Here is a 113944-nt window from a genome sequence, read left to right as displayed (position 1 = left end):
TACGAGCCCGCGATGACGGTCAGGGTGACCAGCAGCGCCACCAGACCGGCGGCGGTGGACGGCTGGACCTCGTCGGGGAACGACGCGGTACCGCCCAGGAACGTCGCCTGCACGCTGTCGATGAGCGTGACCGGCGAGAACAGCGCGAGCCAGCCGACGGCCTGCTCCTGGCCCTGTACGGCGGCGATGCCCTGCACGGCACTGACCGCGGCGTACGGGATCGTCAGTACGGCGATGACGGCGGCGACACCGAAGCCGCGGCGCGGGGTGAGCGCGGAGATCACCAGGCCGAGGCCGGCGAACAGCAGCGACAGCAGCACCACCGAGACCAGGCCCTGGGCCAGCCCCTTGGTCTGGTCGACGAAGTCCATCTTGGCCAGCAGCGCGCCGATGTAGAGGATCAGCAGCGGCGCGGCGGTCAGGACGAACAGGGCACTGGCCATGGCCGCGAACTTCGCCACCACGTAATCGACCCGCTCGATGGGGCGCGAGAAGTACAGCGGCACCGTCTTGAAGCGCAGGTCCCGTGAGACGGACTGCGGGGCCTGGGCGGCCAGGTAGAGGCCGATGACGGCCTGGAGGTAGATCGCGTACCTGCTGTACGCCACCGGCAGGTCGTTCATCTTCGTGAAGACCGCGACCGCCACCATGATGCCGGCGGGCAGGCACATCACGGCGAACAGCAGCATCGGCAGGACCTTGGATTTGGCCGAGCGGCCGAGTCCGTAGGCGCCGCGCAGGCTCTGCGAGAACAGAGAACGGCGGGCGTAGGCGCGGCCGAGGCGGGGGCCGTCGAAGTGGCGGTAGCCGATGTCGTGGATGACGTCCGGCGCCGCTCCTGCGGTGGCGGGGGTCCTGGTCTCAGGCGGCATCGGGCGCGCCTCCGTCCTTCGGTGCTCGGTGGGCGGTCGTCGCGGAGGCGGCCGCGGGAGCCACCGCGGCCCGCGCGCCGTCCTGGGAGCGCGCGTCCGGGGCACTGGCCGCGTCCTGGGCGTGCGCCGCGCCGGCTTCCGCCGCGTCGTCGCTGTGGAAGACCTCGGATATGCGGTGGCGGCGCTGTTCCATCCGGACCAGGCCGAGGCCGAGGCCGGCGACGGTGTCGCGCAGCAGGTCGTACGTCTCCTCGCCGGTGGCCTCCACGTACAGCAGGTGGCCCGCCGAGGCTTCGCTCCCGGAGCCGGGGGCGGCGGAGGACACCGCGACGCCCGCCTCGGCCAGCGCCGCACGCAGCGCCTTCGTGCCGTCCGGGTGCTCGTCGGTGTCCGTGACCTCGACCGCCAGCGAGGCGGTGGCCTGCGTGAAGTCGTCGGTGGCGGAGGAGCGCAGCAGTTTGCCGCCGTCGATGACGACGACGTGGTCGCAGGTGCGCTCCAGCTCGCCGAGCAGGTGTGACGTGACCAGGACCGAGATGCCGAAATCGGTGTACACGCGGCGGATCAGGCCGAGCATCTCGTCGCGGCCGACCGGGTCCAGGCCGTTGGTCGGCTCGTCCAGGAAGACCAGCTGCGGGTCGTGGACCAGCGCCTGCGCCAGCTTGACCCGCTGCTTCATGCCCGTCGAGTAGCCGCCGATGGGGCGGTAGCGCTCCTCATAGAGGCCCACGTGCCGCAGCGTGTCCGCGGTGCGCTCGCGGGCGGCGGTCGGCGGCAGGCCCGACATGCGCGCCATGTGGACGACGAACTCGGTGGCCGAGACGTCGGGCGGCAGGCAGTCGTGCTCCGGCATGTAGCCGACGCGCTCGCGGATGGCGCTGCCTTCCTTGGCCACGTCGAGGCCCAGGACGGCCGCTGACCCCTCGCTGGCCGGGGCCAGGCCCAGCAGCAGCTTGATCAGGGTGGACTTGCCGGCGCCGTTGGCACCCACCAGGCCGGTCACGCCGGGGGCGATGTCAACGGTGAGCCGGTCCAGCGCGGTCACCCTCGGGTACCGCTTGCTCAGGCTTTCGGTCACGATCACAGTCACGTCATCGACGGTAGTGGCGCGGACCACACCGGTCGTCAGACCTGGCGGCTGGTTCGGTCTCCGACCACAGGAGTAGGAGCCCGTAGGGGAGCTCCTGCTTTGGGCCCCCCGGGCCGTGAGGGGCGGGGTGGGGTGGGCAGGCTCATGGCGGGCGGGGGTGTGGCGGGCGGGCTCGTGGCGGGCGGGGGTGTGGCGGGCGGGCTCGTGGCGGGCGGGCTCGTGGCGGGGCTCGCCGGACCGCCGGAGCGCCGGACCGCAGACGTTTTCCACAGGCACGGGCAGACCCCTTGACGCCGCCGCCAGGCATTGTCACATTCATCAGTGTCAAGTTACGGGCACGTACCGCGATGATCGCTTCACGGAACGGACGGTTGGCGATGACCTCAGCGACAGGGACCCCAGTGGCCCGGGCGGGCGGCGGAGTGGGTGGACTCACCGCCGAGCTGCGGGGGTTCAGGGAGGTGCAGCGGCTGGCGTACGCCTGCGCGGAAGCGGTCGCGGCCCAGCTCAAGCCGGGTGTGACGGAGCGGGAAGCGGCGCGGATGCAGCGCGAGTGGCTGCGCGAGCGCGGGGTGCGGGACTGGTTCCACCTGCCCTTCGCCTGGTTCGGCGACCGCACGGCGTTCGCCGGCTTCCGCATACCGCTCCAGTTCTTCCCCACCAACCGCCGGCTGGAGCCGGGGATGCCCTTCATTCTCGACATGGCGCCGGTCCACCAGGGCTACACCGCCGACATCGGCTACTCCGGCTGCCTCGGGCTCAACCCGGTGCACGACCGGCTGCTGGCCGACCTCGAAGCGCACCGCGAGCTGATCCTGCGCGAGGTGCGCGAGCGCCGTCCGCTGCGCGAGATCTACGAGGACGTCGAGCGGCTCATGGTGCGGCAGGGGTACGCCAACCGGCACCGCGCCTACCCCTTCGGCGTCATCGCCCACAAGGTCGGCCGGGTGGCGGCCCGCCGCTGGTCGCCCACCCTCTTCGGGTTCGGCACCCAGTCGTTGAAGGGGCTGGCCTCCGACGCGCTGCACGGCCACCGCGACGGCTGGTCGCCGCTGTGGAGCCCGTACACATTCTCCGACCACCCGCCGCACCCGGGCCTGTGGGCAGTCGAACCACACCTCGGCTTCCGGGGTACCGGCGCGAAGTTCGAGGAGATCCTCGTCGTGACGGACTCGGCGGACCCCGAGGAAAGCGCCTTTTGGCTGGACGACGATCTGCCGCACGTGCGGCGCTGGCAGGAGGAGAAGGCCGCATGAGCACACAAGCCGGGCTGGAAGGCGCGCGGGAGCGCTGGGTCCGTACGGGCGGGGTGGAGCTGTGCGTCGCCGAGCTGGGCGACGCCTCGCGCCCCACGGTGGTGCTGGTGCACGGCTACCCGGACAGCAAGGAGGTGTGGTCGGAGGTGGCCCGCGGCCTGGCCGACCGCTTTCACGTGGTGCTGTACGACGTCAGGGGCTGCGGCCGGTCCAGCGCGCCCAAGCCGCTGCGCGGCGGCTTCACGCTGGAGAAGCTGACCGACGACTTCCTCGCGGTCGCGGACGCGGTGAGTCCGGACCGGCCGGTCCACGTGGTCGGCCACGACTGGGGCTCGGTCCAGGCATGGGAGTTCGCGACCGTCCGGCACACCGAAGGCCGGATCGCCTCCTTCACCTCGATGTCCGGGCCGTCCCTGGACCACTTCGGGCACTGGATCAAGAAGCGGGTGGCCCGTCCCACCCCGCGCCGCGCCGCACAGCTCCTGAGCCAGGGCGCCAAGTCCTGGTACGTGTACATGCTGCACACCCCGGTCCTGCCCGAGCTGGCCTGGAAGGGCCCCCTCGGCAAGCGCTGGCCGAAGATCCTCCAGCGGGTGGAGAAGGTCCCGCAGGGCGACTACCCGACGGCGTCCCTGCCCACCGACGCCGCGCACGGCGCCTGGCTCTACCGCGACAACGTACGCGCCCGGCTGCGCCGCCCGCGCGCCGACGCCTTCGCCCACTGCCCCGTCCAGCTCATCACGCCCACTGGCGACGCCTTCCTCTCCGAGCGGCTCTACGACGACCTCGACCGCTGGGTGCCGCACCTGGTGCGCCGCACTCTCCCGGCCAAACACTGGGTGCCGCGCACCCGGCCCGGTCAGCTGGCCGCCTGGATCGACGAGTTCGTGACGTCCAAGGAAGAGGGCGACCCGGCCAAGGAGATCGTCGCCCCCGGCCCGTACGCCGACCGGTTCGGCGGCCAGCTGGTGCTGGTCACCGGCGCGGCCAGCGGCATCGGGCGGGCCACCGCCTTCGCCTTCGCCGAGGCCGGGGCGCGCGTCGTCGCGGTGGACCGGGACGCCGAGGGAGCGGCGCGTACGGCCGAGCTGGCGCGGCTGATCGGCGCACCGCTGGCCTGGGCCGAGACGGTCGACGTGTCCGACGAGGCCGCGATGGAGAAGCTGGCCGGCAAGGTCGCCGCCGAGTACGGCACCGTCGACGTGCTGGTCAACAACGCCGGCATCGGCCTGTCCGGCTCTTTCCTCAGCACGACCACCGAGGACTGGAAGAAGGTCCTGGACGTCAACCTGTGGGGCGTCATCCACGGCTGCCGGCTCTTCGGACAGCAGATGGCGGACCGCGGGCAGGGCGGCCACATCGTCAACACCGCCTCGGCAGCGGCCTTCCAGCCCTCCAAGCTGCTGCCGGCCTACGGCGCGTCCAAGGCGGCGGTGCTCATGCTCAGCGAGTGCCTGCGCGCCGAACTGGCCGCCCAGGACATCGGCGTCACCGCCGTCTGCCCCGGCATAGTGAACACGAACATCACCGCGACGACCCGCTTCACCGGCGTCTCCGCTGACGAGGAGAAGCGCCGCAGGGCCAAGTCGTCCCGCTTGTACGGAATGCGCAACTACCCGCCGGAGAAGGTCGCCGACGCGATCCTGCGGGCCGTGGTCCGCAACGAGGCGGTCGTCCCCGTCACACCCGAAGCGCGCGGAGCCCACCTGCTGTCCCGCATCAGCCCGCGTGCCCTGCGCGCCCTCGCCCGCTTCGAGCCGCCCATGTGAGCCCTTCCGGAGGCCGCGGCGGCCGGAGCCCGGACGGCCGCGCCGCCGCCACGCCCCCGGCCCCCTCTCGTCACACGTCAGGAGCCGCCAACGTGAGCGCGAACCACACCGGACCGGAGGAGCACCACACGATCGCACCCCGCCGGGTCTCCTTCGACTGGCGCGAAACCCCACTGCACTGGATACCGGACGAACCCACCGCCACCCACGTCATCAACGTGCTGCACCTGCTGCTGCCCGCGGGCGAGCGCTGGTTCGTCAAGGTCTTCAAGGAAGCCCTGCCCCTGGTCCGCGACCCGGCGCTCCTCAAAGACGTCAAGGGATTCATGGGTCAGGAAGCCACCCACAGCGTCCAGCACGCGTACGTCCTGGAACACCTCGCGCACCAGGGCCTGGACACCGCCCCCTACACGAAACACGTCGACTTCCTCTTCGAATACCTCCTCGGCGAGCGCCCCCCGTTCGCCGCCCCCGTCCCCACCCAGGAATGGCTGCGCTTCCGGCTCTCCCTCATAGCCGCGATAGAGCAGTTCACCGCCGTCCTCGGGAACTGGGTGCTGCACGCCGAAGGGCTGGACCGGGCCGCCCCCGACCCGGTCATGCTCGACCTGCTGCGCTGGCACGGCGCGGAGGAGGTCGAGCACCGCGCGGTCGCCTTCGACATGTACCAGCACACCGGCGGCGAGGGCCTGCCCCGCTACGCCCGCCGCGTCCTGGGCATGGCCGTCACCGCTCCCGTGCTCCTGTACCTGTGGGTCTGGGGAGCGGCCTACCTGATACGCCACGACCCGCAGCTCGCCGGCCGGCTGCGCTACTCCCTGCGCCGGCACAACGACGCCGTACGCAAGCAGCTCCTGCCGACCTGGCGCGAGCTGGGCACCGCCGTACCGCGCTACCTGAAGCGGTCGTACCATCCCTCGCAGGAAGGGTCGCTGCGCAAGGCCGTCGCCTACCTTGCGTCCTCCCCGGCAGCCCGCGCCGCGGCGGGCGCGGTGGGTCGCGCGGCCATCTCGTAAGGAGCACCGCATTGACCGACCAGTCGCCGCCGCCGGCCGAGTACCGCATCGAAGACCTGGCCCACATCAGCGGCACATCGGTCCGTACGATCCGCGCCTACCAGGACCGCGGCCTCCTCCCGAAACCGGAGCGCCGCGGCCGGGCCAACGTCTACGGCGACGAGCACCTGGAGCGCCTGCGCCGCACCGCCGACCTGCTCGACCGCGGCTACACCCTCGCCAGCATCAAGGAACTCCTGGAAGCCTGGGACACGGGCCGCGGCCTGGGCGGCGTACTGGGGCTGGTCGCCGAGGTGGACGGCCCGTGGAGCGACGAGGAAGCGGCCCGCATCACGCGTGCCGAACTGGACGCCGCGTTCGGCGGCGCCCCGGACGAGGACGCCCTGGCGGACGCCGTCGAGCTGGGCGTCCTGGAACGCCTCCCCGGCAGCGACGGCGCCTTCCGCGTCCCCAGCCCCCAGGAGCTGGCGGTCGCCGCCGAACTGCACTCCGCCGGCGTCCCCCTGACCGCGATCTCCGGCCACCTGCGCGAGCTGCGCGGCCAGGTCGAACACATCGCGGCCCGCTTCCTCGACTTCACCACCGAGTACGTCTTCCGCCCCTACCTCGACCACCAGCCCACCGACGCCGAAGCCACCGAGGCAGCCGGCCTCGTACGCCGCCTCCGCCCCCTCGCCCAGCAAACCGTCGACGCCGAACTGGCCCGCGCCATGCGCACCCTGGCCACTCGATACGTCCGACACCACCTCGGCGATCTAGGCGACCTCAGCGACAGCGGCGGCATCAGCGGCATCGGCGGCCTCACCGACATCAGCGGCCTCAGCGGCATCGGCGGAACGGACGCCACTGGGGCGGACGCTACTGGGACAGGCGTTACCGGGAGGGGCGCTACCGGGACGGGCGCCACCGGGAGGGGCACTCCCGGGACGGGCGCCACCGGAACGGTTGAAGCCGCCGCAGAGCCCGGAGGCTTCGATGGGCCCAGGGCCTCCGGGAAGCCTGGCGACTCCGGGAAGGCTGGCGTCTCCGAGGGGCCCGGCGCCTCCGAGGGGCCCGGCGCCTCCAAGGAGCCTGGCGGCTCCGACGGGCCCGCAGCGGCGCCTCCCGTCACCGGCGTGGCTTCTCCCGCGCCCTCCGGGGCCGCGATGATCTCCCTCCCCGCCGACACCGTCCGAGCCGTACACGACCTGGTCGGTCAGGAGAACGTGGCTGCGTTCATCGTCGCCGCCACCCAGCGCGAGGTCCAGGCCCGCACCATGGACGCCCTGACCACCCGCCGCCCCCCGCCCCGCTGACCACGGCCGCGGCGCTCAGTCGAGGATCATGTCGCCGAAGGTGACCTTGCTGTTCCAGTTCCCCCCTCCCCAGTTGTGTGAGGCGGTCGAAGGTGCATTGGTGTGCTTGCCGATGGTGACGGCGCCGACGTCCCGTCCGGCCGGCCGATAGAGGCGCCCGGCTGAACCGGCTGCACCGGCCAGTCCGAACCGGCCGTGGCGGCCGACCTGACCGACCCGGCTCGCCTGACCGATCCGGCCCGCCTGCCCGACCCAGCCGTCGGGCCCAAGCCGGCCGTCACGGAGGACGGCTCCGGCCCGGCCGCCGTTGCTGTCGGCGGCGGCCGTACCGGTAGTGGTCAGGACGGCCGTGGCGACCAGGGTGAGTACGCCGAGGGCAGTCGCGGTTCGCAGGGGCATGGGACCCTTCCATCGTCGGGAGCCGTCAGCCGGAGTGCTCGCCCGGAGCCGTCTTCCGCAGCCGTCGCGTGAGGCCGCCGTCCGAGGTCGCCGTCCGGTGGGGACACCCTCATCCGATACCGGGGCGCCCCCGGCCGCCATCCGGTCGCGTGCACTCGGGGGACCGGCGACGCCCCGGCACAGCCGCTACCCGACGGGGTCGGGTATCCAGTTCCCGTGGAAGCCGTAGGGCACCCGCCGGGGCAGGTGGACCGCGGCGACCGGGCCGGCGGATATGTCCTCCGCGTCGAGGATGACGAGGTCGCTGGTGTCCTTGGCGGCGTCGTAGACGTAGGTGATCAACCATCCCGGCCCGCCGGGGCGGTCGTCCGCCGGCGCGAACGCCGCCTCTCCCGGTGTGCGGCCGGGGCCGAAGTCGTGCCGGACGCTCGTCCCGGTGTGCAGGTCGTAGCGGATCAGGGCGCCAGGTACGGGCCCTGAATCGGGACTTTCGGCGCACGTGAGGTGCCCGAACCGGGCGTCCAGGCCCGCCAGGCGGTCGTCCACCCGCGGGAACTCGCCCGGCTGGTCGTCGATCTGCTCCTCGGCGACCTTGCCCGCCACCAGGTCGACGGTCCACCGCCACAGGGTGGGCACCGACGCCGGCTCGAAGTCCGGGTAGCGGGAGACGTAGAGCACGATGCGCCCTTGGGCGTCTTCGTACGCGTTCATGGAGTGGAAGACGTAGCAGGGATCGATGGAGAACCAGCGGACCGTGCCGTACGGATCGTCGCGCCGCAGTACGCCCAGCCGGGCTCCGTACTCCGGGTCCCAGACGAACGGCATGCCCGGCACCCGCCTGTTGTAGACGACCGGCAGGTCCATGAAGACGACGTGCCCTGCCGTCAGGTGGAAGTCGTGCATCATCGTGGGCCCCGGCACGTCGACCGGGCGGCTGACCACCAACGTGCCGTCGGCGTCGGCCCGGTGGTAGGTGAGGTACGGCGGGGTCTCGGCGGCGTAGCCGAAGAAGTGCAGTTCGCCCGTGGTCGGGCAGGTCTTCGGGTGGGCGGTCATGGCGGTGGTGAGACGGCCGGCGAAGTCGTGCGGGCCGACGGTCTCCAGCTCGTGCCCGGGCCAGCAGTCCAGCTCGTACGGGAAGGAGGACTCGACGAGGGCGAGCGTGCGGCCCGCGTGACGGACCACGTGGGTGTTGGCGACCCCGGCGGTCAGGTCGCGGTTCCCCTGCTCGTCGCGGATGCGGGCGCCGTCGGTGAACGTCGACGTGCGGACCCAGCGGTTGCGGTACGAGACGGCCTTGCCGCCTTCCAGTCGGACTCCGTGGACCATCCCGTCGCCGAAAAACCAGTGCGCCGAGTCGGCGTCGCGCGGGTTGGGGCCGTTGCGCAAGTACCAGCCCGTCAGCTCGGGCGGCACCGCGCCGGTGACCGGCAGTTCGTGTGCGGTCAGTTCCTCGGTCACCGGGGCGAAGTTGCCCGCCAGATGCGGGGCCGGCGCGGCCGCCGGGCCGGTGAGCGCAGGGGCAGTGGGCGCAGGGCCGGTGGGCGCAGCAGGGGCGGTGGGACCGGTCGAATTGTTCGTTGTCATGCGGGCCGAGCCTCCTGGACGTAAGGGCGTTCGGCGACCTTCTTGAGGAAGCGCGCTTTTGCACGCTCCGGGTAGCCCGCGGTGAAACGCCACGGGATGACGAAGACGCTGACGTGGATGGCGATCAGGGCGGACAGGCCCAGTCCGTAGGCGGTGACCAGGACCTGGCCTGCCGCGGCGAGGGCGAAGGACGCGCCCCATACCGCGCTGAGCACGTAGTTGATCCGTAGGAAAACCGGGGTGCCCCAGACCTCGGGCGGCGCCTTGCGGCGGGCTATGGCGAGCGTGAAGGGGCGGCGGGCGACCGTCGATCCCAGCGTGATCAATGCCAGCCAGCCCGAGGACAGCGCACCGTCGTAGGCCCGCAGTCCGCTGTCGGGGCTCAGGAACGCGAGCACGGTGATGCCCGCGAAGAAGACGAGAGAGCCGTAGTCGAGGATTCGGGCCGACGGCGAGAGGCCGTCGGCCCGGTCCGCGTAGAGAAGTACGCAACCGAGCAGGAGGCCGGCCAGCGCGCCCCACTGCCACACCGCCCACGACAAGGACCCGTAGGCGATCCACGGGATGAAGCCCCGTAGGTAGTTCATAACTCTCTACTCCCCCGTACGTCGACGACATTCCAATCTCGACATGTCAAAGCTAGAAGGTCCTGCGTTGACGTGTCAAGACTGGAAGGTAAAGTGACGGTCATGAGCCTCCGACATGCCGTTCTGGGGCTGCTGGCCGAATCCCCCGCCAGCGGCTACGACTTGATGAAGACCTTCGACGAGTCGCTCGCGCACGTCTGGCCGGCCACCCAGAGCCAGGTCTACGGAGAGCTGAACAAACTCACGGCGACAGGACTCATCGAGGTGGTGGCGCACGGCCCGCGCGGCCGCAAGGAGTACGCCATCACCAAGGGGGGCCGCGCCGAACTGCACCACTGGCTCACCGAAGTGGAGCCGACGGGCCCCCAGCGGCACGACGGGCTATTGCGCGTGTTCTTCCTCGGCGTCCTCACGCCGCTGGAGGCCCGCGCGTTCCTCCTGCAGCAGGCCGAACGGGCAGCCCGCGCGCACGCTCGCTACCAGAATCTGGCCGACGCCGGCCCCTGGGACGCCGAGATGCTCGCGGTCTACGGGCGTATCGCCCTGGAATTCGGCATCCGGCAGACCGCCATGGTCGAGGACTGGGCCAAGTGGGCGGCCGAGGAGATCAACTCGGACCAGGCCCGACGCTCACGGGAACGGCTCAAGAACCAGGAGCGGGAACAGCGGCCGAGCGAGGAGCAGGAACAGCGGCCGAGCGAGGATCCGAAGCAGGACGGTGCGGGACGGGACGGGGCCGCTCAGGACACGGCCGCTCGCACCGACAACCTCCAAAACACCGAAGCGGGTTGAGCGGAGCGCGGCCGTCCGGCCCGCTCACTGGCTGGGAACACCCCAGGCCGGGGAACCGCCGACCCAGACCGGGGAACCGCCGCCCAGCTCGCTGGCCCGCTCAAAGGCCGGGAGCACCCCAGACCGGGAACCACCGGCTCAGGTCCGGTTCGGTCTCCAGGTCGTCGGCGAGGATCCCCCGAACCTCCAGCTCCAGCGCGTTGTCACGCTTCTCGCCCGCCCCGGGCGAAGCACCTCCCCCGGGCGAAGCACCTCCCCCGGGCGAGAAGCCTCCCTCGGCCGAAGCGCCTCCCCTGCCCGAAGCGCCTCCCCCGGTCGACCCGTCTTCCCCAACTGGTCCGCCCCCTCCAGCCCCACCAGACCCTGCCGCCCCCTGCGGCGCAAACGGGTAGAAGGTGCCGCGCTTGTACAGGTAGACCAGCGCGAGCGCGCGCCCCCGTTCGTCCCGGAAGCCCATCAGGGAGCACAGCAGCTGCGGCCCGAACCCGGCACTCTCCAAAGAGGTGTTGACCGCATGCAGGTCGTTCACCAGGCCCGCGGTGTCGTCGGGAGCGTGCCGCGCGAGCATCCACGTATAGCCGTACTCGTCCTGGCTGAACTCGGCCGGGCTGCCCAGGAGGCCGCGTACCTCCTCCTGGATGCCGCGGAACGCGCCGCCCTCGACGCTCGCGAAGCACACCGAGCCGAGGCCGGTGGGCCGGAACCCGGCCGCGGCTTCGAGGGCGACGGCGGCGGAGGGCAGCGCGAACAGCCGGTCGAGATCAGGACGTACCGGTTTGCTGCGTCCGAGGATGGCGTCCAGGAATCCCATGCTGTGCACTCTCCTTGTCCGTTCGTGAGCGCGGATGACCGGAAGCCGATGACGGGTGCCCGGCCGCGTCCGCCCGGATGTCGAGGGTCGGATGTCGGGGGTCGGATGTCCGTTACGCGGACGGCTACCGCCACCCGAAGGGCTACCGCCACCCGGATCCGCTACGGCCGCCCCAGCTGGGCCGAGATGCGCCCCAGCTGTTCGAGCCGCTGCTCCAGCGTCGGGTGCGAGGACAGCAGCCGCCCGAAGCTCTCCTTCGAGAACGCCGGCACGAAGAAGAACGCGTTGAACGGCTCGGCCTTGCGCAGGTCCCGCGTCGGAATCCGCGCCATCTGCCCGGTGACCTTGGTGAGCGCGGCGGCCAGCGCGGACGGCCGCCCGGTCAGGATCGCCGCTGCCCGGTCGGCGGACAGCTCGCGGTAGCGCGACAGCAGCCGGGTCAGCAGGAAGCTGACGGCGTAGACCACGGCGCTGACCAGCGTGACGATCAGGACGGCGATCGCCGCGTTGTTGTCCCGGTTGTTGCGTCCGACGCCGCTCCACAGGGCCGCCCGGGTGATGATCCCGGCCAGTACGCCGAGGAAGGACGCGATGGTCATGACCGCGACATCGCGGTGTGCGACGTGCGACAGCTCGTGCGCCAGTACGCCTTCCAGCTCCTCCGGCTCCAGCCGCCGCAGGAGCCCGGTCGTCGCGCACACCATCGCGTTCTTCTGGTTACGGCCGGTCGCGAAGGCGTTCGGTACGTCCGATTCGGCGACCGCGACCCGGGGCTTCGGCATGTCGGCCAGCGCGCAGAGCCGGTCCACGGCGCCGTGCAGTTCGGGTGCCTGCTCGGGGGTGACCTCGCGCGCCCCCATGCTGAAGGCGGCGATCCGGTCGCTGAACCAGAACTGCGCGACGAACATGGCGCCCGAGACGATCAGCACCACCACCCACGCGCCCTTGAGCAGCACCACCAGCGCGCCCACCACGACCACGTACAGCAGGCCGATGAAGAACATCGTCGTGACCATGCGCGATGTCAGGCCGCGGTCGGGGGCGAATCGGGTTCGTGCCATGCCTCTCAGTCCTCCAAACCGCAGAGTCCGCAGAGTCCAGCCGAGGAGCCGCGGGGGCGCCTCTACCCGATTCTCCCTCTTCTCCGGTCCCGACGGGGGAAAGCGCAGGCCAAGGGAGCACCTGCCGCCGGTGCTATCCGAGCTGCGCCGGGGCCTCCGTGGCGATCCGCTCGAACACCGCCTGATCGGCTTCGAAGACCGAGCCGGCGATCGGCCAGTGCAGCACGATCTCGTCGATGCCCGCCTCCGCGTGCGCGCCCGCGAAGTCGACGAAGGCGTCCAGGGAGGCCAGCGGGCGGTCCGGGGTGAACCCGGTGAGCATGATCTTCGCCAGCTCCCCGGCGTCCCGCCCGGCGTCGGCGCACGCTTTGCCGAGGCGCCCGACCTGCCTGCGTACCGCTTCCAGGGACTCGGCCGCGGTACCGGTCGCGGAGGTCTTCGGGTCGCCGGTGGTCACCCACGCCTGCCCGTACCCGGCGGCCAGCCGCATCCCGCGCGGCCCGGTCGCCGCCACCGCGAAGGGCAGCCGCGGCCGCTGCACGCAGCCGGGGATGTTGCGCACCTCGTGGGCTCGGTAGTGCGTGCCCTCGTAGGACACCACGTCCTGTGTCAGCAGCCGGTCCAGCAGTGGGACGAACTCGCCGAAGTGGTCGGCCCGTTCCCGCGGTGTCCAGGGCTCCTGGCCGAGTGCCGTGGCGTCGAAACCGGAGCCGCCGGCGCCGATGCCCAGGGTGATCCGGCCGTCGCTGATGTCGTCCAGCGAGATCAGTTCCTTGGCGAGGGTCACGGGGTGCCGGAAGTTCGGGGAGGTGACGAGCGTGCCCAGGCGCATCCGGGAGGTCGCGGCAGCGGCCGCGGTCAGCGTCGGCACCGCGCCGAACCACGGGCCGTCGCGGAAGCTGCGCCAGGAGAGGTGGTCGTACGTGTACGCGGTGTGGAAGCCCAGGTCTTCGGCGCGCTGCCACACCTCCCGGCCACCCTCGGACCAACGGCGGACGGGGAGGATCACGGTGCTCAGTCGCATGGGTACGAGCCTACGGCGGTGCGCAAGGGACGCCGCGGGCGCATGTTGCCCGTGTGAGGCCGACGGCCGGACGGGCGCCGAGGATGTGGGCGCGGGGCGCGCACGCCGTCTACGCGGGCGCGTCCGTGTACGTACGGCACCGAGCCGTCAAGCTCATGCGCGCAACCCACCGCACGCTTGTGCGCGCATATGCGCGAAGATGGACTCCGTGACTGAAGCCTCCGCCAAGCTGCCGCCGGCTCCCCGATCGGCTGAAACGATCCGGCTGATCGCCACCGACCTCGACGGCACGCTGCTGCGCGACGACAAGACGGTCTCCGGCCGTACGGTCGCCGCGCTGGCCGCCGCCGAGCGCGCGGGCATCGAGGTCTTCTTCGTGACCGGCCGCCCGGCGCGCTGGATGGACGTGGTCAGCGATCACGTCCACGGGCACGGGCTGGCGATCTGCGCCAACGGCGCCGCCGTGGTCGATCTTCACCACGGCCGCCGCGTCGTCGAGGTCAGCCCCCTGGAGCGGCCGGAGGCGCTGGCGGTCGTCCACGCGCTGCGGGACGCCGCTCCCGGCACGGCCTTCGCGGTCGAGCGGACCGGCAGCTTCAACTACGAGCCGGAGTACCCGCCCCTTTCCTTCGACCGGGCCGCCGTCGTCGCGCCCGCGGAGAAACTGCTCGCCGAGGCGGTTCCGGAGACCGGCCGTTACCCGTCCCTCCCGCGGGCCACGGAGGACGCCTCCCCGTCTCCCGAGGACATCGGTGCCGACCAGCCCGTACTGAAGCTGCTCGCGTACCACCCCGGCCTCGATCCGGACGACTTCCTCGGTCTGGCCCGCGCGCACGCGGGCAGGTACGCCTCGTTCACCCGGTCCAGCCCCACCGCTCTCCTGGAGATCAGCGGGCTGGGCGTCAGCAAAGCCGGTACTCTGGCGCGCTGCTGCGCCCAGCGCGGTATCACCCCGGACCAGGTGGTCGCCGTCGGTGACATGCCCAACGACATCGAGATGCTGGCCTGGGCGGGCACCTCGTACGCCATGGCCAACGCCCACCCCGACGTGCTGGCCGCGACCGACTTCCACACCGCCGCGAACAACGAGGACGGGGTCGCGGCGGTCATCGAGCGCGTCCTGGAGCAGCGCTGATCCGCGGCCGCCCCTGAGAGCCCGCGCCCCGGGAGCAGCCCCTCGTCACAGCCGCACCCCCCGCTTCCGCAGCCACAGCACCGGATCGACCCCCGACCCCATCTCCGGCGTGCGGCGCACCTCGAAATGCAAGTGCGGGCCGGTGGAATTGCCGGTCGTCCCCGACAGCGCGATCTGCTGGCCGGGCCGTACCCGCTGCCCAGGGCCGACCGCCACCGCCGACAGGTGCGCGTACTGCGAGAAAACGCCCGCGCCATGCTGTACGACCATGCTGATGCCGAAGCCGTCCCCGCAGGTCAGGCTGGTCACCCGGCCCCGGCCCACCGACCGAACGGGCGTGCCGACCGGCACCGCGAAATCCTGGCCCGTATGGCCACGCGCCCAGCGACGGCCCGAGCCGCCGAATCCGGCCGAGAGTTTGTAACGTGCCACGGGAGGGGCCCAGTTCCTACGCGGTGCCCTCTCCGGAGGTTCCACGGACGCCGAGCGCGCTGCGGCGGACACCGCGCCGGGCAAGCCACCGCACCGGCCACCACGGGACACTCGCCTGGACAGTGCTTGCAGCCTGACGCGTGCCGCTACCAGGCGGCTGCTGAGACGTCGGCGATCTGCTTCGAGCCGTACCCGGCGGGCACCGAGCAGAGTGGCTCGGGCGCGCGCGGAAGCACTGTCCACGGCCAGGGACCGGCTCGTGCGTACCGCGTCCCGGGTACGGGCCGCCAGCAGCTGCTGGCGGCGCTCGGCCGCACGGTAGTCGCGAAGTACCGACTCCGGGTCGCGGGCGGGCGGTGTGCGCTGCGCGAACGGCAGTCGGCTGCCCGTACGGTACTGCGCGCCGGCGATCGCCCCCGCCAGCCGGCGCAGTTCTGCGGTTCTGTGTCGTTCCCGGATCAGGGCCGTACGCAGCCGTGACGCCTGGGCCCGGCCGGTCCTCAGCGCGCGGAGAACCTCGGTGTACGACTTTCCGGCCCGGCCCGCCGCCTGGCCCAGCCGGATCACCTCAAGGCTCGTGCGGGCCAGCCGGTCGGCGTCGTCGGCGTGCGCCCGGAAGGCGGCCGACAGCGGCGGTAAGTGCTGGGCCGGCCTCGCCCGGGCACCGGCCGGGCCAGTACCGGACACCGCGGACAGTGCCACTACCAGCGTCAGCGCCGCACGCACCGCGCGCGGCCCGCTTCCGCGGCGCCAGGGAGAACGGCGGGAGGCCCGCCCACGGGCACACCGGGCAGCGCGCCACCGCCCGCGGACCACCTCGCGCAACCATTCCGGCATAAATGGACACATAGCGGGATGATTGCCCGCCTCTGGCAAAAAACAACTAATATTAGTTCTTTACGCTGCTCCTAACGCCCCGATCGGAGCAGTCGGGCCCACGCGGAATGGCCTGAATCAACCGCTCCACCGACCGTGGTAACCACCCCAATGCAGGACGTACCGGCCGCGCGAAGGTCATTTCTCCGTGTCGGCCCCCGGCCGCCTCTCAGAGCGGACCTTCCGCCTCTCAGAGCGGCGCTTCCCACGTCACCATCGTCCCGGACCCGTCCTCGCCCAGCCCCGGCCCGTACGTGCTCGAACCGCCCAGCGCCTCGGCCCGCTTGGCGAGGTTGCGCAGGCCGCTGCGCCGGCCGCCGGCCGGGATGCCCACACCGTCGTCGGCGACCGTCAGCCGTACGCCGTCCCGCCCGTCCGGCAGCTCGACCGTCGAGTCCACGACGACCTCGATGCGCGAGGCGTGCGCGTGCCGGAAGGCGTTGGACAGCGCCTCGCGCAGCGCGGCGATCAGGTTCTTGCCGGTCAGCTCGCCGACCCTGGCGTCCACGGGGCCGACGAAGTTCGCGGACGGCTGGAAGCCGAGCGGCACGGCGGCCGTGCCGATCTCCCGCAGGACGCGGGTCCGCAGCCCGGACGGCGCCTCGGCGGGCCCCTGTTGCAGGGCGAAGATCGCGGTACGGATCTCCTGGATGGTGACGTCGAGTTCGTCGACGGCCTTGCCGATGCGCTCCTGCACCTCGGGCACGATCGATCTGCGCTGTGCGCTCTCCAGCATCATCCCGGTCGCGAAAAGCCGCTGGATGACCAGGTCGTGCAGGTCTCGCGCGATCCGGTCGCGGTCCTCGTAGACGGCGAGGCGTTCCCGGTCGCGCTGGGCGTCGGCCAGGACGAGCGCCAGGGCGGCCTGCGCGGCGAACTGCGTGGCCAGCGTCCGTTCGGCCGCGCTGTAGGGCCGCGCGCCGCGGTGCCGCGGCGTCGACAGCGTGCCCAGCACCCGGCCGCCGCTCTTGAGGGGCAGCATCATGCTGGGGCCGAACCGCGGCGCGACATCCGTGACCATCCGCGGGTCGCTCGCCGAGTCCTCCACGAACACCGGCTCCCCGGCGAGCAGTTGCGCGGCCACCGGGCTCTCGGGCGGCATCCGGGTGCCGATCAGCCCCGAGGGGTCGTCCGCCGACGCCGCGACGATCTCCAACCCGCCGCCCTCCGTGGGCAGCAGGACGATGCCGGCCGCCGACTCGGCCAGTTTGCGCGCCTGTTCGGCCACGACGGCGAGCGCGTCGTCCACGTCGCTGCCCGCCAGCAGCGCGGTGGTCACCGCGACCGAGCCGTCGATCCACCGCTCGCGCTGCCGCGTCGCCGCGTACAGCCGCGCGTTGCCGATCGCGATCCCGGCCTCGGTGGCGAGCACCCGCACCATGTGCAGGTCGCCCTCGCTGAACTCCCCGCCACCGCGCTTCTCGGTCAGGTAGAGGTTGCCGAAAATCTGCCCCTGGACGCGGATGGGCACCCCGAGGAACGTCCGCATCGGCGGGTGCCCCGGCGGAAAGCCGGCCGACCGCACGTCCTTGGTCAGATCGGCCAGCCGCAGCGCCTTCGGGTCGTGGATGAGCGCGCCGAGCAGGCCCTTGTGGCCGTCGGGCAGTGCGCCGATCCGGGCGTGTTCCTCGGCGGTGACCCCGTACGTGACGAAGTCCGACAGGCCCTCGCGCGCCTCGTCGATGATGCCGATCGCGGCGTAGCGGGCGTCGGCCAGCTCGGCGGCGGTCTCCACGATGCGGTCCAGCGTGATGTGCAGGTCGAGGCCCGCACCGACGGTGCGCATCGCCTCCAGCAGCTGCGGCACCCGCGCGGTCAGCTCGGTCGACAGGCCCTGGAGGCTGCGGGTCGCCTCGGTGGCCGCTTCCATGGGGTCGGGCTCAGGGGCGCCCGCACCGCCGGAGCCGGTGTGCCGCCCGGTACCCATGGGATCTGAGGGTCCTGTCGTGACTGCCATGAGACGAGCCTAATAGTCGCTTTTCCGCGGAAAGCCTTCTATGCGGCAATTCGGGCGCAAGGGCGGGTAGCTCTGCCGACCGGACCGCGGGGGGCCGGACGGATCAGCTCCGGGCCCGGCACCCGCCGCAACCGTACGCAGCGGCCGCCCGCGCCCGTCACTCTTCGGCCGCTCACCGGCCCCGGCCCGCGTCCACCAGCCGCCCGTCCGCCTCCCGCGCGGACCGGGCCCGCGCGTCCACGGCCCGTTCGCGCTCCAGCATCCGCCGGAACGGGCCGTCGGCCGCCGCCAGCTCCGCGTACGTACCGTGCTGTACGGAGCGGCCCTCCTCCAGGACCAGCACCTCGTCGACGGCCGCCAGCCCCGCCAGCCGGTGCGTGATCAACACGGTCGTCCGGCCCTCGGTCGCGGCCAGCAGGTCGGCGGTCAGCGCGTCCGCCGTGCCCAGGTCGAGGTGCTCGGCAGGCTCGTCCAGCACCAGGACGGGGAAGTCGGCGAGCAGCGCGCGGGCCAGCGCGAGGCGCTGCCGCTGGCCCCCGGAGAGCCGGGCCCCGTGCTCGCCGACCATCGTGTCGAGCCCGTCGGGCAGCGACCGCACCCAGCCGGCCAGCCGCGCCTGTGCGAGCGCGCCCCACAGCGCGTCCTCGTCCGCTCCGGTTCGGGCGAGCCGCAGGTTCTCCCGGATCGAGCTGTCGAAGATGTGGGCGTCCTGCGCACACAGCCCGACACGCCGCCGTACCGCGTCGCCTGCCGCGTCCGCCGCGTCCACGCCGCTGAGCGTGTACGAGCCCGACTCCCGGTCCAGGAAGCGCAGCAGCACCTGGGCGAGCGTCGTCTTCCCCGACCCGGACGGGCCCACGACCGCGAGCCGCCGGCCCGCGGAGAGGGTGAAGCCGACACCGTCCAGCGCCGGGACCCGCTGCCCGGCGTACCGGGCGGTCAGGCCCTCCACGACCAGCGGGAAGGGCGAGTCCGGCACCGGTACGGCCGCGGTCCCCGCCGGTTCGGTGACCGGCTCGGGCGCGTCCAGCACCTCGAAGACCCGTTCGGCCGCCCGGCGCGTGCGCTGCCGGTACTGCACGGCCAGCGGCAGCCCGGCGACGGCCTCGAACGCGGCGAGCGGCGTCAGGACGACAACCGCCAGGCACACACCCTCCAGCCGCCCGGCGTGTACGGCCTGGACGCCGACGGCGGCCGCAGCGGCCACGGTCAGCCCGCACAGCAGCGCGGACAGCCCGGCCCCGGCACCGGCGGCGGCCGCCGAGCGGGACGCGATCCGGGTCAGGTCACGGTCGGCGCGCCGGGCCCGGTCGATGCGGGACGCGAGGGCGCCCGACACCGTGAGCTCGGCCGTTCCGGTGAGCAGGTCGACGACGCGGGTCGAGAGCACGCCCCGCGCGGGGGACAGCTGCCGCTCGGCACGGCGGGCCAGCGCGGCGGACAGGGCCGGCACGCCCACGCCCGCCAGCAGCAGTCCTACGGCGAGGACGGCACCCGCCTCCGGCAGCAGCCAGGCCGTGAACCCGACGGAACCCACGCCGACCACCACGGCCGCTCCCACCGGCAGCAGCCACCGCAGGAAGTAGTCCTGTACGGCATCGACGTCGGCCACCAGGCGCGACAGCAGATCGCCGCTGCTGCGGTCCCGCAGCCCGGCGGGCGCCAGGCGCTCCAGCCGCTGGAAGACGGCCACCCGTACGTCCGCGAGCATGCGGAACACGGCGTCGTGCGCGACCAGCCGCTCCGCGTAGCGGAACACGGCCCGGCCGATGCCGAAGGCCCGGGTCGCGGTGACCGCCACCATCAGGTACAGCACGGGCGGGTGCTGCGCCGCCCGGGAGATGAGCCAGCCGGAGGTCGCCATGAGCCCCACGGCGCTGCCCGTCGCCAGGCTGCCCAGCAGCAGCGCCAGCCCGAGCCGGCCCCAACGGGCCCGCGCCAGCCGCCGGAGCCGCGCCAACGCGGACCCCCGACCACCGGAGGCGACAGCCGGCCCGGCGCCCGGACCGGCCTGGGCAGCGCCGTCCCGTACGGCTTCCGCGGCGTCCTCCCGCGCCGCCTGTGCGCCGACGTTCCCGGCGCCTTCCGGCACCGCCGCGTCGGCAGCCGCCCCGCCTGCCGCCACCGGCGCGGCCAGCCGCACCGTGCGGTCCGCGACGGCCAGCAGCGCCGGGCGGTGGACGACCAGGAGAACCGTGCGGCCGGCCGCCAGGCGGCGTACCGCGTCGACGATCCCGGCCTCCGTCTCGCCGTCCAGGTTCGCGGTCGGCTCGTCGAGCAGCAGGACCGGGCGGTCGGCCAGGAACGCGCGGGCCAGGGCCAGGCGCTGCCGCTGGCCCGCCGACAGTCCGGTGCCGCCCTCGCCGAGCACGGTCCGCGCCCCGTCCGGCAGCGCGGTGACGAAGTCCAGGGCTCCGGCGTCGCGGAGCGCGGCGTGCACCGCCGCGTCGTCCGCCTCGGGACGGGCCAGCCGCACGTTCTCGGTGATGGTGTCCGCGAACAGGTACGGGCGCTGGGCCACCCAGGCGACCTGGCCCCGCCACTTCTCCGGGTCGATGTCCGCCAGGTCACGCCCGCCGACCCGCACCCGCCCCGCCGCGGGCGCCGCGAAACCGAGGAGGACGTTCAGCAAGGTGGTCTTGCCCGCGCCGGAGGGCCCCACGAGGGCCACCGTCTCACCGGGCCCGACCTCGAACGACGTCTCGGGAAGCGAGGGTTCGGCACGCCCGGGGTGACGTACCACGAGGCCCTCGACGGACAGTGCCGTGCTGCCGGGCACGGACCCGCTGCCCGTCGTGCGCAGCGGCGTCTCCAGCACCGCGAAGATCTCCTCGGCGGCCGACAGCCCTTCCGCCGCCGCGTGGTACTGCGCTCCCACCTGCCGCAGCGGCAGATACGCCTCGGGCGCCAGGACCAGCACCATCAGCCCGGTGTACAGGTCGAGTTCGCCGTGCACGAGCCGCATGCCGATGCCCACGGCGACCAGTGCCACCGAGATCGTCGCGAGGAGTTCCAGGGCGAAGGAGGAGAGAAAGGCGATCCGCAGGGTGCGCAGCGTGGCCCGGCGGTACTCGCCGGTGATGGAGCGGATGGACGCCGCCTGCGCCTTGGCCCGGCCGAAGACCTTCAACGTGGGCAGGCCGGCGACCACGTCCAGAAAGTGCCCGGACAGCCGCGACAGCAGCCGCCACTGGCGGTCCATGCGGTTCTGCGTGGCCCAGCCGATGAGGGCCATGAACAGCGGGATCAGTGGCAGCGTCACGACGATCGTCGCCGCCGAGATCCAGTCGCCGGTGACGATCCGCGCCAGCACCGCCACCGGCACCACGACCGCCAGTCCCAGCTGCGGCAGATAGCGCGCGAAGTAGTCGTCGAGCGCGTCGATGCCGCGGGTGGCCAGGGTGGTGAGTTCCCCGGAGCGCTGGGTGCTCAGCCATCCCGGCCCGAGGCCGGCGGCCGCCCGGGTCAGCAGCCGCGTACGCAGCTCGGACTTGACCGCCGCGCTCGCCCGGTGCGCGGCCAGTTCCGTCAGCCAGGCCACCAGGCCGCGGCCGACGGAGACCAGCGCGAGCCACACCACCGGTGTGCCGAGGTCACCGAGGTCGCGGCCGTGCTGGAAGGCGCCGACGACGACCTCGGCGACGAGCATGGCCTGGCCGATGACCAGACCTGCGCCGACCAGCCCGAGGAGCACCACCGCGGCGAGGAAGAAGCGGGTGGCGCGGGCGTAACGCAGCAGGCGCGGGTCGACCGGTTTCACGTGAAACAACCCTTCCTCGAAGGAAGTTGATCAGTGGGGCCCCGGCCGGGGCCCCACCGGGCAGGAGTCGTCCTAGTGGGCGTCGGCGATGTGCTGGGTGCCGATCCGCTTGCGGAAGACCCAGTAGGTCCAGCCCTGGTACAGCAGGACGACCGGGGTGGCGATGCCCGCGCACCACGTCATGATCTTCAACGTGTACGCGCTGGACGAGGCGTTGCTGACCGTGAGGTTCCAGCTCTCGTTCAGCGAGGACGGCATCACGTTCGGGAAGAGCGTCAGGAACAGCATCGCGACCGCGGCCACGATCGTGACGCCCGAGAACGCGAACGACCAGCCCTCACGCCCGAGCCGGTTCATGACCAGCCCCGCGACCAGCGCCACCACCGCGACGACCATCGCGACCAGGCTCTTCGTGTCGCCCTGGGAGAGCTGGGTCCAGCCCAGGAATCCGATCGCCAGCACGGCGGCGACCAGGCCCAGGACGGTGGCCGTCCGGCGGGCCCGCTCCCGGATGTCCCCCAGCGTCTTGAGCGAGGCGAACACCGCGCCGTGGAAGGTGAACAGGGACAGCGTGACCAGGCCGCCGAGCAGCGCGTACGGGTTCAGCAGGTCCAGGACGCTGCCGACGTACTCCTTGTGCGCGTCGATCTGCACGCCCCGCACGATGTTGCCGAAGGCCACACCCCACAGGAACGCGGGGAGCAGCGAGCACCAGAAGATCGCGTGCTCCCAGTTGCGCTGCCAGCGCTCCTCGGGCCGCTTGACGCGGTACTCGAACGCGACGCCGCGCACGATCAGGCAGACCAGGATGAGCAGCAGCGGCAGGTAGAAACCGGAGAACAGGGTGGCGTACCACTCGGGGAAGGCGGCGAAGGTCGCGCCGCCCGCGCTGAGCAGCCACACCTCGTTGCCGTCCCAGACCGGGCCGATGGTGTTGATCAGGACCCGGCGCTCGCTGCGGTCGCGGGCGAGCAGCTTGGTCAGGACGCCGATGCCGAAGTCGAATCCTTCGAGGAAGAAGTACCCGGTCCACAGCACGGCGATGAGTACGAACCAGACGTCATGGAGTTCCACGGTCGCCTCCTAGTACGAGAAGGCCATCGGCCGGTCGGCGTCCGCGTGGTCGCCGCCGATCTTGGTGGGCGGGTTGAGGTCGTCGTCCGTCAGCTCCGGCGGCCCGGCCTTGACGTACTTGACCAGCAGCCTGACCTCGACGACCGCGAGCACCGCGTACAGCAGGGTGAAGACGGTCATCGAGGTGAGCACCTCGCCCTGCGAGACGCCGGGGGAGACCGCGGAGGAGGTCTTCAGTACGCCGTAGACGGCCCAGGGCTGGCGGCCCATCTCGGTGAAGATCCAGCCCCAGGAGTTGGCGATGAGCGGGAAGCCGAGGGTGACGAAGGCCAGCGACCAGTACAGCTTGCTCAGGCGGACGCCGAGCACCTTGTTCTTGGTGAGGGCCAGGTGGGGTGGTTCCTCGTCCCCCGTGCGCAGCCCCGGCGCGAGCCAGAACTTCTTGCGGGTGAGCCAGAGCCCGGCCACGCCGATGGCGAACGAGGCCATGCCGAAGCCGATCATCCAGCGGAAGCCCCAGTAGGCGACCGGGATGTTGGGCCGGTAGTCGCCGGGCCCGTACTTCTGCTGCTCGGACTTGTTGACGTCGTTGATGCCGGGAACCGGCGAGGAGAAGTCGTCGTGGGCGAGGAAGGAGAGCAGGCCCGGGATCTCGATGGCGACCTTGTTGTGGCCCTTTTCCACGTCTCCGTAGGCGAAGACGGAGAACGGTGCGGGGGCTTCCTTGTCCCACAGTGCCTCGGCGGCGGCCATCTTCATCGGCTGCTGCCGGAACATGACCTTGCCGAGCTGGTCGCCGCTGATCGCGGTGAGCGCGCCGGCGATCACCAGGGTGATCAGGCCGAGGCGCAGCGAGGTGCGCATCACCTTGACGTGCTTCTTGCGCATCAGGTGGAAGGCGGCGATGCCGACCATGAACGCGGCGCCGGTCAGGAACGCGGCGGTCAGCGTGTGGAAGACGACGACGAGGGTGGTGTCCTGGGTCAGGACCTTCAGGAAGTCGGTCAGCTCGGCGCGGCCGGTGGCGGAGTTGTACTTGTAGCCGACCGGGTGCTGCATCCAGGAGTTGGCGGCGAGGATGAAGTACGCCGACAGGATCGTGCCGATAGAAACCATCCACATGCAGAAGCAGTGGATCTTTTTGGGCAGCTTGTCCCAGCCGAAGATCCACAATCCGATGAAGGTGGATTCGAAGAAGAACGCGATGAGCGCTTCGAACGCGAGCGGAGCGCCGAAGACGTCACCGACGAACCGCGAGTAGTCGGACCAGTTCATGCCGAACTGGAACTCCTGGACGATGCCGGTGACGACACCCATCGCGATATTGATCAGGAAGAGCTTGCCCCAGAACTTGGTCGCCTTGAGGTACTGCTGCTTGCCCGTCCGTACCCAGGCGGTCTCCAGTCCGGCCACCAGGGCGGCAAGGGAGATCGTCAGGGGGACGAAGAGGAAGTGGTAGACGGTCGTGATGCCGAATTGCCATCGCGCCAGGGTCTCTGGCGCCAACGCCAGGTCCACGTCGAGTCTCTCCTTACGTCGCCGTGTGCTGTCTACGGCTGCCTCGCCCCGGTTTGTCCCGATAGAAGCGGGACATAAAGGGCGCGCTTGTGAACGCGTTCACATTCACAAGCAATTATCACCCATGGCCGGAACCCTGCCTTTACGGGGGGTACGTGACTACGGTCACGCTCGATAAAAACAGCGCGCGGCCGCAGGCCACGCGCTGTATTCCGCTCGGGCGGGCCGGCGAGCGGCCCCCGAGCACATCAGTTATTCATTCCGGCTCACAGCTCCTTGCGGAACTCCTCGGCGGCCTGCAGGAACAGGTCCATCGCCGCGGTCTCGCCGATCGTCACGCGCACGCCCTCACCAGGGAACGGACGCACCACCACGCCCGCCTTCTCGCACGCCGCCGCGAAGTCGGCCGTACGGTCCCCCAGCCGCAGCCAGACGAAGTTCGCGTGCGTCTCGGGCACCGTCCAGCCCTGCGCGGTCAGCGCCTCGCACACCCGGGCCCGCTCCGCGACCAGCGCGTCCACCCGTTCCATCAGCGCGCCCTCGCTGCGCAGCGACGCCACCGCCGCCTCCTGCGCGAGCTGGCTCACGCCGAACGGCACGGCCGTCTTGCGCAGCGCGGCCGCGACCGGCTCGTGCGCCACCGCGAAGCCGATCCGCAGGCCGGCGAGCCCGTACGCCTTGGAGAAGGTCCGCAGCACGCAGACGTTGGGGCGGTCCCGGTACAGGTCCAAGCCGTTCGGCACGTCGGGGTCGCGGTTGAACTCCTGGTACGCCTCGTCCAGGACGATCAGGATGTCGCTCGGCACCCGGTCCAGGAACGCTTCCAGCTCCGCCCGGCGGACGACGGTGCCGGTGGGGTTGTTGGGGTTGCAGACGAAGATCAGCCGGGTGCGGTCGGTTATCGCCGCGTACATGGCGTCCAGGTCGTGCACCTCGCCGGAGGTCAGCGGAACCCGCACGGAGGTGGCACCGGCGACCTGGGTGACGATCGGGTACGCCTCGAAGGAGCGCCACGCGTAGATCACCTCGTCGCCGGGCCCGGCCGTCGACTGCACCAGCTGCTGGGCCACGCCCACCGAGCCGGTGCCCGTCGCCAGGTGCTCGACCGGCACCGAGAAGTGCGCGGACAGCTCGGCCATCAGGCCCGTACAGGCCATGTCCGGGTAACGGTTGAAGGCCCCGGCCGCGGCCACCGCGCTCTCCAGGACGCCGGGCAGCGGCGGATACGGGTTCTCGTTGGAGGACAGCTTGAACGTGACAGGGCCGTCCGTCGCCGCCGGCTTGCCGGGCTTGTAGGTGGGAATGCCTTCCAGCGCAGCGCGCAGTTTCGGGCTCTTCTCGCTCACTGCAGGTTCCTCCTCGGCCGTGCCGTCCGTCTCCAATACTGCACACCTTATGAGGATTGCTCTGTCAGGCGTAGGCCCTTGCCGATACGGACGGCCGCCGGGGAGGCGGGGCGGGCCCCGCGCCGGGCGTCCGGAAGCTCCGTCCGGAACCCGCCTGAAGATCGCCGAGGCCCCTGTCGCGGGGCACCGCGGCTGCCGCTCCACCCGCGCAAGGCCCTTGGGGAGCGCTCCTCGCTGTGTTACGCGCCGGTGGCTCGCGCCGTGGCGCGCATCCCTCGTGAAGGTGACTTGAGACCTCTTCGAGACCTGGACCAATCGGCAGGCGACTCCCGGCGATCGTCAGACAGACGCCGGTAGTCGCACCCAATCCCCTACGTTTCGCAGGGCATTTGGGGGCACATGCCATGCAGAAACGTGCCTTTCCGCTCCTGCATGCAGCGCCCCGCGAAAGGACCGCCCGAGCCCTACTATCGGCTCGCCATGACAGCAGCAGGGAAGCACCAGGTGAGCCGGTCGACCGGTCGCCGGCTGGGGCGGGCAGGCATCCGGGACGTGGCCGCCGCAGCCGGGGTATCCATCACGACCGTCTCCGACGCGCTCAACGGCAAGGGCCGGCTTCCGGATGCCACCCGTCGCCACGTCCGCGAGGTGGCCGACCGGTTGGGCTACCGCCCTTCCGCCGCCGCCCGCACGCTCCGTACCGGCAAGTCAGGGCTCATCGGCCTGACCGTGACGACGTACGGGGATGAACCTTTCACCTTCACCGAATTCGCGTACTTCGCGGAGATGGCCAGAGCCGCCACCTCGGCGGCGCTCGCCCGCGGCTACGCCCTCGTCATCCTGCCCGCGACCTCCCGCCACGACGTCTGGTCGAACGTCGCCCTCGACGGCACCGTCGTCATCGACCCGGCCGACGGCGACCCCGTCGTCACCGAGCTCGTACGGCACGGCATCCCCGTCGTCTCCGACGGCCGCCCCGGCGGCACACTCCCCGTGATGGGCTGGGTCGACAACGACCACGAGGCGGCCGTCCTCGGCCTCCTCGACCACCTCGCCGACGCCGGCGCCCGCCGGATCGGCCTGCTCACCGGCACCACCACCGACACCTACACCCGCCTGTCCACCACCGCGTACCTGCGCTGGTGCGAGCGGGTCGGCCAGGACCCGGTGTACGAGTCCTACCCCGCCCACGACCCGTGCGCGGGCGCGGTCGCCGCCGACCGGCTGCTGGCCCGCCCGGACCGCCCCGACGCGGTCTACGGCCTCTTCGACCCGAACGGCACCGACCTGCTCGCGGCGGCCAGACGCTACGGGCTGCGCGTCCCCGACGACCTGCTGCTGGTCTGCTGCAGCGAGTCCACGGTCTACGCCACGACCGAGCCGCCCATCACCACCCTCTCCCTCAAGCCGCGCCGGATCGGCACCGCGGTCGTCCAGCTCCTCATCGACGCCATCGAGGGGCTGGACAGCGGGCGGCCGGTCGAGCAGGTGATACCGACGGACCTGATCGTGCGGACCTCCTCCCAGCGCAGGTCCACGCGCACCACCGTCAGTCCGCCGCGGGGTCCTTCCGGGGCTTGACCGTCACACGTTCGAGCGGCCGTGTGGATGCGCCTGCCGTATCCACACGGCCGGAGGTTCGGGTACGACCGGACAGCGATCCGGCGTGCGGACATACGGACATCAGGCTCGTCGTCCGGACGTACGGACACCGCCTCCTCCGCGGCCCCGCCGCCCGCCGTCCTGGCGCCCGCCGCCCTCCTGGCGCCCGGCGCCGCGCCGAGGCACCCCGGGCCACTTCGCCAGGTCCACGCACCGCCGTGCCGCCGTGCCGCCGTCCCGGCACCCCGCTGCCCGCGATAAAATCGGGGTGATCCCGGAGAAAACGGCAGCGAACACCGGGCGCCGAGCGATTGACCACCCCCGGGTGCGTCACAACCCGCGAGCGGCATTCCTATGATGGGCGCACGACACCACGGACCGCCGTCGACCAGGCAAGGTCCGCGAGGTGCACGGCGGCGCGATGGTGGAGGGGTCGATGACTCAGGGGGCCAGTGTGGGACCCATGGTGCGGACCATGCCGGCACAACCTCCGGCTCCGGCACAACCGCCTGCTGTGCCGGTCCCCCCGGCCCCGGCGGTACCGCCGCCCCCACCCATGCCGCCGGCCTTCGCCGGAACGCCCGACGGCATGCCACCCGAGTACACCCCCACCGAGCGCTCCCTCCCGGTCATCGGCGCGGGCGCGTCGGCAGGCGGGCCCGGCCGCCCGCAAGGACACGCGGACATCCCGCCCGTCACCCGTACGGACACGCTCATCGACCGCCCGACCGTCGACCTGACGGCGGTGCCCGAGTCGGCCGTCCCCGCCCCCGAGGGCCAGGAGGGCGGCGGCCCGCTGTACGTCGTCGGCGACGTGCACGGCTACTACGACGAGCTGCGCGAGGCGCTCGCCGCCGAGGGCCTCATCGACGCCGACGGCCAGTGGGCCGCCGGCAACGCCCGCCTGTGGTTCCTCGGTGACTTCACCGACCGCGGCCCCGACGGCATCGGCGTCATCGACCTCGTCATGCAGCTGTCCGCCGAGGCCGCGGCGGCCGGCGGCTACTGCAAGGCCCTGATGGGCAACCACGAACTGCTGCTGCTCGGCGCCAAGCGGTTCGGCGACACCCCCGTGCAGTCCGGTGCGGGCACCGCCTCCTTCCAGGCGGCCTGGCTGCTCAACGGCGGCCAGAAGTCCGACATGGACCGCCTCCAGGACCACCACCTGCAGTGGATGGCCCGCCTGGACGCCATGACGGAGGAGGACGGGCACCTGCTCGTGCACTCCGACACGACCGCGTACCTGGAGTACGGCGACTCCATCGAGGACGTCAACGACACCGTCCACGACGTCCTCACCCGCAGCGACGCCGACGAGGTCTGGGACCTGTTCCGCAAGTTCACCAAGCGCTTCGCCTTCCGCGACGACGAAGCGGGCCCGACGGCCGCACGCGAACTCCTCGGCGCCTACGGCGGCGGGCGCGTCGTGCACGGCCACAGCCCCATCCCGTACCTCCTCGGCGAGGTCGGCGGCGAGGACGACGAAGGCGAGGGAGTCGCCGTCGAAGGGCCGCACGTGTACGCCGACGGGCTCGCCATCGCCATGGACGGCGGGATCACCATGGCCGGAAAGCTACTGGTCGTTCAACTTCCCCTGACTGGCTGACCGTCAACCGGGCAGAGGTAGCGGCAGGTAGGGAAGTGGCGCGACGGGGCCCGAGCGGGGGCGTGGCGGTCCCTATTTCCGCAAACACCCTGTCACCCCGTGCCGGAGGCGCTCTACCATCGGTCTATCCGTAGCAGGCTCTCCTCCGTTTCCGCCCACTGCCCGGCCCACGCCGGCCTGTACGGCCCTACGGAGCATCGGGGGATGCACATGAACAGCGCTCCGCACCTGCTGAACGAGGACCGCGCGGAATTCGCGCGGCTCCTCGACGAGGCGCTGCGCACCGCGGATTACCGGAAGGACCCGGCCTCCGCGGCGGGAAAGCACCTCAACACCGAGCAGTTGCGCACCATGGCGCTCAGCGCCACAACCGCCATCGCCGCGTGTGCGACGGCCGAATACCGACACTACGTACGGCTCCGCGACGAACTGCGCGCTCCGGCACCCGCACCGGACGCGGGCGGCGTGGAAGGCCGCGAGGAGAAAGGCGCTTCAGCGGGCAGCCCCGGCATCGACCTCGCCACGACCGTGGGGGAGGCCGCCGAGCCCTCCGGCGCCGGGCTGGCCGCGATGATCACGGTACTGGTGCCGGTACTGGCGGGGATCGCCGCCGTGCTCTTCCTGCTCATCGGGTACGTGCTGCGCACCGTCGGCACCGACAGGTCCGCCGCCCAGCCCCTGATCAGCGTGGGCTGGGTCTTCGCGGCGCTCACCGCCGCCGGGGCGCTCGTCGCCATGGCGAGCCTGGTCTACGCGGCCTGGCGCAACGGCTCGACGTCGCTGCGCGCCCCACGTACCGGCGACGGCCTGGGCGCCCGGGCCCGGGAGGTGGACCTCGCCCGGGACGCCTGGCGGCAGGCGCTCCTGCAACGCGGCATCGTGCCGTTCCTGCGCGAGGCGCTGGCCGACCCGGCGACCGTCAACGGCCGCGGCACGGCCCGGTACGTACCGCGCCGCGGCGTGGACGGCGGCCGTATCCCGAGTCTGGGCTTCACCAGCCCGGATTTCACCAGCCCGGACGGCGGCCCGCCCGCCGCTCCCCGACCCCGCTTCACCAGCCCGGACTTCACCAGCCCCGACTACGGTGGCCCCGACCACCATCCCGAGTAGCGCCCACGCACCACCGCACCCGCACCGCGGGGGCAACGGCACCGGGCCCCCGCGGCGTCCCGCCGGTACAGGTACCGACGGGACGGAGCCGGGCCCGGAGCCGCACGGCGTACGCGCGGCTCCGGGCCCGGATCCAACGTGCGGAAAGGTCACTCCGCGATCGGCAGGTACACCCGGTTCCCCGCCGCCGCGAACTCCCGCGACTTCTCCGCCATGCCCGCCTCCGCTTCCGCGCCGACCGCCAGGTCGCCGCCGTGTTCGCGGCGGATGTCCTGGGAGATCTTCATGGAGCAGAACTTCGGGCCGCACATGGAGCAGAAGTGCGCCGTCTTCGCCGGTTCCGCCGGCAGCGTCTCGTCGTGGAAGGCGCGGGCCGTGTCCGGGTCGAGGGCCAGGTTGAACTGGTCCTCCCAGCGGAACTCGAAGCGCGCGTCGGACAGCGCGTCGTCCCAGTCCTGGGCGCCCGGGTGGCCCTTGGCGAGGTCCGCCGCGTGCGCCGCGATCTTGTACGTGATGACACCGGTCTTGACGTCGTCCCGGTCCGGCAGGCCCAGGTGCTCCTTGGGCGTCACGTAGCAGAGCATCGCCGTGCCCCACCAAGCGATCATCGCCGCGCCGATCCCGGAGGTGATGTGGTCGTACGCGGGGGCGACGTCGGTGGTCAGCGGGCCGAGCGTGTAGAACGGCGCCTCTTCGCAGATCTCCTGCTGGAGGTCGATGTTCTCCTTGATCTTGTGCATCGGGACGTGTCCCGGGCCCTCGATCATCGTCTGCACGCCGTGCCGCTTGGCGATCGCGTTCAGCTCGCCGAGCGTGCGCAGCTCCGCGAACTGCGCCTCGTCGTTGGCGTCCGCGATGGAGCCGGGGCGCAGGCCGTCGCCGAGGGAGTACGTGACGTCGTAGGAGGCGAGGATCTCGCAGAGTTCCTCGAAGTGGGTGTAGAGGAACGACTCCTTGTGGTGGGCCAGGCACCACGCCGCCATGATCGAGCCGCCGCGCGAGACGATGCCGGTCTTGCGGCGGGCCGTGAGGGGGACGTAGCGCAGCAGGACGCCGGCGTGGACGGTCATGTAGTCCACGCCCTGTTCGGCCTGCTCGATGACCGTGTCCTTGTAGATGTCCCAGGTCAGTTCCTCGGCCTTGCCGTCCACCTTCTCCAGTGCCTGGTAGAGGGGGACGGTGCCGATGGGGACGGGGGAGTTGCGCAGTACCCACTCGCGGGTGGTGTGGATGTTGCGGCCGGTGGACAGGTCCATGACCGTGTCGGCGCCCCAGCGGGTCGCCCAGGTCATCTTCTCCACCTCCTCCTCGATGGAGGAGGTGACGGCGGAGTTGCCGATGTTCGCGTTGACCTTCACCAGGAAGTTCTTGCCGATGATCATCGGCTCGATCTCCGGGTGGTTGACGTTGGCGGGCAGTACGGCCCGGCCGGCCGCGATCTCGTCCCGTACGAACTCCGGAGTGACGTTCTCGCGGATCGCGACGTACTCCATCTCCGCCGTGACCTCGCCCCGGCGCGCGTACGCGAGTTGGGTGACCGCAGCGCCGCCCCGGCCACGGCGCGGCTGCCGGGGGCGTCCAGGGAAGACCGCGTCGAGGTTCTTCAGGCCGCCGCGCGGCGAGGTGTGCTTGAGGCCGTCGTCCTCGGGCCTGGGTGGCCTGCCCGCGTACTCCTCGGTATCTCCTCGGCTGATGATCCAGTTCTCCCGCAGCGGCGCCAGGCCGCGGCGGACGTCGGTTTCGATGTTGGGGTCGGTGTACGGCCCTGACGTGTCGTAGAGCGTCACGTCCTTGCCGTTGGTGAGGTGCACACGCCGGACCGGGACTTTCAGGTCGGGCCGCGATCCGGTGAGGTAGCCCTTGTGCCAGCCGATCTCCTTGGCGGAGCCCTGGCCGTTTTCGGGCGTGCGTGCATCCTGCAGAGTCATGAAGACCCACTCCCTACGCCGGCATTACCCGGTAACAGGTTCGGCGGTCGACGCAGCAAGTCCGTGACGGCGTTTCCGGCTTCGGCCGGACGTTCCGTACGGGGGTCAGCGCCCTCTCAGCCCGGTGCTCCGAGCTCCCGCGATTGCAAAGGTGACACCACGGTAGCGGCCGATATGGCGCGGTGACCAGGGGGCCCTGCCAGTTCTTGCGATGATCGGGCGGTGACCAGCAACGAGCCACCGCACTCCGCGCACCACCACGCTTCCGGTCCGGCGCACGGTCCCGACGGCGATCGCGCGCAGCCGCCGCCCCCCTCAGGACACGGGCACGGGCACGGCCATGGCCACGGGCACGGCCCCGCGGCCCCGGTCTCCCGGCACCTGCGCAAGGTCATCGCGGCAGTGCTGATCCCGTTTGCCGCCGCCGTCCTGGCCGGGCTGGTCGTGCTGTGGCCGGGTGGCGCACCCGGCCACAAGCCGACCGGCGTCGGCTTCGACCAGCCCACCGAGAAGGCGAAGGTGGCCAAGGTCGAGGAGGTCGACTGCGCGGACGTCCATGCCCAGCAGCCGACGCCGCAGGAGCAGTCCGGCCCCTCGGACACGCGGCAGGCAACGCACTGCGAGCGGGCGGTCATCGAGGTGACCACCGGCAAGGACACGGGCCGGCGGTTCGAGGCGATCGTGACGCCCGACGCCACCCGCCACTACACGGTCGGCCAGGGCGTCGTGGTCGCCTACTCGCCCAAGGCCCCCAAGGACCTCCAGTACTCGGTCACGGACGTCGACCGGACCTTCCCGATGTGGGTACTCGCCGCGGTCTTCGCGCTGGCGGTGGTCGTGGTCGGCCGGCTGCGCGGGGTGCTGGCGCTGGTCGCGCTCGTCGTGAGCTTCGGTGTGCTGACGCTGTTCATCCTGCCCGCCGTCCTCCAGGGGTCGGACCCGCTGGTGGTCGCCGTCGTCGGAGGCAGCGCGATCATGCTGGTCGCGCTGTACATGTGCCACGGGCTGACGGCCCGTACGTCCGTGGCCGTGCTCGGCACGCTCGCGTCACTGCTGCTGATCGGCCTGCTCGGCTCGCTCTTCATCGGGTGGGCGATGCTGACCGGCAACACCGACGACCAGACCGGGCTGGTGCACGGCCTGTACCCCGACATCGAGATCCGCGGCCTGCTGCTGGCGGGCATCATCATCGGGTCGCTGGGCGTACTGGACGATGTGACGGTCACCCAGACCGCGGCGGTCTGGGAGTTGAAGGAGGCCGATCCGTCGGCGAGCCGCCGCAAGCTCTACGGAGCGGCGATGCGGATCGGGCGCGATCACATCGCGTCCGTCGTCAACACGCTCGTCCTCGCTTACGCGGGTGCGGCACTGCCCCTGCTTTTGCTGTTCTCGATCGCACAGAGCAGTGTCGGCACCGTCGCCACGAGCGAGGTGGTCGCGGAGGAGGTCGTCCGCACGCTGGTGGGCAGCATCGGGCTGGTCGCGTCCGTACCGCTGACGACGCTGCTGGCCGTGCTGGTCGTCTCGGCGGACCGGGACGCGGGGCGGCCGACGGGCCGGGGTGCGCGGCGGACGGCGGGTGGGGGAACGGGCCGGGGCGCCGGGGGCCGGGGCGCCAAACGGGTCGGTGCGGGTCAGGGTCCGGACCCGGACGGCGGTACGGGCCGGCAGCCGGTGCTCGGCGGCCGCGGCAGGCGGCGGCGCGCACGCTGATCCGGGGGCGGTACCCGTCACTCCGCGTCACATATCACCGCCTCGCCTCCACTCGGGTCCCGCGACTTCACCCCGCCTTCTGTGCCTCGGAAAGAATCCGGTCCAATGTCGATTCGAGCGTGTCGCACACCTCTTCCTCCCCGATCGGCACCAATCGGTCCGTGCGGTCCAAGAAGGCCACCAGCGGCGGGGCGCCGGCGCGGAACAACGCCCGTTCGTCCGCCACCTGTAGGCCGATGAAGACATCGCTGAGATGTTCGGAGGAGGACGGCTCGATGCGCACGTCACCCTCGCCGGACGGCTTGCTCAGCCCGTCCAGCAACAGCTCCCGGCTGAACGCCCAGGTCACGGGCACATCGCCGGGAAGGTCGAAGGTGAAGCTGACCGCATAGGGGTCCGCGCGGTCGAAGTACAGCTCCACCGGGATACGGAAAGCGAGCTCCTCTGAAACGAGGAAGCTCATGATCACTTCTGCCTGAACTGTGTCGGTCATCAACCTCTGCCCCGTACTTGGTCGGAGATGGCCAGGAATCGTCCCTCTTGGCCCCATTGACGCCATCGTCTGTCACGTGCAAGCGGATCACAAGGAGTGATTTTTCAGATACTGATGGAGAAAGCGGGTGTCGCGCGCATCGCCTCCGCCATCCTGAGTAGTCGGCCGGTAACGCAGTGTAGGCGTTGAGTGACGCTCACGGGAAGGGAAACCGCCATGGTCGCGGCCGCCGGACCGACCTGTATCGGGAGCGCCGAGCATACTGTGCCGAAGGCATATTCCGGTTGCACATAGGCGAATTGGGCGCGCCGGACGGCATTCAGGCGGTGCGGCGGGCCTGCGGCCAGGCCGCCCTCGGACCGTGCGGAGTCGGCGTCAGCGGTTGCACCGGGTGACGGGCCCAAGTGCTCCTTCCCGGCCTCCTCGTCGGGCCGCGCCAGCAGGCAAGGATGAATTCACCGTTCACCATTGCCAACATCAACCCCCGGGCCGGTCACCGGGACAGGGCGGCCGGCCGAAAGGACCGTCCCGGGGGCGCAGCCCGGCCGGCGAAATGCGGAACGCCCCGCTCCTGAGAGGAGCGGGGCGTCGGAAGGCGGGCCGCGATCGTCCGACCGGGCCGGACCGGGCCGTGACCGTCAGCCCAGGCCCGGTGCCCGGCGTGGCAGCCGGCAGCTCACCAGTCGCCGCGCGAGGACGAGGACGACGAGCCCGTGAGCCTGCGCACCAGGTAGACCACACCGGCGATCAGCGCCACCGCTATCAGCACCTTGAAGAGCAGGCCGATCAGGAACCCGACCGCACTGGCGATCAGGCTGCCGAACACCACCAGGAGGACGACGGGCACCGCGACCCACGTCACCCACCACGGAAGTCCTGCGAACGTCCCCTTGCCGGCCATTGCTCTGCCCTGCTTTCTGCGTAGTCGCCGTATTTCTCTGCGTTGTGCGCTTCACGTCTTTCACGCGGCCCGCGGACCTGTTCAACGTCCCGCATCCGTATCGCGTGCCCGGAGCCCCGGGTCCGGGGGACCGAGGTCGGGTTTCCCCTGCACCACCGATGCTAGGGCGGCGCGTTACGGAACGGGGGCCGCGCGGCCCCGGCCCTCCCCTGAACCGTCCCCTACGGGTCCGACGGTGCGCGCCTCAGCTCTCGGGGGGAGAGAAGACCACCATCACCCGCAGATCCTCGCTGATGTGGTGGAACTTGTGGGCCACACCGGCGGGTACGTACACCACGCTGCCGCGCGCAACCGAGGTCGTCTCCATGCCGACGGTGATCGCCGCCCGGCCGCTGACGACCAGGTACACCTCGTCCTGCTTGTGCGGCAGCTGCGGGTCGGTGCTGCCCGCGTCGAGCGCGTAGAGCCCGACCGACATGTTCCGTTCCCGCAGGAACTGCAGATACGCGCCGTCGTTCGCGGCCCGCTCCGCCTCCAGTTCGTCGAGCCTGAAAGCCTTCATGTCATTCGTGCCCCTCGAAGAGTCCGTCTCGTCTGCGACGATCTCACCATGAAGAATTTCGTGGTCAAGACGATCGCCAACGCCGCGGCGCTTGCCGTGGCCATCTGGCTGCTCAAGGACATCACGCTGACCGGTGAGAACACCGGCCGCAAGGCGCTGACGCTGATCCTGGTCGCGCTGCTCTTCGGAGTGGTGAACTTCGTCGTCAAACCGGTGGTGAAGCTGCTGTCCCTGCCGCTGTTCATCCTCACCCTCGGCCTGATCACGCTCGTCATCAACGCACTGATGCTGCTGCTCACGTCGTGGCTGGCGGACAAGCTCCACCTCGCCTTCCACGTGGAGGGCTTCTGGACCGCCGTCCTGGGTGGCGTGATCGTCTCGATCGTCTCCTGGGCCGTGCACATGGTCCTGCCGGACGACCGGGACTGACCGCCTGCCGCGCCCGTACGACACGGAGGCGGAGCGCTCCCACGATCCGGACGTGCCGAACCCCCACTACGGCGGTGTGGCAGGGTTCGAAGCGTGCTCACGGAGGAGGCAACCGCATGACAGGCGACAGCACCCGGGCCGTACGGGCCGGGCTCCCGGCGGCCGAGGCGTACGAACCGTCCCTCCCGGGACCGGTCTTCGCGGCGCACTACCACCTCCCCGGCGACGCCACCGGCCCGTACACGTACGGGCGCGAGTCCAACCCCACCTGGACCCGCCTGGAAGCGGCCATCGGCGAGCTGGAATCCCCGGACGAACCCGCGCATACCGTGAGCTTCGCCTCCGGCATGGCCGCCGTATCCGCCGTCCTCTTCTCCCAGCTGCGCGCCGGCGACGCGGTCGTCCTCCCGAACGACGGCTACCAGCTGCTGCCCGCCGTGCGTGAGCGCCTGGAGAGCTACGACATCGAGGTCCGTACCGCCCCCACCGCCGACGACGCCCAGCTCGGCGTCCTCGACGGCGCCCGGCTGCTCTGGATCGAGACGCCCTCCAACCCCGGTCTGGACGTCTGCGACATCCGCCGCCTGACTGAGGCCGCACACGCCCGCGGCGCGCTGGTCGCCGTCGACAACACCCTGGCCACCCCGCTCGGCCAGCGCCCGCTGGACCTCGGCGCCGACTTCTCCGTCGCCAGCGGCACCAAGGCCCTGACCGGCCACGGCGACGTACTCCTCGGCTACGTCACGACCCGGGAAGCGGCCCTGGCCGACTCCGTACGGAAATGGCGCAAGACCGTCGGCGCGATCCCCGGTCCGATGGAGGCGTGGCTGGCCCACCGGTCGCTCGCCACGCTCGCCCTGCGCGTGCGCCAGCAGTCCGAAGGGGCGCTCGCGCTCGCCACGGCCCTGCGCGACAGGCCCGAGGTGACGGGCCTACGGCACCCAGGGCTGCCCTCCGACCCCGGCCACGACCTGGCCGTACGGCAGATGCGCGCGGGCCGCTTCGGCTCGGTGGTCTCCTTCACGCTGCCCGACCGGCAGCACGCGGAGCGCTTCCTTGAGGCGCTGACGCTCGTGGACGACGCGACCAGTTTCGGTGGCGTGCGGTCCACGGCGGAGCGCCGCGGCCGGTGGGGCGGCGATGCGGTGCCGGAGGGCTTCGTCCGCTTCTCGGTCGGCGTCGAGGAGCCGGCCGACCTGATCGCGGACGTGCTCGGGGCGCTGGACACGGCGCGGGGTGCGGCGCGGGGCTTGGACCTGGGCATGGCGCGGGGCACATCGCTGAGCACGGGCCTGGGCACGGTGCAGGACACAGACCGGGAAAATCGCTCCTGCTGAGGGGCGGCACCCGGAGGGCCGGGGTACGGGCGCGCCGCGCGGCGTCCCCGGCCGCCGGTCCGTACCAATGCCGCTACGTCAGCGGGCTGGCAGGGTATCCCCCCTCGGCACCCTGCCAGCCCCGGTTCGCAGCACAACGAACCGCGCAGCCAAGGCTAGTTGACTCAGCGTCAGTGTCCAATCACGCTGGCGGCACAGCCCTATCGACAAATTTATAGTTGGGCCCTCGCCGACTTCGCGGGAACGGAGGGAGGTACGGATGGACCTCGCCTTATTACGCACGTTCGTCACGGTGCACCGAGCGGGTTCCTTCACCCGCGCCGCCGCTCTGCTGGGCCTCTCCCAGCCCGCCGTGACCAGCCAGATACGCACCCTGGAGCGGCAATTGGGACGCCCGCTCTTCCTCCGCAAGGCCCGCGGCGTCACCCCCACCAGCGTCGGCGACGAACTCGCCCACAAGGTCGCGCCCCACCTCGACGCACTCACCGAGATCACGGAAGCCGGGCTCGACCAGGAATCCGCCACCCGCACCCTGCACCTCGCCGGGCCGCCGGAGTTCACCTCCCAGCGCGCGTTACCGGCCCTCGCCCCCCTCATGGACCAGGGCCTGTGCGTACGTACCGCCTTCGGCCCCACGGACGAACTGCTCTCCGGCCTCGCCGACGGCCACCACGACCTCGCGATCACCACCACCCGGCCGCGCGGCTGCCTCCTCACCGCGACACCGCTGTGCGACGAGGAACACGTGCTGGTCGCGTCACCACGCTGGGCGGACCGGCTCGGCGGCCCCGCGGCCCTCCAGGCCAGAGGGGCGCGGGCGCTCGACCCCGTACCGCTCGTCGAGGTCCACGAAAGCCTGCCGCTGGTCACCCGCTATTGGACCGCGGTCTTCGACGCCCCGCCCACGGCCTCCGCCGCCGTGGTCGCGTCCGACCTACGGGCGGTGCTGGCGTGCGTGACGGCGGGCGCCGGCCTGGCGGTGCTGCCCCGCTACCTGTGCGCCGAGGCGCTCGACAGCGGTGAGGCCATCGCCCTGCTCGACCCACCGGTACCGCCATTGCGCACGTACTTCCTGGTCATACGGTCCGGGACGCTGGCGCTGCCGCACATCGCGCGCACGCACGAGTGGCTGCTGCGGTCCGCCGCCGACTGGTGAGGGCGCCGACGGCTTACGGGCTTCCGCTTCGGAGAGCGCCTCGGGATGCGTCCCGGGATGCGTCTCGGGATGCGCCTCGGCGGACTGGTGGGACGGTGGTTTCACCGAGCCCCTGCTGCGGCATCTGTCCCGTATGACCGTACGGCCAGTCGTCAAACGCACCGCCCGCGCGATCCTGCTCGACGGCGCGGACATCGTTCTGATCAAGCGCACCAAGCCCGGCCGGGCTCCCTACTGGATCACTCCGGGGGGCGGCGTGGAACCGGAGGACGCCACGGTCGTGGACGCCCTCCACCGCGAACTGCACGAGGAGCTGGGCGCCAAGGTCACCGACGTCGTCCCGGTCTTCGTCGACACCGTCGAGCACATCAGCGACGGCGGGGTGGACGGGGTGAAGGTGCAGCACTTCTTCGTCTGCCGCCTGGAGTCGATGGACCTCTCCCTGCGGCACGGCCCCGAGGTGGAGGAGCCCTGCGGCCGGTACGAGATCGTGCGGGTGCCGTTCACGCGCGTCGGCATCGCCTCGGCCGAGGTGGTTCCCCTGTCCCTGCGCCACTACCTGGACGGCAACATCGAGGGCGTACGGGCCATGCACGCACCCGACCTGGGCTGACGCGTCCGCCGCCCACCAGCCCCTTACCCGAACCAGCCCCGGAACCCGCCGCCCTCGGAGGCGGGCGCACTCCGCTCGGCGCGGGCGAGCACCCGCTCGACCTCCCGCTCCACTTCTTTCCTGACCTGCCGGACTTCTGGGGTGGCGGGGGGTTCGGCGGGGGCGGGGGTGACGGGGGTGGCGGCTGGCTCGGCCGCTGTGCCGGCAGGCCGGTCGGCGGCAGCCTTACGGCGGGAGTCGGCCTCCGCCGCCGCGCCGAAGAAATCCCCGCCCTTGCGCTTGGCGTCATCCGTCCCCCAGGCGCGTGAACCAGCCGCCTGACGTGGCACCTTCTGGAGGTGCGGGATGTGCTTGGCGCAGTGAATATACGTTTCCTCTACGGTGACCTCCACCCACAGCTGAGCGCGCCGCCCGGGGATGGGATCGACGGGCAGGTACGGGTGCCGCTCCCGCATCTCGTCGTCCATGACCACCCGCGCACGGCCGTTGACGTGCAGGCCGATGCGGTCGCGAGTGAAGTCGATCATCAAGATCCCGAGGTGCGGGTTTTCCGACAGGTTGCCGATGGACGCCATGACGCCGTTGCCGCGGTACTCCGGGTACGCGAGCGTCCGCTCGTCCAGGACCTGGAGAAAGCCCGGCGGCCCGGCCCGGAAGGTGGAGTCGCACTCACCGTGCCGGTCGGCCGTGGCCAGGAAGAACATCTCCTGGCGCCCGACGAACTCCCGCATGCGGTCGTTCAGATGGTCCAGCACCTGGTCGTCGTAGAAACGGTCGGCGCGGTCGGTCGTACCGAGCCGCTGCTGCACCAGGTGCTCCCCATCGCTTCCCGGCCGCTCCCTCCGATCCGCCGTAGGCGCCCCCGTAGGCGAACCCGTAAGTGAATCCGTACGTGAATCGCTACGTGAAACCGTACGCGTACCTGCGCCTGTGCCTGTACCTGTGCCTGTACCTGCCCCCGGCGCCGCCGGACGGTACGCGCCTGGCCCCGCCAAGCCGTAATCACCCTGTGTCGTCACTGTTCAATCTCCCGCCGCGACCAGCTCTTCAACGGAGTCGTGCCGTATGCGGTCGGAGGGAATACCGACCCCCACCAATGCGTCCACGCCGTTTCGGATCATTCCGGGCGGCCCGGACAAGTAGGCGTCATATTCCCTCCAAGGCCCATACTGACGCACCGCGTCCGGGAGTTGGCCGCTGAGGCTGTTCATCGGCCCGCCGGCCGGCCCGGTGGCGACGACCGGGCGCACCGACAGCCACGGGTGACTCTGCGCCATCCGCAGCATGGTGTCGATGTCGTAGAGGTCGTAGTCGCTGCGCGCGCCGTAGAAAACCTCCATCGGGCGCCGGCGGCCGCGCTCGGCGACGTCCTCGACCAGAGCCTTGATCGGTGCGATGCCGGTGCCTCCGCCCAGGCACAACAGCCCGTTGTCAGTGGTGTGGTCTACGGTCATGGAACCGGATGGGGGACCGAGCCGGAGGACATCGCCGGGGCGGGCGCGATGCACCATGGCGTTGGATACCCAGCCGGCCGGCACGGCCTTCACATGGAAGGAGAGCAAGCCGTCGGAGCGGGGCGCCGCGGCGAAGGAGTAGTGCCGCCATACGCGCGGCCACCAGGGGGTTTCCAAGCTGGCGTACTGACCGGCCAGGAAGGGGTAGGGCTGGTCGGGGCGGACGGTCACGACCGCGATGTCGGGCGTGCGCAGTTCGTGCGAGACAACCTCGGCATGCCACCAGGCGGGGGCCACCGCCTCGTTCTCGGCGGCAGCGTCGATCATGATCTGCGAGATCGTGGTGTACGCCCGCACCCAGGCGGCTTCCGCCTCTGGGTGCCAAGTGCCGTGTGCGTAGCGGGCGATCGCGTTGAGCAGGCATTCGCCGACGGCCGGGTAGTGCTCGGGCAGCGTGCCGTACTTACGGTGCCCGCGTCCGAGGTGTGACAGGTAATCGGTGAGCGTGTCCGTGTCGTCGACGGCTTTGACGGAGGTGAGCAACGCCCTGAACAACCGGTCGCGTTGGGCGTCCATCGCTGCGGGAAACAGCGCACGCAGCTCCGGATGCCGCACGAAGAGCAGCGCGTAGAAGTACGAAGTGACCTTGTCAGCCACCGGCTCGATCTCATTCAACGTCCGCCCGATAAGCACCGCGTCGGGGGATGCGCTCTGGGGGCGGGGAGCGGGGCCCGACACGCCGTCCCCGACAGGACGGGCGCCGCCGGCAGACGTGCCGGCGGCCCGCGCGGAGGGGGCGTACGGGCCGGCGCCCGATGACCTGCTGGCGGACGAGCCGGTGGCGTACTCACCCGTGCCAGGCGCGCTGGTGGCGGGCGTGGCAGGGGTGGACGGACCGATGGCGTACTCGCCCGTGGCAGGCGCGCTGGTGGCGGGCGTGGCAGAGGCGGACCAGCCCGTGGCAGGCGCGCTGATGGCAGGCGCGGCTGGGGCGGACCAGCCCGTGGCAGGCGCGCTGATGGCAGGCGTGGCTGGGGCGGACCAGCCCGTTGCAGGAGCGCTGGTGGCGGCGTGGGCGCCGGTGGCCGGTGCGCTGCTGGCGGGCGGGTCGGTGCGGCGTGCGCTGGCGGCGCTGGCGGAGGAGGAGGTGGCGGCGGGTGGGCGGGCAGGGGGAAGGGGGGAAGGGGAAGCGAACTCCGGCCCAGACCCGGCGCCCCTAGCCTCCGGCTCGCCCTCCAGCGCATGCTCGCGCTCCGACGCGGTGCCCACGGGCGTTATGGAGCTGACCGGTCGGCCGGGTATGTGTTCACGCTCGTGCTCGTGCCCGTGCTGCCCGGCCTGCCGTGTGTCGTTGTCACTGTACGAATCGGGATCGTGAGCACCGTACGAATGGTGACCCCTGCGCGAGTCATGAGCGCTGTGCGAGTCGTGACTGTCACGCTCTCCGTGGCCCCCTGGCTGGCTCTGGGGGTCTTCGGCGGACTTCTTCGGCGGAGTGAACCATCCCCAATCGCCACTGTCGCCGCCAGAAGAGCCGTTATCGGGCGTCGTGGTGGTCGGAGCGTCCATGGTCTGCCTCGCCTCGAACGTCTTTCGATCGTCTTAGTACTTCCGCAGTCCGGAACGTGCCCGGAATTCCCCGCGCCGCTTCGGAATTCTTAATCGATCACAGCCATTCCGGCAAGACCCTCCAAAACAGACGCACCTCTCGCCCACGCGACATGGAGCGCGGCCCCTTCGCCCGCAGCCCTCTCCTCCCGCAGCCCTCTTCTCCCAAGGTCGCCGTCTCCGCAGCGTGCCATCCGCCCACGCCATACCGGGCGAACAGCCGGAAGTCCGCACGCCAGCACCCGCGTTGACGCTAGGCTGACGGGCTCCGTGCGCCGTCAGGGACCATGGCCCCAGGCCACGGACGCGCTCTTCTGCCCAACCGGACTAGACCATACCGGCAGTAGTTGAAAGCACAACCCCCGAACTTCGGAATTTTCCGTTCCGCTCCACTTTTCGTGCTTCTTGCCGTCCTCTAGTCGCACCTGTTCCACAGAACGCAATTCACCGGGCATGACGTACGAATCGCACGCGCGCAGCACGAAATTACCGGCCGGTCCGCACCAGTTCGTACGCCTCGCGCAGGTCACGACCCTCGTACGTATATGAGGCCAGGTCGCTGACATGGTGGTCCGCATTCACCGCCACGGACGCGGGAACGGCGGCGAACAGCGCTGCGTCGGACATGGAATCGCCGTACGCCACGCAGTCGGACCGGCTCAGTCCGAACCCGGCGCACAGTTCATCCGCAATCCTCACCTTTGCAGATGCGGAAAGTATCCCGTTCGGTTCCACCGGTTCCCGAAATGGCAACGCCGGCCAGCGTGAGCCGTGCGCGGCATCCGCTCCCCAACCCGTCAGCCGCTCTACGAAGAACGTGGGTGACAAGGAGATCACCGCGCAGCGCTCCCCGCGCGCCCGTATGTCGGCCCACACCTCGCGGATGCCGGCCAGCCACGGCGCGCCGTCGAAGGCCGCCGTCACCAGTTCCTCGGTCAGCTCCGACCACAGTTCGCAGGCCAACTGCGCGAAGCGCGGCGGCGTCAGCTCGCCGGCCGCGAAGGACCGCTCCAGTTCGGCGATCTCTCGCTCCAGCCCGAGCTGCCGGGATATCTCGACAGCGGCAGCGGAACCGTAGAGCAGCGTTCCGTCCATATCGAATAGATGCAGCTTCGCCATACCGGCGAGCCTAGGACGTGGGCGCCACCGACGCCCCGTACGCCCCGTACTCCCCCTACCCCCCGTACTCAGGGACGCGTACCGCCGGATACTCCCTCCGGCAGATGTCGCGGAAGCCGCCGAACGCGACCGTGGATCACATGAAGCAGCTCCGCCGGCCCGAGCGCCGCGCCCTCCTCGTCATCCACGTCGCGGTCTCCGTCGGCTGGCTCGGCCTCTCGCTCGGCCTGCTCACCCTCAGCGTCACCGGATACGCCTCGGAGTCGCCGGACACGACCGTTGCCGCGTACCGCGCCATGAAGATCTTCAGCGACTGGCTCGTCGTCCCGGTGGCGCTGCTCACCCTGGTCAGCGGGCTCGTGCTCGCGCTCGGTACGCCCTGGGGTCTGGCGCGGTACCGCTGGGTCGTCGTGAAGTTCTGGATCACTTTGGCGACCACCCTGCTGACCGCCTTCTCCCTACGCCCGGGCATCGACCGGCTCGCTGCTGACGCCGTCGCCGGAGCCCCGGACACCGGGCTGAGCATGGTGTCCGCCCCTGCCGTGGCGACGGCCACCTACCTCTTCGTCACCGCGATCTCCGTACTCAAGCCCTGGGGGCCTACCAAACGCGGCGGCCGACTGCGCGCTGCGCAGTCGGCCGAGGTCCGCGATCGGGCCCGTAATCGCCCGAGTGACGTCGTCAGTTGAGCCCCGCCGCCTCGATGGCGGTGCGGGCGATGCGGTCGTCCTGCTCCGGAGCGCCGCCGCCGACACCGATCGCACCGATCAGCCGCCCGTCACGGTGGACCGGCACGCCGCCCGCGATGAACAGAAGCGGACGGTCGAGCGCGGTGGGCAGAGTGTGGAAGAGGCCGTCGGGGCGTACGGCGTCGGCGAGATCCGCGGTCGGCGCGTCCAGCTGTAGGGCTGTGTAGGCCTTGCGGGTGCTGGTCTCGCCGGAGATCAGCACGGCGGTGTCGTCGCGCCGGAAGCCGAGCAGGTGGCCGCCCGCGTCCAGGACGGTGACGCTGCCCTGCACACCGAGCCCGGCGGCGGCGCTGCGCGCGGCTTCGATGAGGGCGTCCGCGTCGTGCGTGGTGAGGGGGCGGATGGGGGTGGGGGTGGGGGTGGTGCTCATGGGGTGGTGCTCCTAGGTGGATGAGTGGTGCTTTTAGTGCGGACGGTTCTTCTGGTTCGGGTGGCGGCGTTTCTGGTTCGGTAGCGGTTCTGGTTCAGGCTCAGGCTCGGGCGCGGACTCGGGCTCGGGTTCGGGCGGATGCTTTGACGGCTTGTCGTCCCGCCGTCCCGTCGTCCCGTCGTCCCGTACCGGGGGCCCCGCCTGCTCAGCTGTGCGCGGCCGCCGCGACGCCTTCCTCGGCACTGCCGACCGCGCCCCCGGACCCGGCGACGACCCGGCCCCGCTGCTGCTCGGGGCCTGCCTCGCCGTCCCCGCGCCGCGTCGCGCGCCGCTCCAGCGTCCCGGCGACCACCGCGACGCCCAGTGCGAGGACGGTCATCGCCACGCCGACCCAGTTCGGTGCGGCCAGCCCGAGCCCGGCCGAGATGACGATCCCGCCGAGCCATGCGGCGAGCGCGTTGCCGAAGTTGAAGGCCGCGATATTGCCGACCGAGGCCAATGTGGGCGCGGCCGCGGCATGGTCCATGATCCGCTTCTGCAGCGGCGGTACGGTCGCGAAGCCGAAGGCGCCGACCAGGCCGATGGTCACGATCGCGGCCGCCTTGTTGTGCGCGAACAGGCCGAACGCGGCCAGCGAGAGTGCGAGCCCGACCAGGGACACGTACAGCATCGGCATCATGTGCCGGTCGGTGAACCGGCCCGATACGAGGTTGCCGGCCACCATGCCCAGGCCGAAGACGGCCGTGATCCAGATGACGGACGACGCCGCGAAGCCGGTGACCTCGGTCATGGTCGAAGCGAGGTAGGTGACGGCCGCGAAGACGCCGCCGAAGCCGAGGATCGTCATCAGCAGGGCGAGCCCGACCTGGGGGTTGCGGAAGACGGCGATCTCCCGGCCGATCGGGGAGGCGGCCTTGATCGGCTGTGCCGGCACCAGCTTGGCGACGCCGAGGAAGCCGAGCACTCCCAGGACGGCGATGGCGACGAAGGTCGCACGCCAGTTGATCTGCTGGGCGAGCAGGGTGCCGACGGGTACGCCCACGACATTGGCGACGGTCAGCCCGGCGAACATCATCGAAATGGCGCCGGCCCGCTTGTGGGGTGCGACAAGGTCCGCTGCGACCAGCGACCCGATGCCGAAGAACGCGCCGTGGGCAAAGGAGGAAACGATCCGTCCAGCCAGCATCACCGCGTAGACCGGTGCCACGGCCGTGAGCAGGTTCCCCACGACGAACAGCCCCATCAGCAGCATCAGCATCTGCTTACGGGTCATGCGGGTGCCGAGGACGGTCATCAGCGGCGCGCCGACGACGACGCCGAGCGCGTACACGGTGGTCGCGTATCCGGCCATGGGGATGGAGACGCCGAAGCCCGCGGCCACGTCGGGCAGCAGCCCCATGACCGCGAACTCGGTCATCCCGATCCCGAAGGCGCCGATGGTCAGCGCCAGGAGGGCGAGAGGCATGACGGATCCCTTCAAACGATTGCATCCAGCCTTAACAAGCGCCGACAATAATTGCAGACGCGTGCTACTTGCAAGCGCGGGCTATTTCGAAAGTGTCCTATCCTGGTTCGTACGACCTGTAAGGAGGTCCCCGATGACGCAGCAGACCCGGCAGCAGGAGCAGCGGCCGCAGCAGGCGCCGCAGCGGCGCCAAGCGCGGCAGACGGACGGGCACACGGTCCCGGCCGAGCCGGGCCGGGGCTGCCCCACGGGGCCCGGCACCGCCCCCGCCCTCGCCCAGGGCTGGTGCGCCCTGTCCGCCCTGCACGGCCGCATCGAGTCGCGCATCGAGCGCGCGCTGCAGGCCGGGCACGACCTGAGCGTCCGGGAGTTCTCCGTCCTCAACGTGCTCAGCGAGCAGCACGACGGGCCCGGCGGCCACCTGCGTATGCACCAGGTCGCGGACTCGGTCGTACTCAGCCAGAGCGCCACCACCCGGCTGGTCACCCGGCTCGAAGAGCGCCGGCTGCTCTCCCGCTACCTGTGCCCCGACGACCGGCGCGGCATCTACACCAACGTCACCGACGAGGGCCGCCAACTCCTCGAAGAAGCACGCCCCACGCACGACGCGGCGCTGCGCGAAGCACTCCAAGACGCCGCAAAGCGTCCCGAATTGGCGCCCCTGGTCACCGCCGTGGAAACCCTCGCTCCGTCCGCCTGACTGCGGCTGCGTAGGGTCCGGCCATGAGCGAATTCGAGATCCGCCCGGCGTCCGAAGACGACATTCCCGCCATCGTCGCGATGCTGGCCGACGACGCACTGGGCGCCACTCGCGAGTCCCCGGACGACCTGGCCCCGTACCTCACGGCGTACAAGCTGCTGGACGCCGACCCGAACCAGCACCTGGTGGTCGCCGCCCGCGCGGGCCGTCCGGTGGCAACGCTCCAGCTCACGGTCATACCGGGGCTCTCACGGCGCGGTAGCAGCCGCGCGATCATCGAGGCAGTGCGCGTCCACTCCGACGAGCGGGGCAGCGGCCTGGGCACCCAGCTGATCGAATGGGCGATCGACAGGTCGCGGACGCTCGGCTGCGCGCTGGTGCAGCTCACCAGCGACACGACGCGCATCGACGCGCACCGGTTCTACGAGCGCCTCGGCTTCGAGGCTTCCCACCTGGGCTTCAAGCTCCAGCTCTGACCCACCGGACAGCTACCGAACCCCTTCGGCAGGCCCGGACGGCGAATTGCCCTTCGCCCCTTCCGGCCTGCCGTTTTTCCGTGCACGCGTATGGGATCTGGCCCGGTGCGCCTTTTGCCTGCACGCCCCGCCGCAGTACCTGGCAGGCCGCCCCGTACGCGCCGTGGGCACCGGCCCGGCACACACCTCACACCGCGTTTCGTTACGTTGGACACCCTGACGCGGCAGTTTCGTAACACCTCTGCGCTCCCGCAGACCGTCGCACATCAACGCCGTCATCCGCCCCGGCACAGCCCCTGACGACGACCGGCGCTGCTCCATTGAAATGCACCCGACCAGCAGCGCCTGTACGTCGTCGAGACTGACGTCTCGCCTTACCCCACCGGCCTCTTGGGCGCGCGCAAGCAGGACACCCAGGGCCTCGCCGAACTCCCTCTCGGCTGCCGGTGACGGCTCGTAAGCACCCTCGCCGGCCGCTTCCAGCGCGTCACACAGCGCCTTGTTGCGCGCCGCCAGCCGCACCACCGACCCGAGGAAGCGAAAGAAGACCCCGACGGGGTCCACAGCATCCGCCAAGTCCCTAGCGGTATCGGTGAACAGCTGCACACGGTCCGCGACAGTGGCCCTGAACAGCGCTTCTTTCGAAGGGAAATGCCGGTATACGGTTCCCGCGCCGACTCCGGCGCGCTTCGCGATCTCTCCGAGCGGAACCCCCAACCCCTGTTCCTCAAAAGCAGTTCGCGCCGCCTGCAACACGAGCGCCCTGTTGCGCCGCGCATCCGACCGCGAGGGAGCGGAGCCTCCGCCCGTCATCATCGAGCCTCCTGGAAACCGTTGACATCCGGCCCGAGCCATCCGTGCGTTCAAGCGGGTTGCTGGTTCCGATTATAAAGGGGCTTCAATCCATGATCGTTAAGGGCTGCGTGAGCGCGGCGCCCTGATCGGCCGGCCAGCAAAGACGGCGCGGCGGCCCACCGCCTTTAGGAGAGGGGGTTGGCGGATACGGGGGGCTTACGGAGTCCTCAGAGCCCAGCCTGCGTCCGGTCCGCCCGGTTTGCCACCGGAGCGCGGCTGAATGGAGGAGATACGCCAACAGCGCTCAACTGCGGGAGCGGCTTCGGTTGTTGCAGGCGCTGTAAGAATCGGTCCCCGACGCGACAGTCGGCATCCAGGAGCCCAGTGCCTGTGTCAGAACCTCGTGGAGTAGGCCGGGGCAGCGCCGATGCCTTCGAAGGCAAGGAAGCCGCCTCACGGCGGTGTGTGGCTCAGCCGGGCTCACAGCCCATGGTCTCGTGGCTGACGCCGTCGAGCTTTACAGCCCACGCCGTCCAGTTCTCGTCGTAGTCGTCCGCGCGGATCTCCCGGTACAGGCAACTTGAGCCCGCGCCGTAACTGATGGCGTAGACGGTGCCGTTGTAGCGGGATTCGAAGGAGTAGGCGTGGCGCTGGGTGCCGTTCTCGGCCTCGGCATAGCCGGGCGGGCCGTAGCACCAGGACTGGCCCATCATGCCGGGCTCGGTCCAGAAGCAGACCCGCCCCGGCGGCGTGGCCTGTGCGACCGGTGCGGTGAAGGTCAGGGCCGCAGCGAACACGGCCGTGGCTGCAGTGGTGGTGATGGTGCGGCGCATGCGCTGCTCTCAAGGGTGGTCGATGCGGCGATCACCGCCCTACTCCCCATGAAGCCTGCTGGGTAAGCGGATTGTCACCTGTAGCGATGGCGCGTCGAACGCCATGACGCACGGGGGTGCTGTTTCACGTGAAACAGCACCCCCGGACCTTGCGCTCTGTCCGTCGTACGGCTCAGCCGTTGATCGTCTCATCCCACGCCGCGCCCGCCGCCGCGGCCGCGCCGTCGCCGTCCACCGTCACGCCGAGGACCCGCAGGCCGGCTGCCAATGCCGTGATCGACGCCAGCGCCACGCCCCGATCCGCGGCCTGCCCATAGTGGTTGACCCGGATCATTTCCTTGGCGAGCGCGCCTGCCGCGGCCTGGACGGGCACCGCGACGGGTCCGTCCGCTGCGTCCAGCGTGGCGGACACGATCTCGCGGGCGTCCAGATCCGAGGGCGCACGCAGCGTCGTAGCCACAGGGGCGGCGTCCTCGTCCCGGAGTACGTACGGGGAGAGGGCCCCGAGCGTCCGCACGCCTGCCCGCACCGCTGCGGCGGCCGCACGGTGCCGGGTGATGACCGCGTCGAGGCTCTCCGCGTCGACACGGTCCACGGCCTGCTCCAGAGCGAGCATCTCCAGCTGCGCCGGGGCATGCGGGAGGGCGGTACGACCGCCGTCGATCCAGCGCTCCTTCCAGTCCAGAAGCGAGAGGTAGGAGCGGCGCGGGGCCTGCTCGTTGGCGGCGATGCGTTCCCAGGCGCGTGCACTCACCGATACGGCCGACACCCCTGCCGGGCCGGCCAGGGCCTTCTGCCCGCCGATCACGCACAGGTCGACGCCCCACTCGTCGGTGAGCAGGGGCTCGGCCCCGACCGAGGCGACCGCGTCCAGCATCAGCAGCGCGCCGTGCTCCCGTACGACCGCGCCGATCTCGGCGACGGGGTTGGTGTTTCCGGTCGCGGCCTCGGCGTGCACCAGGCTGACGAAATCGATGGCCGGGTTCTCACGCAGGGCCTCGGCCACCTGCTCGGGGCGTACGGCCACCGTGAACGGAGCGCTGATCGTCACGACCTCGGCGCCGCAGGAACGCAGCCAGCCGCCGAAAGTCTCTCCGTACGGCCCGGTCACGATGTTGAGCGCGGTGCTGCCGGGGCCCACGGCGGAACGGATGCACGCCTCCAGCGGCAGCAATGCTTCACCTTGGGTGGCCACCACGTCGGCCCGGGTGTGCATCAGCGCCGCGACCTTGTCCTCGATCCGCGCGAAGTGTCCGGCGGTGAGCGGCGGCAGGTCGAGCAGGACCGGTGCGTCGGAGGTCGTGTTCACGGCGTTCGCGTCAGTCACGGTGGCCTTCCAGCGGTAGCGGGCCGCGGCGCGGCGGCTCCTGATTTCTGGCTCCGACTGTACGTCCGGGGCGGCCGGCGCCGCCGTACGGCCCCGGTGCGGCCGTCAGCACCCGCGCCAGCCTTCCGCATCCACCCCGCCCGGCACCGGCCCGGCGGGCTCGTACGGGCCCCGCGTGAAGACGAAGGTGCCCAGGTCCAGGTGGCTGACCGAGCCGTCGCCGGCACGGACGACACGCAGCGACTCGCCGGCGAAGTAGCCGTCCAGTCCCGTCCAGGTACCGTCGGCCTCCGCCCTGAACCGGGACGCACGGCCGCCGGTCCCCTGCATGAGCGAGAGCTCCAAGGCCCGGTCGGCACGCAGCCGCAGCACGTACGGATGCGCGCCCCAGTACCAAGGCCCGGTCAGCGCCAGCAGTTCGCGGTCCACCGGGCCCGGCTGCGGGCGCCACGGCTCCGGTATCCGCGGCTCGCGCTCCGCGACGATGGCGGCCAGGTCGGCGGCCACGGCGCTGATCGCGGGGCCCGAGGTGCAGTTGGCCAGGGCGATGCCCGCGACGTCCTGCTCCACGTCGATCCACAGGGACGCCAGGAATCCGGGCATGGAGCCGGTGTGGCCGACCAGTAGCCGTCGGTTCCGCCGCATGAGCTGGAGGCCGAGGCCGAAGCCGGCGTCCCATTCCGCGCCCTCGGGAGGAACGGCGGGCGTCCGCATCTCGGCGAGGGTCGATGCGCCCAGTACCCGGTCGTCGCCGTGTGTCAGGAACGCCGCCCAGCGGCCCAGGTCCTCGACCGTGGACCACAGCTGCCCGGCCGGGCTCATCAGACCGGTGTCCTGGGCGGGCTCCGGCAGCAACACGTCCGCCCAGGGGTGCACCGCCCAGCCGTCGGCGTGCGGCGCCTCCGGCCGGAGTGTCGTACGGCTCATCCCCAGCGGCTCCAGCACCTCGCGACGCAGGACCTCACCCCAAGGCTCACCGTCACGCAAGCGCTCGATCAGGGCGCCCAGCAAGGCGTAGCCCGGGTTGGAGTAGTGGAACCGACGACCGGCGGGCAGGCGACGCGGGTTTTCGCCGAAGAGATCACCGGCCTCCGGTCGCAACTCGCCGGGTGTCCGCTCCCACCAGGGCCCGCGGGCTTCTGCTGCCAGGCCGGAGCTGTGCGAGAGCAGCTGGGCGATCGTCACGTCAGGAGCGACGCTGCCCGCCAAGTGCTTCCCGAGCGGGTCGTCCAGCGTGAGCAGCCCCTCGTCGCGCAACCGGAGCACCAGTACCGCGACGAATGTCTTGGTGATCGACCCGATCCGGTACTGGACGCCGGGCCCGTCGGCGGCCCCCGGTGAGCTGCTGTCACCGGCTCCGGCCGCTGCCGCGCGGGCCCCGGTCCAGGCCAGTCGGCCGCCCCGTACCACCGCTCCCGCCATCGACGGCGCGCGTCCCTCCGCCTGTCCGACCGCCAGCCGCCGCAGCAGCGCCCGCCGCGTGTCCGGCAGCAGCCCTTCGGCGCGCTCTCCGCCGTGCGCGTCCGATCCGGCCGACTCCCCGGTCGCTTCCCATTCCGCCGGCACACCGGACGACCCTGCGGTCATGGCACTCCTCGACAGCTCGACATCCACGCTTACGGACAAGGACAGGGCCCATTTCAACACCCACTCCGGGACTCTGGACATGACGTCAACGTCAAGGGCTACCGTCATGGCCAGGAAACGCCCGGCCGGCCAGCACCGCACCGGGCCGGAGAGGGGCGCGGACATGCGGATCGGAGAGCTCGCCGAGCGGGCAGGCACCACCACCCGCACCCTGCGGTACTACGAGGCACGCGGGCTCTTGCGTGCCGACCGCACGGCCAACGGCCACCGCACCTACAGCGAAGCGGACCTCCGGCTGCTCCAGCAGATCCAGACGTTGCAGCGCTTCGGTTTCGAGCTGGAGGAGACGCGGCCCTTCGTGGAGTGCCTGCGCGCCGGCCATCCCGCGGGCGACGCCTGCCCCGCTTCCCTGCAGGTGTACCGCCGCAAGCTGGCCGAGCTGGACGCCTGCATCGCCCAGCTTCAAGACGTACGTGATCAGGTGGGCGGCCAGCTGGCCCGCGCCGAACAGGCCCGGAACGAGTTGGCGGAGGCATCCTCGTCCCCTGGCGGGCCCGAACCACGGTGCGAACTGTCCCCGGCCGGGCACTGACGCCGGCCGCCCCTTGGCTTCATGCGATTGCCGGTGCCCCGGCCTCCTCAGTCAGCGCGGCGATGGCCTCCCCGAGAACCGCTTGCTCCTCAGCCGGGAGCCACCGCGCCGCGTGCACCATGTGCAGTGTCGTACGGAGCCGTTCCCGGTCCTCCGCACTGCCCAGATCGCCCAAATACGCGGGAAGGATCAATCCCAGCGCCTTGAGTTCGGCACGAGCGCACAACTTGGCCAGTAGTCCCGCCAGCAGCATCGCCACGCCACGGCTTCCTTGTGCGTCACCGGCTGCCGATGGAGCGGTCTCCCGCAGCCCTTCCACGATCGCGAACCGGTTCCACACCCCGTAGTCGCCTTCGGGAACGCCCCGCACCCTTTCGGCGGCTCGCGCGTAGTACGCGTACGCGGCCGCGCCATCGCCCAGTTCCCGGTGCGCGCGCCCCATGTTCACGTACAGCGACGCGTAGAACCCCCGAACGCGCTCGTCCCCCACCCGGTCCGCCCGGTCCAGGCATTCCTGGTTCCACCGGAGCGTGGCCTCGGGGGTGGTCTGGTGCCGTACGAGGTAATGGGCGGCGATGCACGCCTCGTAGTCATCGACCGCGCCGTCCCACGCCAGCTGGAACAGCCGGCGTGCCTCCTCGCTCTCGCCCCGTGCCTCGGCTTCCATCCCGCGCACGCAAAGCCGAACGATGTGATGGTCCGCGTCCACGCCCCCGCCCCCGCCCCTCTCAGTCTGTTTCACGTGAAACCAGCTCCTGTACCGGCATGACCAAGGTGGTGAAGCTGCCCTGATCTGCGGAGCGCACCACGACCGGCTCGGTACCGGAAGCGATCTCCAGCAACACATCGGGCCCCACACCGGCGTCCAGCGCTGGTACGAGCACCGCCGGGTCGAAAGCGATACGGAGCGACGGCCCCGTACAGACCGCGTCGACCGCGACCCGATCACCGCCGGCCCCACTGACGACGACCTTCTGCTCGCCGGCCCGCATGCTCATCGCGGCGCCCTTCTCCCGCTCGGCGAACGCCTCACGTAGCACCGACCGGTCCGCGATGACCCGATGCCGCACGTCCCCCAGTCCGTCCAGCAGCAACCGGTAGTCGGGGAACTCCCCCTCTCGCCCCGCGAACTCGCGACGCTCCCCGTCCGCCCCGACCAGGCACCCTCCGGCGCCGGTCACCTCGACCCGGACGTCCTGCTGCCGCAGCGCCCAGCTCGACAGATCCGCCAGTTCTCCGGAGTCGACGAGGACGCGGTACGCGCCCCCGCCGGCTGCCTTCGCCCGCAGCGTCCGGATCGCCAAGCGGTACCGGTCCGTGGCGACCAACCGCACCTCGCCCTCGTCCAGTTCGAGCAAGACGCAGCCGAGGATCGGGAAACTCGCCTGCTCCGAGGGCCCCGCGACCGCGGGTGCCACCTGCCGCACGGCGCTGGCCAGTTCCGCACCCCCGATGTCGGCCCACCCCCGGCCGCGCCCGAGCGCTACGTCCGGCAGCCCACGCAGCAGGCCCTCCACGACCGCGCACGCCGCATCCGCCGTCCGCCGAGTCCGCTCCAGATGCCCGCGGAGCACCGCGCGGGCCTCCGCCTCGCCCCCGTCGAGCACCGCCCTGGCATCCACCAGCGGCAGCCCCGCCTCCCGCAGCCTGCGGAGCAGTACGGCGCGGCCTTCCTGCTCCGCGCCGTAGAACCGGTATCCGCTCACCGGGTCGACCCGGGCGGGACGGAGGACCCCGCAATCGTCGTAGAAGCGCAGTGCGCTCGGAGTCAGCCCTGCCCGCCGCGCGAACGCCCCGATGCCCAGCAGCTCATCGTTCTCGTCCATGCTCGGAATCCTCGGGCTTCAAGCAGCCTGAAGGTCAAAGCCGCCGCTCACTGCCGCGATCCGGCCGCCTGCTGCGAAGCGCCACCCTGAGGAGGAGTGCCGCCGAGCCTGCGCCATACCCGGTCACGGAGCAGCTCGTACTCGTCCCACCGTGGAGCAGGCCGCCCCGTGGGCCTCGCGACGATCCGGCGCCCGGACACCACCTCGCCCAACCGGAACTGCTCGTAGGTCAGGTCGATCTCGATGCCGCTGGGAAGCCGGTTCCACCAGTGGTAATTGCGCGGCTCAGCACCGAGGTGGACCTTACCGACCACCAGGTCGCCACCGAACAGGTCGTTGACCACCAGGGACGTGATGTCGCAGTGTCCCAGGGCCGGGTTGTCGCCGGTCCAGCCGGTCCGAGCGAGATCGTCGGGGGAGCAGGTGTCGGCGGCCCAACTGGCGCGCACGGCTGCGGTGATGTCGGTGAGAGTCCAAGGAATCATGCGGCGCAGCCTCCCAGAGACCACTGACAACCCAGGCTCCCGCGCGATGACAGCCCGGTGCAGAGCCGCGCCCCAAGCCAATCGAAGGCGCCCCGGCTCCCCTCCCCGCTCGGTGCCTCAGTCCCCCTCCGCAGGCCCCGTCGCATGGGGCAGGAGAGGGAACAGGCGCGTGATCAGGGCGACCGGTAGGGCGCCTTCGGGGCGCGCGAGAGGCCGTTGTTCGCGGTCTCGGTAGGGGGCGAGCACCCGCCGGATGGTGTCCGCGACGCGGCTCATCTCTTCGGGCGTCAGATAGGCGATGGTGCTGGAGGCCGCGTCGTGGCGCCATTCCGACGGTGCGTGCTCCCGCTGCGCGAGCCACCGCTGCCAGCTCTCGTCTTCCAAGCCGCGGGCCAAGTCGCCGAACCCGCCTTCCGCGGGTGCGTCGGGAGCCGAGTCGTGCCGTTTCAGACGCCAGGGGCGCGCCCGGCCCCCGCTGTGCGGAGCTTCCTCGATGTAGTCGTGACGGGCGAGCTGCCGCAGGTGGAACGAGCAGAGCCCGGAGCTGTGGCCCAGCCGGTCGGCGGCTTCGGTCGCCGTGACGGTGCCCACTTCGGCCAGCAGGTCCAGCAGCGCCGTGCGGACCTCGTGCTCGCGCAACGCATCGCCGTGGCCCCGCGCCTGGCCGGTCCGGTGGTTGAGGTCGTCGTCAGTCACTTTGCAAACCCTGCTACTTTGCAAAGCCCTTGGCAAGCGGAACTTGCCCGGGACATCAGCCGCAGTAACGCCCGCGACAGGCGTGGCGTGCGCAGAAGGGGAAACAGCGATGCCCATTCGTGACGACCGGCCTCACACCGCCGACCTGCGCGTCCGTGTGCAGGGCCGCCCCGTCGACTCGTACCCGGCGCTCTCGCCTGAGGCGGAACGCGGTGCGGTGCGCCGCATAACGGTGGTGGGCGAGGAGGTCCTGAGCCGCCCTTGCCGGGAGGTGGCGGAGTTCGGGACTCCGGAACTCGCGTCCTTGATCGACGACATGTTCCTGACGATGTACGTGGCCGACGGTGCGGGCCTGGCCGCCAACCAGGTCGGCGTCGACCTGCGGTTGTTCGTGTACGACTGCCCGGACGACGACGGCATCCGGCACGTCGGCCACATCGTCAACCCGGTGCTCGACCTGCCCGGCCCTGGCAGCCGCCGGCTCGTGGACGCGCACGAGGGCTGCCTGTCCGTACCCGGTGCCACGATGCCGGTCCCTCGCACCGACCGCGCCGTGGTCCGCGGGTTCGACAAGGACGGCAGCCCTCTCGTCATCGAGGGCACGGGCTACTTCGCCCGGTGTTTGCAGCACGAGGCCGACCACCTCGTCGGCCACACCTACCTCGATCGCCTCTCCAAGCGGCACCGTAAGGACGCCTTGCGGCAAATGGAAGACCGGCGTGAAGACGTCTTCGCACGTCGCGCCGACAAGGCGGCCGAATTGGGTCGCTGAGGCGCGCACGTACGGCAAGAGGCTTCCGGAATACCGCGCTCCGTAACGGAGTTCAGAGGGTGCCCCACACAAGGCAGCGTCCTCCCGGGTGCCGGCCGACCGTGCTCCGGGGCGACGAAGGAAGGGTGAGACATGAAGTCCGTCATCCGGACGGCTGCCGGCGGCCCCGAGGTCCTCCGACTCGTCGAGCGTGCGGTGCCCGAGCCCGGCCCGGGCGAGGTACGGGTGCGTGTACACGTCTCGGGGGTCAACCCCACCGACTGGCGCAGCCGCAGGCGCGCGCTGCCGCCGGGCATGAGCGAGCAGGTGCCCCACCAGGACGGCGCGGGGGTGATCGACGCCGTCGGCCCGCAGGTCGACCCGGCGCGGATCGGACAGCGGGTGTGGATCTGGGAAGCCGCGTGGGAGCGCCCCTGGGGCACGGCGCAGCAGTACACGCTCGTTCCCGACCAGCATGCCGTCGCCCTGCCCGACCACGCTCCGTTCGAGCTGGGCGCGTCCCTGGGCATCCCGGCCCTGACCGCCCACCGCGCGCTGACCGTCCACGACGGCGGACCGGGACGTATCGCGCCCGGCTCCCTCAGCGGTGTGACCGTACTGGTGGCAGGGGGCGCCGGCGCGGTCGGCAACGCGGCCGTCCAGCTCGCCTGCTGGGCCGGGGCGCGTGTGGTGACCACGGTCAGCAGCGCCGCCAAGGCCACGCTGGCGCGCGCCGCCGGCGCTCACCGGGTGGTCGACTACCGCACGCAGGACGCCGCCGCGGAGATCCTGGACTTCGCCCCCGAGGGCGTCGACATCGTCGTGGAGGTCGCACCGGGCACCAACACCGCTCTCGACCTCGCGGTGGCGGCCCAGGGAGCTGTGGTGGCCTACTACTCGGGGGGCGAGGAGGAGCAGTTGTCCGTCCCGGTGCTCGCCTCGCTGTCGGCGAATCTGCGCTGGCAGAGCGTTTTCGTCTACACCGTGCCGCCCGCCGCGAAGCAGCAGGCGCTCACCGATGTCGCGGCGGCCGTGGACGCGGGCGCGCTGCGCGTGGGCGAGGAGGCCGGCCTGCCGCTGCACCGCTTCCCGCTGGAGCGCGCGGCAGACGCCCACGCCGCGCTGGAGCACGGCCTCGTGGGCAAGGTCCTGCTCGATATCCCGTAATCACGGCACAGGCTGCCGGCCGCTTGGGCCTCCCGGGCCTCCCGGCCGGCGCCTGCCCAGAGCTCCTTACGTACGTCGAGAGGGGCCGGTGCTGACCTCCCAGGCCGCCTCGATCATCTGGAAGATCTCGTCCACCGCGGCGTCCGGGTCGGGCGCCTCGCGGGCCAGCGAGAAGGCGTCGACCGCGAACCTCGCGATGGCCCGGGCGGCCGTTGCCGTCCGGGGCAGGCCGAGGTCGTCGGCGATGGCGGCCGCCAGCGATTCCGCGTGGCGCAGCCGCATCGACTCCTCGTAGGCCCGCAGGGCGGGTGAGGCGTCGATCATGTCCCAGATCGGGGCGGCGCCTTCCGCCGTGCAGTGCCGCACCAGGGCGAGAATCTCGCGGCGCAGCGCGGGGATGAGCGGCTCGTGCGGCGCCCGGTCGGTGACCGCCTCGGTGAGGCGGTGCTCGAAGTTCTGGTCCTGCTCGAAGACCAGGGCCTCTTTCGCGGCGAAGTGCGAGAAGAGCGTGGTGACGGCCACGTCGGCCTCGGCGGCCACGTCACGGATGCCCACCGCGTCGTAGCCGCGTTCCAGGAAGAGTCGCAGGGCGGCCTCCGCGATCTTCTGGCGGGTCGCGGCCTTCTTACGTTCACGGCGTCCGGGCGGCACGGTCATGCTCTCACGCTATCAGCGACGAATCCGTAACTGTTCCAAAACACTAACCGTTAGTGCTACGGTCCGCGGCATGAAGAAAATCAGCTTCGCCGAGTTCGGCGGCCCGGACGTTCTGCACCTCATCGACGCCGAAGAGCCCCACCCGGGCCCCGGCCGGATCCGCATCGCCGTGCGAGCGGCAGGCGTCAACCCCGTCGACTGGAGAATCCGTGAAGGCCAGGTCCTAGGGGCCCACCCGGTCCGGTTGCCCTCCGGCGTCGGGCTGGACGCCGCCGGAGTGGTGGACGAGATCGGCGAGGGCGTCGAAGGGATCGCGGTCGGCGACCACGTGTTCGGCGAAGGCGCGAGCACTTATGCCGAATTCGCCGTGCTGTCGGCCTGGGCCCGTATGCCCGAGAACCTGACGTACGAAGAGGCCGCCGGATACCCCTCCGTGGTGGAGACCGCGCTGCGCATCATCCGCGAGGTCGGCGTACAGCCCGGCCAGACGCTGCTGGTCAGCGGGGCGTCCGGAGGAGTCGGGTCGGCGGTGCTCCAGATCGCCCGCGACCGCGGCATCACGGTGATCGGCACGGCCGGTGCCGCCAACCAGGACTATCTGCGGAGCCTGGGCGCCCTCGCCACCACCTATGGCCAGGGCTGGGTCGAGCGGGTGCGGCAGCTCGGCCGCGCCGACGCCGCCCTCGACCTCGCCGGCTCGGGCGTACTCCCCGAGCTCGTCGAACTGACCGGGGATCCGCAGAAGGTGGTCTCCATAGCCGACCTCGGTGCGCCGGAGTTCGGTGTCCGGTTCTCCGGCGTGGCCGGGAGCGTACCGGAAGCGCTCGCCGAGGCCGCCCGCCTCATCTCGCAGGGCAAGCTCCACATCCCCGTTGAAAAGACCTACTCACTCGCCGACGCCCCGTCCGCCCACATCGACAGCCAGGCCGGCCACACGCGCGGGCGCCGCGTCATCGTCATCTGACCCCGCTCCCGAGGCATCGCATCTCCCGGCGAGCCGAAACCTTTCAGCACACCTGCCGGAACCCACCCGGCAGGTGTGCGTCCCGTAAGGAGCCCCATGCACCCTCCTGTCACGATCATCGGCGCCGGCCTCGGCGGCCTCGTGCTGGCCCGCGTCCTGCACGTCCACGGCATCCCGGCCACGGTCTACGAGGCGGAGCCCTCCCCGACGGCGCGTTCGCAGGGCGGGATGCTCGGCATCCACGACCGCAGCGGCCAACTCGCCCTCAGGGCAGCCAACCTGATGGACGAATTCCGCGGCATCGTCCTGGAAGGCCGCCAAGCGATACGGCTCCTCCACCGGGACGGAACCGTCCTGTACGACAAGGCCGACGACGGCGCGGGCGGCAGCCCCGAAGTACAGCGCGGCGAACTGCGTCAGATCCTCCTCGACGCGCTACCCGCCGGTACCGTCCGATGGGGCCGCAAAGCCACCGGCGTCCGCACCCTCCCCGGGGGCCGCCACGAGGTGGCCTTCGCGGATGGCACCACCGCCCTCACAAGCCTGCTGGTCGGCGCGGACGGCGCCTGGTCACGAGTCCGACCGCTGCTCTCCGACGCCCTGCCCGCGTACGTGGGCCGGTCCTTCGTCGAAACCCGCCTGTACGACGCCGACACCCGGCACCCGGCCACCGCCGCAGCGGTCGGCGGCGGAACGCTCGGGGCCGTCGACCCGGACGAACGCGGAAAGTGGTGCGTGGCTCACCGGGAAAAAGACGGAACCCTCCACGCCTACTTCACACTCGCCAAGCCGCAGGACTGGTTCACCGCCATCGACTTCACCGATGCCCCGGCGGCCGCCGCGCGGATCGCGGAGGAGTACGACGGCTGGGCACCGGAACTCACCGCCCTGATCACCGGCGGCGTGACCGCACCCGTCCTGCGCCCCCTCCACGCCCTGCCGGCCGAGCACCGCTGGGACCGGGTACCGGGAGTGACCCTGCTCGGTGACGCCGCCCACCTCTCGCCCCCCAACGGCGAAGGCGCCAACCTGGCCATGCAGGACGGCGCCGAACTCGGCAAAGCCATCGCCGCACACCCCGACGACATCGAGACCGCCCTCACCACATACGAGCAAGCAATGTTCCCCCGCAGCGCGGCAGCCGCCACCGAAGTCGGCCACAACCCCACACCCCAGGAAGTAATCAGCTTCTTCACCAAGACACCCGCCGCTCACGCTCAGGCTTGACGCCCAGCCCCCGTGGGCCCCTGAGCGCCCACGGTGTTGTGAAACGCCGCATCTAGCCCTGATATGCAGTCAGCTCTGAGCGCATGGTGTCGCTTTGGGAAACTACGCCGTCTGTAGGTTCTCGCGGCTCGTGTCGGACGCTGAGGCTGTGACCTGCGGCCCCGCCCGCCGTCTCACGCCGTGTCGGATGCTCAGCGTCTCAGCTCCGTGTCGGAAGCCGATGGCGAACCGTGGCCGCTCGCCGCCGGACTCCACATCAGGTGAAACGCACGGTCAGCCTCTCGTGCGGCGCGTTCGACTCGTCTTCCGCGGCAGCCCGGACCAGGACGGACGCGATCGCCTCGAACGCTTCATCGCCCATGCGGCCACGACTGGCTTCGGCGTTCTCCCAGACGATCTCGACCGGGCGCTCGACATCCCTGCTCAGACGGTCCCACAGGGCGCTCAGGTTGTGCCCGTAGTACGGACCGAAGTCCAGAGGCCCGGCAAGAACCCGGTGCAGGTCCGCCTGGCTTCCGATGTGCGCCCCGTCAATGACAATCCGCATGCTTCCTCCACCCCTTCGGCCAGCCAAGCGACTCTACGAACCCCTGGCACCCCGGCGGGCACCGCGCCCCGCTGAACTGCGGTGTCTCACGGTCGATATCGGATCCGACTTCCTTCCGACATCGACCGTGAGATTCCGACACGAAACTTGAGACCCTACAGTCGGCGATTACGTCTGTGCCATGTCCACGAACCGCGAGTAGTGGCCCTGGAAGGCCACTGTGATGGTCGCCGTCGGGCCGTTACGGTGCTTTGCCACGATCAGGTCCGCCTCGCCGGCGCGCGGGGATTCCTTTTCGTAGGCGTCTTCGCGGTGCAGCAGGATGACCATGTCCGCGTCCTGCTCGATGGAGCCCGATTCACGCAGGTCCGAGACCATGGGCTTCTTGTCCGTGCGCTGCTCGGGGCCACGATTCAGCTGCGAGAGCGCGATGACCGGGAGTTCCAGTTCCTTGGCCAGCAGCTTGAGGTTACGGGACATGTCCGAGACCTCCTGCTGGCGGCTCTCGGCGCGCTTCGAGCCGCCGGACTGCATCAGCTGGAGGTAGTCGATGACCACCAGCTTCAGTTCGTTGCGCTGCTTGAGGCGGCGGCACTTGGCGCGGATCTCCATCATCGACAGGTTCGGCGAGTCGTCGATGTAGAGCGGCGCGGCGGAGACGTCCGGCATCCGCCGGGCCAGCCGGGTCCAGTCCTCGTCCGTCATGGAGCCGGAGCGCATGTGGTGCAGGGCCACCCGCGCCTCGGCGGACAGCAGGCGCATCGCGATCTCGTTGCGGCCCATTTCGAGCGAGAAGATCACGCTCGGCAGGTTGCTCTTGATGGAGCACGCCCGCGCGAAGTCCAGCGCGAGGGTGGACTTACCCATCGCGGGGCGCGCGGCGATGACGATCATCTGGCCGGGGTGCAGGCCGTTGGTCAGGGAGTCCAGGTCGGTGAAGCCGGTGGGTACGCCCGTCATCTGGCCCTGGCGGGAGCCGATCGCCTCGATCTCGTCGAGCGCGCCCTCCATGATGTCGCCGAGCGGGAGGTAGTCCTCGCTGGTGCGCTGCTCGGTGACGGCGTAGATCTCCGCCTGGGCGCTGTTGACGATCTCGTCGACGTCGCCGTCGGCGGCGTACCCCATCTGCGTGATGCGGGTGCCGGCCTCGACGAGCCGGCGCAGCACGGCCCGCTCGTGGACGATCTCGGCGTAGTACTCCGCGTTCGCCGCCGTCGGAACGGACTGGACCAGGGTGTGCAGATACGACGCGCCGCCGACCCGTGCGATCTCGCCGCGCTTGGTCAGCTCGGCCGCGATCGTGATGGGGTCGGCCGGCTCGCCCTTCGCGTACAGGTCGAGGATCGCCTGGTAGACCAGCTCGTGGGCCGGCCGGTAGAAGTCGTGGCCCTTGAGGACCTCGACGACGTCGGCGATGGCGTCCTTGGACAGCAGCATGCCGCCGAGCACGGACTGCTCGGCGTCCAGGTCCTGGGGCGGTACGCGCTCGAAGCCGCCGCCCGACCAGCCGCCGTCCTCGTCACCCCGGTCGTTGCGGTCGTCACGGCCGCGTCCCTTGCCGTCGTTGCGGCGGGAGCGGGCGGCGGGCAGCCGGTCGCTGGGGCCGGCGTCCGCCCAGGGGTCCTCCACGGGCTCGGGCATGCTCACCCCGGCACCTCCTCCCGTCCGCGGCGCGGACCTTGCTGTGCTCTTCTTTCTTACGGCACAGCTCTGACAAACGAGACGCCCGACTCCGGTTACGGCGCGTCGAGTTCGGATGGGTTCCGGGACCGGAACAGGGGCCAGGCGCCGGACTACGGTAGGCCCGGCGGCACCGTCCGCCAATCTGGTTATCCACAGGCCATGTGGACGATGGGCCCGTTCCTGTGGAGAAGTCCTCCGAACCTGTGCACCGCACGGGGGACAGCGCTGTGGACAAACACACAATCAGCCGATGCCGACCTCTCTGACCTGCGGCTTTCTCATCCATAGCCTGTGGGGGAGAAAAACTTCCGCAACCTGTTCATGATCGGCCCACATGCCGTGGAGGCGAGCGCTCCACCCGGCGCGAAGTAAGGATCGCAATACGGTTGTGTCGCTTACCTGTGGAAGATTAGATTGGCCGCATGACACAGGCCCCCGCGACGCCGCGGCGTACCGACCGCCGCCACGACCGCGAGATCATCTCACTCGCTCTCCCCGCGTTCGGCGCGCTCGTCGCGGAGCCCCTCTTCCTCATGGTCGACAGTGCCGTCATCGGCCACCTCGGCACCCGGCAGCTCGCCGGGCTCGGCGTCGCGGGTCCGCTCCTGAGCACCGCGGTCGCGGTCTTCGTCTTCCTCGCGTACGCCACCACCGCCGCCGTCGCCCGCCGGGTCGGCGCCGGCGACCTCTCCTCCGCCATCCGGCAGGGCATGGACGGCATCTGGCTCGCCCTCCTCCTGGGCGCAGCCGTCGTGGCCACGGTCCTGCCGACCGCCCCCTGGCTCGTCGACGTCTTCGGCGCCTCCCACACCGCCGCCCCGTACGCCGTCACCTACCTGCGCATCAGCGCCCTCGGCATCCCGGCGATGCTCATGGTGCTGGCGGCCACCGGCGTACTGCGCGGTCTCCAGGACACCAGGACGCCGCTGTACGTCGCCATCGGCGGCTTCTCCGTCAACGCGGCCCTGAACGTCGGCCTGGTGTACGGCGCCGGTCTCGGCATCGCCGGTTCCGCCTGGGGCACCGTCGTCGCCCAGTGCGGCATGGCCGCCGTCTACTTGATCGTCGTGGTGCGGGGCGCCCGCCGGCACGGTGCCTCGCTGCGCCCGGACATCGCCGGCATCCGCGCCAGCGCGCAGGCCGGTGTGCCGCTGCTGGTACGTACGCTCTCGCTGCGTGCCGTCATGATGATCGCCACCGCCGTCGCGGCCCGCCTCGGAGACGCCGAGGTGGCCGCCCACCAGATCGTCATCACCCTGTGGTCGCTGCTGGCCTTCGCCCTGGACGCCATCGCCATCGCCGGACAGGCGATCATCGGACGCTACCTGGGCGCCGACGACGTGCCGGGCGCCAAGGCGGCCTGCCGCCGCATGGTGCAGTGGGGCATCGCCTCCGGAGTGGTGCTCGGCCTGCTCGTGGTGCTCACGAGGCCGCTGTTCATGCCGCTGTTCACCGCCGACCCGGCCGTGAAGGACGCCCTGCTGCCCACCCTGCTGGTCGTCGCCCTCACCCAACCGGTCGCCGGCATCGTCTTCGTTCTCGACGGCGTGCTCATGGGCGCGGGCGACGGTCCGTACCTCGCCTGGGCGATGCTCGTGACGCTCGCGCTCTTCGCGCCGGCCGCGCTGCTGGTACCGGCCGTCGGCGGCGGCCTGACCGCACTGTGGTGGGCCATGGCCCTGATGATGACCGTGCGGATGCTGACATTGTGGGCACGTACCCGGTCGGGCCGCTGGATTGTGACAGGAGCCTCGCGTTGAAGACACCCGAAACAACCGCACCGTGTTGATAATGACCCTGTGCGCCCGCTTGCCAGGAAGATCGTCCTGCCCCTGACGCTGACCGTCATCGGGGCAGGCATCGTAGTGGGCTACGCCTCCCAGGACGCCGGTACCAGCAGTCGCGGCGGCGGCACCATCCGCAGCGGGTACGGCAAGGCGGGCGAGCCCGGTCAGGACCCCCAGGACCAGGACCCGTCCGCCACGGCCCCCGCCGACGACGGCAGCGCCTACACCCCGCGCAGCACCGAGCAGAACGCCCGGGTGGGCGCGATCTTCGAGAAGGACGACACCGGCGACCACTTCTGCACCGCCAGCGTCGTGCAGAGTCCCGGCCGGAACATGCTGATCACCGCTGCGCACTGCGCTTTCGACCCCGAGACCGGCAAGGCCGTGAACGACCTGGTCTTCGCTCCCGACTACCGCGACGGCCAGGAGCCGGCCGGCCTGTGGAAGGTCAGGAACGTCGTCGTCGACGACCGCTGGGCCTCGTCACAGGACGAGGACATGGACGTCGCCTTCCTCGTCCTGGACAGCAAGGACGGCAAGCAGATCCAGGACGTGCTGGGCGGCAACACCCTCGGCATCGACCCCGGCTTCGACAACGAGGTCAAGATCACCGGGTACCCCACCAGCAGTGAGACGCCGATCTCCTGCCACAACCGCACGACGCGGTTCAGCGACACGCAGATGCGCGTCGAGTGCACCGACTTCGCCGGCGGTACGAGCGGCAGCCCCTGGCTCGCCGACTACGACCCCAAGAGCCACACCGGGACCGTGATCGGCGTCCTGGGAGGCCACGAGGGCGGCGGCGACGAGGACGACGTCTCGTACGCCTCGTACTTCGGTGACGAGGTCGCCGACCTCTACAAGCGCGCCCAGGACGAGGGCGAGGGCTGAGCAGGCCGGGGGTGGCAGCACTGCGCCCGTAGCCCTCCGGGGCCGGACGGCCCGCTCACGGCCCGTGGCCCACGCCCCGAGACGTACGCGAAAGGGCCGCACCCCGTTTCCGGAGTGCGGCCCTTCGGCGTAGTGCTATGGCACTGCGATCAGGCGGCGACGACCTCGACGCCGACCTTCGCGACAACGTCGCTGTGCAGACGCACGGACACCTGGTGCGCGCCCAGGGTCTTGATCGGCGAGCCGAGCTCGACGCGGCGCTTGTCCACGTCGGGGCCACCGGCGGACTTGATCGCCGAGGCGACGTCGGCCGGCGTGACGGAGCCGAACAGGCGGCCGGCGTCACCGGCACGCACGGACAGCTTCACCTTGACGCCCTCGAGCTGGCCCTTGATCTCGTTGGCCTGCTCGACCGACGCGATCTCGCGGATCTTGCGACCGCGGCGGATCTGCTCGACGTCCTTCTCGCCACCCTTGGTCCAGCGGATCGCGAAACCACGCGGGACCAGGTAGTTACGGGCGTAACCGTCGCGGACGTCTACGACGTCGCCGGCGGTGCCGAGGCCGGAGACCTCGTGGGTGAGGATGATCTTCATGAGTCGGTCACCCTTCCCTTATCGCGCGGTGGAGGTGTAGGGCAGCAGCGCCATCTCACGGCTGTTCTTCACGGCCGTGGCGACGTCACGCTGGTGCTGGGTGCAGTTGCCGGTCACCCGGCGGGCACGGATCTTGCCGCGGTCGGAAATGAACTTCCGCAGCAGGTTCGTGTCCTTGTAGTCGACGTAGGAGATCTTCTCCTTGCAGAACACGCAAACCTTCTTCTTAGGCTTGCGAGCAGGCGGCTTCGCCATTGTCTCTCTCCAGTGAGTTCAAGAAGTTTGTGCTGACGCCCTCAGGCCCCGGCCGTTTCGCGCTGTTTCACGTGAAACAGCGCGCGTACGGACTGGACCTAGAAGGGCGGCTCGTCCGAGTAGCCGCCGCCGGAGCCGCCGCCCCAGCCACCGCCGCCGCCACCCTGCTGGCCGCCGCCTGCAGGGGCACCGGTCGCCCACGGGTCGTCGGCGGGAGCCCCGCCGCCCTGGCCGCCGCCGGGGCCGCCGCCCCAGCCGCCGCCACCCTGGCCGCCGCCCTGCGGGCCGCCGCCGAAGCCGCCGCCCTGGCCACCGCGACCGGTGGTCTTGGTGACCTTGGCCGTGGCGTTCCGCAAGCTGGCGCCGACCTCGTCGACGTCGAGCTCGTAGACCGTGCGCTTGACGCCCTCGCGGTCCTCGTACGACCGCTGCTTGAGGCGGCCCTGCACGATCACGCGGGTGCCCCGGGTGAGGGACTCGGCGACGTTCTCCGCCGCCTGACGCCACACCGAGCAGGTCAGGAACAGGCTCTCGCCGTCCTTCCACTCGTTGGTCTGGCGGTCGAAGGTGCGGGGAGTGGACGCGACGCGGAACTTCGCGACCGCCGCACCGGACGGGGTGAAGCGCAGCTCGGGGTCGTCGACAAGATTGCCGACGACCGTGATGACGGTCTCGCCTGCCATTAGGGGAACCTCTCGGCGGGTGTGCTGCTGGCTGCTGGTGTTGCTGCTACTCGAACCCGGTTACCGCTGACGCTGATGCGTTCAGTGGGTCTCGGGACGGAGGACCTTGGTCCGGAGGACCGACTCGTTCAGGTTCATCTGACGGTCGAGTTCCTTGACGACCGCAGGCTCGGCCTGCAGGTCGATGACCGAGTAGATGCCCTCGGGCTTCTTGTTGATCTCGTACGAGAGACGACGACGGCCCCAGGTGTCGACCTTCTCGACCTTTCCGTTGCCCTCACGGACGACGGAGAGGAAGTTCTCGATCAGGGGAGAGACAGCGCGCTCTTCCAGATCGGGGTCGAGGATGACCATCACCTCGTAGTGACGCATGTAGAACCCACCTCCTTTGGACTCAGCGGCCACGGTCGTTCCGTGGCAGGAGGGTCTTGATGCGTTCCGCACCCGGCCCGGCCAGGAGACCTGGACAGACATGGGCGCAGACCGTACACAGTACCTGCCTTCGGGCTTCCGGTTGAAATCCGGCCGCCGATCCCCCCAATCTGGAACACAACGGGTGTGAGCGGCGTTACAGTTCGCCGCCCTGTCTTCGGAGGTGCCGCATGGCACAAGCAGTCCGGCCGCAGCACGGCCTTCTCTCTCTTCTGAACAGCGACGGCAAGGCCCATCCCGTCGAGAACTCCCTTGTCGCCGTGACCCTGGTGCTCGGCGCCCTCGCCTTCTTCACCGCCCACTTCCACAACCTCCACCTGGTGAGTTCCTGGGCGGGACTGATCGGTATCGGCACCGGCGCCTGGGGCCAGTTCATCTCCGCGACCACCGGAGAGCGCTTCTTGCTGATCATCGGCCTGGGCGCGGCGGCCGTCGGCTTCTTCCTCGGCATGGCCCACGGCGGCCTCTTCGGCGGGGTGCTCGGCTAGGCGGCAGGCCGGGCGCGGGGTCGCTCCACCCCCCTTCGCCCAAACGGGGCGCTCCCCTGTCGCAGTAGGCTTCGGCGCGAGAGCCGGAGCCCCGACCCTGGGGACAAACCTGCCGAGGAGCGCCCCGCATGAGCCTGACCCTGAGGACCATCAGCCGAGAGCAGCATCTGGCGTACATCCAGAGTCTGCCCTCGGCGAGCCACATGCAGGTCCCGGCCTGGGCCGATGTGAAGTCCGAATGGCGCTCGGAGAACCTGGGCTGGTTCGACGCGAGCGGTCAGCTGGTCGGCGCGGGCCTGGTCCTCTACCGCCAGCTGCCCAAGATCAAGCGGTACCTCGCCTACCTGCCCGAGGGCCCGGTCATCAACTGGTACGCCCCGAATCTGGAGGACTGGCTGAAGCCGATGCTGGCGCACCTGAAGCAGCAGGGCGCCTTCTCGGTGAAGATGGGCCCGCCGGTGATCATCCGGCGCTGGGACTCCGCCGCGATCAAGTCCGGCATCCAGGACCCGGACGTCAAGCGGCTGCGCGACATCGAGGCCACCCACATCGAGCCGCGCGCCTTCGAGGTGTCCGACAAGCTGCGCCGGATGGGCTGGCAGCAGGGCGAGGACGGCGGGGCCGGCTTCGGTGACGTACAGCCCCGTTACGTCTTCCAGGTGCCGCTGGCGAACCGTTCGCTGGAGGACGTCCACAAGGGCTTCAACCAGCTGTGGCGCCGCAACATCAAGAAGGCCGAGAAGGCCGGCGTCGAGGTCGTCCAGGGCCGCTACGAGGACCTCGCCGAATGGCAGCGGCTGTACGAGATCACCGCGGTGCGCGACCGCTTCCGGCCGCGTCCGCTCGGCTACTTCCAGCGCATGTGGACGGCCCTCAACACCGAGGACCCCAACCGCATGCGGCTGTACTTCGCACGGCACAACGGCGTGAACCTCTCCGCCGCGACGATGCTGGTCGTCGGCGGCCACGTCTGGTACTCCTACGGCGCATCGGACAACATCGGCCGCGAGCACCGGCCCTCCAACGCCATGCAGTGGCGGATGCTGCGCGACGCCTACGCGCTCGGCGCCACGGTCTACGACCTGCGCGGCATCAGCGACTCGCTGGACGAGAACGACCCGCTTTTCGGCCTCATCCAGTTCAAGGTGGGTACGGGCGGGCAGGCGGCCGAGTACCTGGGCGAGTGGGACTTCCCGCTCAACAAGCTCCTGCACAAGGCTCTCGACATCTACATGTCTCGCCGCTGACCGTCACACCTCCCGTTCGTCCCTCTGATCGACCGCAACGCAGCTACGAGAAAGGTTCCGGGCCCGGCCATGGCGCTCACTCTCTACGTCGACACCGCGCGCTGGCGGGCACACCAGCAGAACGTTCTCCAGCAGTTCCCAGGGCTCGTCCCGGTCTGCAAAGGCAACGGTTACGGCTTCGGCCACGAGCGCCTCGCCGAGGAAACGACTCGCTTCGGGGCCGATCTCCTCGCCGTGGGGACCACCTACGAAGCGGCCCGCATGAAGGACTACTTCAGCGGTGACCTGCTGGTCCTGACTCCTTTCCGGCACGGCGAGGAACCGGTTCCGCTGCCGGACCGCGCCATCCGGTCGGTCTCCTCGGTCGAGGGCGTGGGCGGCTTGGTGGGCGCCCGGGTGGTCATCGAGGTCATGAGCAGCATGAAGCGGCACGGCGTCATGCCGGAGGAGCTGCCGAAGCTGGCCGCCGCCATCGAGGACGTACGGCTGGAGGGCTTCGCCATCCACCTGCCGCTGGACCGCACCGACGGCTCCGACGCCGTGGAGGAGGTCATCGGCTGGATGGACCGGCTGCGGAACGCGCGCCTGCCGCTGCACACGATGTTCGTCAGCCACCTCAAGGCCGACGAACTCGTCCGCTTGCAGCAGCAGTTCCCGCAGACTCGTTTCCGCGCGCGCATCGGTACGCGCCTGTGGCTCGGCGACCACGAGGCCACCGAGTACCGCGGCTCGGTCCTGGACGTCACGCGGGTCGGCAAGGGCGACCGCTTCGGCTACCGCCAGCAGAAGGCCGCCTCCGACGGCTATCTGGTCGTCGTGGCCGGCGGCACCTCGCACGGTGTGGGCCTGGAGTCCCCCAAGGCCCTGCACGGCGTGATGCCCCGCGCCAAGGGCGTGGCCCGCGCGGGTCTGGCGACCGTCAACCGCAACCTCTCGCCCTACGTGTGGGCGGGCAAGCAGCGGTGGTTCGCGGAGCCGCCGCACATGCAGGTCTCCATCCTCTTCGTGCCCGGGGACGCCCCCGAGCCGCGGGTGGGCGAGGAACTGGTGGCGCACCTGCGGCACACCACGACGCAGTACGACCGCATCGTGGACCGCTGAGCCGCGACCGCTCCGTGAACGCCTCGGGCCCGGGGCCGCAGACTTGCTCTGCGGCCCCGGGCCCGTTCCGTGCGTCCGGCTACCGGCGTGCCGAGTCCCGCGCCACTCCCCAGCGAAGCTCTGCGGCCCCTTCGAATTGCAACGCGTGCCGCGGTACGCGTTGCGCCTGGCCGAGCACGAACACATCCGGTGCGTGGTCCAGCAGGCCGCCCGACGGGTCGTCATCGCCGTCCTTGCGCACCACGTCCCGCTCCGGCATCAGCACGTCACGTACGACCACGGCACACAGGTACAGCGTGCCCGCCAGGTGGAGCACGATCGCCAGCTGGTAGCCCTCCAGCGGCAGTCCCTGGTGCTTGTCTCCGTTGCCGGTGTAAGCGAGGTACAGCCAGATCCCGAGGAAGTACATCACCTCGCACGCCTGCCAGATCAGGAAGTCGCGCCAGCGTGGCCGCGCCAGCGCAGCGAGCGGGATCAGCCACAGCACGTACTGCGGCGAGTAGACCTTGTTGGTGACGATGAAGAGCGCGACGACGAGGAAGACGAGCTGCGCGAACCGCGGCCGGCGCGGCGCGTAGAACGTCAGCAGCGCCAGGGCGCCGCACCCGAGGAGCATCAGCAGCGTCGCGTAGGTGTTCGCGTCCTCCAGCGGGCTACCGGTGCGCTGGGAGATGAGCAGCCAGATCGAGCCGAAGTCGATGGGCCGCTCCTGGCTGAAGGTGTAGAACTTCGCCCAGCCCTCGCGGATGTGGAAGCCGGAAGCGTCGTGCGTGATCATCACCGGCGCGTTGACCACCAGCCATGCGGCGACGGCTCCGGCTACGGTCTTGCCGTACGCCTGCCACCGTCCGGCGCGCCAGCACAGGAGGAGCAGTGGCCCGAGCAGCAGCACCGGGTACAGCTTCGCGGCGGTCGCCAGGCCGATGAAGACTCCTGCCGCGAGGGGCCGACAGCGCGACCACGTCAGCATCGCGACGGCGGTCAGCGCGACGGCGAGCAGGTCCCAGTTGATCGTCGCGGTGAGCGCGAGGGCGGGGGCGAGGGCGACGAGCAGTCCGTCCCAGGGCCGGCGCCGGTGCGTACGGGCCACGCACACGGCGAGTACCGCGGCGCAGGCCAGCAGCATTCCGGCGTTCACCAGCCAGTAGATCTGCTCACGGTCCTGGATGGACCCGCCGTGCGGAGTCATCCAGGAGGCGACCTCCATGAACACTCCGGTCAGCACCGGGTATTCGAGGTACTCCATGTCGCCGGGCAGCTTGTCGAAGTACGGGATGAGCCCGTCGGCGAAGCCACGGCCCGTGTACAGGTGCGGGATGTCGGAGTAGCAGGCGTGGGTGTACTGGCTGGTGGCGCCGAAGAACCAGCCGCTCTCGTAGCACGGGAGCTTCTGCACCATGCCGAGTGCGAACATGCCGATGGCGACCAGCGCGATGACGCGTACCGGTGTCCACCAGCCGGTGCCGAAGAGCGCGCGCCGGCCCGCCGGCCCGCCGAACAGCTCGCTCCCGGCCGCCGCCACGTCATCCCGCCTCGTCGGCCGTACGGGCTCGTCCTGTCGCACGCTCGTCATGGGCCCATCCTGCCGTACGGTCTAGGGCCGAACAGGGAGAAGCCCCCGCCCGCAGGTCCCGGGTCGGGGGCTTCTCGGTTTCACGTTTCACGTGAAACAGCCAGCGGTCAGTAGCGTCGTCCGCCCGACGCTCCACCGCCGCCGGGGCCGTCGAAGATGCCGCCATCGGTGCCACCGCCGGGACCGCCCGTGCTCGGATCGGGCGACGACGAACCGCCGCCGGTGTGTCCACCGGGCCCGCCACCGGTCTCACCACCGCCGGTCGCCCCGCCGTTGTGCTGGCAGGCGATGTCCCAGTCCGCGCACGTCTTGGTCGGTGTGGGGCTGGGGGGCGGGCTGGACGGCTTCGGCTTGGTGGGCGTGGGCTTCGGGCTGCTCGGCTGCGGAGACGGCAGGGTGGGCGTCGGGGACGGGCTCATGCCGTCGCCGTACACCTTCTGGCCGATCGGTGCGGGCTTCGGGAAGGGTTCGAGCTTCTGCCCCTTCATCGCCTGCGTCATGTACTCCGCCCAGATCCGGGCCGGGAAGGACGCGCCGTGGATCTTCTCCTCGCCGCCGACGCCGTACATCTTCAAGAATTCCTGCTGCTTGGCCTGGTCGTCCACGCGCCACATGCCGATCGTGGTGGCCAGCTGCTTCGTGTACCCGGCGAACCAGGCGGACTTGTTGTCGTCGGTGGTACCGGTCTTGCCGGCCGCCTCACGCCCGTCGGGCAGCTTCGCGGCCGTACCGGTGCCCTTCTCCACCACGGTCTTCAGGACGTCCGTCACGTTGTCCGCGACCGCCGCGCTGAAACCGGTCTTGGGCTTCTTGGTGTGCTCGTACTTGGTCTGGCCGTCCTTCTCGACGGACTCGACCGAGTACGGATCGTCCTGCTGGCCACTGGCGGCGAAGGTGGCGTACGCGCCGGCCAGCCGGATCGCGCTCGGCGCCGAGGTGCCCAGCGAGTAGGTCGGCGTGGTCTTGGCCATGCTCTGGTCGTCGCGCAGGCCCGCGGCGATCGCCGCTTCCTTCACCTTGTCGCGGCCCACGTCCATGCCGAGCTGGATGTAGGGAGTGTTCACCGAGAACTGCATGGCGGTGCGGAGGGTGATCTTTCCGCGGTCCTCGTTGCCGTCGTTCGCCTGGTGCCACTCCTTTCCGTCCTTGTCGTGCCAGACGGTCCCGTCGTAGTTGAGCAGCTTCAGCTTGTTGTCGCCGTTGTAGATGCTGTTCGGTGAGACGCGGGTACGTCGTTCGGGATTGTGCGGATCACGCACGCCGTCGCTCATGGCGGACGCCAGCACGAACGGCTTGAAGGTCGAGCCGACCTGGACACCGGTGTAGTCGGCGTTGTTCGTGTAGTGCTGGGTCGCGTCCTTGCCGCCGTAGATGGCGACGATCTTGCCGGTACCCGGTTCGACCGAGGCGCCGCCGAACTGGACGTACTTGTCGACCTCGCGCTCGTCCGGCTTGATGTGCTCCTTGGTGACCTTGTCGACGGAAGCCGCGAGCTCGTTGACCTTCTTCTCGTCGAAGGTCGTGTGGATCTCGTAGCCGCCCATCTTCAACATGGAGTCGGTGATGTTGGTGTTCGCCGTGATGTAGTTGTTGGCGAGGTCGACGAGGTAGCCCTTCTGGCCGCGGAGGTCCATGGCCTTCTTGGGCTTCTTGGGCATCGGGAAGTCCTTGATCTGGTCCCGCTCCGCCTTCTCCATCCGCTTGACCTCGACCTCGCGGTCCAGGGTCCACTTCCAGCGTGCCTCGGCCCGCTTGAGGTTCGCGCCCTTGGTCTCCGTCGTGATGTACGGGTCGTAGAGGTTGGGACCGTTGAGCAGCGCGGCCAGGAAGGCGCCCTCGCTCGGCGTGAGCTTGTCGCAGTCCTTGCCGTAGTACGCCCGGGACGCCGCCTGGATGCCGTACGCGCCTCGCCCGTAATACGCGGTGTTGAGGTAGCCGGCCAGAATCGTGGGCTTCTTCTCCTTGATGCCCACCTTCACCGAGATGAACAGCTCGGTGAGCTTGCGCTTGAGGGTCTGCGACTGGTCGAGGTAGGTGTTCTTCACGTACTGCTGGGTGATGGTCGACCCGCTCTGGGTCTCACCGCCCTTGGCCATGTTGAGGACCGCGCGGGCGATGCCCATCGGGTCCACGCCCGAGTCCTCGTAGAACGAGGCGTTCTCGGCGGAGATCACCGCGTTCTGCATGGACTTGGGGATCGAGGTGATCGGCACGATCTGGCGGTTGAGGTCACCGCCACCGGCGACGACCATCGGCTTGCCGTTGGACCAGTAGTAGACGTTCTTCTGCAGCTTCGACGCCTTCTGCGCATCCGGGATGTCCACGTAGGCGAGCGCGAGACCGGCCGCGCCGACGATCACTGCGAGGAAGCCGATGCAGGTACTGAGGACCTGTTTCCACGAGGGCACGAACCGGCGCCAACCGACCTTGCCCGCACGCGGATAGTCTATGAACCGCTTCTTGGCGGGCCCGCCTGCTCCACGGCCCCGCCCGCGACCGCCCTCGCTTCCGCCGCCACCGCCTCCGGTGCGCCGGCCGCCGCGCCCGCCACGGCCACTGCCGGAAGCCATCTCGGCCGTATCGGACGCCCGTCGCCGGCCACCGCGTTGAGCGGCGCGCCGGGCCTCGGCTCTACCGCCGGCCGGCCGTTCCTGCCCGTACGCCCCGGACTCGGCGTCCGGGCCGGGGCCGGGGGCGGAGCCGCGGGAGGGCGCGGCGCGACGCCCGGATGATTGCTGTGCGGCTCGTCGGGCCGCAGCACGTCCGCCGCCCTGCGGCTGGGGCGGTTTGCGACGGTGCTCGCTCATGGAACGAATACTCCTCGGGCAGGCGCGCTATCTATCTCGTCGCCTGAAGGCGGCAGTTGGCTTCAGGTCCCCCCGACGTACGGCACCCATATGGCTCATGGGGTCGCACTACACCGAGGACGGGGACGTCACTCATCGCCCCTCGGTTCCCGGCAGTTTGCATGCCGCACAGACTACGCAGGGCCAAAACCTGCCCACTGTTGAAATTCACTCCAAATCAGTCAGGTTGGGTAGAACGAATCAGTGATGTGACGGCGTTCACCGTCCCCCCTCTTGTTCCTCTCGAATGACCGATCTATCGTCTGGATGTATCGAGTCGATACATCAGCTCGGCATAAAGAACGCACGAGGCCAAGGAGGCGGACATGAGCAGGCGGTCCGGCATCCTTGAGTTCGCTGTCCTCGGGCTGCTCCGCGAGTCCCCTATGCACGGCTACGAGCTGCGCAAACGGCTCAACACCTCGCTGGGGGTCTTCCGTGCGTTCAGCTACGGCACCCTCTACCCCTGTCTCAAGGCACTGGTCGCCAACGGCTGGCTGACCGAGGAGACGGGTGGTGCGCCGGAGGCCACTCCCGCGTCCCTCACCGGCCGCCGGGCGAAGATCGTCTACCGGTTGACGGCAGAGGGGAAGGGCCACTTCGAGGAGCTGCTCGCGCACTCCGGACCGGACGCGTGGGAGGACGAGCACTTCGGCGTCCGCTTCGCCTTCTTCGGACAGACCTCGCGCGACGTCCGAATGCGGGTACTGGAAGGCCGCCGCAGCCGGCTGGAGGAGCGCCTGGAGAAGATGCGCACCTCCTTGGCACGCACGCGCGAGCGGCTGGACGACTACACCCTCGAACTGCAGCGGCACGGCATGGAATCCGTTGAGCGCGAGGTCCGGTGGCTCAACGAGCTGATCGAGAGTGAACGCGCCGGACGCGATCAACGCGCCGCGGATCCCGCGGAGCGGGACCAGAAGGACACGTCAGGGGATACGGGCGGCCTGCCCCGGCGTCGGGGTGGTTCCCGGCCGGATCCGTCCGATGACACCACCACATGAGGCACCGCATTCCGCGGGTCTTGTCGAGAACACAGGGAGCAACCGGAATGGGTTCGGTTCGCGTAGCCATCGTCGGCGTGGGCAACTGCGCCGCCTCGCTGGTACAAGGCGTCGAGTACTACAAGGACGCAGACCCGGACAGCCGCGTGCCCGGTCTCATGCACGTGCAGTTCGGTGATTACCACGTGCGTGACATCGAGTTCGTGGCCGCTTTCGACGTCGACGCCAAGAAGGTCGGCCTCGACCTGGCGGACGCCATCGGTGCCAGCGAGAACAACACCATCAAGATCTGCGACGTGCCGCACTCCGGTGTGACCGTCCAGCGCGGCCACACCCTCGACGGCCTCGGCAAGTACTACCGCCAGACCATCGAGGAGTCCGCGGAGACCCCGGCGGACATCGTCCAGGTCCTCAAGGACAAGCAGGTCGACGTCCTGGTCTGCTACCTGCCGGTCGGCTCCGAGGACGCCGCGAAGTACTACGCCCAGTGCGCCATCGACGCCAAGGTCGCCTTCGTCAACGCCCTGCCGGTCTTCATCGCGGGCACCAAGGAGTGGGCGGACAAGTTCACCGAGGCCGGTGTCCCGATCGTCGGTGACGACATCAAGTCCCAGGTCGGCGCCACCATCACGCACCGCGTGATGGCCAAGCTCTTCGAGGACCGGGGCGTCGTCCTGGACCGCACGATGCAGCTGAACGTCGGCGGCAACATGGACTTCAAGAACATGCTGGAGCGCGACCGCCTGGAGTCCAAGAAGATCTCCAAGACCCAGGCCGTCACCTCGCAGATCCGCGACCGCGAGCTGGGCGAGGACAACGTCCACATCGGCCCGTCGGACTACGTGGCCTGGCTGGACGACCGCAAGTGGGCGTACGTGCGCCTGGAGGGCCGCGCCTTCGGTGACGTCCCGCTGAACCTGGAGTACAAGCTGGAGGTCTGGGACTCCCCGAACTCCGCGGGTGTCATCATCGACGCCCTGCGCGCCGCGAAGATCGCCAAGGACCGCGGCATCGGCGGCCCGGTGCTCTCCGCGTCCTCCTACTTCATGAAGTCGCCGCCCGTTCAGTACTTCGACGACGAGGCGCACGCGAACGTCGAGAAGTTCATCAAGGGTGAGGTCGAGCGCTAAGCAGCGCCCGTAACGCTTCACAGCAGGCCCCCTGGCAATACCGCCCGGGGGCCTGTGCCCTGTGTGAGGCTGGACCTCATGCCCGTTGTGCGTGATCTCCGCGTACTGCTCCAGCTGCGCGACTTCCGCTCCCTGCTGGCCGTACGGCTCCTCTCCCAGGCCGCCGACGGCGTCTATCAGGTCGCGCTCGCCGCGTACGTCGTCTTCTCCCCCGAGAAGCAGGCGTCGCCCGCGGCCATCGCTTCCGCCATGGCGGTTCTCCTACTCCCGTACTCGCTCCTCGGCCCTTTCGCCGGCGTACTCCTCGACCGCTGGAGGCGTCGGCAGGTCCTGCTCCACGGCAACCTGCTGCGCGCCGTGCTCGCCGTCGGCACCGCGGCTCTGGTCACCGCCCGCGCCCCCGACTGGCTCTTCTACGCCTCCGCCCTGTGCGTCATGGCCGTCAACCGCTTCGTGCTGGCGGGCCTCTCGGCCTCCCTGCCCCGCGTGGTGGCCGGCACCGAGCGGCTGGTCACGGCCAACTCCCTGTCGCCGACGGCAGGCACGCTCGCGGCCACCGCGGGTGGCGTACTCGCTTTCGCCGTCCGGCTGGCAGGCGTGGACTCCAACAGCGTCGTCGTACTGCTGGCCGCGGCCCTGTACCTGTGCGCCGCCGGTGTTTCCCTGCGGATGGCTCCAGGGCTGCTCGGCCCCGCGCCGGAACACCTTCAACCGCAGGTGGGCGCCGCCCTCATGAGCACCGCGCGCGGCCTGGTGGCGGGCCTGCGCCACCTCGCACGGCGCCGCACCGCGACTGCGGCGCTGGCCGGGATGGCCGTCATGCGTTTTTGCTACGGAGCGCTGACGGTGATGGTGCTGATGCTGTGCCGGTACACATGGACGGACAGCGAATCGGACGGGCTGGCGCTGCTCGGTATCGCCGTCGGCGTTTCCGGAGCGGGCTTCTTCGCGGCCGCGCTCCTCACGCCGTCAGCCGTGGCACGGTTCACGCCCCTGGGCTGGATGGCGTGCTGTGCGGGCCTGTCGGCGGTGCTGTCTCCGTGCTTGGGGCTCACCTTCACCTACGGCCCATTGCTGGCTGCTGCCTTCGTCCTTGCCCTCAGCACCCAGTCGGTCAAGATTTCCACGGACACGGTGGTGCAGTCCTCGGTGGACGACGCCTTCCGAGGCCGCGTCTTCGCTGTCTACGACATGCTCTTCAACGTCGCCTATGTCAGCGCCGCTGCCGTGTCGGCGCTGATGCTGCCGCCGGGCGGCGAGTCGAGCGCACTCGTCCTCGTCATAGCTCTTCTCTATGCGGCGACCGCAGTGGCGCTGGTTCGCTGCACACGGCGGTGAGCGCTTCGCCGTGAAGACCTCAGGAGGAAGGGTGCTGTCGGCCGTTTCACGTGAAACACGACAGCCTGCCGCCGTGTTTCACGTGAAACGACAAGCTCAGTTCTGAGCCGCCCACCACTCCTGCAGAGCGGCGACTGCCTGCTCCCGTTCCATCGGGCCGTTCTCCAGCCGCAGTTCGAGCAGGTGCTTGTACGCCTTGCCGACCTCAGGGCCGGGGGCGATGCCGAGGATCTGCATGATGTCGTTGCCGTCCAGGTCGGGGCGGATCGAGTCCAGCTCCTCCTGCTCCTGCAGCCGCGCGATGCGCTCCTCCAGCCCGTCGTACGCGCGGGACAGGGCATTGGCCTTGCGCTTGTTGCGCGTGGTGCAGTCCGACCGCGTCAGCTTGTGCAGGCGCTTCAACTGCGGGCCGGCGTCGCGCACGTACCGGCGGACCGCCGAGTCGGTCCACTCGCCCGTCCCGTAGCCGTGGAACCGCAGATGCAGTTCCACCAGCAGCGAGACATCCTTGATCATGTCGTTGGAGTATTTCAGCGCGGTCATCCGCTTCTTGGTCATCTTCGCTCCCACCACCTCGTGGTGGTGGAAGGAGACCCGGCCGTCGCTCTCGAAACGACGCGTCTTCGGCTTGCCGATGTCGTGCAGCAGCGCCGCCAGGCGCAGCACGAGGTCCGGCCCGTCCTCTTCGAGGTCGATGGCCTGTTCCAGCACTGTCAGCGAGTGCTCGTAGACGTCCTTGTGACGGTGATGTTCGTCACGTTCCAGTCGCAGCGCGGGCAGCTCCGGGAGGACCCGGTCGGCGATGCCCGTCTCGACCAGCAGCTTGAGCCCCTTACGCGGGTGGGAGCCCGTCAGCAGCTTGTTCAGCTCGTCCCGCACCCGTTCCGCGGAGACGATCTCGATGCGCTCGGCCATGGCCTTCATCGCGGAGACGACGTCGTCGGCGACCTCGAAGTCCAGCTGGGCGGCGAACCGGGCGGCGCGCATCATCCGCAGCGGGTCGTCGGAGAACGACTCCTCCGGCGTGCCCGGCGTCCGCAGGACACGTGCCGCCAGGTCCTCCAGCCCGTCGTGCGGGTCGATGAACTCCTTCTGCGGCAGGGCCACCGCCATGGCGTTCACCGTGAAGTCCCGGCGCACCAGGTCCTGCTCGATGGAGTCGCCGTAGGAGACCTCGGGCTTGCGCGAGGTGCGGTCGTACGCCTCGGAGCGGTACGTGGTGACCTCGATGTCGAACGAGTCCTTCTTGCAGCCGACCGTGCCGAAGGCGATGCCGACCTCCCACACCGCGTCCGCCCACGGCCGGACGATCTTCAAGACGTCGTCGGGGCGGGCGTCGGTGGTGAAGTCGAGGTCGTTGCCGAGCCGGCCGAGCAAGGCATCGCGCACCGAGCCGCCGACCAGGGCAAGCGTGAACCCGGCCTCCTGGAAACGGCGGGCCAGATCGTCCGCGACGGGGGACACCCGCAGCAGTTCGCCGACGGCACGGCGCTGCACCTGGCTCAGGGCATTCGTCGACTGCGAGGTCCGCTCGGGCTGCGGGGCGAGGAAGTCATTGTTGGCGTTCGGCACAACAGAACAGGGTACGTGGCCGCGTCGCGCGAGGCGCCCCGTCGCTCCGCGGCGCCGGGCACCCCGTCAAAAGGGGACAACCACTTCCCGGCAACCGGCTGACGGCGATCTTGTGGAGCAGTCCCCAGCACTTCGGCACAGCGGTCCTCGTTACCATGCGTGGACGCACATTCCGACGACCACTGACGACGACGAGGGACGGGCGAACGCGTGGCCGAGGCGGCAGGGTTCCAGGGGAGTGAACGGCCGCGTGGTCGGTGGCTGCGCCGCGCCGCGGCGCTGGTCGCCGGGGTGCCGCTGCTGGTGGGAATGCTGCAGTTTCCGGACGCCCCCGAGGCCCGCGCGGCGGGCGGCCCGCGCACCGTCGACGTCTCCGTCGACGCGCTCACGCCGACCGCGCCGAAAAAGGACGACACACTCACCGTCTCCGGGACGCTCACCAACGACGGCGACTCCCCGATCACCGACGCGCACGTGGGCCTGCGGCTCGGCCCCGCCCTGAGCAGCCGTAGCGCCATCGACTCGGCCGCCAAGCGCACCGGCTTCTCGTCCGCGGACGGACAGGAGATCCAGAACCGCACCCAGAAGATCGACAAGCTGGAGCCGGGCGTCAGCCGCACGTTCACCCTCCAGGTACCGGTCAAGGACCTCGGCCTGGGCAGCGACGGCGTCTACCAGCTCGGGGTATCCCTCTCCGGGCGGGCCCAGGGCACGTCGTACGAGCAGGTACTCGGCATGAAGCGGACGTTCCTGCCCTGGCAGGCTTCCGACACCGAGAAGAAGACCCAGCTCACGTACCTGTGGCCGCTGATCTCCTCGACGCACCTCACCGCGGAGACGGACGCGGACGCGGAGCAGACGCCGGTCTTCCGCAACGACAACCTGGCCGCGGAGATCGCCCCCGGCGGGCGGCTCCAGCAGCTCGTCGCGCTCGGCAAGGACCTACCCGTCACCTTCGTCATCGACCCCGACGTGCTCGCCTCCGTCGACGCGATGACCAAGACCTACAAGGTCGAAGGGCCGAACGGGCCCACCGCGGGCAAGAACCAGGCGGTCGCCAAGCAGTGGCTGAGCCAGGTGGAAGAGGCGGTGAAGACCCACGAGGTCGTCGCCCTGCCGTTCGGCGATCCCGACCTGGCCTCACTCGCCCACCGCGGCAAGGAGGTGCCCAGCGCCCTCGGCCACCTCGGCCCCGCCACGACGCTGGCGGCCAAGACCGTGGAGACCATCCTGGGCGTCAAGCCCCGTACCGACTTCGCCTGGCCCGCCGACGGTGCCGTCGACTCCTCGATCGTCGACGTGGCCACCTCGGGCGGCGCCCACAACATCATCGCCCGCAGCGACAGCCTCCAGGAGAACAGCCTCTCCTACAGTCCGACGGCGGCCCGCCCCATCGGCAGTGGCAACACCGCCATCGTCGCGGACGCAGGGCTTTCCACCGCCTTCGAGGGCGACCTGTCCAAGGCGGAGAACTCCACGCTCGCCATCCAGCAGTTCCTCGCCCAGAGCCTGATGGTCAACGGCCAGGAGCCCGGGAGGCAGCGCAACATCGTCGTCGCACCGCAGCGCACCCCCTCGGTCAGCCAGGCCCAGGCGATGGCCGCCGGCGTGAAGGCCCTGGCGCCGGGCCGGTGGGCCGAGCCGTTGAACCTGGGAAGCGCCGCCAAGGCCGCCCCCGACCCCGGGGCCAACCGCGAGGTGCCCGCGGCTAGTGAGTACCCGGACTCGCTGCGCAAGCAGGAACTGCCGACCGAGGCCTTCGAGCAGATCCAGAAAACCCAGACCGAGCTGGACGACTTCGAGCTCATCCTGTCGCAGCCCGGGCGCGTGGTCACACCGTTCGGCAACGCGATCATGCGCGAGATGTCGACCGAGTGGCGGGGCGACACAGCGGGCGCCGCGGCGTTCCGCGCCTCCGTGCACAGCTACCTCGACGGCCTGACGAAGAACGTGCAGCTGATCCAGAAGTCGGACGCGACGCTCTCCGGGCGCAGCGCGACGATTCCGGTGACGGTGCAGAACAACCTGGTGCAAGGCGTCAAGGGCCTCACGCTGGAGCTCACGTCCTCGCAGCCCAACCGGCTCGACGCGGGTGAGCCGCAGCAGATCACGGTCGACGGCGGGCACAGCCAGTCGTTCAAGTTCGACACGACGGCGAACGCCAACGGCCCGGTGCAGGTGACGGCGCAGCTCTACACCTCCGACGGCAAGCCGTACGGCCGGCCGATGTCCTTCCAGGTGAACGTCACCGAGATCACCTCGGCCATCATGCTCGTCATCGCGGTGGGCGTGCTGCTGCTCGTGCTCGCCGGTGTCCGTATCTACCTCCAGCGCAAGCGCGCCGCGGCCCACCGCGACGCGGAGGGGACCGACGGCGGCAACGGGGACGACGGCGGGACGGACGGTGACGGCCCGGTGCAGCCGGGTGACCCCGAGCCGGACACCGGTTCGGAAAGCACGGACGCGTCCGGCTCAGGTGAGAAAGTGGACCGTTGATAGTTGGCGGGGCCGGATGGCCGGCGACGGATGAGGTGGGGCAGCGATGAATGCGCCGTACGACGGGGACCGCGGCAGGGGTGCGAGCGACACCCCCGCGGGTCAGGGACCGCCGACGCCCCAGGGGCAGCCGCCCCATGACCCGTACATGCAGGACGCGTACGCCAACGACCCGTACCGGTCCCAGGACCCCACGGCCCAGGACCCGGTCCACGACGTGTTCTACGACCGGTCCGCGCACCCCCCGCCGCAGCACGGCCAGTCCCCGCACCCGCTCTACCAGCAGCCGCCCGCTCCTCAGCCCACACCCGACCCGCAGGTCTGGGCACCGCCTCCGCCACCCGAGCCCCAGGGGCCGACGCGGCACCTCCCCTACGGTGACGACGCCGCCGCGACGCAGTTCGTCGGCGTGGATGACCTGATCTCGCAGGCCGCCGACGAGCGCCCGGAGCCGGACGCCTTCGCCCACCTCTACCGCGACCAGCAGCAGCCGTACGAGCCGCAGCGCCCGGTGGCGCCGCAGCCGATGACCCCGCAGCCGGAGCCCGTGCCGCAGGCCGCTTCCGTACCGGAGCAGCCGCCGGTGCCCGCGCCCGAGCCGGCCGCCCCCGCCAAGCGTTCCGGCGGGCGCGCCTCCAGCCTGCTCAAGTCCAGTGCGGTCATGGCGGCGGGCACGCTGGTCTCCCGCATCCTGGGTTTCGTCCGCAACCTCGTCATCGCCGCGGCGATCGGCGTCGGCACCCTCAACGACTCGTACCAGGTCGCCAACACCCTGCCGACAATGATCTACATCCTCGTCGGCGGCGGCGCCCTGAACGCCGTGTTCATCCCGCAGCTGGTGCGGGCCATGAAGAACGACGAGGACGGCGGTGAGGCGTACGCCAACCGCCTGCTGACGCTGGTCACCGTGCTCATGGCCGGTGTCACCACGGTCTGTGTGCTCGCGGCGCCGGTCTTCATCGGCATCATGTCGCCGAAGATCGCCTCCGACCCCGAGCAGATGGACGTCGCGGTCGCCTTCGCCCGCTACTGCCTGCCCACCATGTTCTTCATGGGTGTGCACGTCGTGCTGGGCCAGATCCTGAACGCCCGTGGCCGGTTCGGCGCGATGATGTGGACCCCGGTCCTGAACAACATCATCGTGATCGCGACCTTCGGGGCCTTCATCTGGGTCTTCGGCAGCTTCTCGCAGAGCGGCGTGAGCGCGGGCAACGTCTCCGCCGAGGCCATTCGGCTGCTCGGCCTCGGCACGCTGCTCGGTCTGACCGTGCAGGCGCTCGCCATGTTCCCCTACCTCCGGGACGCCGGTTTCCGGCTCCGCCCCCGTTTCGACTGGCGCGGCCACGGGCTGGGCAAGGCCGCCCGGCTGGCCAAGTGGACCTTCTTCTTCGTCCTCGCCAACCAACTCGGCATGGTCGTGGTGACCCAGATCGCCACCTGGGCCGGCTCGGTGGCCGAGGGCGAGGGCCATTCCGGCACCGGTATCACCGCCTACAACTACGCGCTGCAGCTCTGGCAGATGCCGCAGGCCATCATCACCGTCTCGGTCATGACCGCCGTCCTGCCGCGCATCTCCCGGGCCGCGCACGACGGGGACGTCACCGCCGTCCGCGACGACATCTCCTACGGCCTGCGCACGTCGGCCGTGGCCATCGTGCCGTGCGCCTTCGCCTTCCTGGCGCTCGGTGTCCCGATGGCGACGCTGATGTTCTCCAGCGCGGGTTCCGGCGCCACCAACATCGGTTACGTCATCATGGCGTTCGGCCTGGGCCTGATTCCGTACTCCGCGCAGTACGTCGTCCTGCGCGGTTTCTACGCCTACGAGGACACCCGCACGCCGTTCTTCAACACCGTGATCGTCGCCGCTGTCAACGCCGCGGTCTCCGGTCTGTGCTTCCTTCTCCTGCCGGCCCGCTGGGTCGTGGTCGGCCTCGCCGCGGCCTATGGACTGGCCTACGCCGTCGGCATCGGCGTGGCCTGGCGGCGGCTGCGCACACGGCTGGGTGGCGACTTGGACGGCCCGCACGTCATTCGTACGTACGCCCGTCTCGCCGGTGCCTGTGTGCCTGCCGCGGTGGTCGCCGGCGCCGCCGCATACGGAATCACCCTGGCGCTCGGCAGCGGCTTCACCGGATCACTGGCCGCCTTGGCCGGTGGTGGTGTCACACTGATCGCCGTCTTCTTCCTCGCCGCGAAGCGGATGCGGATCGAGGAGATGAACGCGATGGTCGGCATGGTGCGCGCCAAGCTGGGGCGCTGAGCGGGCACAACCATCGACCGCAACCGTGTGTCGTGCATAGTGGCGGACTGTGGGCACAATTGTCTTGGCTCTTAGAGCCTGCAACGGATGGGGAGGCAGGAACGACGGTGGCGGAACGGAGCACGGCTGCCGTCGACGTGGCCGACACGAGCGGTGAAGAGCCGCTGACCGCCCAGGCGGGACAGGCCACGAACGACGGTGCGGAGGCCGAGAGCGTAACCGGCACGGACGAGGACACCGCACACACCGGCGATCAGCCTGCCGCGGTGACCGACACCAAGCCGCCCGAACTGCACAGCGGCCACAAGCTCGCCAGACGCTACCGCCTCGAAGAGTGCGTCACCCGTCTGGACGGATTCAGCAGCTGGCGTGCGGTCGACGAGAAACTGCGCCGTGCGGTCGGCGTACACATCCTGCCCGCGGACCACCCGCGCGCCCGGCCCGTGCTGTCCGCCGCGCGCTCCGCCGCGCTGCTCGGTGACCCTCGCTTCGTGCAGGTCCTCGACGCGGTCGAGGAGAACGACCTCGTCTACGTCGTGCACGAGTGGCTGCCGGACGCGACCGAGCTGACGGCCGTGCTCGCGAACGGCCCGCTCGAACCGCACGACGCCTACCAGCTCGTCAGCCAGGTCTCCCAGGCGATGGCCGCCGCACACCGGGAGGGCCTGTCCCATCTCAGGCTCAACCCCGGTTCGGTGCTGCGGACCGAGTCCGGGCAGTACCGCATCCGCGGCCTGGCCGTGATGGCCGCGCTGCGCGGCATCACCAGCGAGCACCCGCAGCGCACGGACACCGAGGCGATCGGCGCGCTCCTGTACGCCGCCCTGACCCAGCGCTGGCCGTACGAGAGCGACGCGTACGGCCTGTCGGGGCTGCCCAAGGACGTCGGCATGATCCCCCCGGACCAGGTCCGGGCCGGGGTGCACCGCGGGCTGTCCGAACTGGCCATGCGCGCGCTGGTCAACGACGGGGCCACCGCCTCCCGCCAGGAGCCGGCCTGCGCCACCCCGGAAGAGCTGGCCAAAGCGGTCACGGCCATACCGCGCATCCGCCCACCGGAGCCGTCCTTCACCTCGCCGCCGCCTTACCAGCGCACCGCATTCCAGCAGGGCTCGTACGGCCAGCCGCCGACGCGCAGCGGCGGACCGGCGGCCCGCGCCGCCACTCCGGTGCCCACCCCGCCGCCACCGCTGCAGAGCCGTACCGGCCGGGCGTTGAAGTGGTGTGTCTCCGGCCTGCTCATCGCGGCGCTGGGACTCGGCAGCTGGCAGCTGGCGGACACTCTGTTGCAGGGCGAAGGCCAGGACAGCCAGGAAAACACGCAGCCGGAGGGCGGTACGCAGCAGAAGAAGCCCGCTCCGAAGCCGCTGGCGATCGCCGGCGGCACCGAGTTCTCCCCGCTGACCAGCACGCCCGTCGCCTCCCGTGACGTGGCCGCGAACGCCGTGGACGGGGACCCGAGCACCGCTTGGATCACCGGGGAGTTCAGGGGCTGGGCGAACTTCGGCAACCTGCCGCAGCGTGCGGACGGTAGCGGCGTCATCGTCGACCTCGGCAGCGTCAAGGATGTCTCCGAAGTACAGGCCAGCATGTACCGGGCGGGACAGACGGCCGAAGTCCTGGCCGCCGACCCCGAAACGTCGAACCCCACGACGCTCAGCGCCTTCTCGAAGCGCCTGTCGAAGCTGGAGAAGGCCGGCTCCTCGCTGTCCGTGAAGCTGGACAAGCCGGTAAAGACCCGTTACCTCCTGGTCCACATCACGGAACTCCCCGTCGACCAGGACGGGGACGGCTACCGGGGCGGCATCTCGGAGATCAAGGTCAGCGGCTGACCCCTTCGGGCGCTCTTCACCGGGCGCCCGAAGGGCCGGTTCCGGTCGCTGTCCCCGCAGGATCCGGCCGACTCACAAGGCTTGTTTACTTCCTGCGGGTGACCGGCTTCAATGGGGCCCAGTTATCCGCTACCCGCACAGGGGGGCACGTGGAGGCGGGACCCTACGGGCCTCACGACATCAGCGACGGCGATCTTCTCGCTCGCCACGTCGCCGGTGATCCCGACGCCTTCGGCGAGATAGTCCGGCGCCACCGCGACCGGCTCTGGGCGGTGGCCCTCCGTACCCTCGGCGACCGGGAAGAAGCCGCGGACGCCGTCCAGGACGCGCTTGTCTCCGCCTACCGGGCCGCCCACACCTTCCGCGGCCAGTCGGCCGTCACGACCTGGCTGCACCGCATCACGGTCAACGCCTGCCTGGACCGGGCCCGCAAGGCGGCCTCCCGCCGTACGTCTCCCGTCGCCGAGACCGAACGGCTGGAACAACTGCTGGAGCCGCACGAGTCCGCCGCGGTGCCGGCCGAGCGGCAGGACCTGCACCGGGAACTACTGAGCGCGCTTCGCACCCTGCCCGAAGAACAACGTGCCGCCCTGGTGCTCGTTGATATGCAGGGGTATCCCGTGGCGGAAGCCGCGGAGATCCTCGACGTCCCCACGGGAACGGTGAAGAGCCGCTGTGCGCGGGGCCGGGCGAGACTTTTGCCGATGCTCACCCATCTGCGCTCAGGTGGCGGGGATAGCAGACCCGTCAGCGGGGGAAGGAACCGGGCGCAGGGGACATCCGTCCCAGAGGCGGCAGGGCCGAAGGACACAGATGCCGTGAAGGGCGGAGGTGGGCGCTCGTGACTTCGACGACCGACACGGACGAGCACCCGGAGGTCTCCGAGATCTCCGCGCTCACGGACGGTCTGCTGTCCCCGTCCCGTACCGCCGATCTACGTGATCACCTGGCGTGCTGCGAGCTGTGCGAGGACGTGCACGCCTCCCTGGAGGAGATCCGGGGCCTTCTCGGCACGCTCCCCGGCCCCACCCGCATGCCCACCGACGTGGCGGAGCGGATCGATGCCGCGCTGGCGGCCGAAGCCCTGCTCGACTCCACCGCGCCGGACCACGACCTCTCCGTTTCACGTGAAACGCCGACGGACATCGTCACCTCCGTTTCACGTGAAACCGAGGTGACACCGGCCGCGAACACGTCCGGCCCGGTCACCCGGCCCACCGGTCATCCCCGCGCCGCCTCCGGCCCGGGCCGCCGTACACCGGGCGCGCGGTCCCGTACCCGGCGCTGGCCCAAGGCGGTGCTCGGCGCCGCTGCCGCCGCCGCGGTCCTCAGCGTCGGCGCGCTAGTCATCCAGACCACGGGCACCGACACCGGGCACGGCAGCGCGCAGAAGCCGCACATCGCGGCCTCCGAGAAAAAGGGAGCCGGGGCCACGTCCACGTTGACGGCCGCCACACTGGAGTCACGCGTCCGTGACCTGCTCACCTCCGCGGGCGCCAAGAAGACGCCGGAAGTCGGCACCCGGAGTTCCGACTCCCCGCTGCGCGGAGCGACGGACACCGTCCCCTCCTGCGTCCAGCAAGGCACCGGACGGACCGAGGCACCCCTGGCCTCCGCGCGAAGCTCCTATGAGGGCCAGGACGCCTATCTCCTGGTGCTGCCGCACCCGACCGACCCCAGCCGCGTCACGGCCTACGTCATCGCGGCCTCCTGCGTCTCCGCGTCGCCGCCGGCCCCTGGCAAGGTCCTGCTGACCCACTCGTACCGGCGAGACTGAACCGGCGGTAAGGGCGCCGGGGCACCGCGGGAATGCCTGCCCCGTAGGATCCGTTGGGTGGGGTGAGAGTTCACCGAGAGCCCCATCAAGCAGTCGGCAGAGACAAGGAAGACACCCGTGAGCGACGTCCGTAACGTGATCATCATCGGCTCCGGGCCCGCGGGCTACACCGCCGCGCTCTACACCGCCCGTGCCTCTCTGAAGCCGCTGGTCTTCGAGGGCGCCGTCACCGCCGGTGGCGCGCTGATGAACACCACCGAGGTGGAGAACTTCCCCGGGTTCCGTGACGGCATCATGGGCCCGGACCTGATGGACAACATGCGCGCACAGGCCGAGCGGTTCGGCGCCGAGCTGGTACCCGACGACGTCGTCTCGGTCGACCTGTCCGGGGAGATCAAGACCGTCACCGACACCGCCGGCACGGTGCACCGCGCCAAGGCCGTGATCGTCACCACCGGCTCCCAGCACCGCAAGCTGGGCCTGCCCCGCGAGGACGAGCTCTCCGGCCGCGGTGTCTCCTGGTGCGCCACCTGCGACGGGTTCTTCTTCAAGGACCAGGACATCGCCGTGGTCGGCGGCGGCGACACCGCGATGGAGGAGGCCACCTTCCTCTCCCGCTTCGCGAAGTCGGTCACGATCGTCCACCGCCGTGACACGCTGCGCGCGAGCAAGGCGATGCAGGAGCGCGCCTTCGCCGACCCGAAGATCAAGTTCGTCTGGGACAGCGAGGTCGCCGAGATCCACGGCGAGAACAAGCTCTCCGGGCTGACGCTGCGCAACCTGAAGACCGGCGAGACCTCGGAGCTCCCGGTGACCGGCCTGTTCATCGCGATCGGCCACGACCCGCGGACCGAGCTGTTCAAGGGCCAGCTGGACCTGGACGACGAGGGGTACCTCCAGGTGGAGTCCCCCAGCACCCGTACGAACCTCACGGGTGTCTTCGCCGCCGGCGACGTCGTGGACCACACCTACCGCCAGGCGATCACGGCGGCCGGCACCGGGTGCTCCGCGGCCCTGGACGCCGAGCGGCACCTCGCCGCGCTCTCGGACAGCGACGACGTCCCGGAGCCGGAGAAGACCGCTTCCGCCTGACTCCGCCCCCGCCCCGCCCCCAACCCCACTCAGTAAGGAGATTGCCATGGCCGGTGCCACGGTGACCGTGACGGACGCCAACTTCGAAGAGGTCGTCCTCAAGAGCGACAAGCCCGTACTCGTGGACTTCTGGGCCACCTGGTGCGGCCCGTGCCGCCAGATCGCCCCGTCGCTGGAGGCCATCGCCGCCGAGCACGACGAGATCGTCATCGCGAAGCTGAACACCGACGAGAACCCCACCATCACCGCCAAGTACGGCGTCATGTCGATCCCGACGATGAACGTCTACAAGGACGGCGAGGTCGTGAAGACCATCGTCGGCGCCAAGCCGAAGGCAGCGCTGGAGCGCGACCTGGGCGAGTTCCTCGCCTGATCTGATCGCTCCCGCGTTCGCACGAACGGGCCCGCCCCTCCCGGGGCCGGGCCCGTTCGCGTTGTGCGGAGGCCCTACAGGGTGGAAGCCCTACAGGGTGGAAGCCCTACAGCGGCCGCAGGGCGGGTTCCTTTTGCACGGCTCCCAGAAGCCGGTCGAGCGCCAGCTCGACGTCTTCCTTCCAGGAGATCGTGGTGCGCAGTTCCAGCCGCAGGCGGGGAAAGCGGGGGTGCGGGCGTACGGTCTTGAAGCCCACCGCCAGCAGATGGTCCGCGGGGAGCACGCACGCGGGCTCTGCCCAGCGGGCGTCGCCGAATGCCTCGATCGCTTTGAAACCGCGCCGGATGAGGTCCTTCGCCACCGTCTGCACCATCACCCGCCCCAGCCCCTGGCCCTGATAGCCGGGTGTCAGCCAGGCCGTGAGGAGCTGCACGGCGTCGGGGGACACCGGGCTCGTGGGAAAGGCCGTGGAGCGCGGTACGTAAGCGGGAGGGGCGTACAACACGAAGCCGACCGGGACGTCGTCCACGTAGACCACGCGTCCGCATGAGCCCCACTCCAGGAGCACGGCCGAGATCCAGGCTTCCTTCTCCAGCTCCGGACGGCCCGCCTTTACCGCGGCCTCACCGCTGACAGGGTCGAGTTCCCAGAAGACGCAGGAGCGGCAGCGCTTGGGGAGATCCGGAAGGTTGTCCAGCGTGAGCGGTACGAGCCGACGGCCCATGAAGACTGGTCCTCACTTCCCTCGCCCGCCGCACCGCGCGATGCCGTCCGCATGTCCCGCTCTCTGAGCAGGCCACCGACGAATCCACCGACTGCTCCGAGGCCGAAGCCCGCTGCCACCAGTCCGGTGCGGCTCACCGTTCGCATGGCTTACTCCTTGATGTGGGGATTTCCCCGTGGATGTGCGCCATACCCGATCGCATCGTATCCACGGTCCGCGTGAGCGGGTACCGCCACACAGGAAAGGGCGGGTCGTGTTCCGGAATCGGCCCGGAACACGCCCCGCCCTGTGGGCCTGACGGCTCAGCTCACTCTTCTTCGCCGGTCTCCTCGGCGAGGCTCTTGTCGAGCACCCGCCCCTCCCCGGGAGCCAGCGTGCCGAGGATGCGCTCCAGGTCGTCTATCGAGGCGAACTCGACGACGATCTTGCCCTTCTTCTGACCGAGGTCGACCTTCACCCGGGTCTCGAAGCGGTCGGACAGCCGGGAGGCAAGGTCGGTCAGGGCAGGGGCCACACGGGTGCCGGCCCGTGGGCCCTTCACCTTGGCGCTGCTCTTGGGCCGGGAACCCATCAGCTGCGCGATCTCCTCCACCGCGCGTACCGACAGCCCTTCGGCCACGATGCGGTGCGCCAGCCGGTCCTGCTCCTCGGCGTCGTCCACGGAGAGCAGGGCGCGGGCGTGGCCGGCGGACAGCACCCCGGCAGCGACGCGGCGCTGCACGGACGGCGAGAGTTTCAGCAACCGCAGGGTGTTGGAGACCTGAGGACGCGACCGGCCGATACGGTCGGCCAGCTCGTCGTGCGTGCACTTGAAGTCCCGCAGGAGCTGGTCGTACGCCGCGGCCTCTTCCAGCGGGTTGAGCTGCGCCCGGTGGAGGTTCTCCAGCAGCGCGTCCAGCAGCAGCTTCTCGTCGTCGGTCGCCCGAACGATCGCCGGGATCTTCTCCAGGCCGACCTCGCGGCAGGCCCGCCAGCGGCGCTCGCCCATGATGAGCTCGTACCGCTCGGGGCCGGTCTGCCGGACGACCACCGGCTGGAGCAGGCCCACCTCCTGGATGGAGGTGACGAGTTCGGCGAGGGCATCCTCGTCGAAGACCTCACGCGGCTGCCGCGGGTTGGGGGTGATCGCGTCGAGCGGCAGCTCGGCGAAATGCGCCCCGGCAACCTCCTCCACACCGTCCTTGACCGTCTCTGCCTCCTGCGGCTCTTCCGTTTCACGTGAAACCGCCTTGGCGGCGATCGAGGTGACCTTCGCCGCCGCCACCCCCCGCTCCGGTGCCAGTACCGGGACCGCGGTCGGCGATGTCGCCCCCCGGCCCACCGCAGGACCGGTGTTGTCCGGGGTCTGCGGTGCCGCGGGGATCAGCGCACCGAGCCCGCGGCCCAGTCCTCTACGTCGTTCGCTCACTGATTCCCCTCCGACATGCTGTGCTGTGGTTCGTAGTTCACGGTGAGCCCCTGCCCCCCGGGCTGGGGGACTCCGCGCAAAGCGATCTCCCGGGCCGCCTCCAGGTAGGAGAGCGAACCGCTGGATCCCGGGTCATAGGTGAGAACCGTCTGCCCGTAGCTGGGCGCCTCAGAGATGCGCACCGAGCGGGGGATGCTGGTGCGCAGCACCTCGTTGCCGAAGTGGCTGCGCACCTCCTCCGCGACCTGGGAGGCGAGCCGGGTCCGGCCGTCGTACATGGTGAGCAGGATTGTCGACACGTGCAGCTTGGGGTTGAGGTGCCCGCGCACCAGGTCGACGTTGCGCAGCAGCTGGCCGAGGCCCTCCAGCGCGTAGTACTCGCACTGGATGGGGATCAGCACCTCGGCGCCGGCGACCAGGGCGTTGACGGTCAGCAGGCCGAGCGAGGGCGGGCAGTCGATGAGGATGTAGTCCAGCGGCTGTTCGTACGCCTTGATGGCCCGGTCCAGCCTGCTCTCCCGGGCCACCAGCGAGACAAGCTCGATTTCGGCGCCGGCCAGGTCGATCGTGGCGGGCGCACAGAACAGCCCTTCCACGTCCGGGACCGGCACCACGACGCCGGAGAGCGGCTTGCTCTCCACCAGCACGTCGTAGATGGAGGGCACTTCCGCGTGGTGGTCGATGCCGAGGGCTGTGGAGGCGTTGCCCTGCGGGTCGAGGTCGATGACCAGGACGCGGGCGCCGTGCAGGGCCAGGGAGGCGGCAAGGTTGACCGTGGTGGTGGTCTTGCCGACCCCGCCCTTCTGGTTGGCGACCACCATGACCCGGGTTTCCTCGGGCCGGGGTAGCGCTTCTCCCGAGCGGCCGAGCGTCTCCACCGCCAGCTGAGCTGCACGACCGATCGGGGTGTCGTCCATGGGGGGTGGCGTTTCACGTGAAACGTCATCCCCGGGCGACTCGCTACGGGGACCGGGGACCGGATCGGTCATCGGTCCCGCGATGTTGGCGTCGGACCGCAAGGATTCACTCTCCTCGACATCAGGCTCGCAGTTCTCAGAGCCTGCCATGCTTCCGGTGTCGTGAACCAGTGAGGTCCGTTCTCCTGTGGATGAATCCACCTCTGTGGACACTTCCGTGACCCGTGTGGGTTTCCGGTCACGCGGCGCGGCAGCCGCGCGACCGCGACTGATGATTCCATGCAGCAGAGAACGACGTTTCACGTGAAACACGATGACAGTGACGCGTCCGTTTTGTACGCGACACTCCGCTTTGCGTCGTTTGTTGGCTTTTTCGGCCTAGTTGGCGGCTCGATGAGCCGCGCTCAGCGACGCCGCCCCCTCGCTGCCCGGCTGGGCCTGGCCGCCTTGGCCCGCTTGGCCGCGAAGCGCACACCGCCCGGGCTCTCGCCGACCTCGACACGCACCACGGTCGACATCGGTTCCACGATCCCCTCGCCGACGTGCACCACCGAGGTCTCCACCACACCGAGCTTGCTCAGCGCGGCTCGGGCCCCCTTCAGCTCCTCCTCCGCGGTGTCCCCCTTGAGGGCCAGCATCTCGCCGTAAGGCCGCAGCAGCGGGACACCCCACCCCGCCAGCCGGTCGAGCGGGGCCACGGCCCGCGCCGTCACCACGTGCACCTGGGGGAGCTTGCCCATGACTTCTTCCGCGCGGCCGCGCACCACCGTCACGTGGTCGAGCCCGAGCAGCTCGACCACCTCCGTGAGGAAGTTGGTGCGGCGCAGCAGCGGCTCCAGAAGAGTGATCTTGAGGTCCGGCCGCACCAGGGCCAGCGGGATGCCCGGGAGCCCCGCCCCCGAGCCCACATCACAGACGGTGACGCCCTCGGGGACCACTTCGGAGAGCACCGCGCAGTTCAGCAGGTGCCGCTCCCACAACCGCGGCACCTCACGCGGCCCGATCAACCCCCGGCGTACGCCCGCGTCGGCGAGCAGCTCGCCGTAGCGCACGGCCTCCGGAAAACACTCACCGAACACCTCGCGCGCCACATCCGGCGCCGGCGGGAGCTCCGCTGCTGCGTCCGACACGGGAACCGCCCTTCCTGGACTGTTGTAAGGCTGACAAGACATGGCCCCGCCTGCGAGCAGACGGGGCCAATTACATCAAGGCTGAGAGGAACTCGGGCCGTCAGGCCGGGAGGACCACCACACAGCGCTGGGGCTCCTCGCCCTCGGACTCGCTGCGCAGCCCGGCCGCCGCCACGGCGTCGTGCACGACCTTGCGCTCGAAGGGCGTCATCGGCGCCAGCTTCACCGGCTCACCGGATCCCTTGGCCTCCTCCGCCGCCTTCGCGCCCAGCTCCGCGAGCTCCTCACGCTTGCGGGCCCGGAAGCCCGCGATGTCCAGCATGAGGCGGCTGCGGTCACCGGTCTCGCGGTGCACCGCGAGGCGGGTCAGCTCCTGGAGCGCCTCCAGCACCTCACCGTCACGGCCCACCAGCTTCTGCAGGTCACGGCTGGTCGAGTCGCTGATGATCGACACGGCGGCGCGGTCGGCCTCGACGTCCATGTCGATGTCGCCGTCGAGGTCGGCGATGTCCAGCAGGCCCTCGAGGTAGTCGGCCGCGATCTCCCCCTCCTGCTCCAGGCGGGTCAGGGTGTCGGTGCCCTCAGCGGCCGGGGTCCCCCCTGTCGAAGACGAGGGGCGGGTCGTGTCCGTCACGGAAGGACTCCTTCTTACTTCTTGGACGGGTGCTTGGGCCGCTGCTGGCCCTTGCGCTGTCCGGACTTGGCGTTACGGGAGCCGGAGGCGGAGGAGCCGCCCTTCGGCTTGCTGTCCTGCGGTGCCTGCTTCTCCAGCGACTGCTTCTCCGAAGCGTCCGAGGAGGCACCGGAAGCGCTGGAGCCGGCACCGGCGCGGGTGCGGCGCTGCGGGGTGCCACCGGCCGGCTTGGCGCCGCCGGCCGGCTGGGTCTGGCGCTGGGCCTTGCTCTGCCGCTTGGGCTGCTGCCGGTTCTGGCGCGCCTCCTCGACGGCCTTCCTGGCCTCGACCTCGGCCGGGTCCTCCTTGAGCTTGCCCTTGGCACGCAGCCGCTGCTGGCGCTCCTCGAAGGCCTTGCTGCCCGGAGTCGGGTTGCGGCGGATGACGAACATCTGCTGGCCCATGGTCCACACGTTGGTGGTCAGCCAGTACAGGAGAACGCCGACGGGGAAGCCGGGGAAGCCGATGCCGAAGACGGCGAACATGACCGGGAAGACGTACATCAGCATCTTCTGCTGCTGCATGAACGGCGTCTTGACCGTGAGGTCGACGTTCTTCGTCATCAGCTGGCGCTGCGTGTAGAACTGCGAGGCCGACATCAGCACGATCATGATGACCGTGACCACGCGCACGTTGGTGACCGAGGCGCCCAGGGCTTCGAGCTTCTCCGGCGTGTCCAGGAACTTCGCGGCCAGCGGGGCGCCGAAGATGTGCGCCCGCTGCGCGCTCTCCAGCAGCGACTGGTTGATGACGCCGACCGTCTGGTTGTTCGCGATGTGGCTGAGGACCTGGTACAGCGAGATGAAGAAGGGCGACTGCGCCAGGATCGGCAGGCAGCTGGAGAGCGGGTTGGTGCCCGTCTCCTTGTACAGCTTCATCATCTCTTCGGACTGACGCTGCTTGTCGCTCTTGTAGCGCTCCTGGATCGCCTTCATCTTCGGCTGGAGCGCCTGCATGTTCCGCGTCGACTTGATCTGCTTCACGAAGAGCGGGATCAGGCAGATACGGATCAGTACCACCAGCGAGACGATGGACAGACCCCACGCCGCGCCACTGTTCTCGTCGAAGATGAGGCTGTAGAACGAGTGGAACTGGACGATGATCCAGGAAACTGCGTAATAGAGAGGACTGAGGATCGTGTCCACGAATCAGGCTCCTTGGGCGGTGGGCTGAGTCTCAGGCTGTGCGGCAGGCTCAGGGGCGGTGGGCCCGCCCAGGCGGCTCCTCAGCCGCTGATGCCAGACCGGACGCTTCCGGGGTGGGACGTGGTCGACGCCACCTGGCGACCACGGGTTGCAACGCAGGATGCGCCAAGCCGTCAGCGCGGTCCCTTTCACCGCGCCGTGCCGGTCGATGGCCGTGTAGCCATAGTGCGAGCACGACGGGTAGTACCTGCAGACCGGGCCCAGCAAAGGGCTGATGGTCCACTGATACAGCTTGATCAACAGCAGCAGCGGGTACTTCATCGCGGCACCCTCCCCTGACCTTCGGTTGGGGGATTTCCACCCAGCAGCCGCTGCAGCGCGGTGTCCAGGTCGCGGGCCAGCTGGTCGTGACCCGCATCACCTGCGCCGGGCAGCGCCCGTACGACAACCAGGCTACCGGCGGGCAGCCGGTCCAGCCGGTCGCGCACGAGGTGGCGCAACCGCCGCTTGACCTTGTTGCGGACCACGGCGACGCCGACGGCCTTGCTCACGACGAAACCCGCACGCGCCGGGGGAAGGGTTTCCCCCGCTGCGTGCGGGTCCGTTACGCCGCTGCGTAGATGGACGACGAGGAGCGGGCGCCCGGCCCTGCGTCCCCGGCGTACCGCGGTCGCAAAGTCCTCGCGCCGCCTCAGCCGATGCTCGGTAGGCAGCACGTCATGGACCTAGCTCAGGGCTCAGGCCGACAGGCGGGCGCGACCCTTGCCACGGCGGGACGCGAGAATCGCGCGGCCGGCACGGGTGCGCATACGCAGGCGGAAGCCGTGGGTCTTCGCGCGACGGCGGTTGTTCGGCTGGAAGGTGCGCTTGCTCACTCGGGGGCTCCAGAGATGCTTGGTGTCTCCGGGGAGACAGGTGTGGGGCGTCGACTGGCTGTCACCGTGCGCCCACGAGTAGCTCGCAACGCCCGAGTGCACCGCTACACGATCACTAGAGCGCGATCTTTGCCCATCGGAGGCAGGCGGCAGCAGCCATCGACAACTCGACCTGGTTACGGTACGCGCGGCGGCGTCATCCGGTCAAACCGGCCCTCGGCCGGGACACACTATGCACAGCCTGTGGACAACAACTTGAATCACCAGGGTCGCCCTGACTACCGTGGGTCAACTCCGATTCCTTCCCGCCCGTCCTGAGAATCACACATTCGTGGGACCAGTGAGAGAGCGTGCTCTGTGGCTGACGTACCTGCCGATCTTGCCGCAGTGTGGCCACGCGTACTTGATCACCTCCTACGCGCGGAAAGCGACAGCCTCAAGCCGAAGGACCAGGACTGGCTGAAGCGGACCCAGCCGCTGGCGCTGGTGGCCGACACCGCGCTGCTGGCCGTCCCCAACGAATTCGCCAAGGGCGTGCTGGAGGGCCGGCTCGCGCCGCTCATCGGTGAGGCGCTGAGCCACGAGTGCGGCCGCCCGATCCGGATCGCGATCACGGTCGACGACTCCGCCGAGGAGCCGCAGCAGCAGCTCCCGCAGTCTCAGCAGCCGCCGCACAGGCAGCAGCACCACCAGCCCCAGCAGCAGCCGGGCCAGCCCGGTCAGCAGCACGAGACGTACGGCGGCTACGACAGCAGGCAGAGCGACGGCTACGACAACCGGCAGGGTTACGGCCACCAGGACGACGACCTGCCGACCGTGCGCCCCGCCTATCCCGAGTACCAGCAGCATCAGCAACACCAGCAGCCCCGGCACGAGCCCGGCGCCTGGCCGCAGCAGCACCCCGGCATGGGCGGCCAAGGCGGCCCCGGCTCCGGGCCCGGCCCGCGTGAGGACTACGGCTGGCAGCAGCAGCGCCTGGGCGGCTTCCCCGAGCGCGACCCGTACGCCACGCCGCCCCCGTCCCACGTACAGCAGCACTCCCAGCGGTCACAGAACGACTACCGTTCGCCGGCTACCGAGCACTCGGGGCCGCCGCAGCACCAGCACTCGGAGGGGCGCTCCCCTTACGAGCAGCAGCCGCCGCAGCGCCGCGACCTGTCCGAGCACCAGCCGCCCGCGCACATCCAGAACCCCGGCCCCGGCGGGATGACGGCGCCCAGCGGCGCCCCCAGCCCGCTCGCCGCGCAGCCCGCGCCCGCGACCGGCCCCGGCGAGCCGACCGCCCGGCTGAACCCGAAGTACCTCTTCGACACCTTCGTCATCGGCGCTTCCAACCGCTTCGCGCACGCCGCGGCGGTGGCGGTGGCCGAGGCGCCGGCCAAGGCGTACAACCCGCTGTTCATCTACGGCGAGTCCGGGCTCGGCAAGACGCACCTGCTGCACGCCATCGGGCACTACGCGCGAAGCCTCTACCCGGGCACCCGGGTGCGGTACGTGAGCTCGGAGGAGTTCACCAACGAGTTCATCAACTCCATCCGCGACGGCAAGGCGGACGCGTTCCGCAAGCGCTACCGCGACATGGACATCCTGCTCGTCGACGACATCCAGTTCCTGGCCAGCAAGGAGTCGACGCAGGAGGAGTTCTTCCACACCTTCAACACGCTGCACAACGCGAACAAGCAGATCGTGCTGTCCTCGGACCGCCCGCCCAAGCAGCTGGTGACCCTGGAGGACCGGCTGCGCAACCGCTTCGAGTGGGGCCTGATCACCGACGTGCAGCCGCCCGAGCTGGAGACCAGGATCGCGATCCTGCGCAAGAAGGCGGTCCAGGAGCAGCTGAACGCGCCGCCGGAGGTGCTGGAGTTCATCGCCTCCCGCATCTCGCGCAACATCCGCGAGCTGGAGGGGGCGCTGATCCGCGTCACGGCCTTCGCCTCCCTCAACCGCCAGCCGGTGGACCTGGGCCTGACCGAGATCGTCCTCAAGGACCTGATCCCGGGCGGCGAGGACGCGGCCCCCGAGATCACCGCGACCGCCATCATGGCGGCGACCGCGGACTACTTCGGGCTGACCGTGGACGACCTGTGCGGATCCTCGCGCAGCCGCGTCCTGGTGACGGCCCGGCAGATCGCGATGTACCTGTGCCGTGAGCTGACGGACCTTTCGCTGCCCAAGATCGGGGCGCAGTTCGGCGGCCGCGACCATACGACGGTGATGCACGCGGACCGCAAGATCCGGGCGCTGATGGCGGAACGGCGGTCCATCTACAACCAGGTGACCGAGCTGACGAACCGCATCAAGAACGGCTGACGCGGGCTCAGCCAGGGGGCCGGCCAGAGCTTTTGAGGGCGCCCCGGGACGTACGTACTCCCGGGGCGCCCTTCGTCGTTCTGCAGGCTCCCTGCGCCGTGTGGGGCGGCCGGCCGTTCCCTGCCGCTCTGCATCCTTCGCCCAGACGCTCCGGAACACTCCGGCCCCGCCCCCCGACTGCCCCTCGACCGCCTCGAAACCCGCCTCGGAACCCGTCCCGAACCCCCGCCGAACCGCCTCGAAACCCGTCCCGCCCGCATCCCAAGCCTGTGGAAGTCCCCGGCTCTGTTCGATTCCGAGTCAGGTCACGGCCACACTCCACAGATTGGCCAAGATTCTTCCGTCCACATGCTGGGGACTGCGAAGTTATCCCGGTGGCTTCCACAGGCAGCCCGGTCCGCGGGACATCTGCCGAGGTCAGCGGGGTGTGGATTTGTGGCAAACAATGATCCACAGGCTGTGGACAAGATTTTCTTCCACAGTGGGCGGGATGCGTTGTCCACTGCCCGCCCACAGGCGGCCCGCCCTTGTCCCCAACTTCTCCACACCCCTGTCCACTGTTCGGCAAGGCAACACCCGGGCTCACCGGGGCGAGTGAAAGGCGTCACACCAAGGTGCCGGATTGGGCTGTGGGGAACCGGGGTAAAGCTGGGGACAGGACTGGGGAGAAGTAGGGCTCCCCTGTGCATCGGGTGTGCATGAATCCCGGCGGTCCACAGATACAGCCGGTTGTCCACGGCTGCCGCCCACAGGCCCGGTGGACAAAAAAACCGCGTTGACCTGCGCTGATCCAGTTGTCCACGGTTTCCACAGGCCCTACTACTACGACCACAGATAGCTACCGGGGAACTCGTTTCGAATCGGGTGTTGTGCACAACTTGGGGATCGGTCGTCCGGCGCCTCTCGATCCGACTTGACCCCGAGCCGCACCGAGTGTCGGTGGCGTGCGTCAGACTGGTCTCCGGCGACCCAGCCGACGAAGAAGGCCAGCAGGGCGAAAGCCAGCAACAGCAGGAGGCGGTTTCCGGTGAAGATCCGGGTGGAGCGCGATGTACTCGCGGAGGCAGTGGCCTGGGCGGCCAAGAGCCTCCCGGCCCGTCCGCCGGTGCCCGTCCTCGCGGGCCTGCTGCTCAAGGCGGAGGAAGGCAGCCTGAGCCTCTCCGGCTTCGACTACGAGGTCTCGGCGCGGGTCTCCGTCGACGCGGACGTGGAGGAAGAAGGCACCGTCCTGGTCTCCGGCCGCCTGCTGGCCGACATCTGCCGCGCCCTCCCCAACCGCCCAGTGGAGATTTCCACCGACGGTGTACGGGTGACCGTCGTCTGCGGCTCCTCCCGGTTCACACTCCACACCCTTCCTGTGGAGGAGTACCCGGCACTGCCGCAGATGCCGACCGCCACCGGCACGGTGCCCGGCGAGGTCTTCGCCTCGGCCGCCGCCCAGGTCGCCATCGCCGCCGGCCGTGACGACACCCTCCCGGTGCTCACGGGTGTACGGATCGAGATCGAGGGCGACACCGTCACGCTGGCCTCCACCGACCGCTACCGCTTCGCCGTGCGCGAGTTCCTGTGGAAGCCGGAGAGCCCGGACGCTTCCGCGGTGGCGCTGGTGCCCGCCAAGACGCTCCTGGACACCGCCAAGTCGCTCAGCAGCGGCGACAGCGTCACCCTGGCGCTGTCCGGCTCGGGCGCGGGCGAGGGCCTGATCGGTTTCGAGGGCGCCGGCCGCCGTACGACCACGCGCCTGCTGGAGGGCGACCTCCCCAAGTACCGCACGCTCTTCCCCACCGAGTTCAACTCGGTCGCCGTGATCGAGACCGCCCCGTTCGTCGAGGCCGTCAAGCGTGTGGCCCTGGTGGCCGAGCGGAACACCCCGGTGCGCCTGAGCTTCGAGCAGGGCGTGCTGATCCTGGAGGCCGGCTCCAGCGACGACGCACAGGCTGTGGAGCGGGTGGACGCCGACCTGGAGGGCGACGACATCTCCATCGCCTTCAACCCGGGCTTCCTCCTGGAGGGCCTGTCGGCGATCGACTCCCCGGTGGCCCAGCTGTCCTTCACGACCTCGACCAAGCCGGCGCTGCTCAGCGGCCGCCCGGCCAAGGACGCCGAGGCGGACGACACGTACAAGTACCTGATCATGCCGGTGCGCCTGTCCGGCTGACCTGCACACACCGGCCCCTGTCGCGGGTCCCGCCGGAGCGCCGACGGCGTGCCGCGCGGGGCCCGCGACCGGCTGGTGCGCCTGTGCGGCTGAACCGGCTGCCCGGTCGGCCGATGAGCGCTTGAGCCCACAGCTGTGCACGCACCGGCGGGCGTAGGCTCGGAGACAGGTCAGGCATGGAAACGAACGACTAGGTGCAAAGAGGGTCTCTGATGGAGCTCGGTCTCGTCGGTCTCGGCAAGATGGGCGGCAACATGCGCGAGCGCATCCGCCGCGCAGGCCACACCGTCATTGGATACGACCGCAACCCGGACCTGGCTGATGTCCACAGCCTCAAGGAACTGGTGGACGGGCTCAAGGGCCCGCGCGTCGTGTGGGTCATGGTGCCCGCCGGCGAGGCGACCCAGGCGACGATCGACGAGCTGGGCGAGCTGCTGTCCGCCGGCGACGTCGTGGTGGACGGCGGGAACTCCCGCTGGACCGACGACGAGAAGCACGCCGAGGAGCTGCGCGCCAAGGGCATCGGCTTCGTGGACTGCGGCGTCTCGGGCGGCGTCTGGGGCCTGGAGAACGGCTACGCGCTGATGTACGGCGGCTCCACGGAGGACGTCGCCAAGGTGCAGCCGGTCTTCGACGCGCTCAAGCCCGAGGGCGAGTACGGCTCCGTGCACGCCGGCAAGGTCGGCGCGGGCCACTTCGCGAAGATGGTCCACAACGGCATCGAGTACGCCATGATGCAGGCCTACGCCGAGGGCTGGGAGCTGCTGGAGAAGGTCGACTCCGTCACCGACGTGCGCGAGGTCTTCCGCTCCTGGCAGGAGGGCACGGTCATCCGTTCCTGGCTGCTGGACCTGGCGGTCAACGCGCTGGACGACGACGAGCACCTGGACAAGCTGCGGGGCTTCGCCGCCGACTCGGGCGAGGGCCGCTGGACGGTCGAGGCCGCGATCGACAACGCCGTACCGCTGCCCGCGATCACGGCGTCGCTCTTCGCGCGCTTCGCCTCGCGCCAGGACGACTCGCCGCAGATGAAGATGATCGCCGCGCTGCGCAACCAGTTCGGCGGCCACGCGGTCGAGAACTCGAAGAAGTAAGCAAGCAGTCAGGTAGCCGGGGGAGGTCGGCGCGCCACATGCACGTATCGCATCTCTCGCTCGCCGACTTCCGCTCGTACGCCCGGGTCGAGGTCCCGCTCGACCCGGGCGTCACGGCTTTCGTCGGGCCCAACGGGCAGGGCAAGACCAACCTCGTCGAGGCGGTCGGCTATCTGGCCACCCTCGGCAGCCACCGGGTCTCCTCGGACGCGCCGCTGGTGCGGATGGGCGCCGAGCGGGCGATCGTGCGGGCCTCGGTCGTGCAGGGCGAGCGGCAGCAGCTGGTTGAGCTGGAGCTGAACCCCGGCAAGGCCAACCGTGCCCGTATCAACAGGTCCTCGCAGGTCAGACCGCGTGACGTGCTGGGGATCGTACGGACGGTGCTGTTCGCGCCCGAGGATCTGGCGCTGGTCAAGGGCGACCCGGGGGAGCGCCGCCGCTTCCTGGACGAGCTGATCACGGCGCGTGCGCCGCGGATGGCGGGCGTGCGCTCGGACTACGACCGGGTGCTCAAGCAGCGCAACACGCTGTTGAAGACCGCGGCGCTGGCCAGGCGGCACGGTGGCCGCCAGATGGATTTGTCGACCCTCGACGTGTGGGACCAGCACCTGGCGCGCGCCGGCGCGGAGCTGCTCGCCCAGCGCCTCGACCTGATCGCCGCGCTCCAGCCGCTGGCCGACAAGGCGTACGAGCAGCTGGCGCCGGGCGGCGGCCCGCTGGCGCTGGAGTACCGCGGCTCGGCAGGCGACGGGATGGACGGCGCCACGACGCGGGAAGAGCTGTACGGGCTGCTGACCGAGGCGCTCGGCGCGGCCCGCAAGAACGAGATCGAGCGCGGGGTGACGCTGGTCGGCCCGCACCGCGACGACCTGCAGCTCAAGCTGGGGCAGCTGCCCGCGAAGGGGTACGCGAGCCACGGGGAGTCCTGGTCGTACGCGCTGGCGCTGCGGCTGGCCTCGTACGACCTGCTGCGCAGCGAGGGCAACGAACCGGTGCTGGTGCTCGACGACGTGTTCGCGGAGCTGGACGCCCGGCGGCGGGAGCGGCTGGCGGAGCTGGTGGCGCCCGGCGAGCAGGTGCTGGTGACGGCGGCCGTGGAGGACGACGTGCCGGGCCTGCTGTCGGGGGCCCGCTTCGCGGTGGCGGAGGGCGTCGCGGAGAAGGTACGGCCGTGAGCGGGCGACGGAGCCAGTGATGAGCGGCGAGCAACCGGACCTGCCCTCCGAGGAGCCCTCGGAGCGGCCGGCCGGCGCCGACCAGCCGAAGCCCCCCGAGCTGTCCGGTATCGACCTGGCCCGGCAGGCGCTGGTCGCCGCCAAGGAGCAGGCGAAGGCGCGGGGCGCCGCCGCGCAGCAGAAGAAGCAGGCGCGCCGGGGCGGTCTGCGCTCGGGCGCGCGCGCCGACGGGCGCGATCCGCTGCCGCTGGGTGCGGCGATCAACCGGCTCATCACGGAGCGCGGCTGGGAGACCCCGGCCGCGGTCGGTGGCGTCATGGGGCGCTGGCCGCAGCTGGTGGGCCCGGAGGTGGCGCAGCACTGCGAGCCGCAGAAGTACGACGAGGACGCGCGGGTGCTGACGGTGCAGTGCGACTCGACGGTGTGGGCGACGCAGCTGCGGCTGCTGGCGCCGCAGCTCGTGGCCCGGCTGAACCAGGACCTGGGCCAGGGCACGGTAAAGCTGATCAAGGTGCTGGGTCCGGGTGGTCCGGCCCGGCGGTACGGGCCGCTGCGGGCGCCGGGCAGCAAGGGTCCCGGGGACACGTACGGCTGAGATGTACGGGTGGTACGGGTGAGACTCCGCTCACCGTAGCCGGAGGTTGACAGCCCGAAGCGCTGAACGCCCCTCAGGGCGTCCTGGGGGCCCACCGCAGATATGGGGAGTCGGCCAACGGCATCTCAGGGCGGCACATGACGACTCAGGCGCCCGCAAACCCCCATTAGTGTCGGCGCTACCGGTAGACTGGTAGCAATCCCGCCCACTCGCGGAACATGTCGAACGACGCAGCCGCCCTGCTTCTGATGGAGGCGGCTCGTGCTGTGCCAGAAAGGGCGCTTCGTGGCCGACTCCGGCGACCTCAACGAGAACAACACGGCTTCTACTGAAGAGGGGGTTCCTGCCGGCGCCAGTGGCGACTCTCCGGAAGAGAAGTCGTACGACGCCAGCGCGATCACTGTCCTCGAAGGTCTGGACGCGGTCCGTAAGCGTCCGGGCATGTACATCGGCTCGACCGGCGAGCGTGGTCTGCACCATCTTGTGCAAGAGGTCGTCGACAACTCGGTCGACGAGGCGATGGCCGGGCACGCGGACACCATCGACGTGACGATCCTGCCGGACGGCGGCGTGCGCGTCGTCGACAACGGCCGCGGTATCCCCGTGGGCATCGTCCCGTCGGAGAACAAGCCGGCCGTCGAGGTCGTGCTGACGGTGCTGCACGCGGGCGGCAAGTTCGGCGGCGGCGGTTACGCGGTCTCCGGCGGTCTGCACGGTGTGGGTGTCTCCGTCGTCAACGCGCTGTCGCAGAAGGTTGCCGTCGAGGTCAAGACGGACGGCTACCGCTGGACGCAGGATTACAAGCTCGGTGTGCCGACGGCGCCGCTGGCCCGTAACGAGGCCACCGACGAGACCGGCACGTCGGTCACCTTCTGGGCCGACGGCGACATCTTCGAAACGACCGAGTACAGCTTCGAAACGCTGTCGCGCCGCTTCCAGGAGATGGCGTTCCTCAACAAGGGCCTGACGATCGCGCTCACCGACGAGCGCGCGGCCCATGTGGACGAGGAGGGCAACCCGCTCTCGGTCCGGTACCACTACGAAGGCGGCATCGTCGACTTCGTGACGTACCTGAACTCGCGCAAGGGCGAGACGATTCACCCCACGGTGATCGACATCGAGGCCGAGGACAAGGAGCGCCTGCTCTCCGTCGAGGTCGCGATGCAGTGGAACACCCAGTACACCGAGGGGATCTACAGCTTCGCGAACACCATCCACACGCACGAGGGTGGTACGCACGAGGAGGGCTTCCGCTCGGCGCTGACGGGTCTGATCAACCGTTACGCCCGGGACAAGAAGCTGCTGCGGGAGAAGGATGACAACCTCACGGGTGAGGACATCCGCGAGGGTCTGACGGCGATCATCTCGGTCAAGCTGGGCGAGCCGCAGTTCGAGGGCCAGACCAAGACGAAGCTGGGCAACACCGAGGCCAAGACCTTCGTGCAGAAGGTGGTCCACGAGCACCTGTCGGACTGGCTCGACCGCAACCCGAACGAGGCCGCGGACATCATCCGCAAGGGCATCCAGGCGGCGACGGCCCGCGTGGCGGCCCGCAAGGCCCGCGACCTGACCCGCCGCAAGGGGCTGCTGGAGACGGCTTCGCTGCCCGGCAAGCTCTCGGACTGCCAGTCGAACGACCCCACCAAGTGCGAGATCTTCATCGTCGAGGGTGACTCCGCCGGCGGTTCGGCCAAGTCGGGCCGCGACCCGCAGTACCAGGCCATCCTGCCGATCCGCGGCAAGATCCTGAACGTGGAGAAGGCGCGGGTCGACAAGATCCTGCACAACAACGAGGTGCAGGCGCTGATCTCGGCTTTCGGTACCGGTGTCCACGAGGACTTCGACATCGAGAAGCTGCGCTATCACAAGATCATCCTGATGGCGGACGCCGACGTCGACGGCCAGCACATCAACACCCTGCTGCTCACCTTCCTCTTCCGCTTCATGCGGCCGCTGGTGGAGGCCGGGCACGTCTACCTCTCCCGCCCGCCGCTCTACAAGATCAAGTGGGGCCGCGACGACTTCGAGTACGCGTACTCGGACCGGGAGCGCAACGCCCTGATCGAGCTCGGCAAGCAGAACGGCAAGCGGATCAAGGACGACTCCGTCCAGCGGTTCAAGGGTCTGGGCGAGATGAACGCAGAGGAGCTGCGGGTGACGACGATGGACGTCGACAGCCGCGTGCTCGGCCAGGTCTCGCTGGACGACGCGGCGCGCGCCGACGACCTGTTCTCGGTGCTGATGGGTGAGGACGTCGAGGCCCGGCGCTCCTTCATCCAGCGCAACGCCAAGGACGTCCGCTTCCTCGACATCTGAGTCGGCCCCCCGCCCGGAGCGGGACCGCAGCAGCCGCAGCTCGAAAGGATTTTGAACAGCAATGGCCGACGAGAACCCCCCTGTGACCCCGGACGGCGTGACCGCCGAGGGCGCGGCCCCCGCCATCGAAGGCGTGGGCATGCGCGTCGAGCCCGTCGGGCTCGAAACGGAGATGCAGCGCTCCTACCTCGACTACGCGATGTCCGTCATCGTCTCGCGTGCGCTGCCGGACGTGCGGGACGGCCTCAAGCCGGTGCACCGCCGCGTCCTGTACGCGATGTACGACGGCGGGTACCGCCCCGAGAAGGGCTTCTACAAGTGCGCCCGCGTCGTCGGCGACGTCATGGGTACGTACCACCCGCACGGTGACTCCTCCATCTACGACGCGCTGGTCCGCCTGGCCCAGCCGTGGTCGATGCGGATGCCGCTGGTGGACTCCAACGGCAACTTCGGCTCGCCGGGCAACGACCCGGCCGCGGCCATGCGGTACACCGAGTGCAAGATGAAGCAGCTCTCCATGGAGATGCTGCGGGACATCGACGAGGAGACCGTCGATTTCCAGGACAACTACGACGGCCGCAACCAGGAGCCGACGGTCCTGCCGGCGCGCTTCCCGAACCTGCTGATCAACGGCAGCGCCGGCATCGCGGTCGGCATGGCGACCAACATCCCGCCGCACAACCTGCGCGAGGTCGCCGCCGGTGCCCAGTGGGCGCTGGAGAACCCCGAGGCGTCCAACGAGGAGCTGCTGGAAGCGCTCATCGAGCGCATCAAGGGCCCGGACTTCCCCACCGGCGCGCTGGTGGTGGGCCGCAAGGGCATCGAGGACGCGTACCGCACGGGCCGCGGCTCCATCACGATGCGCGCGGTGGTCGAGGTCGAGGAGATCCAGAACCGCCAGTGCCTGGTGGTCACGGAACTGCCGTACCAGGTCAACCCGGACAACCTCGCGCAGAAGATCGCCGACCTGGTGAAGGACGGCAAGATCGGCGGCATCGCCGACGTCCGCGACGAGACCTCCTCTCGTACGGGCCAGCGCCTGGTCATCGTCCTCAAGCGGGACGCCGTCGCGAAGGTCGTGCTGAACAACCTCTACAAGCACACCGACCTGCAGACGAACTTCGGCGCGAACATGCTGGCGCTGGTGGACGGTGTGCCGCGCACCCTGTCGCTGGACGCCTTCATCCGCAACTGGGTCGGCCACCAGGTCGAGGTCATCGTCCGGCGTACCAAGTTCCGGCTGCGCAAGGCCGAGGAGCGGGCCCACATCCTGCGCGGTCTGCTCAAGGCGCTGGACGCGATCGACGAGGTCATCGCGCTCATCCGGCGCAGCGACACGGTCGACGTGGCGCGCGAGGGCCTGATGGGCCTGCTGACCATCGACGAGATCCAGGCCAACGCGATCCTGGAGATGCAGCTGCGCCGGCTGGCAGCCCTGGAGCGCCAGAAGATCACCGCCGAGCACGACGAGCTCCAGGCGAAGATCAACGAGTACAACGCGATCCTCGCGTCGCCGGAGCGCCAGCGCCAGATCATCAGCGAGGAGCTGGCGGCGATCGTCGAGAAGTTCGGCGACGACCGGCGTTCGAAGCTGGTGCCCTTCGAGGGCGACATGTCCGTCGAGGACCTGATCGCCGAGGAGGACATCGTCGTCACGATCACCCGTGGCGGCTATGTGAAGCGGACGAAGACCGACGACTACCGGTCGCAGAAGCGCGGCGGCAAGGGCGTGCGCGGTACGAAGTTGAAGGAAGACGACATCGTCGACCACTTCTTCGTCTCCACCACCCACCACTGGCTGCTGTTCTTCACCAACAAGGGCCGGGTCTACCGGGCCAAGGCGTACGAGCTGCCGGACGCCGGCCGGGACGCGCGCGGCCAGCACGTCGCCAACCTGCTCGCGTTCCAACCGGACGAGCAGATCGCGCAGATCCTGGCGATCCGCGACTACGAGGCCACCCCGTACCTGGTGCTCGCCACCAAGGGCGGCCTGGTGAAGAAGACGCCGCTCAAGGACTACGACTCGCCGCGTTCGGGCGGTGTCATCGCCATCAACCTCCGCGAGACGGAGGAGGGCGCGGACGACGAGCTGATCGGCGCCGAGCTGGTCTCCGGCGAGGACGACCTGCTGCTGATCAGCAAGAAGGCGCAGTCGATCCGGTTCACCGCCACGGATGAAGCGCTGCGTCCGATGGGACGCGCGACCTCGGGTGTCAAGGGCATGAGTTTCCGCGAAGGCGATGAACTGCTCTCGATGAATGTGGTGCGGGCCGGTACGTTCGTCTTCACCGCCACCGACGGCGGCTACGCCAAGCGCACCTCGGTGGACGAGTACCGGGTGCAGGGTCGCGGCGGCCTCGGCATCAAGGCCGCCAAGATCGTGGAGGACCGGGGTGAGCTGGTCGGCGCCCTGGTGGTCGAGGAGACGGATGAAATTCTCGCCATCACGCTCGGCGGTGGCGTGATCCGTACGCGGGTCAGCGAGGTCAGGGAGACGGGCCGTGACACCATGGGCGTCCAACTGATCAACCTGGGCAAGCGCGATGCCGTGGTCGGCATCGCACGTAACGCCGAGGCCGGACGCGAGGCCGAAGAGGTCGACGGGGTCGAGGAGACCGAATCGGCCGACGAGGCGGCGGGTACCGAGTCCGCGGTGGCCGAGGGCGGCGAGCCCGCGGCGGAGTAACGCGAGGAGTAGGTCGTGAGTGGAGCCACGGGCGCTGCGGCGGGTGGGTCGGGGAACAAGAGAGGTTCCCGGTCCGGACCCGCGACCGTGACGGAAGACAGCGCCCGTGGCTCTGCCACTGATGGCGGCACCACGTCCGAGGGCTCCTACCAGGGGGGAACCGTGACCGACACGCGTCAGCCGCATCCGCAGAAGCCGCAGTCCACGCCCCAGCCGCAGCCCCAGCAGGCGAAGGCGCCCGGCGCCCAGGGCGGTGGCACCCAGGGCGGGCAGCAGCCGTATCAGCCGCCTCAGGCGTACCGCTCGGGAGCGGGGCAGGGCGCGGGGGCGCAGCAGGGCGTGCGCCGGCCGCGTACGGGCGCCCGTACGACGCCGCGTACGCGCAAGGCCCGGCTGCGCGTCGCCCGCACCGACCCGTGGTCGGTGATGAAGGTCAGCTTCCTGCTCTCCATCGCGCTGGGCATCTGCACCATCGTGGCCGTCGCGGTGCTGTGGATGGTGATGGACGCGATGGGCGTCTTCACCACCGTCGGCGGCACGATCAGCGAGGCGACGGGCTCGGGCGACGGCGGCGGCTTCGATCTCCAGACGTTCCTGTCGCTGCCGCGGGTACTGCTCTTCACGTCGGTCATCGCGGTGATCGACGTGGTGCTCGCGACGGCGCTGGCCACGCTCGGCGCCTTCATCTACAACATCTCGGCCGGGTTCGTGGGCGGCGTCGAGCTGACCCTCGCCGAGGACGAGTGACGGTCGCGGGCGTCCTGGAGGGGGCCGTGCCGCGGCCCCTCCCGGGGGCCTCTCCCCGGCTCCGGGGGGACGATTTTGGGAACGCCTCTGAAGTGCGCTAATCTTTCGGTGCAGCGCGGGGCTATAGCTCAGACGGTTAGAGCGCTTCCCTGATAAGGAAGAGGCCACAGGTTCAAGTCCTGTTAGCCCCACCAGCGCGAAGAGGTCCTACCGATACCGGTAGGGCCTCTTTCGCTTTCGGGGACGGTGCGCAGGTGTTCGCGGCAGGGCCGGGCGGGTGGTGCGCATTGGTCGGGCCCTAGGTCACCGATCGGTATCGGCCGGTGTGTATCATCGGCCCCCAGAGGTCCCCTACGTCAACGAAAGACGAGGTCGCGCGGTGAAGAAGCTTCTCCTGGTCGCACTGGCCGCCATCGGCGGGCTCCTCGTGTACCGCCAGATCCAGGCGGATCGCGCCGAGCAGGATCTGTGGACGGAGGCGACCGACTCCGTGCCCGCAGGTTCGGGTGTGTGAGACGCAGAGCAGTTCGTAATCCAACGTACGTACCCCGGCCACCGCGCGACGGTGACCGGGGTTTCGTGCGTCCGGGGGCGGGAGGCCGCATGGCGCGGCCGTCCCTGCGGGTTTGCCATAGCACATAAATAGCTTGCAAAAGCAAATGTGGTGAGGGGTGGCTCGTGGTGAGGGGGCTTGGGCGCTCTCTTGGGCGCACGACGAGGGGCGGGTTCGCCGGGCGGCTGGCGTCCGTACTGGTGCCCGTACAGCTGACGGTGCTGGTGGGAGCGGCGGCCGCGTGGGCGGCGCCACCGGGGCCGTCCGTGGGGTCCTCAGGGCCGACGGCGGGTTTACCGGGTGACCTGCCCGCATACAGAACGGCGGCCGGCGCCCAGGCCGTACGGGGCACGCCGGCCCCGGCGAACGCGCCCCGCATCGGGCCCGGTACGTACACCGACACCCTCGCCAGCGGCGACGAGAAGTTCTACGCCGTGCGCCTGGACGGCAAGTCCAGCGCCTACTTCTCGGCCGTGGCCGCGCCGCGCCCCGGTACCGAAGTCGCGGACCACACCGACAGTTTGAAGGTCGTCCTCCAGGACGCCGACGGCAGCACGTGTGCGCCGGGCGGCAGCACCTCCTTCCGCGGCCGCAGCATGGCGTATCCGATCGCCGACTACGCCACCCGCCGTATCGACGGCCCGCGGACCAACTGCCAACAGGCGGGCACGTACTACCTGGTGGTCAAGCGGGTGGGCCGGGCGAAGACCGGCGCAACGGCCCGCTGGCCCGTCGAACTGCGCGTCCAGCGCGAACCCGGCCTCACCGGCACCCCGCCCGCACAGCCCGGCCCCGGCACCTGGTCGACCGCGACACCCGTACCGCTCAGCGGAGGCACCACGAAGGAAGCCAGGGGCGGCACCGGCTTCAACGACGCGGGAGCGGTCGGCAAAGGCGTGTGGCGGGACCGGATCAAGCCAGGGGAGACCCGGTTCTACCGGGTGCCGCTGGACTGGGGGCAGCAGCTCAGCGTCAGCGCCGAACTACCGCAGGCGGCGCTGTCCGGCAGCGGTACGAAGTCGGCGGGGCGCGGGGTGGCGGGCTCGCGCCTGGTGGCGAGCGCGCTGGGGCTGGGCGTCTACAACCCGGCGCGCGGCCCGGTCAGCGACACCCGGTTCGTGCCGTACGACGGGAAACCGGCCGCGGCCAAGTTCCTGACCGCCCCTGTGGACTACGGGAACCGCTACAACGCCACCGCGCCGGTGAACGCGATGCGCTTCGCCGGCTCGTACTACCTCGCGGTCTCGCTCCACCCGGATGCCGCGAAGTACTTCGAGGACGGTGCGCAGTTCACGCTGCGGGTGGACCCGCTGGGCAGGCCGCAACGGGCGCCCGGCTACCGCGAGGACGCCGCCGAGTTCTCCGTCACGCCGCAGGAACGGACGGCGGCCGACACGGGACCGAGGCCGCAACAGGACGAGCACAACGGCGCCTTGCGGCTGGTGGGGTACGCAGGCATCAGCACGGGGACGGTGTTGCTGCTGGTAATGGGGGTGTGGACGGTGATGGCGCGGCGCGGGGGCGGCCGGAGCGCGGAACCTGGCGGGCCCGACGGACGCCCGGTCAGCTGACGGACAACGCCCAGACGCCGACCGCGATGCACAGCAGCGCCATGAGGATCACCGGCACCGCGACCTGCGGGGGCGGCCCCGGGCGCCGCTGCGCACGCGCCCGGTGCCTGCGGGCCGGGGCCCGGCCCGCAGGCGCGAGCGGCTGCGGACCGGGGGTGTACGGGCGGGTGTCCGGAGGCGGGGCCGGGTGCTGCGGGGCGGGCAGGCCCGCAGAGGGCGGGGCCAGGGGGAAGCTGCCGGAGTCGGACATGTTCGGCGCGGGCGCCGGCGGTGGGGTCGTCGGCACCGGAGGCGGGGTAGGGGGAACCGGCGGTACGGGTGCGGACGACGTGGCTGACGCGTTCGGAGTGACCGGAACGTTCGGAGTGACCGGAGCGTTTGGAGTGGCCGGAGCGTCCGGTGTGAGCGAAGAGTGCAGTGGGGGCGGAGCGTCCGGTGTGGGCGGGCCTTTCGGCTCCGCGCCCTTCGGGTGCAGCGGTCCGTCCGGTCCGTACCCGGCCGGCAGCGGCCCGATGTGGTCGAAAACCTCGACGATGTCGTCCTCGACGGTCGGTTCCGGCAGCAGTTCGGCTGCCGCGAGGAGCGCCTTGCGCGCGCCCGCGGCCGTCTTGAATCGCAGGGCCGGGTCGGGTTGCAGCAGGCTCGCCAGCACCTGCCACAGCGGCTCCGCGACGTCCTCGGGAGCATCCGGCGTGCCGTGCTGTGCGAAGTGCTCGATCAGGCCCTGGGAGTCCGGCTTGGAGCCGGTGAGCAGGTACACGGCGACCAGGCCCACCGCGAAGAGGTCGCCGGGGAAGTCCGGCTCGGCGCCCAGCATCTGCTCGGGTGCGAAGTAACCTGGCGTGCCCACCACGTAGTTCACGTCGGTCAGCCGCGGCTCGCCCTTGCGCATCGCGATGCCGAAGTCGGACAGCCGCACGTGCGGGCGGCCGGTGCCGGTGGACTCCAACAGGACGTTGGCGGGCTTGATGTCGCGGTGCACGATGCCCTCGGCGTGGACGGCCGTCAGCCCCGACAGCAGCTGGTCGAGCAGTACGCACGCCAGGCGCGGCGGCAGCGGCCCGTAGTCGCCCACCAGGTGCGCCAGCGAGCCGCCGTGCACCAGGTCCATGGTGAACAGGACCTTGTCGTCGTCGGCGGCCCAGCTCGCGGGGGCCAGCACGTGCGGATGGTCGATGCGTACCGCCTGCTCGCGCACGAAGCGCAGCAGCGTGTGCGCGTCGCTCTGCTGCAACACCTTGGCCGCCACATAGCGGCGGCGCCGCTGGTCCCAGGCGCGCCAGACGGCGCCCACACCGCCCCGTCCGATCGGGTCGATCAGTTCGTACCGACCGGCGAAGACCTCACCCATTGCGCCCCGTCCGCCTACCGAACCACCGAACTGCCCGCCTACCGGAGGCCGTCGCGTGCGCCGCCCCCGGCTGCTCGCCGCCTGAGAGCCCCTGCCTAACTCTGGTGGGCCTCGTAGTGGGAGACCGCGTCGGCGGTCCGGCCCGCGCCGTAGACCCGGAGGAACTCTGCCAGTTCGGGGTGGGTCGGTGCGAGGGTGTTCGCGGCGTCGATGATGTCGCCGGCGGCCGACACGGAGCGCAGCAGCGACTGGATCTCGCGCACCACCCGCCGCACGGTCGTCGCCCCGGTGGACGACGCGGTCTGCGCGGTGTTGTTGAGCACCGAGCCGCCCGCGGTCTTCTTGATCTCGTCCATCCGGTCGGTGGCCTCGGCGGCGCTGACGCTGCCGTCGGCGACCTGGCCGGCCAGTTCCTGGAGCGCCTGGACACGCTGGACGACGGCCGGGTTCCCGATCTTCGCCCGCTGGCCGCTCATGAGCTGTGACAGCATGGGCGCGGACAGTCCCAGTACGGACGCGAGCCGGGCCTGGTTGAGGCCGAGATCGTCGATGAGACGGCGGAACAGCGCCCCGAGAGGCTCCCCGTACCAGCTCCGCTGCAGCTCCCGAGCGCGCGCGGTGGCTTCTTGCTGTGCTGCGTCCATGGCGTCTCCCCTGTCTCCCCGATCGCGCTTCGCTGCCGCGAATCTCGCGAAGCATCCTACGGAGACCACCTGCGCCGAGCGATACCCGGTCGGGAAACCCTTCGGGCACCGGGTACCCTGGTTCGCGACGGGGCCTTAGCTCAGTTGGTAGAGCGCTGTCTTTGCATGGCAGATGTCAGGGGTTCGACTCCCCTAGGCTCCACGTCGACAAGCCCCTCCGGCCCGCCTCAGTGCGGTGCGGAGGGGCTTTTCCGTGTCTCGGGGGCCGGCGTTTTTCCGTTTCGGGGCCGGCGATTTCCCAGGCCAACGGCCCGTGCGGCAGGCCCTTCGACGGAGCTGCGGCACGGGCCGGAGTTGTGGCGGGGCGGCGAGCGGTCGGGGGAGCCGCCCGGGTGATCAGGTGGTGGGCCCGCCGCCGCGTTCCTCCGCTTCGGCTTCGGCCTGCTTGGCCTGGACCTCCGGGTCGAGGGCGGCGGCCTCCGCGGTGCCGTCGACCGCGGTCAGGGTGGCGCGCTCGCTGACCTCGGTGGGGGCCGGGGGCTCGACCAGCCAGTCCGGGTTGGCCTGCTTGTCCCACCACTTCCAGGCGGCGAAGGCGCCGCCCGCGAGGAGGCCGACCACCGCGAGCCGCTTGGCCGCCTTGCCCGCGCGCCGGCGGCGGTTGTGCTTCTTGACCAGCTTCTCGATCTCCTTGGCCGACACCTGGCCGCGGAGGGCGGCGAGGGCGGCGGTGCCGCGGGCCACGGCCTGTTCGCGGACCGGCTCGGCCGCGGCGCGTGCGCTGTGCACGGCGTGCTCGACGCGCGGGGCGGTGTAGTCGGCGGCCTGGCGGGCGGCCTTGCGGGTGCGCTCGGCGGCCCGGCTCGCGGCCGCGTCCACCTTGGGGGGCAGGGCGCCGCGCGCGTGCTCGATGT

99 protein-coding genes, 2 tRNA genes, 1 pseudogene and 1 riboswitch (2 of these 103 cut by a window edge) are annotated in these 113944 nt (G+C 70.3%); of the genes and pseudogenes, 49 read left to right on the top strand and 53 right to left on the bottom strand.

What is annotated here, in order from left to right; all coding sequences use genetic code 11:
• Together ACH4OW_RS07495 and ACH4OW_RS07490 are read right to left on the bottom strand one after the other, a co-directional pair.
• Positions 1-872 carry the 5' portion of an ABC transporter permease gene (locus ACH4OW_RS07495; protein ID WP_398025707.1) on the bottom strand. The gene continues 40 nt to the left of window position 1, outside the view, so 872 of the gene's 912 nt are visible here — the first part of the coding sequence; it begins with the start codon at positions 870-872; the stop codon falls past the left edge of the window.
• A complete protein-coding gene (locus ACH4OW_RS07490; RefSeq protein WP_398025705.1) occupies positions 862-1989 on the bottom strand; it encodes an ABC transporter ATP-binding protein in 1128 nt (375 codons plus the stop codon). The genes ACH4OW_RS07495 and ACH4OW_RS07490 overlap by 11 nt, the downstream gene beginning before the upstream one ends.
• A 350-nt stretch (positions 1990-2339) precedes the next feature.
• Between ACH4OW_RS07490 and ACH4OW_RS07485 the strand changes: the two genes are divergently transcribed.
• The 4 genes and pseudogenes from ACH4OW_RS07485 to ACH4OW_RS07470 form a co-directional block, all read left to right on the top strand.
• The gene (locus tag ACH4OW_RS07485) at positions 2340-3218 is read left to right on the top strand and encodes a M24 family metallopeptidase (RefSeq protein WP_398025703.1); all 879 of its coding nucleotides are present in this window, start codon (positions 2340-2342) and stop codon (positions 3216-3218) included.
• Entirely contained in the window at positions 3215-4987 is a 1773-nt protein-coding gene (locus ACH4OW_RS07480; RefSeq protein ID WP_398025701.1) for an SDR family oxidoreductase, read from the top strand. Before ACH4OW_RS07485 ends, ACH4OW_RS07480 begins: the two co-directional genes overlap by 4 nt.
• Before the next feature lie 92 nt (positions 4988-5079).
• On the top strand, positions 5080-6003 hold the full coding sequence (locus tag ACH4OW_RS07475) for a metal-dependent hydrolase (RefSeq protein ID WP_398025699.1): 924 nt from the start codon (positions 5080-5082) through the stop codon (positions 6001-6003).
• Positions 6004-6014: 11 nt separating this feature from the next.
• Positions 6015-6755, top strand: a pseudogene (locus tag ACH4OW_RS07470) (MerR family transcriptional regulator); the annotation flags it as partial.
• A gap of 558 nt (positions 6756-7313) precedes the next feature.
• On the opposite strand, the gene ACH4OW_RS07465 reads toward ACH4OW_RS07470, so the two are convergent.
• From ACH4OW_RS07465 to ACH4OW_RS07455, 3 genes are all read right to left on the bottom strand, one after another.
• Complete coding sequence (locus tag ACH4OW_RS07465) at positions 7314-7697, bottom strand: hypothetical protein (protein WP_398025697.1); 384 nt, start codon at positions 7695-7697, stop codon at positions 7314-7316.
• A 186-nt stretch (positions 7698-7883) separates the two neighbouring features.
• Complete coding sequence (locus ACH4OW_RS07460) at positions 7884-9284, bottom strand: carotenoid oxygenase family protein (protein WP_398025696.1); 1401 nt, start codon at positions 9282-9284, stop codon at positions 7884-7886.
• Entirely contained in the window at positions 9281-9871 is a 591-nt protein-coding gene (locus ACH4OW_RS07455; RefSeq protein ID WP_398025694.1) for a hypothetical protein, read from the bottom strand. Before ACH4OW_RS07455 ends, ACH4OW_RS07460 begins: the two co-directional genes overlap by 4 nt.
• Before the next feature lie 102 nt (positions 9872-9973).
• Between ACH4OW_RS07455 and ACH4OW_RS07450 the strand changes: the two genes are divergently transcribed.
• Entirely contained in the window at positions 9974-10663 is a 690-nt protein-coding gene (locus ACH4OW_RS07450; protein WP_398025692.1) for a PadR family transcriptional regulator, read from the top strand.
• Between the two features lie 100 nt (positions 10664-10763).
• Here the strand turns inward: ACH4OW_RS07450 and ACH4OW_RS07445 are convergent, their stop codons facing one another.
• The 3 genes from ACH4OW_RS07445 to ACH4OW_RS07435 all read right to left on the bottom strand — a co-directional run bounded on the left by ACH4OW_RS07445 (position 10764) and on the right by ACH4OW_RS07435 (position 13559).
• A complete protein-coding gene (locus ACH4OW_RS07445; protein WP_398025690.1) occupies positions 10764-11474 on the bottom strand; it encodes a hypothetical protein in 711 nt (236 codons plus the stop codon).
• 161 nt (positions 11475-11635) lie between these two features.
• Entirely contained in the window at positions 11636-12535 is a 900-nt protein-coding gene (gene htpX / locus ACH4OW_RS07440) for a zinc metalloprotease HtpX (RefSeq protein WP_360125237.1), read from the bottom strand.
• A 133-nt stretch (positions 12536-12668) separates the two neighbouring features.
• Positions 12669-13559, bottom strand: a complete 891-nt coding sequence (locus ACH4OW_RS07435; protein WP_398025688.1) for an LLM class flavin-dependent oxidoreductase — start codon at positions 13557-13559, stop codon at positions 12669-12671.
• A 199-nt stretch (positions 13560-13758) separates the two neighbouring features.
• Between ACH4OW_RS07435 and ACH4OW_RS07430 the strand changes: the two genes are divergently transcribed.
• Positions 13759-14694 carry an HAD hydrolase family protein gene (locus tag ACH4OW_RS07430; protein ID WP_398025686.1) on the top strand — a complete coding sequence of 312 codons (936 nt, stop codon included), beginning with the start codon at positions 13759-13761 and terminating at the stop codon, positions 14692-14694.
• A gap of 45 nt (positions 14695-14739) precedes the next feature.
• Here ACH4OW_RS07430 and ACH4OW_RS07425 read toward each other — a convergent pair whose 3' ends face one another.
• The 6 genes from ACH4OW_RS07425 to hisC all read right to left on the bottom strand — a co-directional run bounded on the left by ACH4OW_RS07425 (position 14740) and on the right by hisC (position 25657).
• Positions 14740-15813 carry a peptidoglycan DD-metalloendopeptidase family protein gene (locus ACH4OW_RS07425; protein WP_398025684.1) on the bottom strand — a complete coding sequence of 358 codons (1074 nt, stop codon included), beginning with the start codon at positions 15811-15813 and terminating at the stop codon, positions 14740-14742.
• A 379-nt stretch (positions 15814-16192) separates the two neighbouring features.
• Positions 16193-17929 (bottom strand): GAF domain-containing sensor histidine kinase, encoded by a 1737-nt coding sequence (locus ACH4OW_RS07420; protein ID WP_398025682.1) that lies wholly within the window; start codon positions 17927-17929, stop codon positions 16193-16195.
• Positions 17930-18131: 202 nt separating this feature from the next.
• Positions 18132-21719, bottom strand: a complete 3588-nt coding sequence (cydD, locus tag ACH4OW_RS07415; RefSeq protein WP_398025680.1) for a thiol reductant ABC exporter subunit CydD — start codon at positions 21717-21719, stop codon at positions 18132-18134.
• A gap of 72 nt (positions 21720-21791) precedes the next feature.
• Positions 21792-22793: a cytochrome d ubiquinol oxidase subunit II gene (gene cydB / locus ACH4OW_RS07410; RefSeq protein WP_360125247.1), complete on the bottom strand. Its 1002-nt coding sequence runs from the start codon at positions 22791-22793 to the stop codon at positions 21792-21794.
• A gap of 9 nt (positions 22794-22802) precedes the next feature.
• Positions 22803-24311: a cytochrome ubiquinol oxidase subunit I gene (locus ACH4OW_RS07405; protein ID WP_360125249.1), complete on the bottom strand. Its 1509-nt coding sequence runs from the start codon at positions 24309-24311 to the stop codon at positions 22803-22805.
• 266 nt (positions 24312-24577) lie between these two features.
• Positions 24578-25657, bottom strand: a complete 1080-nt coding sequence (gene hisC / locus ACH4OW_RS07400; protein ID WP_360125251.1) for a histidinol-phosphate transaminase — start codon at positions 25655-25657, stop codon at positions 24578-24580.
• 480 nt (positions 25658-26137) lie between these two features.
• On the opposite strand from hisC, the gene ACH4OW_RS07395 reads away from it, so the two are divergent.
• From ACH4OW_RS07395 to ACH4OW_RS07385, 3 genes are all read left to right on the top strand, one after another.
• Positions 26138-27238 carry a LacI family DNA-binding transcriptional regulator gene (locus tag ACH4OW_RS07395; RefSeq protein ID WP_360125253.1) on the top strand — a complete coding sequence of 367 codons (1101 nt, stop codon included), beginning with the start codon at positions 26138-26140 and terminating at the stop codon, positions 27236-27238.
• 442 nt (positions 27239-27680) lie between these two features.
• Positions 27681-28865, top strand: coding sequence for a metallophosphoesterase (locus ACH4OW_RS07390; RefSeq protein ID WP_398025999.1), 1185 nt, complete (start codon positions 27681-27683; stop codon positions 28863-28865).
• A gap of 204 nt (positions 28866-29069) precedes the next feature.
• Entirely contained in the window at positions 29070-29975 is a 906-nt protein-coding gene (locus ACH4OW_RS07385) for a hypothetical protein (RefSeq protein ID WP_360125255.1), read from the top strand.
• A 149-nt stretch (positions 29976-30124) separates the two neighbouring features.
• On the opposite strand, the gene thiC is transcribed toward ACH4OW_RS07385, so the two are convergent.
• A complete protein-coding gene (gene thiC / locus ACH4OW_RS07380) occupies positions 30125-31903 on the bottom strand; it encodes a phosphomethylpyrimidine synthase ThiC (RefSeq protein ID WP_398025677.1) in 1779 nt (592 codons plus the stop codon).
• Positions 31897-32054: riboswitch (TPP riboswitch) on the bottom strand. It overlaps the preceding gene by 7 nt.
• Before the next feature lie 71 nt (positions 32055-32125).
• Here thiC and ACH4OW_RS07375 point away from each other — a divergent pair.
• Positions 32126-33616: a YibE/F family protein gene (locus ACH4OW_RS07375; protein WP_398025675.1), complete on the top strand. Its 1491-nt coding sequence runs from the start codon at positions 32126-32128 to the stop codon at positions 33614-33616.
• 67 nt (positions 33617-33683) lie between these two features.
• Here ACH4OW_RS07375 and ACH4OW_RS07370 read toward each other — a convergent pair whose 3' ends face one another.
• The 3 genes from ACH4OW_RS07370 to ACH4OW_RS07360 form a co-directional block, all read right to left on the bottom strand.
• Complete coding sequence (locus ACH4OW_RS07370; protein WP_360125261.1) at positions 33684-34109, bottom strand: SsgA family sporulation/cell division regulator; 426 nt, start codon at positions 34107-34109, stop codon at positions 33684-33686.
• Positions 34110-34785: 676 nt separating this feature from the next.
• Positions 34786-35010: a DUF5326 family protein gene (locus ACH4OW_RS07365; protein WP_360125263.1), complete on the bottom strand. Its 225-nt coding sequence runs from the start codon at positions 35008-35010 to the stop codon at positions 34786-34788.
• Positions 35011-35254: 244 nt separating this feature from the next.
• On the bottom strand, positions 35255-35572 hold the full coding sequence (locus tag ACH4OW_RS07360) for a cupin domain-containing protein (protein ID WP_360125265.1): 318 nt from the start codon (positions 35570-35572) through the stop codon (positions 35255-35257).
• Positions 35573-35620: 48 nt separating this feature from the next.
• Between ACH4OW_RS07360 and ACH4OW_RS07355 the strand changes: the two genes are divergently transcribed.
• From ACH4OW_RS07355 to ACH4OW_RS07340, 4 genes are all read left to right on the top strand, one after another.
• The gene (locus ACH4OW_RS07355; protein WP_398025672.1) at positions 35621-36001 is read left to right on the top strand and encodes a phage holin family protein; all 381 of its coding nucleotides are present in this window, start codon (positions 35621-35623) and stop codon (positions 35999-36001) included.
• A gap of 116 nt (positions 36002-36117) precedes the next feature.
• Positions 36118-37338 (top strand): cystathionine gamma-lyase, encoded by a 1221-nt coding sequence (locus ACH4OW_RS07350; RefSeq protein WP_398025670.1) that lies wholly within the window; start codon positions 36118-36120, stop codon positions 37336-37338.
• Between the two features lie 259 nt (positions 37339-37597).
• The gene (locus ACH4OW_RS07345; protein WP_398025668.1) at positions 37598-38494 is read left to right on the top strand and encodes a LysR family transcriptional regulator; all 897 of its coding nucleotides are present in this window, start codon (positions 37598-37600) and stop codon (positions 38492-38494) included.
• Between the two features lie 133 nt (positions 38495-38627).
• Entirely contained in the window at positions 38628-39107 is a 480-nt protein-coding gene (locus ACH4OW_RS07340) for an NUDIX domain-containing protein (protein WP_398025666.1), read from the top strand.
• Positions 39108-39130: 23 nt separating this feature from the next.
• Here ACH4OW_RS07340 and ACH4OW_RS07335 read toward each other — a convergent pair whose 3' ends face one another.
• The 3 genes from ACH4OW_RS07335 to ACH4OW_RS07325 all read right to left on the bottom strand — a co-directional run bounded on the left by ACH4OW_RS07335 (position 39131) and on the right by ACH4OW_RS07325 (position 43288).
• Complete coding sequence (locus ACH4OW_RS07335; protein ID WP_398025664.1) at positions 39131-39916, bottom strand: pyridoxamine 5'-phosphate oxidase family protein; 786 nt, start codon at positions 39914-39916, stop codon at positions 39131-39133.
• 213 nt (positions 39917-40129) lie between these two features.
• On the bottom strand, positions 40130-41236 hold the full coding sequence (locus ACH4OW_RS07330) for a globin domain-containing protein (protein ID WP_398025662.1): 1107 nt from the start codon (positions 41234-41236) through the stop codon (positions 40130-40132).
• Positions 41237-42655: 1419 nt separating this feature from the next.
• Positions 42656-43288, bottom strand: coding sequence for an HAD-IB family phosphatase (locus tag ACH4OW_RS07325; protein WP_360125276.1), 633 nt, complete (start codon positions 43286-43288; stop codon positions 42656-42658).
• Between the two features lie 140 nt (positions 43289-43428).
• Here ACH4OW_RS07325 and ACH4OW_RS07320 point away from each other — a divergent pair, with 140 nt between their 5' ends.
• Positions 43429-43977 (top strand): DUF2269 domain-containing protein, encoded by a 549-nt coding sequence (locus ACH4OW_RS07320; protein ID WP_398025660.1) that lies wholly within the window; start codon positions 43429-43431, stop codon positions 43975-43977.
• Here the strand turns inward: ACH4OW_RS07320 and ACH4OW_RS07315 are convergent.
• Both ACH4OW_RS07315 and ACH4OW_RS07310 read right to left on the bottom strand, forming a co-directional pair.
• A complete protein-coding gene (locus tag ACH4OW_RS07315; protein WP_398025658.1) occupies positions 43970-44407 on the bottom strand; it encodes a heme-binding protein in 438 nt (145 codons plus the stop codon). The genes ACH4OW_RS07320 and ACH4OW_RS07315 overlap by 8 nt on opposite strands.
• Before the next feature lie 205 nt (positions 44408-44612).
• A complete protein-coding gene (locus ACH4OW_RS07310; RefSeq protein ID WP_398025656.1) occupies positions 44613-45872 on the bottom strand; it encodes an MFS transporter in 1260 nt (419 codons plus the stop codon).
• A gap of 133 nt (positions 45873-46005) precedes the next feature.
• Between ACH4OW_RS07310 and ACH4OW_RS07305 the strand changes: the two genes are divergently transcribed.
• The gene (locus ACH4OW_RS07305; RefSeq protein ID WP_398025654.1) at positions 46006-46572 is read left to right on the top strand and encodes a MarR family winged helix-turn-helix transcriptional regulator; all 567 of its coding nucleotides are present in this window, start codon (positions 46006-46008) and stop codon (positions 46570-46572) included.
• A 23-nt stretch (positions 46573-46595) separates the two neighbouring features.
• The gene (locus ACH4OW_RS07300) at positions 46596-47048 is read left to right on the top strand and encodes a GNAT family N-acetyltransferase (protein ID WP_360125286.1); all 453 of its coding nucleotides are present in this window, start codon (positions 46596-46598) and stop codon (positions 47046-47048) included.
• Positions 47049-47060: 12 nt separating this feature from the next.
• On the opposite strand, the gene ACH4OW_RS07295 is transcribed toward ACH4OW_RS07300, so the two are convergent.
• The 4 genes from ACH4OW_RS07295 to ACH4OW_RS07280 all read right to left on the bottom strand — a co-directional run bounded on the left by ACH4OW_RS07295 (position 47061) and on the right by ACH4OW_RS07280 (position 51494).
• On the bottom strand, positions 47061-47861 hold the full coding sequence (locus tag ACH4OW_RS07295) for a TetR/AcrR family transcriptional regulator (protein ID WP_398025997.1): 801 nt from the start codon (positions 47859-47861) through the stop codon (positions 47061-47063).
• A 452-nt stretch (positions 47862-48313) separates the two neighbouring features.
• Positions 48314-48676 (bottom strand): hypothetical protein, encoded by a 363-nt coding sequence (locus tag ACH4OW_RS07290; protein ID WP_398025652.1) that lies wholly within the window; start codon positions 48674-48676, stop codon positions 48314-48316.
• Positions 48677-48848: 172 nt separating this feature from the next.
• Positions 48849-50003: a pyridoxal-phosphate-dependent aminotransferase family protein gene (locus ACH4OW_RS07285; RefSeq protein ID WP_398025650.1), complete on the bottom strand. Its 1155-nt coding sequence runs from the start codon at positions 50001-50003 to the stop codon at positions 48849-48851.
• 105 nt (positions 50004-50108) lie between these two features.
• Positions 50109-51494: a serine hydrolase domain-containing protein gene (locus ACH4OW_RS07280; protein ID WP_398025995.1), complete on the bottom strand. Its 1386-nt coding sequence runs from the start codon at positions 51492-51494 to the stop codon at positions 50109-50111.
• Positions 51495-51753: 259 nt separating this feature from the next.
• Here ACH4OW_RS07280 and ACH4OW_RS07275 point away from each other — a divergent pair, with 259 nt between their 5' ends.
• A complete protein-coding gene (locus ACH4OW_RS07275; RefSeq protein ID WP_360125296.1) occupies positions 51754-52182 on the top strand; it encodes a MerR family transcriptional regulator in 429 nt (142 codons plus the stop codon).
• A 19-nt stretch (positions 52183-52201) separates the two neighbouring features.
• On the opposite strand, the gene ACH4OW_RS07270 is transcribed toward ACH4OW_RS07275, so the two are convergent.
• The 4 genes from ACH4OW_RS07270 to ACH4OW_RS07255 all read right to left on the bottom strand — a co-directional run bounded on the left by ACH4OW_RS07270 (position 52202) and on the right by ACH4OW_RS07255 (position 55189).
• Complete coding sequence (locus ACH4OW_RS07270) at positions 52202-52849, bottom strand: hypothetical protein (protein ID WP_398025648.1); 648 nt, start codon at positions 52847-52849, stop codon at positions 52202-52204.
• Positions 52850-52910: 61 nt separating this feature from the next.
• On the bottom strand, positions 52911-54008 hold the full coding sequence (locus ACH4OW_RS07265) for a MerR family transcriptional regulator (protein WP_398025646.1): 1098 nt from the start codon (positions 54006-54008) through the stop codon (positions 52911-52913).
• Between the two features lie 47 nt (positions 54009-54055).
• A complete protein-coding gene (locus tag ACH4OW_RS07260; protein WP_360125302.1) occupies positions 54056-54493 on the bottom strand; it encodes a hypothetical protein in 438 nt (145 codons plus the stop codon).
• 117 nt (positions 54494-54610) lie between these two features.
• Positions 54611-55189: an ArsR family transcriptional regulator gene (locus ACH4OW_RS07255; protein ID WP_398025644.1), complete on the bottom strand. Its 579-nt coding sequence runs from the start codon at positions 55187-55189 to the stop codon at positions 54611-54613.
• 109 nt (positions 55190-55298) lie between these two features.
• On the opposite strand from ACH4OW_RS07255, the gene def reads away from it, so the two are divergent.
• Both def and ACH4OW_RS07245 read left to right on the top strand, forming a co-directional pair.
• Positions 55299-55961, top strand: a complete 663-nt coding sequence (gene def / locus ACH4OW_RS07250; protein WP_398025642.1) for a peptide deformylase — start codon at positions 55299-55301, stop codon at positions 55959-55961.
• Positions 55962-56093: 132 nt separating this feature from the next.
• The gene (locus ACH4OW_RS07245) at positions 56094-57107 is read left to right on the top strand and encodes an NADPH:quinone reductase (protein WP_398025640.1); all 1014 of its coding nucleotides are present in this window, start codon (positions 56094-56096) and stop codon (positions 57105-57107) included.
• Between the two features lie 66 nt (positions 57108-57173).
• Here the strand turns inward: ACH4OW_RS07245 and ACH4OW_RS07240 are convergent, their stop codons facing one another.
• The gene (locus ACH4OW_RS07240) at positions 57174-57764 is read right to left on the bottom strand and encodes a TetR/AcrR family transcriptional regulator (RefSeq protein WP_398025638.1); all 591 of its coding nucleotides are present in this window, start codon (positions 57762-57764) and stop codon (positions 57174-57176) included.
• Between the two features lie 70 nt (positions 57765-57834).
• Between ACH4OW_RS07240 and ACH4OW_RS07235 the strand changes: the two genes are divergently transcribed.
• Positions 57835-58728, top strand: a complete 894-nt coding sequence (locus ACH4OW_RS07235; protein ID WP_398025636.1) for an NADP-dependent oxidoreductase — start codon at positions 57835-57837, stop codon at positions 58726-58728.
• A 96-nt stretch (positions 58729-58824) separates the two neighbouring features.
• A complete protein-coding gene (locus ACH4OW_RS07230) occupies positions 58825-59955 on the top strand; it encodes an FAD-dependent oxidoreductase (protein WP_398025634.1) in 1131 nt (376 codons plus the stop codon).
• Between the two features lie 256 nt (positions 59956-60211).
• Here ACH4OW_RS07230 and ACH4OW_RS07225 read toward each other — a convergent pair whose 3' ends face one another.
• Positions 60212-60502 (bottom strand): barstar family protein, encoded by a 291-nt coding sequence (locus ACH4OW_RS07225; protein WP_398025632.1) that lies wholly within the window; start codon positions 60500-60502, stop codon positions 60212-60214.
• A gap of 168 nt (positions 60503-60670) precedes the next feature.
• On the bottom strand, positions 60671-62149 hold the full coding sequence (gene dnaB / locus ACH4OW_RS07220; protein WP_360125330.1) for a replicative DNA helicase: 1479 nt from the start codon (positions 62147-62149) through the stop codon (positions 60671-60673).
• A 458-nt stretch (positions 62150-62607) separates the two neighbouring features.
• Between dnaB and ACH4OW_RS07215 the strand changes: the two genes are divergently transcribed.
• The gene (locus ACH4OW_RS07215) at positions 62608-63945 is read left to right on the top strand and encodes an MATE family efflux transporter (protein ID WP_398025630.1); all 1338 of its coding nucleotides are present in this window, start codon (positions 62608-62610) and stop codon (positions 63943-63945) included.
• A 39-nt stretch (positions 63946-63984) separates the two neighbouring features.
• Positions 63985-64863, top strand: a complete 879-nt coding sequence (locus ACH4OW_RS07210) for a trypsin-like serine peptidase (RefSeq protein ID WP_398025628.1) — start codon at positions 63985-63987, stop codon at positions 64861-64863.
• A gap of 149 nt (positions 64864-65012) precedes the next feature.
• Here ACH4OW_RS07210 and rplI read toward each other — a convergent pair whose 3' ends face one another.
• The 4 genes from rplI to rpsF all read right to left on the bottom strand — a co-directional run bounded on the left by rplI (position 65013) and on the right by rpsF (position 66769).
• Positions 65013-65459: a 50S ribosomal protein L9 gene (gene rplI, locus ACH4OW_RS07205; RefSeq protein ID WP_360125336.1), complete on the bottom strand. Its 447-nt coding sequence runs from the start codon at positions 65457-65459 to the stop codon at positions 65013-65015.
• Positions 65460-65477: 18 nt separating this feature from the next.
• A complete protein-coding gene (gene rpsR, locus ACH4OW_RS07200; protein WP_003978893.1) occupies positions 65478-65714 on the bottom strand; it encodes a 30S ribosomal protein S18 in 237 nt (78 codons plus the stop codon).
• A 98-nt stretch (positions 65715-65812) separates the two neighbouring features.
• The gene (locus tag ACH4OW_RS07195; RefSeq protein WP_360125338.1) at positions 65813-66397 is read right to left on the bottom strand and encodes a single-stranded DNA-binding protein; all 585 of its coding nucleotides are present in this window, start codon (positions 66395-66397) and stop codon (positions 65813-65815) included.
• Positions 66398-66478: 81 nt separating this feature from the next.
• Positions 66479-66769, bottom strand: coding sequence for a 30S ribosomal protein S6 (rpsF, locus tag ACH4OW_RS07190; RefSeq protein ID WP_003978891.1), 291 nt, complete (start codon positions 66767-66769; stop codon positions 66479-66481).
• Between the two features lie 230 nt (positions 66770-66999).
• Here rpsF and ACH4OW_RS07185 point away from each other — a divergent pair, with 230 nt between their 5' ends.
• From ACH4OW_RS07185 to ACH4OW_RS07175, 3 genes are all read left to right on the top strand, one after another.
• Positions 67000-67317 (top strand): hypothetical protein, encoded by a 318-nt coding sequence (locus ACH4OW_RS07185; protein WP_360125340.1) that lies wholly within the window; start codon positions 67000-67002, stop codon positions 67315-67317.
• Positions 67318-67445: 128 nt separating this feature from the next.
• Positions 67446-68564, top strand: a complete 1119-nt coding sequence (locus ACH4OW_RS07180; protein WP_360125342.1) for a peptidoglycan bridge formation glycyltransferase FemA/FemB family protein — start codon at positions 67446-67448, stop codon at positions 68562-68564.
• 69 nt (positions 68565-68633) lie between these two features.
• Positions 68634-69665: an alanine racemase gene (locus tag ACH4OW_RS07175; RefSeq protein WP_360125344.1), complete on the top strand. Its 1032-nt coding sequence runs from the start codon at positions 68634-68636 to the stop codon at positions 69663-69665.
• 79 nt (positions 69666-69744) lie between these two features.
• Here the strand turns inward: ACH4OW_RS07175 and ACH4OW_RS07170 are convergent, their stop codons facing one another.
• The gene (locus ACH4OW_RS07170; protein ID WP_398025624.1) at positions 69745-71238 is read right to left on the bottom strand and encodes a glycosyltransferase family 87 protein; all 1494 of its coding nucleotides are present in this window, start codon (positions 71236-71238) and stop codon (positions 69745-69747) included.
• A gap of 107 nt (positions 71239-71345) precedes the next feature.
• Positions 71346-74045, bottom strand: a complete 2700-nt coding sequence (locus ACH4OW_RS07165; protein WP_398025622.1) for a transglycosylase domain-containing protein — start codon at positions 74043-74045, stop codon at positions 71346-71348.
• A 365-nt stretch (positions 74046-74410) separates the two neighbouring features.
• Here ACH4OW_RS07165 and ACH4OW_RS07160 point away from each other — a divergent pair, with 365 nt between their 5' ends.
• The 3 genes from ACH4OW_RS07160 (at position 74411) to ACH4OW_RS07150 (ending at position 77556) form a co-directional block, all read left to right on the top strand.
• Positions 74411-75088 (top strand): PadR family transcriptional regulator, encoded by a 678-nt coding sequence (locus ACH4OW_RS07160; RefSeq protein WP_360125350.1) that lies wholly within the window; start codon positions 74411-74413, stop codon positions 75086-75088.
• 47 nt (positions 75089-75135) lie between these two features.
• Entirely contained in the window at positions 75136-76218 is a 1083-nt protein-coding gene (locus ACH4OW_RS07155; protein ID WP_360125351.1) for an inositol-3-phosphate synthase, read from the top strand.
• Between the two features lie 78 nt (positions 76219-76296).
• The gene (locus ACH4OW_RS07150) at positions 76297-77556 is read left to right on the top strand and encodes an MFS transporter (RefSeq protein WP_398025619.1); all 1260 of its coding nucleotides are present in this window, start codon (positions 76297-76299) and stop codon (positions 77554-77556) included.
• Positions 77557-77652: 96 nt separating this feature from the next.
• Here the strand turns inward: ACH4OW_RS07150 and ACH4OW_RS07145 are convergent, their stop codons facing one another.
• Complete coding sequence (locus ACH4OW_RS07145) at positions 77653-79128, bottom strand: CCA tRNA nucleotidyltransferase (protein ID WP_398025617.1); 1476 nt, start codon at positions 79126-79128, stop codon at positions 77653-77655.
• Between the two features lie 210 nt (positions 79129-79338).
• Between ACH4OW_RS07145 and ACH4OW_RS07140 the strand changes: the two genes are divergently transcribed.
• From ACH4OW_RS07140 to trxA, 7 genes are all read left to right on the top strand, one after another.
• A complete protein-coding gene (locus ACH4OW_RS07140) occupies positions 79339-81624 on the top strand; it encodes a DUF6049 family protein (protein WP_398025615.1) in 2286 nt (761 codons plus the stop codon).
• Positions 81625-81670: 46 nt separating this feature from the next.
• Entirely contained in the window at positions 81671-83884 is a 2214-nt protein-coding gene (gene murJ, locus ACH4OW_RS07135) for a murein biosynthesis integral membrane protein MurJ (RefSeq protein WP_398025613.1), read from the top strand.
• A gap of 107 nt (positions 83885-83991) precedes the next feature.
• Positions 83992-85716: a protein kinase family protein gene (locus ACH4OW_RS07130; RefSeq protein ID WP_398025611.1), complete on the top strand. Its 1725-nt coding sequence runs from the start codon at positions 83992-83994 to the stop codon at positions 85714-85716.
• 149 nt (positions 85717-85865) lie between these two features.
• Positions 85866-86561, top strand: a complete 696-nt coding sequence (gene sigM, locus ACH4OW_RS07125) for an RNA polymerase sigma factor SigM (RefSeq protein WP_360125363.1) — start codon at positions 85866-85868, stop codon at positions 86559-86561.
• Complete coding sequence (locus tag ACH4OW_RS07120; RefSeq protein WP_398025608.1) at positions 86558-87493, top strand: anti-sigma factor family protein; 936 nt, start codon at positions 86558-86560, stop codon at positions 87491-87493. The genes sigM and ACH4OW_RS07120 overlap by 4 nt, the downstream gene beginning before the upstream one ends.
• Before the next feature lie 117 nt (positions 87494-87610).
• Complete coding sequence (trxB, locus tag ACH4OW_RS07115; RefSeq protein WP_360125367.1) at positions 87611-88585, top strand: thioredoxin-disulfide reductase; 975 nt, start codon at positions 87611-87613, stop codon at positions 88583-88585.
• Positions 88586-88631: 46 nt separating this feature from the next.
• Positions 88632-88958, top strand: a complete 327-nt coding sequence (gene trxA / locus ACH4OW_RS07110; RefSeq protein WP_360125369.1) for a thioredoxin — start codon at positions 88632-88634, stop codon at positions 88956-88958.
• A 106-nt stretch (positions 88959-89064) separates the two neighbouring features.
• Here trxA and ACH4OW_RS07105 read toward each other — a convergent pair whose 3' ends face one another.
• The 9 genes from ACH4OW_RS07105 to rpmH form a co-directional block, all read right to left on the bottom strand.
• Positions 89065-89682, bottom strand: a complete 618-nt coding sequence (locus ACH4OW_RS07105; protein ID WP_360125371.1) for a GNAT family N-acetyltransferase — start codon at positions 89680-89682, stop codon at positions 89065-89067.
• A 307-nt stretch (positions 89683-89989) separates the two neighbouring features.
• Positions 89990-91090 (bottom strand): ParB/RepB/Spo0J family partition protein, encoded by a 1101-nt coding sequence (locus tag ACH4OW_RS07100; protein WP_398025603.1) that lies wholly within the window; start codon positions 91088-91090, stop codon positions 89990-89992.
• Entirely contained in the window at positions 91087-92157 is a 1071-nt protein-coding gene (locus ACH4OW_RS07095; RefSeq protein WP_360125375.1) for a ParA family protein, read from the bottom strand. Before ACH4OW_RS07095 ends, ACH4OW_RS07100 begins: the two co-directional genes overlap by 4 nt.
• Before the next feature lie 254 nt (positions 92158-92411).
• The gene (rsmG, locus tag ACH4OW_RS07090; RefSeq protein WP_398025599.1) at positions 92412-93179 is read right to left on the bottom strand and encodes a 16S rRNA (guanine(527)-N(7))-methyltransferase RsmG; all 768 of its coding nucleotides are present in this window, start codon (positions 93177-93179) and stop codon (positions 92412-92414) included.
• Between the two features lie 58 nt (positions 93180-93237).
• Positions 93238-93771 (bottom strand): R3H domain-containing nucleic acid-binding protein, encoded by a 534-nt coding sequence (locus ACH4OW_RS07085; protein ID WP_360125379.1) that lies wholly within the window; start codon positions 93769-93771, stop codon positions 93238-93240.
• Between the two features lie 14 nt (positions 93772-93785).
• Positions 93786-94955, bottom strand: coding sequence for a membrane protein insertase YidC (gene yidC / locus ACH4OW_RS07080; protein WP_360125381.1), 1170 nt, complete (start codon positions 94953-94955; stop codon positions 93786-93788).
• Positions 94956-94958: 3 nt separating this feature from the next.
• Positions 94959-95276, bottom strand: coding sequence for a membrane protein insertion efficiency factor YidD (gene yidD / locus ACH4OW_RS07075; protein WP_360125382.1), 318 nt, complete (start codon positions 95274-95276; stop codon positions 94959-94961).
• The gene (gene rnpA, locus ACH4OW_RS07070; RefSeq protein WP_360125384.1) at positions 95273-95671 is read right to left on the bottom strand and encodes a ribonuclease P protein component; all 399 of its coding nucleotides are present in this window, start codon (positions 95669-95671) and stop codon (positions 95273-95275) included. The genes yidD and rnpA overlap by 4 nt, the downstream gene beginning before the upstream one ends.
• Positions 95672-95692: 21 nt before the next feature.
• A complete protein-coding gene (gene rpmH / locus ACH4OW_RS07065; protein WP_003949374.1) occupies positions 95693-95830 on the bottom strand; it encodes a 50S ribosomal protein L34 in 138 nt (45 codons plus the stop codon).
• Between the two features lie 357 nt (positions 95831-96187).
• Between rpmH and dnaA the strand changes: the two genes are divergently transcribed.
• The 11 genes from dnaA to ACH4OW_RS07010 all read left to right on the top strand — a co-directional run bounded on the left by dnaA (position 96188) and on the right by ACH4OW_RS07010 (position 111035).
• A complete protein-coding gene (dnaA, locus tag ACH4OW_RS07060; RefSeq protein WP_398025594.1) occupies positions 96188-98140 on the top strand; it encodes a chromosomal replication initiator protein DnaA in 1953 nt (650 codons plus the stop codon).
• 1027 nt (positions 98141-99167) lie between these two features.
• A complete protein-coding gene (dnaN, locus tag ACH4OW_RS07055; RefSeq protein ID WP_360125388.1) occupies positions 99168-100298 on the top strand; it encodes a DNA polymerase III subunit beta in 1131 nt (376 codons plus the stop codon).
• 212 nt (positions 100299-100510) lie between these two features.
• Positions 100511-101392, top strand: coding sequence for a phosphogluconate dehydrogenase (NAD(+)-dependent, decarboxylating) (gnd, locus tag ACH4OW_RS07050; RefSeq protein WP_360125390.1), 882 nt, complete (start codon positions 100511-100513; stop codon positions 101390-101392).
• 38 nt (positions 101393-101430) lie between these two features.
• A complete protein-coding gene (gene recF / locus ACH4OW_RS07045; RefSeq protein ID WP_398025589.1) occupies positions 101431-102567 on the top strand; it encodes a DNA replication/repair protein RecF in 1137 nt (378 codons plus the stop codon).
• 19 nt (positions 102568-102586) lie between these two features.
• Entirely contained in the window at positions 102587-103162 is a 576-nt protein-coding gene (locus ACH4OW_RS07040) for a DciA family protein (RefSeq protein WP_360125393.1), read from the top strand.
• 261 nt (positions 103163-103423) lie between these two features.
• The gene (gene gyrB, locus ACH4OW_RS07035; protein ID WP_360125395.1) at positions 103424-105478 is read left to right on the top strand and encodes a DNA topoisomerase (ATP-hydrolyzing) subunit B; all 2055 of its coding nucleotides are present in this window, start codon (positions 103424-103426) and stop codon (positions 105476-105478) included.
• Between the two features lie 61 nt (positions 105479-105539).
• Positions 105540-108164 (top strand): DNA gyrase subunit A, encoded by a 2625-nt coding sequence (gene gyrA, locus ACH4OW_RS07030; protein WP_360125397.1) that lies wholly within the window; start codon positions 105540-105542, stop codon positions 108162-108164.
• 15 nt (positions 108165-108179) lie between these two features.
• A complete protein-coding gene (locus tag ACH4OW_RS07025; protein ID WP_360125399.1) occupies positions 108180-108911 on the top strand; it encodes a DUF3566 domain-containing protein in 732 nt (243 codons plus the stop codon).
• Positions 108912-109028: 117 nt separating this feature from the next.
• Positions 109029-109105, top strand: a tRNA-Ile gene (locus ACH4OW_RS07020).
• Between the two features lie 185 nt (positions 109106-109290).
• On the top strand, positions 109291-109425 hold the full coding sequence (locus tag ACH4OW_RS07015) for a DLW-39 family protein (protein ID WP_003958712.1): 135 nt from the start codon (positions 109291-109293) through the stop codon (positions 109423-109425).
• A 164-nt stretch (positions 109426-109589) separates the two neighbouring features.
• Positions 109590-111035: a hypothetical protein gene (locus tag ACH4OW_RS07010; RefSeq protein WP_398025583.1), complete on the top strand. Its 1446-nt coding sequence runs from the start codon at positions 109590-109592 to the stop codon at positions 111033-111035.
• Here ACH4OW_RS07010 and ACH4OW_RS07005 read toward each other — a convergent pair.
• Together ACH4OW_RS07005 and ACH4OW_RS07000 are read right to left on the bottom strand one after the other, a co-directional pair.
• On the bottom strand, positions 111028-112386 hold the full coding sequence (locus tag ACH4OW_RS07005) for a serine/threonine-protein kinase (protein WP_398025581.1): 1359 nt from the start codon (positions 112384-112386) through the stop codon (positions 111028-111030). The genes ACH4OW_RS07010 and ACH4OW_RS07005 overlap by 8 nt on opposite strands.
• 95 nt (positions 112387-112481) lie before the next feature.
• The gene (locus tag ACH4OW_RS07000) at positions 112482-113030 is read right to left on the bottom strand and encodes a DNA-binding protein (protein WP_125046046.1); all 549 of its coding nucleotides are present in this window, start codon (positions 113028-113030) and stop codon (positions 112482-112484) included.
• A 129-nt stretch (positions 113031-113159) separates the two neighbouring features.
• Here ACH4OW_RS07000 and ACH4OW_RS06995 point away from each other — a divergent pair.
• Positions 113160-113232 (top strand) — tRNA-Ala (locus ACH4OW_RS06995).
• A 194-nt stretch (positions 113233-113426) separates the two neighbouring features.
• On the opposite strand, the gene ACH4OW_RS06990 is transcribed toward ACH4OW_RS06995, so the two are convergent.
• Positions 113427-113944 carry the 3' portion of a DUF5324 family protein gene (locus ACH4OW_RS06990; protein WP_360125405.1) on the bottom strand. 205 nt of this gene lie beyond the right edge of the window, so the window shows 518 of its 723 coding nt (coding positions 206-723); its start codon lies off the right edge, out of view — the gene reads right to left on this strand; the stop codon is at positions 113427-113429.

The organism is Streptomyces sp. NPDC017056 (assembly GCF_044332485.1).
Classification (GTDB): Bacteria; Actinomycetota; Actinomycetes; order Streptomycetales; family Streptomycetaceae; genus Streptomyces.
This window is presented reverse-complemented; position numbering and strand designations above follow the sequence as displayed.

Bases quoted from the DNA above. Each gene is read 5' to 3' on its own strand.
- ACH4OW_RS07485 (WP_398025703.1), top strand. From the start codon at position 2,340: ATGACCTCAGCGACAGGGACCCCAGTGGCCCGGGCGGGCGGCGGAGTG.
- ACH4OW_RS07480 (WP_398025701.1), top strand. From the start codon at position 3,215: ATGAGCACACAAGCCGGGCTGGAAGGCGCGCGGGAGCGCTGGGTCCGT.
- ACH4OW_RS07465 (WP_398025697.1), bottom strand. From the start codon at position 7,697: ATGCCCCTGCGAACCGCGACTGCCCTCGGCGTACTCACCCTGGTCGCC.
- ACH4OW_RS07460 (WP_398025696.1), bottom strand. From the start codon at position 9,284: ATGACAACGAACAATTCGACCGGTCCCACCGCCCCTGCTGCGCCCACC.
- ACH4OW_RS07455 (WP_398025694.1), bottom strand. From the start codon at position 9,871: ATGAACTACCTACGGGGCTTCATCCCGTGGATCGCCTACGGGTCCTTG.
- ACH4OW_RS07450 (WP_398025692.1), top strand. From the start codon at position 9,974: ATGAGCCTCCGACATGCCGTTCTGGGGCTGCTGGCCGAATCCCCCGCC.
- ACH4OW_RS07445 (WP_398025690.1), bottom strand. From the start codon at position 11,474: ATGGGATTCCTGGACGCCATCCTCGGACGCAGCAAACCGGTACGTCCT.
- htpX (WP_360125237.1), bottom strand. From the start codon at position 12,535: ATGGCACGAACCCGATTCGCCCCCGACCGCGGCCTGACATCGCGCATG.
- ACH4OW_RS07435 (WP_398025688.1), bottom strand. From the start codon at position 13,559: ATGCGACTGAGCACCGTGATCCTCCCCGTCCGCCGTTGGTCCGAGGGT.
- ACH4OW_RS07430 (WP_398025686.1), top strand. From the start codon at position 13,759: ATGGACTCCGTGACTGAAGCCTCCGCCAAGCTGCCGCCGGCTCCCCGA.
- ACH4OW_RS07420 (WP_398025682.1), bottom strand. From the start codon at position 17,929: ATGGGTACCGGGCGGCACACCGGCTCCGGCGGTGCGGGCGCCCCTGAG.
- ACH4OW_RS07395 (WP_360125253.1), top strand. From the start codon at position 26,138: ATGACAGCAGCAGGGAAGCACCAGGTGAGCCGGTCGACCGGTCGCCGG.
- ACH4OW_RS07390 (WP_398025999.1), top strand. From the start codon at position 27,681: ATGGTGGAGGGGTCGATGACTCAGGGGGCCAGTGTGGGACCCATGGTG.
- ACH4OW_RS07385 (WP_360125255.1), top strand. From the start codon at position 29,070: ATGCACATGAACAGCGCTCCGCACCTGCTGAACGAGGACCGCGCGGAA.
- thiC (WP_398025677.1), bottom strand. From the start codon at position 31,903: ATGACTCTGCAGGATGCACGCACGCCCGAAAACGGCCAGGGCTCCGCC.
- ACH4OW_RS07370 (WP_360125261.1), bottom strand. From the start codon at position 34,109: ATGACCGACACAGTTCAGGCAGAAGTGATCATGAGCTTCCTCGTTTCA.
- ACH4OW_RS07365 (WP_360125263.1), bottom strand. From the start codon at position 35,010: ATGGCCGGCAAGGGGACGTTCGCAGGACTTCCGTGGTGGGTGACGTGG.
- ACH4OW_RS07360 (WP_360125265.1), bottom strand. From the start codon at position 35,572: ATGAAGGCTTTCAGGCTCGACGAACTGGAGGCGGAGCGGGCCGCGAAC.
- ACH4OW_RS07355 (WP_398025672.1), top strand. From the start codon at position 35,621: ATGAAGAATTTCGTGGTCAAGACGATCGCCAACGCCGCGGCGCTTGCC.
- ACH4OW_RS07350 (WP_398025670.1), top strand. From the start codon at position 36,118: ATGACAGGCGACAGCACCCGGGCCGTACGGGCCGGGCTCCCGGCGGCC.
- ACH4OW_RS07345 (WP_398025668.1), top strand. From the start codon at position 37,598: ATGGACCTCGCCTTATTACGCACGTTCGTCACGGTGCACCGAGCGGGT.
- ACH4OW_RS07340 (WP_398025666.1), top strand. From the start codon at position 38,628: ATGACCGTACGGCCAGTCGTCAAACGCACCGCCCGCGCGATCCTGCTC.
- ACH4OW_RS07325 (WP_360125276.1), bottom strand. From the start codon at position 43,288: ATGGCGAAGCTGCATCTATTCGATATGGACGGAACGCTGCTCTACGGT.
- ACH4OW_RS07320 (WP_398025660.1), top strand. From the start codon at position 43,429: ATGAAGCAGCTCCGCCGGCCCGAGCGCCGCGCCCTCCTCGTCATCCAC.
- ACH4OW_RS07315 (WP_398025658.1), bottom strand. From the start codon at position 44,407: ATGAGCACCACCCCCACCCCCACCCCCATCCGCCCCCTCACCACGCAC.
- ACH4OW_RS07310 (WP_398025656.1), bottom strand. From the start codon at position 45,872: ATGCCTCTCGCCCTCCTGGCGCTGACCATCGGCGCCTTCGGGATCGGG.
- ACH4OW_RS07305 (WP_398025654.1), top strand. From the start codon at position 46,006: ATGACGCAGCAGACCCGGCAGCAGGAGCAGCGGCCGCAGCAGGCGCCG.
- ACH4OW_RS07300 (WP_360125286.1), top strand. From the start codon at position 46,596: ATGAGCGAATTCGAGATCCGCCCGGCGTCCGAAGACGACATTCCCGCC.
- ACH4OW_RS07295 (WP_398025997.1), bottom strand. From the start codon at position 47,861: ATGACGGGCGGAGGCTCCGCTCCCTCGCGGTCGGATGCGCGGCGCAAC.
- ACH4OW_RS07290 (WP_398025652.1), bottom strand. From the start codon at position 48,676: ATGCGCCGCACCATCACCACCACTGCAGCCACGGCCGTGTTCGCTGCG.
- ACH4OW_RS07275 (WP_360125296.1), top strand. From the start codon at position 51,754: ATGCGGATCGGAGAGCTCGCCGAGCGGGCAGGCACCACCACCCGCACC.
- ACH4OW_RS07270 (WP_398025648.1), bottom strand. From the start codon at position 52,849: ATGGAAGCCGAGGCACGGGGCGAGAGCGAGGAGGCACGCCGGCTGTTC.
- ACH4OW_RS07265 (WP_398025646.1), bottom strand. From the start codon at position 54,008: ATGGACGAGAACGATGAGCTGCTGGGCATCGGGGCGTTCGCGCGGCGG.
- ACH4OW_RS07260 (WP_360125302.1), bottom strand. From the start codon at position 54,493: ATGATTCCTTGGACTCTCACCGACATCACCGCAGCCGTGCGCGCCAGT.
- def (WP_398025642.1), top strand. From the start codon at position 55,299: ATGCCCATTCGTGACGACCGGCCTCACACCGCCGACCTGCGCGTCCGT.
- ACH4OW_RS07245 (WP_398025640.1), top strand. From the start codon at position 56,094: ATGAAGTCCGTCATCCGGACGGCTGCCGGCGGCCCCGAGGTCCTCCGA.
- ACH4OW_RS07240 (WP_398025638.1), bottom strand. From the start codon at position 57,764: ATGACCGTGCCGCCCGGACGCCGTGAACGTAAGAAGGCCGCGACCCGC.
- ACH4OW_RS07235 (WP_398025636.1), top strand. From the start codon at position 57,835: ATGAAGAAAATCAGCTTCGCCGAGTTCGGCGGCCCGGACGTTCTGCAC.
- ACH4OW_RS07230 (WP_398025634.1), top strand. From the start codon at position 58,825: ATGCACCCTCCTGTCACGATCATCGGCGCCGGCCTCGGCGGCCTCGTG.
- ACH4OW_RS07225 (WP_398025632.1), bottom strand. From the start codon at position 60,502: ATGCGGATTGTCATTGACGGGGCGCACATCGGAAGCCAGGCGGACCTG.
- ACH4OW_RS07215 (WP_398025630.1), top strand. From the start codon at position 62,608: ATGACACAGGCCCCCGCGACGCCGCGGCGTACCGACCGCCGCCACGAC.
- rplI (WP_360125336.1), bottom strand. From the start codon at position 65,459: ATGAAGATCATCCTCACCCACGAGGTCTCCGGCCTCGGCACCGCCGGC.
- rpsR (WP_003978893.1), bottom strand. From the start codon at position 65,714: ATGGCGAAGCCGCCTGCTCGCAAGCCTAAGAAGAAGGTTTGCGTGTTC.
- ACH4OW_RS07195 (WP_360125338.1), bottom strand. From the start codon at position 66,397: ATGGCAGGCGAGACCGTCATCACGGTCGTCGGCAATCTTGTCGACGAC.
- rpsF (WP_003978891.1), bottom strand. From the start codon at position 66,769: ATGCGTCACTACGAGGTGATGGTCATCCTCGACCCCGATCTGGAAGAG.
- ACH4OW_RS07185 (WP_360125340.1), top strand. From the start codon at position 67,000: ATGGCACAAGCAGTCCGGCCGCAGCACGGCCTTCTCTCTCTTCTGAAC.
- ACH4OW_RS07180 (WP_360125342.1), top strand. From the start codon at position 67,446: ATGAGCCTGACCCTGAGGACCATCAGCCGAGAGCAGCATCTGGCGTAC.
- ACH4OW_RS07175 (WP_360125344.1), top strand. From the start codon at position 68,634: ATGGCGCTCACTCTCTACGTCGACACCGCGCGCTGGCGGGCACACCAG.
- ACH4OW_RS07170 (WP_398025624.1), bottom strand. From the start codon at position 71,238: ATGACGAGCGTGCGACAGGACGAGCCCGTACGGCCGACGAGGCGGGAT.
- ACH4OW_RS07165 (WP_398025622.1), bottom strand. From the start codon at position 74,045: ATGAGCGAGCACCGTCGCAAACCGCCCCAGCCGCAGGGCGGCGGACGT.
- ACH4OW_RS07160 (WP_360125350.1), top strand. From the start codon at position 74,411: ATGAGCAGGCGGTCCGGCATCCTTGAGTTCGCTGTCCTCGGGCTGCTC.
- ACH4OW_RS07155 (WP_360125351.1), top strand. From the start codon at position 75,136: ATGGGTTCGGTTCGCGTAGCCATCGTCGGCGTGGGCAACTGCGCCGCC.
- ACH4OW_RS07150 (WP_398025619.1), top strand. From the start codon at position 76,297: ATGCCCGTTGTGCGTGATCTCCGCGTACTGCTCCAGCTGCGCGACTTC.
- murJ (WP_398025613.1), top strand. From the start codon at position 81,671: ATGAATGCGCCGTACGACGGGGACCGCGGCAGGGGTGCGAGCGACACC.
- trxA (WP_360125369.1), top strand. From the start codon at position 88,632: ATGGCCGGTGCCACGGTGACCGTGACGGACGCCAACTTCGAAGAGGTC.
- ACH4OW_RS07105 (WP_360125371.1), bottom strand. From the start codon at position 89,682: ATGGGCCGTCGGCTCGTACCGCTCACGCTGGACAACCTTCCGGATCTC.
- ACH4OW_RS07095 (WP_360125375.1), bottom strand. From the start codon at position 92,157: ATGGCAGGCTCTGAGAACTGCGAGCCTGATGTCGAGGAGAGTGAATCC.
- rsmG (WP_398025599.1), bottom strand. From the start codon at position 93,179: ATGTCTTGTCAGCCTTACAACAGTCCAGGAAGGGCGGTTCCCGTGTCG.
- yidD (WP_360125382.1), bottom strand. From the start codon at position 95,276: ATGAAGTACCCGCTGCTGCTGTTGATCAAGCTGTATCAGTGGACCATC.
- gnd (WP_360125390.1), top strand. From the start codon at position 100,511: ATGGAGCTCGGTCTCGTCGGTCTCGGCAAGATGGGCGGCAACATGCGC.
- recF (WP_398025589.1), top strand. From the start codon at position 101,431: ATGCACGTATCGCATCTCTCGCTCGCCGACTTCCGCTCGTACGCCCGG.
- ACH4OW_RS07040 (WP_360125393.1), top strand. From the start codon at position 102,587: ATGAGCGGCGAGCAACCGGACCTGCCCTCCGAGGAGCCCTCGGAGCGG.
- gyrA (WP_360125397.1), top strand. From the start codon at position 105,540: ATGGCCGACGAGAACCCCCCTGTGACCCCGGACGGCGTGACCGCCGAG.
- ACH4OW_RS07005 (WP_398025581.1), bottom strand. From the start codon at position 112,386: ATGGGTGAGGTCTTCGCCGGTCGGTACGAACTGATCGACCCGATCGGA.
- ACH4OW_RS07000 (WP_125046046.1), bottom strand. From the start codon at position 113,030: ATGGACGCAGCACAGCAAGAAGCCACCGCGCGCGCTCGGGAGCTGCAG.